General features: G+C 48.4%; 91 protein-coding genes, 1 other RNA gene and 4 pseudogenes. 23 read left to right on the plus strand and 73 right to left on the minus strand.

The genetic code is table 11. The annotated features are described in order from the left end of the window. The first annotated feature begins 66 nt into the window (after positions 1-66). A protein-coding gene (locus tag IO95_RS24890; protein ID WP_369794388.1) for an IS3 family transposase occupies positions 67-1580 on the plus strand; the annotation gives its coding sequence in 2 pieces (ribosomal slippage) (positions 67-517 and positions 517-1580; 1515 coding nt in all). A gap of 36 nt (positions 1581-1616) precedes the next feature. Here IO95_RS24890 and IO95_RS24460 read toward each other — a convergent pair. Next, positions 1617-1832, minus strand: a pseudogene (locus IO95_RS24460) (IS3 family transposase); the annotation flags it as partial. 64 nt (positions 1833-1896) lie between these two features. On the opposite strand from IO95_RS24460, the gene IO95_RS20150 reads away from it, so the two are divergent. Beyond that, positions 1897-2754 carry a helix-turn-helix transcriptional regulator gene (locus tag IO95_RS20150; protein WP_235186806.1) on the plus strand — a complete coding sequence of 286 codons (858 nt, stop codon included), beginning with the start codon at positions 1897-1899 and terminating at the stop codon, positions 2752-2754. On the opposite strand, the gene IO95_RS24465 is transcribed toward IO95_RS20150, so the two are convergent. The 8 genes from IO95_RS24465 to leuA all read right to left on the minus strand — a co-directional run bounded on the left by IO95_RS24465 (position 2751) and on the right by leuA (position 12322). Then, positions 2751-3803 carry an iron-sulfur cluster-binding domain-containing protein gene (locus tag IO95_RS24465; RefSeq protein WP_072011708.1) on the minus strand — a complete coding sequence of 351 codons (1053 nt, stop codon included), beginning with the start codon at positions 3801-3803 and terminating at the stop codon, positions 2751-2753. The two genes, IO95_RS20150 and IO95_RS24465, sit on opposite strands and share 4 nt — an antisense overlap. A gap of 71 nt (positions 3804-3874) precedes the next feature. Then, positions 3875-4765 (minus strand): DMT family transporter, encoded by an 891-nt coding sequence (locus IO95_RS20160; protein ID WP_037386926.1) that lies wholly within the window; start codon positions 4763-4765, stop codon positions 3875-3877. 12 nt (positions 4766-4777) lie between these two features. Further along, on the minus strand, positions 4778-5263 hold the full coding sequence (locus IO95_RS20165; protein ID WP_023492939.1) for an SRPBCC family protein: 486 nt from the start codon (positions 5261-5263) through the stop codon (positions 4778-4780). A gap of 51 nt (positions 5264-5314) precedes the next feature. Next, positions 5315-5803 (minus strand): SRPBCC family protein, encoded by a 489-nt coding sequence (locus IO95_RS20170; RefSeq protein ID WP_037386930.1) that lies wholly within the window; start codon positions 5801-5803, stop codon positions 5315-5317. 27 nt (positions 5804-5830) lie between these two features. Further along, positions 5831-9292, minus strand: coding sequence for an amino acid adenylation domain-containing protein (locus IO95_RS20175; RefSeq protein ID WP_051791313.1), 3462 nt, complete (start codon positions 9290-9292; stop codon positions 5831-5833). 305 nt (positions 9293-9597) lie between these two features. After that, complete coding sequence (locus IO95_RS20180; protein WP_200874195.1) at positions 9598-10221, minus strand: diiron oxygenase; 624 nt, start codon at positions 10219-10221, stop codon at positions 9598-9600. Between the two features lie 29 nt (positions 10222-10250). Next, complete coding sequence (locus IO95_RS20185) at positions 10251-10601, minus strand: cupin domain-containing protein (RefSeq protein WP_037386933.1); 351 nt, start codon at positions 10599-10601, stop codon at positions 10251-10253. Positions 10602-10630: 29 nt separating this feature from the next. Continuing rightward, complete coding sequence (leuA, locus tag IO95_RS20190; protein ID WP_037386936.1) at positions 10631-12322, minus strand: 2-isopropylmalate synthase; 1692 nt, start codon at positions 12320-12322, stop codon at positions 10631-10633. A 764-nt stretch (positions 12323-13086) separates the two neighbouring features. Between leuA and IO95_RS20195 the strand changes: the two genes are divergently transcribed. Together IO95_RS20195 and IO95_RS20200 are read left to right on the plus strand one after the other, a co-directional pair. Continuing rightward, on the plus strand, positions 13087-13536 hold the full coding sequence (locus tag IO95_RS20195) for a hypothetical protein (protein ID WP_023491870.1): 450 nt from the start codon (positions 13087-13089) through the stop codon (positions 13534-13536). Beyond that, positions 13526-15835 (plus strand): annotated as a pseudogene (locus tag IO95_RS20200) (response regulator); the annotation flags it as partial. The gene IO95_RS20195 and the pseudogene IO95_RS20200, both read left to right, overlap by 11 nt. On the opposite strand, the gene IO95_RS26545 reads toward IO95_RS20200, so the two are convergent. Beyond that, on the minus strand, positions 15805-15897 hold the full coding sequence (locus IO95_RS26545; RefSeq protein WP_369794391.1) for a hypothetical protein: 93 nt from the start codon (positions 15895-15897) through the stop codon (positions 15805-15807). The pseudogene IO95_RS20200 and the gene IO95_RS26545 overlap by 31 nt on opposite strands. A 91-nt stretch (positions 15898-15988) precedes the next feature. On the opposite strand from IO95_RS26545, the pseudogene IO95_RS26550 reads away from it, so the two are divergent. Continuing rightward, positions 15989-16255: pseudogene (locus IO95_RS26550) on the plus strand (Hpt domain-containing protein); the annotation flags it as partial. Between the two features lie 59 nt (positions 16256-16314). Here the strand turns inward: IO95_RS26550 and IO95_RS20205 are convergent. The 7 genes from IO95_RS20205 to IO95_RS23685 all read right to left on the minus strand — a co-directional run bounded on the left by IO95_RS20205 (position 16315) and on the right by IO95_RS23685 (position 25098). Beyond that, entirely contained in the window at positions 16315-18207 is a 1893-nt protein-coding gene (locus tag IO95_RS20205) for a diguanylate cyclase domain-containing protein (protein ID WP_023491873.1), read from the minus strand. Positions 18208-18247: 40 nt separating this feature from the next. Next, positions 18248-18700, minus strand: a complete 453-nt coding sequence (locus tag IO95_RS20210) for an ATP-binding protein (RefSeq protein ID WP_023491874.1) — start codon at positions 18698-18700, stop codon at positions 18248-18250. Between the two features lie 32 nt (positions 18701-18732). Further along, positions 18733-19071 (minus strand): STAS domain-containing protein, encoded by a 339-nt coding sequence (locus IO95_RS20215; RefSeq protein ID WP_023491876.1) that lies wholly within the window; start codon positions 19069-19071, stop codon positions 18733-18735. Positions 19072-19113: 42 nt separating this feature from the next. Beyond that, positions 19114-20409, minus strand: a complete 1296-nt coding sequence (locus tag IO95_RS20220) for a PP2C family protein-serine/threonine phosphatase (RefSeq protein WP_023491877.1) — start codon at positions 20407-20409, stop codon at positions 19114-19116. Positions 20410-20525: 116 nt separating this feature from the next. Further along, a complete protein-coding gene (locus tag IO95_RS20225; RefSeq protein ID WP_023491878.1) occupies positions 20526-22964 on the minus strand; it encodes a glycogen/starch/alpha-glucan phosphorylase in 2439 nt (812 codons plus the stop codon). Positions 22965-23243: 279 nt separating this feature from the next. Further along, positions 23244-24521, minus strand: coding sequence for a type II toxin-antitoxin system HipA family toxin (locus IO95_RS20230; RefSeq protein WP_023491879.1), 1278 nt, complete (start codon positions 24519-24521; stop codon positions 23244-23246). A 1-nt stretch (position 24522) separates the two neighbouring features. Continuing rightward, positions 24523-25098, minus strand: a complete 576-nt coding sequence (locus IO95_RS23685; RefSeq protein ID WP_023491881.1) for a helix-turn-helix domain-containing protein — start codon at positions 25096-25098, stop codon at positions 24523-24525. Between the two features lie 408 nt (positions 25099-25506). On the opposite strand from IO95_RS23685, the gene IO95_RS20240 reads away from it, so the two are divergent. Together IO95_RS20240 and IO95_RS20245 are read left to right on the plus strand one after the other, a co-directional pair. Further along, positions 25507-25785 (plus strand): CopG family ribbon-helix-helix protein, encoded by a 279-nt coding sequence (locus IO95_RS20240; RefSeq protein ID WP_023489181.1) that lies wholly within the window; start codon positions 25507-25509, stop codon positions 25783-25785. Beyond that, the gene (locus tag IO95_RS20245; protein ID WP_023489180.1) at positions 25782-26066 is read left to right on the plus strand and encodes a type II toxin-antitoxin system mRNA interferase toxin, RelE/StbE family; all 285 of its coding nucleotides are present in this window, start codon (positions 25782-25784) and stop codon (positions 26064-26066) included. The genes IO95_RS20240 and IO95_RS20245 overlap by 4 nt, the downstream gene beginning before the upstream one ends. A 210-nt stretch (positions 26067-26276) precedes the next feature. On the opposite strand, the gene guaA is transcribed toward IO95_RS20245, so the two are convergent. Both guaA and guaB read right to left on the minus strand, forming a co-directional pair. Further along, positions 26277-27854: a glutamine-hydrolyzing GMP synthase gene (gene guaA / locus IO95_RS20250; RefSeq protein ID WP_023489179.1), complete on the minus strand. Its 1578-nt coding sequence runs from the start codon at positions 27852-27854 to the stop codon at positions 26277-26279. Between the two features lie 102 nt (positions 27855-27956). Continuing rightward, complete coding sequence (guaB, locus tag IO95_RS20255; RefSeq protein WP_023489178.1) at positions 27957-29420, minus strand: IMP dehydrogenase; 1464 nt, start codon at positions 29418-29420, stop codon at positions 27957-27959. 169 nt (positions 29421-29589) lie between these two features. Between guaB and xseA the strand changes: the two genes are divergently transcribed. Then, positions 29590-30972 carry an exodeoxyribonuclease VII large subunit gene (gene xseA, locus IO95_RS20260; protein ID WP_023489177.1) on the plus strand — a complete coding sequence of 461 codons (1383 nt, stop codon included), beginning with the start codon at positions 29590-29592 and terminating at the stop codon, positions 30970-30972. Positions 30973-31017: 45 nt separating this feature from the next. Here the strand turns inward: xseA and IO95_RS20265 are convergent, their stop codons facing one another. Further along, positions 31018-33381: a TIM-barrel domain-containing protein gene (locus IO95_RS20265; protein ID WP_023489176.1), complete on the minus strand. Its 2364-nt coding sequence runs from the start codon at positions 33379-33381 to the stop codon at positions 31018-31020. Between the two features lie 74 nt (positions 33382-33455). Between IO95_RS20265 and IO95_RS25405 the strand changes: the two genes are divergently transcribed. Both IO95_RS25405 and IO95_RS20270 read left to right on the plus strand, forming a co-directional pair. Then, complete coding sequence (locus IO95_RS25405; protein WP_023489175.1) at positions 33456-33656, plus strand: hypothetical protein; 201 nt, start codon at positions 33456-33458, stop codon at positions 33654-33656. Positions 33657-33784: 128 nt separating this feature from the next. Next, complete coding sequence (locus IO95_RS20270; RefSeq protein WP_023489174.1) at positions 33785-34867, plus strand: LacI family DNA-binding transcriptional regulator; 1083 nt, start codon at positions 33785-33787, stop codon at positions 34865-34867. Positions 34868-35074: 207 nt separating this feature from the next. Here the strand turns inward: IO95_RS20270 and IO95_RS20275 are convergent, their stop codons facing one another. From IO95_RS20275 to trmJ, 22 genes are all read right to left on the minus strand, one after another. Next, positions 35075-35296, minus strand: coding sequence for a zinc ribbon domain-containing protein (locus IO95_RS20275; protein ID WP_023489173.1), 222 nt, complete (start codon positions 35294-35296; stop codon positions 35075-35077). A gap of 89 nt (positions 35297-35385) precedes the next feature. Continuing rightward, positions 35386-36342 carry an AEC family transporter gene (locus IO95_RS20280; RefSeq protein ID WP_023489172.1) on the minus strand — a complete coding sequence of 319 codons (957 nt, stop codon included), beginning with the start codon at positions 36340-36342 and terminating at the stop codon, positions 35386-35388. A gap of 113 nt (positions 36343-36455) precedes the next feature. Next, positions 36456-37943: a ribosome biogenesis GTPase Der gene (gene der, locus IO95_RS20285; protein ID WP_023489171.1), complete on the minus strand. Its 1488-nt coding sequence runs from the start codon at positions 37941-37943 to the stop codon at positions 36456-36458. A 156-nt stretch (positions 37944-38099) separates the two neighbouring features. Continuing rightward, entirely contained in the window at positions 38100-39281 is a 1182-nt protein-coding gene (bamB, locus tag IO95_RS20290; protein WP_023489170.1) for an outer membrane protein assembly factor BamB, read from the minus strand. 11 nt (positions 39282-39292) lie between these two features. Further along, positions 39293-39913 (minus strand): YfgM family protein, encoded by a 621-nt coding sequence (locus IO95_RS20295; protein ID WP_023489169.1) that lies wholly within the window; start codon positions 39911-39913, stop codon positions 39293-39295. 13 nt (positions 39914-39926) lie between these two features. Beyond that, complete coding sequence (gene hisS / locus IO95_RS20300; RefSeq protein WP_023489168.1) at positions 39927-41201, minus strand: histidine--tRNA ligase; 1275 nt, start codon at positions 41199-41201, stop codon at positions 39927-39929. Positions 41202-41294: 93 nt separating this feature from the next. After that, positions 41295-42416, minus strand: coding sequence for a flavodoxin-dependent (E)-4-hydroxy-3-methylbut-2-enyl-diphosphate synthase (gene ispG / locus IO95_RS20305; protein WP_023489167.1), 1122 nt, complete (start codon positions 42414-42416; stop codon positions 41295-41297). Between the two features lie 47 nt (positions 42417-42463). Next, complete coding sequence (rodZ, locus tag IO95_RS20310) at positions 42464-43513, minus strand: cytoskeleton protein RodZ (RefSeq protein WP_023489166.1); 1050 nt, start codon at positions 43511-43513, stop codon at positions 42464-42466. Then, positions 43503-44252, minus strand: a complete 750-nt coding sequence (gene pilW / locus IO95_RS20315; protein ID WP_023489165.1) for a type IV pilus biogenesis/stability protein PilW — start codon at positions 44250-44252, stop codon at positions 43503-43505. Before pilW ends, rodZ begins: the two co-directional genes overlap by 11 nt. A gap of 97 nt (positions 44253-44349) precedes the next feature. Beyond that, positions 44350-45546 carry a bifunctional tRNA (adenosine(37)-C2)-methyltransferase TrmG/ribosomal RNA large subunit methyltransferase RlmN gene (locus IO95_RS20320; protein WP_023489164.1) on the minus strand — a complete coding sequence of 399 codons (1197 nt, stop codon included), beginning with the start codon at positions 45544-45546 and terminating at the stop codon, positions 44350-44352. Positions 45547-45872: 326 nt separating this feature from the next. Further along, entirely contained in the window at positions 45873-46298 is a 426-nt protein-coding gene (gene ndk, locus IO95_RS20325) for a nucleoside-diphosphate kinase (protein ID WP_023489163.1), read from the minus strand. A 157-nt stretch (positions 46299-46455) separates the two neighbouring features. Next, a complete protein-coding gene (gene sseB / locus IO95_RS20330) occupies positions 46456-47307 on the minus strand; it encodes an enhanced serine sensitivity protein SseB (protein WP_023489162.1) in 852 nt (283 codons plus the stop codon). A 106-nt stretch (positions 47308-47413) separates the two neighbouring features. Then, a complete protein-coding gene (pepB, locus tag IO95_RS20335; protein ID WP_023489161.1) occupies positions 47414-48709 on the minus strand; it encodes an aminopeptidase PepB in 1296 nt (431 codons plus the stop codon). 94 nt (positions 48710-48803) lie between these two features. Further along, positions 48804-49004: a Fe-S cluster assembly protein IscX gene (iscX, locus tag IO95_RS20340; RefSeq protein ID WP_023489160.1), complete on the minus strand. Its 201-nt coding sequence runs from the start codon at positions 49002-49004 to the stop codon at positions 48804-48806. 105 nt (positions 49005-49109) lie between these two features. Continuing rightward, entirely contained in the window at positions 49110-49445 is a 336-nt protein-coding gene (gene fdx / locus IO95_RS20345) for an ISC system 2Fe-2S type ferredoxin (protein WP_023489159.1), read from the minus strand. A 2-nt stretch (positions 49446-49447) separates the two neighbouring features. After that, positions 49448-51298, minus strand: coding sequence for a Fe-S protein assembly chaperone HscA (gene hscA, locus IO95_RS20350; RefSeq protein ID WP_023489158.1), 1851 nt, complete (start codon positions 51296-51298; stop codon positions 49448-49450). A 118-nt stretch (positions 51299-51416) separates the two neighbouring features. Further along, complete coding sequence (gene hscB / locus IO95_RS20355; RefSeq protein WP_023489157.1) at positions 51417-51938, minus strand: co-chaperone HscB; 522 nt, start codon at positions 51936-51938, stop codon at positions 51417-51419. Positions 51939-52084: 146 nt separating this feature from the next. Then, positions 52085-52408 carry an iron-sulfur cluster assembly protein IscA gene (gene iscA, locus IO95_RS20360; protein WP_023489156.1) on the minus strand — a complete coding sequence of 108 codons (324 nt, stop codon included), beginning with the start codon at positions 52406-52408 and terminating at the stop codon, positions 52085-52087. 179 nt (positions 52409-52587) lie between these two features. Then, positions 52588-52974 (minus strand): Fe-S cluster assembly scaffold IscU, encoded by a 387-nt coding sequence (gene iscU / locus IO95_RS20365; protein ID WP_023489155.1) that lies wholly within the window; start codon positions 52972-52974, stop codon positions 52588-52590. Positions 52975-52998: 24 nt separating this feature from the next. Then, positions 52999-54213: an IscS subfamily cysteine desulfurase gene (locus tag IO95_RS20370; RefSeq protein ID WP_023489154.1), complete on the minus strand. Its 1215-nt coding sequence runs from the start codon at positions 54211-54213 to the stop codon at positions 52999-53001. A gap of 55 nt (positions 54214-54268) precedes the next feature. Further along, positions 54269-54751, minus strand: coding sequence for a Fe-S cluster assembly transcriptional regulator IscR (iscR, locus tag IO95_RS20375; RefSeq protein WP_023489153.1), 483 nt, complete (start codon positions 54749-54751; stop codon positions 54269-54271). Between the two features lie 271 nt (positions 54752-55022). Continuing rightward, positions 55023-55757 (minus strand): tRNA (cytosine(32)/uridine(32)-2'-O)-methyltransferase TrmJ, encoded by a 735-nt coding sequence (gene trmJ / locus IO95_RS20380; protein WP_037386951.1) that lies wholly within the window; start codon positions 55755-55757, stop codon positions 55023-55025. A gap of 187 nt (positions 55758-55944) precedes the next feature. Between trmJ and suhB the strand changes: the two genes are divergently transcribed. Further along, a complete protein-coding gene (gene suhB, locus IO95_RS20385; RefSeq protein ID WP_023489151.1) occupies positions 55945-56748 on the plus strand; it encodes an inositol-1-monophosphatase in 804 nt (267 codons plus the stop codon). Between the two features lie 98 nt (positions 56749-56846). Here suhB and IO95_RS20390 read toward each other — a convergent pair whose 3' ends face one another. The 4 genes from IO95_RS20390 to glyA all read right to left on the minus strand — a co-directional run bounded on the left by IO95_RS20390 (position 56847) and on the right by glyA (position 61113). Next, on the minus strand, positions 56847-57869 hold the full coding sequence (locus tag IO95_RS20390) for a nickel/cobalt transporter (protein ID WP_023489150.1): 1023 nt from the start codon (positions 57867-57869) through the stop codon (positions 56847-56849). Then, a complete protein-coding gene (locus IO95_RS20395; protein ID WP_023489149.1) occupies positions 57860-58501 on the minus strand; it encodes a DUF1007 family protein in 642 nt (213 codons plus the stop codon). Before IO95_RS20395 ends, IO95_RS20390 begins: the two co-directional genes overlap by 10 nt. Before the next feature lie 40 nt (positions 58502-58541). Beyond that, entirely contained in the window at positions 58542-59690 is a 1149-nt protein-coding gene (locus IO95_RS20400; RefSeq protein ID WP_023489148.1) for a 3-phenylpropionate MFS transporter, read from the minus strand. A gap of 169 nt (positions 59691-59859) precedes the next feature. After that, positions 59860-61113 carry a serine hydroxymethyltransferase gene (gene glyA, locus IO95_RS20405; RefSeq protein WP_023489147.1) on the minus strand — a complete coding sequence of 418 codons (1254 nt, stop codon included), beginning with the start codon at positions 61111-61113 and terminating at the stop codon, positions 59860-59862. Positions 61114-61670: 557 nt separating this feature from the next. Between glyA and hmpA the strand changes: the two genes are divergently transcribed. Beyond that, complete coding sequence (hmpA, locus tag IO95_RS20410; protein ID WP_023489146.1) at positions 61671-62861, plus strand: NO-inducible flavohemoprotein; 1191 nt, start codon at positions 61671-61673, stop codon at positions 62859-62861. A gap of 98 nt (positions 62862-62959) precedes the next feature. On the opposite strand, the gene glnB is transcribed toward hmpA, so the two are convergent. The 6 genes from glnB to purL form a co-directional block, all read right to left on the minus strand. Then, on the minus strand, positions 62960-63298 hold the full coding sequence (gene glnB, locus IO95_RS20415; protein ID WP_011147501.1) for a nitrogen regulatory protein P-II: 339 nt from the start codon (positions 63296-63298) through the stop codon (positions 62960-62962). Positions 63299-63333: 35 nt separating this feature from the next. Further along, a complete protein-coding gene (locus IO95_RS20420) occupies positions 63334-64956 on the minus strand; it encodes an NAD+ synthase (RefSeq protein WP_023489145.1) in 1623 nt (540 codons plus the stop codon). A 99-nt stretch (positions 64957-65055) separates the two neighbouring features. Further along, entirely contained in the window at positions 65056-66393 is a 1338-nt protein-coding gene (gene glrR / locus IO95_RS20425) for a two-component system response regulator GlrR (RefSeq protein WP_023489144.1), read from the minus strand. Next, positions 66390-67355, minus strand: coding sequence for a two-component system QseEF-associated lipoprotein QseG (gene qseG / locus IO95_RS20430; protein WP_369794392.1), 966 nt, complete (start codon positions 67353-67355; stop codon positions 66390-66392). Before qseG ends, glrR begins: the two co-directional genes overlap by 4 nt. Positions 67356-67454: 99 nt before the next feature. Then, a complete protein-coding gene (locus IO95_RS20435; protein WP_023489142.1) occupies positions 67455-68891 on the minus strand; it encodes a HAMP domain-containing sensor histidine kinase in 1437 nt (478 codons plus the stop codon). Between the two features lie 843 nt (positions 68892-69734). Further along, the gene (gene purL, locus IO95_RS20440) at positions 69735-73628 is read right to left on the minus strand and encodes a phosphoribosylformylglycinamidine synthase (RefSeq protein WP_200874197.1); all 3894 of its coding nucleotides are present in this window, start codon (positions 73626-73628) and stop codon (positions 69735-69737) included. 276 nt (positions 73629-73904) lie between these two features. Between purL and mltF the strand changes: the two genes are divergently transcribed. Then, positions 73905-75353 (plus strand): membrane-bound lytic murein transglycosylase MltF, encoded by a 1449-nt coding sequence (gene mltF / locus IO95_RS20445; protein WP_023489139.1) that lies wholly within the window; start codon positions 73905-73907, stop codon positions 75351-75353. On the opposite strand, the gene tadA is transcribed toward mltF, so the two are convergent. Both tadA and yfhb read right to left on the minus strand, forming a co-directional pair. Then, a complete protein-coding gene (gene tadA / locus IO95_RS20450; RefSeq protein ID WP_023489138.1) occupies positions 75350-75859 on the minus strand; it encodes a tRNA adenosine(34) deaminase TadA in 510 nt (169 codons plus the stop codon). The genes mltF and tadA overlap by 4 nt on opposite strands. A 94-nt stretch (positions 75860-75953) precedes the next feature. Beyond that, complete coding sequence (gene yfhb, locus IO95_RS20455; RefSeq protein ID WP_023489137.1) at positions 75954-76610, minus strand: phosphatidylglycerophosphatase C; 657 nt, start codon at positions 76608-76610, stop codon at positions 75954-75956. A gap of 280 nt (positions 76611-76890) precedes the next feature. On the opposite strand from yfhb, the gene IO95_RS20460 reads away from it, so the two are divergent. Further along, the gene (locus tag IO95_RS20460) at positions 76891-77151 is read left to right on the plus strand and encodes a YfhL family 4Fe-4S dicluster ferredoxin (protein WP_023489136.1); all 261 of its coding nucleotides are present in this window, start codon (positions 76891-76893) and stop codon (positions 77149-77151) included. Positions 77152-77192: 41 nt separating this feature from the next. Here the strand turns inward: IO95_RS20460 and acpS are convergent, their stop codons facing one another. The 11 genes from acpS to rpoE all read right to left on the minus strand — a co-directional run bounded on the left by acpS (position 77193) and on the right by rpoE (position 86771). Continuing rightward, positions 77193-77573: a holo-ACP synthase gene (gene acpS, locus IO95_RS20465; protein WP_023489135.1), complete on the minus strand. Its 381-nt coding sequence runs from the start codon at positions 77571-77573 to the stop codon at positions 77193-77195. Next, a complete protein-coding gene (gene pdxJ, locus IO95_RS20470) occupies positions 77573-78304 on the minus strand; it encodes a pyridoxine 5'-phosphate synthase (protein ID WP_023489134.1) in 732 nt (243 codons plus the stop codon). Before pdxJ ends, acpS begins: the two co-directional genes overlap by 1 nt. A 131-nt stretch (positions 78305-78435) precedes the next feature. Beyond that, positions 78436-79167 carry a DNA repair protein RecO gene (recO, locus tag IO95_RS20475; protein ID WP_023489133.1) on the minus strand — a complete coding sequence of 244 codons (732 nt, stop codon included), beginning with the start codon at positions 79165-79167 and terminating at the stop codon, positions 78436-78438. Positions 79168-79173: 6 nt separating this feature from the next. Next, positions 79174-80082: a GTPase Era gene (era, locus tag IO95_RS20480; RefSeq protein ID WP_023489132.1), complete on the minus strand. Its 909-nt coding sequence runs from the start codon at positions 80080-80082 to the stop codon at positions 79174-79176. Beyond that, positions 80079-80759 (minus strand): ribonuclease III, encoded by a 681-nt coding sequence (rnc, locus tag IO95_RS20485; RefSeq protein WP_023489131.1) that lies wholly within the window; start codon positions 80757-80759, stop codon positions 80079-80081. Before rnc ends, era begins: the two co-directional genes overlap by 4 nt. Positions 80760-81062: 303 nt before the next feature. Then, positions 81063-82040, minus strand: coding sequence for a signal peptidase I (gene lepB / locus IO95_RS20490; RefSeq protein WP_023489130.1), 978 nt, complete (start codon positions 82038-82040; stop codon positions 81063-81065). Positions 82041-82071: 31 nt separating this feature from the next. Continuing rightward, entirely contained in the window at positions 82072-83868 is a 1797-nt protein-coding gene (gene lepA, locus IO95_RS20495; protein WP_023489129.1) for a translation elongation factor 4, read from the minus strand. 231 nt (positions 83869-84099) lie between these two features. Then, positions 84100-84555 (minus strand): SoxR-reducing system protein RseC, encoded by a 456-nt coding sequence (gene rseC, locus IO95_RS20500; RefSeq protein WP_037386958.1) that lies wholly within the window; start codon positions 84553-84555, stop codon positions 84100-84102. Continuing rightward, positions 84552-85511 carry a sigma-E factor regulatory protein RseB gene (gene rseB / locus IO95_RS20505; RefSeq protein ID WP_023489127.1) on the minus strand — a complete coding sequence of 320 codons (960 nt, stop codon included), beginning with the start codon at positions 85509-85511 and terminating at the stop codon, positions 84552-84554. The genes rseC and rseB overlap by 4 nt, the downstream gene beginning before the upstream one ends. After that, positions 85511-86164 (minus strand): anti-sigma-E factor RseA, encoded by a 654-nt coding sequence (rseA, locus tag IO95_RS20510; protein WP_023489126.1) that lies wholly within the window; start codon positions 86162-86164, stop codon positions 85511-85513. Before rseA ends, rseB begins: the two co-directional genes overlap by 1 nt. Before the next feature lie 31 nt (positions 86165-86195). Continuing rightward, a complete protein-coding gene (gene rpoE, locus IO95_RS20515) occupies positions 86196-86771 on the minus strand; it encodes an RNA polymerase sigma factor RpoE (protein WP_023489125.1) in 576 nt (191 codons plus the stop codon). A gap of 215 nt (positions 86772-86986) precedes the next feature. On the opposite strand from rpoE, the gene nadB reads away from it, so the two are divergent. After that, positions 86987-88588: an L-aspartate oxidase gene (nadB, locus tag IO95_RS20520; protein WP_200874196.1), complete on the plus strand. Its 1602-nt coding sequence runs from the start codon at positions 86987-86989 to the stop codon at positions 88586-88588. Positions 88589-88606: 18 nt separating this feature from the next. On the opposite strand, the gene IO95_RS20525 is transcribed toward nadB, so the two are convergent. After that, positions 88607-89353: a tRNA1(Val) (adenine(37)-N6)-methyltransferase gene (locus IO95_RS20525; RefSeq protein ID WP_369794393.1), complete on the minus strand. Its 747-nt coding sequence runs from the start codon at positions 89351-89353 to the stop codon at positions 88607-88609. Between the two features lie 131 nt (positions 89354-89484). On the opposite strand from IO95_RS20525, the gene srmB reads away from it, so the two are divergent. Continuing rightward, the gene (gene srmB / locus IO95_RS20530; protein WP_023489122.1) at positions 89485-90801 is read left to right on the plus strand and encodes an ATP-dependent RNA helicase SrmB; all 1317 of its coding nucleotides are present in this window, start codon (positions 89485-89487) and stop codon (positions 90799-90801) included. A 111-nt stretch (positions 90802-90912) separates the two neighbouring features. On the opposite strand, the gene grcA is transcribed toward srmB, so the two are convergent. Further along, the gene (gene grcA / locus IO95_RS20535; RefSeq protein ID WP_023489121.1) at positions 90913-91296 is read right to left on the minus strand and encodes an autonomous glycyl radical cofactor GrcA; all 384 of its coding nucleotides are present in this window, start codon (positions 91294-91296) and stop codon (positions 90913-90915) included. Positions 91297-91700: 404 nt separating this feature from the next. Between grcA and ung the strand changes: the two genes are divergently transcribed. Further along, positions 91701-92384 carry a uracil-DNA glycosylase gene (gene ung / locus IO95_RS20540; protein WP_023489120.1) on the plus strand — a complete coding sequence of 228 codons (684 nt, stop codon included), beginning with the start codon at positions 91701-91703 and terminating at the stop codon, positions 92382-92384. Positions 92385-92467: 83 nt separating this feature from the next. Here ung and grpE read toward each other — a convergent pair whose 3' ends face one another. Then, positions 92468-93052: a nucleotide exchange factor GrpE gene (grpE, locus tag IO95_RS20545; RefSeq protein ID WP_023489119.1), complete on the minus strand. Its 585-nt coding sequence runs from the start codon at positions 93050-93052 to the stop codon at positions 92468-92470. A gap of 124 nt (positions 93053-93176) precedes the next feature. On the opposite strand from grpE, the gene nadK reads away from it, so the two are divergent. The 3 genes from nadK to bamE all read left to right on the plus strand — a co-directional run bounded on the left by nadK (position 93177) and on the right by bamE (position 96261). Then, positions 93177-94055, plus strand: a complete 879-nt coding sequence (gene nadK / locus IO95_RS20550; protein WP_023489118.1) for an NAD(+) kinase — start codon at positions 93177-93179, stop codon at positions 94053-94055. A gap of 102 nt (positions 94056-94157) precedes the next feature. Beyond that, positions 94158-95819 (plus strand): DNA repair protein RecN, encoded by a 1662-nt coding sequence (gene recN / locus IO95_RS20555; RefSeq protein WP_023489117.1) that lies wholly within the window; start codon positions 94158-94160, stop codon positions 95817-95819. Between the two features lie 103 nt (positions 95820-95922). Next, on the plus strand, positions 95923-96261 hold the full coding sequence (gene bamE, locus IO95_RS20560; RefSeq protein ID WP_037386962.1) for an outer membrane protein assembly factor BamE: 339 nt from the start codon (positions 95923-95925) through the stop codon (positions 96259-96261). Between the two features lie 87 nt (positions 96262-96348). Here the strand turns inward: bamE and IO95_RS20565 are convergent, their stop codons facing one another. Then, positions 96349-96642 carry an RnfH family protein gene (locus IO95_RS20565; protein ID WP_023492395.1) on the minus strand — a complete coding sequence of 98 codons (294 nt, stop codon included), beginning with the start codon at positions 96640-96642 and terminating at the stop codon, positions 96349-96351. Then, on the minus strand, positions 96635-97069 hold the full coding sequence (locus IO95_RS20570) for a type II toxin-antitoxin system RatA family toxin (protein ID WP_023492394.1): 435 nt from the start codon (positions 97067-97069) through the stop codon (positions 96635-96637). Before IO95_RS20570 ends, IO95_RS20565 begins: the two co-directional genes overlap by 8 nt. A gap of 158 nt (positions 97070-97227) precedes the next feature. Between IO95_RS20570 and smpB the strand changes: the two genes are divergently transcribed. The 3 genes from smpB to IO95_RS20580 all read left to right on the plus strand — a co-directional run bounded on the left by smpB (position 97228) and on the right by IO95_RS20580 (position 98853). Beyond that, positions 97228-97710 (plus strand): SsrA-binding protein SmpB, encoded by a 483-nt coding sequence (gene smpB / locus IO95_RS20575; RefSeq protein ID WP_023492393.1) that lies wholly within the window; start codon positions 97228-97230, stop codon positions 97708-97710. Positions 97711-97759: 49 nt separating this feature from the next. Beyond that, positions 97760-98122: a transfer-messenger RNA gene (ssrA, locus tag IO95_RS24470) on the plus strand. A gap of 269 nt (positions 98123-98391) precedes the next feature. Beyond that, positions 98392-98853, plus strand: coding sequence for a hypothetical protein (locus IO95_RS20580; RefSeq protein ID WP_152554983.1), 462 nt, complete (start codon positions 98392-98394; stop codon positions 98851-98853). Between the two features lie 204 nt (positions 98854-99057). Here IO95_RS20580 and IO95_RS20585 read toward each other — a convergent pair. From IO95_RS20585 to tnpB, 3 genes and pseudogenes are all read right to left on the minus strand, one after another. Continuing rightward, a pseudogene (locus IO95_RS20585) lies at positions 99058-99309 on the minus strand (phage baseplate assembly protein V); the annotation flags it as partial. An 11-nt stretch (positions 99310-99320) separates the two neighbouring features. Then, positions 99321-100937 carry an IS66 family transposase gene (locus IO95_RS20590; RefSeq protein WP_037385288.1) on the minus strand — a complete coding sequence of 539 codons (1617 nt, stop codon included), beginning with the start codon at positions 100935-100937 and terminating at the stop codon, positions 99321-99323. 45 nt (positions 100938-100982) lie between these two features. Beyond that, positions 100983-101351, minus strand: a complete 369-nt coding sequence (gene tnpB / locus IO95_RS20595; RefSeq protein WP_037385264.1) for an IS66 family insertion sequence element accessory protein TnpB — start codon at positions 101349-101351, stop codon at positions 100983-100985. Positions 101352-101434 lie beyond the last annotated feature (83 nt).

Consider the following 101434-nt stretch of genomic DNA (forward strand, 5'->3'; position numbering starts at 1 on the left):
GCCCTCAGTGTCAGCATAGTTGTCACCCCCTTCTAAACATAGATCCAGAGGGCGATGGAGTGACAAGTGAAACGTATTTCTTCAGAACGTAAAGTCAGCGTGTTGGCAAAATTGCTACCCCCTTACAATATGACCGTCGCGGCAGTTGCACAGATGGAAGGGATATCGGAAGCTACTCTCTACAATTGGCGTAATCAGGCTAAAACAGAGGGGAAACCGGTGCCCGGTGCAGAGAAAAACAGTGAACAGTGGCCTGCAGAAGCGCGGCTGGCGGTTATCGTGGAAACGGCAACATTAAGTGAAGCGGAAATCGCAGAATACTGCCGTAAAAAGGGGCTTTACCCCGCACAGATAGCGCAATGGAAACAGGCCTTTTTACAAGTGCCTTCCCTTGATGATAAAGCCGCCCTCAAGCAAAGCCAGAAAGAAAACAAGCAGTTGAAAAAGGAACTGCTCCGTAAAGAAAAGGCTCTGGCGGAGGCGGCAGCGATCCTGGTGTTAAGAAAAAAGCTCAGGGACTACTACGGGGAAACGGACGAGGACGACTGACATCCAGCGAGGAACGGCAGCAGTTTATCGCCTGGATAAATGAGGCCGTCGCTGCCGGTGCACGGCGTGCGGTGGCCTGCCGCGAAGTTGAGCTCAGTGTACGTACCTGGCAACGGTGGCAAAAATCACCGGAAGACCAAAGGACAATAGTGGTTCGCCCGGTGCCAGCCAATCGCCTGAGTGTGGAAGAAGAGCAGCAGATACGGGTTGTTTGCCATCAACCGGCATATGCCAGTCTGCCGCCGTCACAAATCGTGCCACGGCTGGCGGATAAGGGAATTTATCTGGCCAGTGAATCGACCTTTTACCGGGTTCTGCGGCGTCACGGGGAAGTTCATCACCGAGGCCGTCGTCTCAAGCCAAGCCGGGTAAAAGCGCCCACCACGTTTACGGCCACCGGGCCCTGCCAGGTATGGACTTGGGACATTACCTGGCTTCCTTCAGTGGTACGCGGTCGCTGGTATTATCTGTACCTGGTGGAGGATGTGTTCAGCCGTAAAATCACCGGTGCTGAAGTGCATGAAATCGAAAGTGGTGAGTTGGCAGCCATACTGATACAACGCACGGTTCTGCGGGAGCACTGTTATCGCCAGCCACTGGTGCTGCATGCAGATAATGGTGCAGCGATGAAGTCACAGACACTACAGGTCAAGTTGACAGAGCTGAATATCTCGCCTTCGCACAGCCGACCGCGTGTAAGCAATGATAATGCGTATGTGGAGTCGTTGTTCCGCACGTTGAAATATGTACCGAATTGGCCCTCATCAGGCTTTAAAACGCTGGAAGAAGCACGAGTCTGGGTGGATAAGTTTACCGGTTGGTATAACGAAGAGCACCGGCACAGTGGTATAGGCTATGTGACGCCATTACAGCGGCATACAGGTGAGGACAAGGTGTTGTTGGCCCAACGAGACAAGGTGTATCAAGCTGCGAGAGCCGCGAACCCCAAACGTTGGTCAGGGCAAACGCGAAACTGGCAACGGCAGGATAGCGTCACGCTCAACCCAGAGCGGGAAAAACAGGCCGCATAAATTAACTCAGGACGACAACTACCTTGACACTTACCGCAGCGTTTTAAAGCCTGATGAGGGCCAATTCGGTACATATTTCAACATGCCGAACAACGACTCCACATACGCATTATCGTTGCTTACACGCGGTCGGCTGTGCGAAGGCGAGATATTCAGCTCTGTCAACTTGACCTGTAGTGTCTGTGACTTCATCGCCGCACCATTATCTGCATGCAGCACCAGTGGCTGGCGATAACAGTGCTCCCGCAGAACAGGTTCTGCGGCGTCACGGGGAAGTTCATCACCGAGGCCGTCACCTCAACGGATATGCGAAGTCGTGATAATAATAAACATTATTTATTGTTGCCATTTTGTTTCTATTTTGCTCCAATATGTAAAATTTTTTAAACTGGTTGCTAACATGTTTTTTCAGAAAGGCTCACTAGACGATTCGATAAAATCTGTTAAGCATACCTATGTGCACGGAATAGAAGAACCTGTTCATTCACACCAAGTGGTTCAGCTACTACACATCATTAGTGGGGTTATCCGTGTTTACACAGACACCAACTGCTGGGTAATTCCACCATCACGAGGTCTTTGGATTCCAGCAGGCACTCCTCACAGTCTAATAGCAGTTGGTACTGTAGAGATAAGAACATTATTCATTGAACCTTTAGCTAGAGCAGACTTAACTAATGTGTGTGGCATATTTCAGGTCGGTTCTTTGTTAAGAGAGTTGATTATAGCTGCATCTGAATTCAAAGAAGAGGTTGCAAGAGGGAGTCGTGAAGAGCGAATCCAAGAACTTATCCTAGATGAGTTGCGTCTTTTGCATTTTACTGATTTTAATGTGCCGATGCCAAAAGATAAGATACTCCTTAACTTTTGCAATCGTGTTTCAGATAGGCTAGATCATCCTTGGGAATTACCTGATGCAGCACAACTCCTTAGTGTTTCAGAGAAAACCATTTCCAGAAAATTTCATAGCGAAACGGGCTTAAGTTTCGGTGAATGGCTCCGTCGTTTCCGCATTCTAAAAAGTATGGAACTGTTGGCAAGTGGCTATACTGTCCTAGATACAGCGATTGCTGTAGGCTATGATAGCCACAGCTCATTTAGTACCATGTTTAAAAAGCGAGTAGGTATTTCCCCAAATAACTTTGTAGCCAATAAAGTTGAAAGCACGGTTTAAATATCGTTAACTACTTCACATGTGCCTATTGGATAGGTGCAACAAGCTAGCCTGTTACCGTCGAGTATACTTTGAGACGATAATACCTCAGTACAACCTCCTGTAGTTTCTCCTTTAACTCGAACAATACAGGCTCCACACAGGCCATTCCGACAGACTGATGGAATATATAACCCACTAGACTCTGCTAGCTCTAACAGAGTTTTATCTCCATTTGCTTGAACTACAGTCCCTGAGTCATTGAATACGACATCAAAAATACTATCTTTATAATGATCTGGGGCATTGACAGAGAATATCTCACTAATTATATTTTCGGTAAGAATACCGATATCCGCTAGAATAGACGTGAGACTTTCGACATAACCTCCCGGGCCGCATATAAACACTTTCCTAGCTACAATATCGGGACACTTAATTAGTATTTCTTGAACAGCTATTCGTCCATAAGAATAAACCTTACTTTTTGAGGGCATTCTAGAAAAATTAACATTCACATCAATGTTTTGATAACTGTTCTGCAATTTTAAAATCTCATCTTGAAAAAGGAAATCTTTAGGCTCTTTAAAACTCAAAAATACCTGAGAATGAAATGAAGCATGCTCCTTTGCCAAAAGTGTCAAGATAGGCATAATAGGTGTCATTCCACTTCCAGCTGAAAAAAAAGCAAAATTTCTATTTTTTTTCCAGTCTTCTGATAAAAGATGGAAACTTCCCATGGGCTCTGAAATTTGGCAAGGCATACCTAAAAAAGAATTATCAAAAAGCCAGTTAGATACAAAACCTGAGTCAACTTTTTGAATAGTTAATCGATAGTAATTCTCATTGCTAACTAAGGCAGAGATCGAGTAGTAACGACTATAAGAAACATTATTGATCTCCAGAGTAAATAAAACATATTGTCCTGGTATTGGGTTCTTTATTTCACCTTCTAAAGGTTCTACAGTAAGAGATATCGCCCTATGACTCTCTTTAAGGACTTGTATGACTCTAAAAGAATAAGAGTTATTATTCCTAATAGCTAATTGAGGAGATAATTTCAATTTCAAAAAATACCTATATGAATTTGTATAAATGGAAGCTGTAAGAAACTCTCAGCTTCCCCAAATAAATTAAAAAATTATTGATCAGTAACTATAACACTCCTCCTTCCTTTGAGTGTAACTAGTTTATTACTGTATTGGATGATTGCTATACCCCCAATAGTAATTACAGCTCCGATCCAGTTTACGATTGTGACTTTCTCATCTAGGATAATAATGCTTCCCATCATTGCAAAGAATGGCATTAATAGACTGAATGGAGAAATCTGATCAACACTGAATTTAATTAGTAGCTTATACCAAAGTATAAATGCTAATACTCCACCAAATATCGCTGTATAAAAAAGTGCTCCCCACGCTTCTAAGCTAGCTGTGCGCAGAGATTCTAGTTGACCTTTCTCGGTCAAGAAAGAGATAAACAATAGAGCAGGGAATGCAATAAGGGATACAGTGGCATTGAGACCGACCGGGTCAAATGGGCCAAATTTTCGCACACAAATGTTACCGAGAGCAAACATCAAAGCTGAACATGCAATAATAAATAAACCAGTGATGTTAGTATTCTCTTGTGGCATGCCAAGTATAAGAGATACACCGATGAGACAAATGGCGGTACCACTCATGGCATATTTCGTCATTTTTTCACCCAGCAAGATCGAGCCTAATAGCAGGGTGAAGATTGCGTTCGTCTGATATACAATCATACCAGAGGTTACGTCCGCGTATTTAAAACCTATATATAGCAAAGCAAAGTGAGCAACTCCCTGAGTAAACCCAACCGTCGCTGCAAGCCTAAATTGTCCCTTCAACCTACTTAAAAATGGCATCAATAGAATAAACATGAATAAAAAACGTAATGAAACCATAAATATTGGAGGAAATTGACCAATACCGAATTTCAGCATTACGGCTTGAATACCCCAAATGAAAGGAACTCCTATTGCCACTATAAACCAAATAGTGCTCATATGCTATTCCTCTTAGTCAACAATATACTCTCGAACGCTACATATTTTCGCGACGTTAGATAAAGCAGATTTCGCAAAAGTTGATAAGAACGTGTCTAGATCGTCTTGAGAACCTATTTTTGGCTCACCCGCCATCTCCCAGATGATCTTGCTACGGTCTCCAGGCAATTGCTCAACCTGCATATATTCCCACAGATTGCGTATATTGAGCGAGGTAGAAATAATATTGAAATGCATTTTCATGTTGACTGGATCATAAGCAGATATCTGGTCAACTACATAGTCCCCAGAATTAAAACTTTTAACTCTGACTTGTCCAATACCCTCCCCAATTATTTGACATCTATCTAGACCATCAGTGAAACGGTCAAAACGGGAGAAGTCACCTACAATACTCCATACCAAACTTGCAGTGGCGTTTAACTCAAGTTCAGTTCTAACTGTTTGAGTTTTAGAAATACTCGGAAAAATACGGCGAAATGATAAATTGATATTCACTTTATAGTCCTTATAAAAGTGGACATAAGTGCCCACTACATACAATTAAAATCAAGCTGCTTTAGCTGTCTCAATAATTTGCTTCACATTTTTTAAAGCAGCTTGAGCAAAACCTGCTACAAATGCTTCAAAGTCTTGTTGGGTTGTCGTTTCGTGCCATGGCTCTCCTGCAATGTCCCATATGGCTTCACAGTGTTCAGCATCTAACTGGTTAACCCGCATGGATGACCATAAATTACCAATGTCCATATTTGTGTAGACTAAACTCCATTCCATCAACATTTCTTTATCGTCTCGATAGTTCAGTTGTTCCAATACGACGTGACCATCAGCGAAGAATTTTTTACGCACTGAACGCACACCTTCTCCTGTCATCTCAATACGTTCTAAACTATCAATAAATTTATTAAATCCAGAAAAATCACCAACGATTGACCATATTTCACTTGGCGAACCCTTGATAGTTATCGGCGTGCTTATTGTTCTCACTGCTGGAACATTAATGAGAGTCGAACGTTTTTCTTCATAGTGCTTACCCATATATTATCTCCTTAAAATGTTTTTCTATTAATAATTTACTACCCTTTCAACTTCGTTTTTTTGGATGAAACCACTTGAAATCAGAAAACCTAAATTTGCATCAACTAATTTTTGGTCCTTTTCTGGATAATCTATTCCGGATAGCTGTAGTCTATTCATTGTCTGAGAATATTCTATATTAGATATATCACCAATATCTTCATTTTTATCATCAAGATAGAACGATACTACCTGATACAAAGCATTTGATGGATCAAGGGTTAATAGATTTTTCCGCCACTCAGTATCTGGAATGAATTCAATTTCTATCCCATGATGTTGAAGCCTTCCAACATACTCTTTCCAAGATAAAGGCTTTGGATTATGGAAGTGCAGCACGGAAACATGCTTTAATTTATCTAGTGTTCCTTCAACAACTCCTTCCGCTATAAAGTCCACCGGACACAGATCAAATTGAATATCCCAATCTGGAGCCACTCCCATTTGGGCTGCACCTTTAAGTAATAGAAGAATTCGGTTTTGATCCGGGAAGCAATGGCCAGTCTTAGAATGTCCGCAGATGTTCCCCGGACGTACAAGGGTAACTGGTAAACCTCGTTCATGGGCTTGCCATACTAATTGCTCTGAAACCCACTTAGTCAAGTTGTACCCGTTATTTACAAAGGCTGGCAATTGTCCAGCAGGACCATCCTCTACGATACGGCCTGATTCGTCGATGTTACTTGCTGCTGACAGAGTTGATATAAATACCATCTGTTTCTGTATAGAGGTACAGGCGAGTTGCAACAAGTCAATCGTTGAGCGTACATTTTCATTGAACAAATACTTGTAGTCATAGATATGATTTACTTGAGCTCCATTATGATAGATTACATCTATTTCATTCTTTAAGAATTCATAATCTTCGTTATTAATACCTAACCTAGACTCAGCGAGGTTACCACAAATTACTTTAATCTTGGGATTGTTATTTAGGCTTTTGATCCCAAATTTTTTTGAGGAGTCGGATAGTTTATTGAAAGCATGATCTCGTGAACTAGCTCTAATAAGACAATAAACTGTCGCTTCAGTTTTATTGATTAATTGCTCTAAAATATGAGCACCTAAAAAACCTGTAGCACCAGTTAGAAGTACGTTTCGAGGTCTGAAAGCAAAGGGGTTTTCATCACTCAAAGGCCTGATATTATGCTGAAGAACCATATCGGCGTAGATATGATCAGATATCTGTGCCCCCTTTGTCATATCTTGTTCTGTTAACAAATTGCTTAATGCATCAATCGTAGGGTTTTCCATGAAACGTGCCAATGTAAAGTTTCCTACGTAGGTATTTTTTACTACGAGCAACATTTTGGAGACTAATAGTGAGTGCCCCCCTAAATCAAAGAAAGATGATTTTAGAGATATTTCTTCCTCAGTGATATCCAAAATTTCAGCCCAGATTTTTCTAAGTTCGGACTGGAGCTCTACCCAGACTTCAGATACGTCACTAGAGGTGTTTTTAATTTTAAATTCGATTAATTTTCTTCTGTCGACTTTACCGTTTTCGGTGTATGGAAAATCATCAACCTCAATTATATATGTAGGCATCATGTAATTAGGTAAAAAAGCCTCTAACTTCATTCTAAGAGACTCTATACTTGCTTTTGGCTCAGGCCCTTTGACAAAGGCTCTTACCTGTCTTTTATCATCTGATACAACAATACATCCCGAATACATATTTAGTCTCAGAATTGAGTTTTCTATTTCGCCTAGTTCAACTCTAAATCCACGAATTTTTACCTGATTATCTTTCCTACCAACGAAATTGATTTCACCATTACTATCCCAGAAGCAAATATCACCAGTGCGGTACATTTTACAGCACGAAGCTAGGGTATTCATTTGAACAAATCTCTCGTTGGTTTGTTTTTCATCGTTCACATAGCCTGGTCCTACTCCTGGTCCTGATATATAAAGCTCTCCTTGCTCTAGAGTCTGGCAAGGATGACCGAACTCATTAACAAGATAAATCTTGGTATTCTGAATCGGTTTACCGATGATTTTGTTATTACATTTAGGATCGAATCTTTTGCTGGTAGCCAATACTGTACATTCAGTTGGACCATAAATGTTGACTAGATTGCATTGTTGAGACCAATGATCAATAGTTGCACTATCACAGACATCGCCACCAGTAACAATGTATTCCATAGTCGACCATTCGTATTTTGGTAGTGCGGAAAGCATTGCTGGTGGAATAAAGCAGTGTGTTACCTGTTCAGCTTGCACGAGTTCATCTAATTTACTAAAGTCATGCCGCTGCTCCTGAGTAGGGACAACAAGTGTAGACCCAGTAATTAATGCAGGGAAAATATCCAGTAATGATGCATCGAACGAAACCGTAGTAAATTGTAAGCATTTCGAATTATTAGTAAGGTTGGTTTCATTACAGTACCAATTGATAAAGTGGCTGATATTTTCATGAGTTAGTTGCACACCTTTAGGCGTACCAGTCGATCCTGAAGTGTAGATCGTTGTTGCTCTAGATTTTCCTGACACCGGGATACCGGATCTCTGCCAAGTACGAGTTCCTTCAGTTTCCAACTCCTCGAGACAATAATGCTTAATTGTATTGCTTGTTTGTAATGAACAACCTATCAATATATCGGGGGCTGATTTCTCCAGAATGTTTCGGATCCGGTCTTCTGGATACTCAGGGTCAATAGGGATATAGCATCCATCAATTTTAAGAATTGCTAGAATTACTGCATATAACTCTATTGATTTGGGTAAAGCCACCGCAATGGTTGGTTGCCGGTCTGAATCGATAACATCTAATTTTTCAACCAATCTGTTGGAATAATTTTCGACCTTAACCTTTAACTCATTGTAGGTTATAGACTGGTTATTAAATTTGATAGCCGTTTTAGTAGGTACGCGAGTCGAAGTATACTCAAAAGCTGCATAGAGATCCTTTTCATAGGAAATATTTCCTTTGAACGTATCGTTAGATTTGTGCCATGATCTTAATTTATCCAAATCTAACTGAGGTAGTTTGAGTATAGAATCAGATAAAGTCTCATCTGAAATTATAATACCCTGTGCAAGGAGTATTATAGTCATAGAGATGCACTCTTCTAATTCAGACACGATCTCCTGATATATGTCTGCACCATTCAGAGTATATTCACCTTGAATATTTGCTTTGCAAATGATCTGCAGTTTGCCTTGATTGTTAATAATTGTCGCAACAGTATACTGTTCTGAGTTAGCATCTTTCGTTATGCTGATATAGATACTTTTATTTTCAGAAAAATTAATTGTATCTACTGTAAAACGCTTAAAAATATAGTCGATAAATTCAGTTAAGCTAGAGGATTTTTCATTAATTAAGGGTGAAGCGGCTCCTTTAGAGAGTTTATAGATGTTATGACCGATATCGTAAATATGACTACTCAGTTCTTCCTGACACGGGCAGTCAGCTCCCAGAGCAATGGAGAATAATTTCATAGTCGTCCTTTTTTATAAATATTGCTTCATTAGTGAGCGAGTAGGCGCGTGTTCTAACAGACCTGATGCGATAAGGAATCGACGAATATTAGAAATCATCGGGTGCTGTGCAGTAATAGGATAAGCCTCTACCAGATTATCAATAATCTTTCGTTTAACAATTTCTGGAAGTGTTAATTGATCTATTAATGCACGATCGAATTCGTTTTGTATGTCATTAGTCAGATATTCCTCTAAAAATTTAGGGATACTACTGCTAATAGCTAGCCTAGATTCCTCATCAATTCCAGACCAGTAAATTCTTACTAGGCAGTCCAAAATTTTGAATGTCTCCCTTCATCTGCTAAATGATCAGCCATTATTCCCTTTATAGAACGTTTTACAGTAGAATCACTGGCAAAAGCTGCAACATCCGATGTCACAGTATTCTCAGAAATAGCCACTGCGATGAGCTCCATGCCTGCCTTATGCTTCGAGTCGTTCAAAGACTCAATCGCACGCGGAATTGCCCTGCTTAATTCAATCTCGTCAAATACTTTAAATGGCTTAATACCTGTTTCCTTTTCAAGCTGATTTTGAAAATCCATCGCTACAAAAGCATGATAATCTTCATCAACAACTACTGACATTGCATCATAGCGAGCTTCGAATGAAAAATCGAATGGGAAGCGACCTTTAGCAATATCTAAAGCGACCTTATTAACGATTTCTGTTTCGAAAATAATAATATCGTTTATGTATTTATATAGACTCTGAAGAAGAATAGTGTCCCTAACTTCATCGCCAAGCTTTTCAATTATGGGGTCAAAGCACAGTGGTTGTCTTTCGATAGGGTAAAAGGAGAGTTCATCATTTTCAATAAATCGACGAGGACGGGTTCGAATCGTAGCACGTTGTTCCCATGTATCTGCATGCGTTTTATAAGACATTTGATTCCCTTTTAATGGCTCGAAAAAAATTAGTAATAATGAATCTCTAGCAACACACACCCTTTTTCGCTGCTAAAGGGTCCATGATTCGTTCCTGCTGGACGAATGAAGTACTCACCTTCCTTATATTGATGTTTTGGTTTTAGTGTTTCTTTATCCAGAAGAACTTGATCACCAGAAATAATATAAACCTCTTCATGATAATCATGAATGAAAACAACTTTAGTTTTTGCTCCAGGATTAAACCGTACAAAGCGTGTTCTAATCCCTGTTTTATCTTGCTCATCAAGGGTATTTTCAATCAAAATTTGTTCAATACCTATATCAAAACCATCTGGGCTTTCCCATGTTTCACTAGGAATATTGATATTTTTTTCCATTATTATACATCCTTATGATAGAATTTAATTCAATCTACTGAGTGTTTTTTATCACCGGACTCAATGAAATTATAAACAGCATTCAATGTAGCTTGTAAGAGTGCCTTTAATGAATCTGTATCTATTGCCACACCAAAATAGCTATTTTGATTTACAGAATGGATCTCAACGTAGGTAACTGCCTTACTTTGCGTATTAACACCCAACGTGTGCTCAGAATAGTCTTTAATGTTGATATCAATATCAAAGTTATTTTTTATTCCGTCAATAAGTGCACTTAGAACTCCTGAGCCTATACCTTTAATCATTAACTCCTCATTTAGGTAATTTAAACGAGCACTAATCTCTTGAACCTGTTCAATTGATTTGCTTTGGTAATTAATCAATTGAAGGCCTGGTTTATTAACTACGCCATATGAGTCTCTAAATAACTGCCAAATTTCTTTTAAACTCATCTCACATCCCGAACGATTGGTATAATTCTTAACCTTGTCAATGAAATTTATTTGCAAAGCTCTAGGAATTTTTAATCCATGATTTTGTTCAATGAGCCATGCAGCGCCACTTTTCCCTGACTGACTGTTTACACGTATGACCTCATCGTAAGTGCAACCAAGATCGTTTGGATCTATTGGCAAGTAGGGCACGCTCCATATCTCTTCATTGTTTTCAAAGCGATATGCGAATCCTTTTTTAATAGCATCTTGATGCGACCCTGAGAACGCTGTAAATACCAGGGAACCTGCATATGGATGCCTTTGGTGGACAGGTAACCGATTACAATATTCCGCAATTTCAACCGTCTTCTTGATATTCTGGAACTCCAGCTTAGGAGAAACACCTTGGCTATACATATTCATAGCTAAGGTAACCAAATCTACATTTCCCGTTCGTTCACCATTCCCAAATAAGCATCCTTCGACTCTTTGTGCTCCAGCTAATAAAGCAAGCTCTGCCGTTGCTACACCTGTTCCCCGATCATTATGTGGATGAATACTGATAGTCGTGTAAGATAGGTCACTAAACTTTCTGATAAATAATTCAATCTGATCAGCGAATACATTTGGAGTGTTTACTTCGACAGTCGTAGGTAAATTCAGAATTAGAGGCCTAGATTCCGTTGGGCACCATAAATCCTTCACTGCCTCACATATCTGAAGGGCAAAATTTAATTCAGTAAAGCAAAACGTCTCCGGAGAATATTCGAGACACCATTTAGTCTCTGGATGCTCATCACAAAGGTCTTTTATCAGTTTAACTGAGTTCAAGGCCAATTCAATGGTTTCTTCCTTACTATTTTTGAATACAATTTCTCTAAAAATGGGGGCCGTAGCATTATAAACATGAACAATTGCCTGCTTAGCTCCCTCCAAGGCGCTAATAGTTGTCCGGATCAAATCTGGACGAGCTTGAGTCATCACCTGTATCCATACATCATTTGGTATGTGCGCATGAGTAATTAAATCACGCACAAAATCATATTCAGTTTCGGAAGATGATGGAAAAGCCACTTCTATTTCCTTAAATCCACATTGCACAAGATGCTTGAAATACATCAGCTTTCTTTCGTGGTCCATCGGATTAATTAAAGCTTGATTGCCATCTCTCAGATCTGTTGAACACCATCTAGGAGCTACAGTTATTTGATTGTTTGGCCATTTTCTTTCTGGATTTGAAATAACATGGGCTGGACGATATTTTTGTGATGGTTCTGAAATCATTTTCACATTTCCTTTATAAGTGTAGTACCAGTGTAAGCGTCTGAACATTGGTGTCTTGTTCAGACTGGACAACTATGTTAGCCAAACGGACTTTGCTTAAAGATGTGAGCGATGTTAGAGCTCACTTATTCAGCCACGCTATCCCATACAGTGAGGAAGCTATTCGTGTTGAAGATGAGTTTATTAATGTTGATAGGGCGATCTACTATTGAATCGATGTCTGACGGTTACACTTCGGAAACCACATAACTCACTGAAAAGATTTAGGAAGTGGTGCAACTACAATATATAGAAACCACAAAGTAGCAGACCGCTTTTAGTAGAATAGTATGCATGTATCGTTTTTTATACCAACGCCACTCTGCTCATGACCTACGGTCTTTGCAGATAAGAGAGTTTACCATCCAGTCAGCCAAGCAGGTTGAGACCATTGTGTGTCTGAAACTGTGCACCAATCGCCGCTACCCATAATCGTCAAGGTAAGGAATTCCTGGTTGATCACGGACATCCGGTCAACCGCCTTGGTGAGGTTTAGGATTCGCTTTTTAAATGCCAATAAATCGCCTTTTGGCTGCACCGAGCAACGGTTTGGATAACGCACGCTGTTGTTCTTGCGCTTCCCTTGTTGTTAACTAGACTAATTGAATATCAATGACATTCTCTCTACCGAGGAGGTCATCAAGCTAGGCCCTCGCCAATCGCCGCACTGTGAGTTCTGGTGGAATTATCTTGGTCGCAGGGTGAAAATCGCAAGAGAGAAGCCCGTGAGCACAAATTACGAAGCCTTGTTCAATAACAGTTATGACCGGATCACCAGCAAAGATCGCGGAGATCAGTTTTTCTCTCATTTCTACAAATTGTTCGTTGAGAGTACCCAAGGGCTGAGTATCTTTCCGGTGTCTGATGATCAGCAGCAACAAAAAATTATTTATAAATCATTTTTTTATATGCTTTCCGTTGCCACCACACATATCGTCTCTGACTATCTGGAGCGTGTTGCCCGTGAACAGAGTGCCCAGGGCCTGAACCTGCCCGCTGCGGTCTTCGCTTATTGGCGCCGTGCCGTTTTGCAAACCGTGCGGGATCTCGACCCGTTATGGGATGAGGATGTTATCACTGCGTGGGCTATTTTTATGGCACCAGGGCTAGAGTTTATGCGGCGTCAGGCAGAGTTGCACCATGATGCGAATAAAGGCAACCACCATGAATCCTAACCTGTTATTACCCGCACTGGATGCCACCCATGCTGCACTGCTGGTTTATGATGCCGATGAGCGGCTATGTTATTGGAATAGCAAGGTCACTGATTATTATCCGGTGCTGGCAGGCAAATTACAGCAAGGTGTTACACTGCAAGACATTGTCGGTGTGATGATCAATACCCGCCATCAGGCAGCAAATCAGCAGAAAAGCGCCAGCCTGGCCAAAACACTGCTTCATCATTATCGGCAAGAATCACACTATGAAATTCGTGAGATTGCCAACCATACCTTTTATATACAACATAACCGTATTGCCACGGGTGGAATTATCAGTCTGCATACGGATATTAGCCACTTCGCTGATATTGCCAGTAGCCGACAAACTCAGAACAATAATTTTATTCTGGCCGCAGAAGCCTCGCGTATCGGTATTTGGGACTGGGAATACACCCAGGATCGGTTACATGTTAATGATGCTTTATTATCGTTGCTCGGTATCAGCCATAATGAAAATGAGTATACCTCGGCACTTTGGCAGCAAGTCATTCACCCCGATGACTTACCTTTGTTATTGCAAGGTGTTGACCAAGCCAATAAAGAACTATCACCGCTATTTTCCTGTGAAGTGCGCATTAAACACCACTGTGGTGATGAGCGTTGGGTATTGATTCAAGGGCAAATTATCTCTCCAGATATTAACGGCGAATTGATGCGAGCGGTGGGGACCCTACAAGATATCACCGAGCGGAAAGAGGCAGAAACCTCCTCTCAGCAAGCGGTAGAGCTGGCCCACGCCGCCAACCAGGCCAAGAGTGAGTTTCTGGCCAATATGAGCCATGAAATCCGTACCCCAATGAATGGTATTCTGGGGATGACCCAATTATGCCTGGAAACCAATCTCAATAAAGAACAACGCGATTATATCAATATGGTGTACTCTTCAGCCCGCGCCTTATTGAAAATAATCGATGATATTCTCGACTTTTCCAAAATAGAAGCAGGTAAAATTATCTTTGAACTGGAAGATTTTGCCCTGCGCCCGTTGATCCATGAAATTACACGCCCATTAACGCCCAAGTTTTCCGAAAAGGGGCTGGAGTTAATCGTTGATATTCACCCCAATACCCCGGCAATCGTACACAGTGATGCACTGCGCTTGCGGCAGGTGATTACCAACCTGATTGGTAATGCACTCAAGTTCACCCACACAGGCGAAGTGGTATTACAAATTACCCCAGCGCCAACCCCGGACGATAGGCTAACGTTTAGTATCATTGACACCGGAATAGGCATTCCTGCTGAAAAGCAGGCGGTGATCTTTGAGTCATTCAGTCAGGCAGACAGCTCCACCACGCGCAAATATGGTGGTACCGGGTTGGGATTAACCATTTCAGCGCGACTGGTGGAAATGATGGGGGGCAAATTGCAGGTTTCCAGCCAGCCTGAGCAGGGTAGCTGCTTCTATTTTTCGCTGCCGATTAATGCCAACGAAACGGCCCCAACCCGTGCGACGGTGGTGCTACCAAGTTGGTTAAAAGGAATGGATGTTTTAGTGGTGGATGACAACGCCACTAACCTGCGCTTGCTGTTTGATATGCTACGCAATAACGGGTTTAAACCCCAGACGGTGAATTCCGGGCGAGCAGCACTGGAATTGTTAAATGAAGGCCAGCGTTTCCCACTGATTCTGCTCGATTCCCAAATGCCAGAAATGGACGGTATGGCACTGGCGCTGGAAATTATGTCCACCCCCAGCTTACGCCAGTGCAAATTGATTATGCTCAGTTCCATGAGTAACCAGCTAGATACCGGGGTGCTGCGTAAAGTTGGGGTTTCCAGTTTTCTAACCAAGCCCATTGATGTTACCGAACTTCTGGAAGCCATCATCGATACCTTTAATCCTGAGGAAGTTGCGATCCCACCGCCCGCCTCCACCATTGCGCCGACACCGCCCCCGGTAGTCAATAGTCATGCTCTACATCTGCTGGTGGCGGAAGATAATCTTATCAATCAACAACTGGTGATTAATTTTATCCGCAAACTGGGGCATACCTGTGATGTGGTAGGTAATGGCAAGCTGGCCCTGCAGAAGTTACAACAGAATCATTATGATGTGGTTTTAATGGACTTGCAGATGCCCGAAATGGATGGCACCGAGGCAGTACAACAACTGCGCGCCAGTGAATCATTACAAGCTGGCAAGCATCAGCCGATTATCGCCATGACCGCTCATGCGATGAAAGGTGACCGTGAAAGATGTCTGGCCCAAGGGTTTGATGGCTATATCAGTAAACCCATTTTGCTGGACAACCTGGGAAGCGAAATTAAGCGGATGCTTACCGGTGACCCAGCTGCACCAGCTGCACCAGCCACACCAGTCGCCCCCAAAAAAAATATCTTTGATTATGAGCAGAGCATCGCTCAATTAGGTGATGATAGAACCTTATTCAGCGAATTAGCGGCGATCTTTATTGAAGAGATCCCTACCCTCCAGCAAGCCCTGGCCAATGCCATAGAAAAACAGGATATTGAAGCTATTCGCCGTAGTGCCCATCAGCTAAAAGGGGAATGTCTGCATTTTGCCTGCCCCCCGTTGGAAAGCAAGCTGAGCCAGATTGAACAGGCTGCCGCAGCAGGTAATATGGCGGTAATTACCAAGCAATATCATGGTGTTGATGAGTTATGCCAACAATTACAAGCGGAATTACTCGCCTGTAAAGATCAGCTTTAAACAGCGTTGATACCCAGCAGGCTTAGGGATAAGCCCGCCATGATAGGTATTCGCAGCCATCAGGCTTGCTTACTTCCGTGAATCAAATAGTTACTCTTACCTGCTGATTTGGCACGATACATCGCTTGATCTGCCTGTAATAACAGCATTTTAATGGTGGTGTCGTCACCGGTATAAATAGAGGCCCCTATACTGGCGGATACGTTTATCGCATGCCCAGCAATAAACGCCAACTCAGCCAGTTGAGCCAAGACCTGCTGACAAAAAGCCCGGATTTGTGCCTCAGGATCAGTTAATTGCCCAAGTACAGCGGTAAATTCATCCCCTGCCAATCTGGCTACAAACCCCCTGTTTTGGATACAATCGCTCAGTAAATTGGCGAATATTTTCAACACGTTATCACCAAATTCATGCCCCAGATTATCGTTTATCTGCTTGAAACCATCCAGATCAATAAACAATACCGCCATCGGTAACCCAGTCGCCAGGCATTCGGCCCTGGATAATTCCAAATGATGAATAAATGCCCTGCGGTTAGGTAAGCCAGTTAACATATCGTGAGTGACGTCATATTCCAGACGTTGCTGCAATCTTTTTAGCTCACTGATATTCATCGAAAGGATATAGAACCCCTGAGTTTCACAAGGTACCAGCGTGGTATGAACCGCCAATAAGCCCGCCTGAGTCTTAAGTTCATTCTCAAAACTGACCGTTTCCCCTTGCAACGCTTTTTCAATCATCGGTTTGGCGACAAGATAAGCCTGCTCACCCATAAATTGCCGCAAGGTCATGGTCTTTAGTGACGCCTCATCAATACCAAACCAACGCTGATAAGCACTATTGGCAAACTGATAGACTTCATCTGTACCCACTTGGCTAATCAAGGCTGGCATATTATCGGTAATGGCCCGCAAACGTTCTTTTTCTGCATTCAGTTGATACTGGGCATTTACCCGGCTTTCAATCTCCAGATTCAGTTTGTTGACTACCGTATTTAATTCTTGGGTGCGTGATATCACCCGCTCCTCCAGCTCCTGCTGCAAGATACGCAAATTATTTTCAGCTAATTTACGTTCACTGATATCAACCAGCACGGAGATCAAATGATGCGGTGAGCCATCAGACAAACGGTTAAGTGCGACGGTCAATTCGACCCAAACCAGCGTGCCGTCGAAGCGGAAATAACGTTTCTCCATCGAATAGGTGGAGATTTCATTTGCCAGTAGCTGCCTCAGCAACTCCAGGTCATTATCCAGATCATCCGGGTGTGTAATGTCCTGGAATGTCCGCGCCATCAACTCCGGCTCACTGTAACCCAGAATGTCACATATACGCGGATTAACCCGTAACCAGTAACCCTCTAATGAAACCAGCGCCATCCCCACAGCCGCCTGAGAGAATGTCTGCTCAAACAGCGCTTCGGAACGTTCCAAATTCAATTTCAAACTTTCGGTATAAAAATCCCGCTCTATATTGTGTAAATACTCTTCGATAACTGCAGCAAAATCCTGCAAGTCGGTAGATTGTTTTGTTGAGAAATCATGCGGTTGCTGGTCGATAATACAAAGCGTACCTAACGGTAAACCATCAAGCGACAACAGAGGTTGCCCGGCATAAAAACCGATATGGGGGGGGCCCTGAACTAACGGATTATCAGCAAAACGCAGATCCAGAGCGGTATTGGGGACAATAAAGGTTCCCCTTTGTAAAATGGTATGTCCACAAAATGAGATATTTCTTGGTGTTTGCGGCGCATCCAGACCAAAGCGCGACAGAAACCACTGCCGATCCCGGTCGATCAAAGAAATTAAGGCAATCGGTACGCCAAAATAACTGGCCGCCAGGCGAGTGATCCTGTCGAGCTTTTCTGTTGCCCGACTATCCAGAATATGCAATGAATCCAATACACATTGACGCAATGGCTCATTAGCTGGCATGCAAGGTTCGATCATAATTCCCCCAATGCTTCGTTAGCTGGGCAACGAAAGAATCTCATGTTGGATCAACGGATAAACTTTTCATCAAGGTCAGCAGATTGTGCCCATCTGCAGTTTGGTAGGTCACCTCATCCATCACCGATTGAATCAACATCAACCCCATCCCCCCTTCCGGCCAACTGGCGGGATCAAGGGGGTCCGGTGAAAGCGTGGGTGATGTTACCCATCGCTGCAGAATGCCATCAGATATGGGCACACCCGAATCTGAGAATGTTAAGATTAGCCGCTGGTCATCATGGGCTAACGTGATAGTTACATTTTGATGGTCATCGTAATTCACGGCATGTTTAACAATATTGGTAAATGCTTCGCATGAGGCCAAATCAACCTGATAAACGAGCGCCGGGTCCAACGAACAAGGAGCAACAAATTCATATAATGCATCGCTCAGCTTCGCCAGACTCTCCAAGGATGCCGGTAAACAGAGTGTAGTCTTGGCACTAGCCATATGGCCTCTCCTTCATACGCCACCAGTTAGTCTCAACGGTTTATCAGTTTAAGCGCCGATTCACGATCGCTGCTAATGGTAAAAATCCGATCCATTCTCGTGAGTTTAAACATGTTCTGGATATTGCTATTCAATGAGCAAAGTGCCAAATCACCCCGGTTATTGAGCGTCTTAAGCATTGAAACCAGCGCGCCAAGGCAACTACTGTCGATAAAATCCACCTGGCTGAAATCCAGCAGCAGGCAATTTTTACCTTGCTCAATCATAGAGAGAATTTCTTGCTTAAAAACGACAGCGACGGAGGCATCAAGACGACGGACCAGAGGCGAAATAATTTCAACACCATTCTCAGACTGGATTTCAAAGTTCATAACTGCTCCTTTATTCATTCACTGTATCAAACTGATCACTCTTCAAGCATTATCCGGCACGACAATGCGCTCAATCGCCATCAGCGAAATATCATCAGTAAACAACTGATGTGATACCGCCGCCGGTTGCCGACTATTTTCATGTTCACTGCTGCGCCATAGACTCAGCGCATGTTCAACTTTTGCAAAAATCTCTGCTTTCGCCAGGCCACGACATTCCGTCAGTAATGCCTGCAAACGCTGCTCACCATAAAGTTCCTGATGCTTATTCTCACACTCAGTCACTCCATCGCTATAAAGATAGAGCCGATCCCCGGCTTGCAGGTTAAAATAAGTGTCTTGGTATTCCGCAGTATCAAATAGCCCGATGGGCATGCCCCCATCGCCCACAGAACACAATTCGCCATCAGCACGGACAATAAAGGGCGTAGGATGCCCCGCCTGACAAAGCACCGCGTCACCATTACAGGTATTGATGACACCATAAATCAGCGTGTAGTAGCTGGTTACCTGATCATTATCCAGGCAAAAACGTTGATTCAGCGCCTCAACCACGCGATGTGGCGCGGCTGGGACCTGCTCCCCACTGGCTGTTTGGTGCAGCAACAACTGGCTACTGATGCGCCCTGCCAGAAACTCCCGTGAAACCGCCAGTGAAAGCATCGCCGCACTGATACCATGCCCGGCAACATCAACACTGAAAAAAGCAATATGTTGTTCTCCCAAGGGGAAATAATTCAATAAGTCCCCAGAGACATAAGCGGAAGGTAAAAACATCCAATCAAACTCAAACCCAGACAACAACAGATTGTGACTGGGCAAAAAACTATGTTGCAGTTTAGCGGCAGCCTGGAGATCGGATTCTATTTGATGATAAGCATAAGAGAGCTTCTCATTGCGTGCTTCTAGGGTACTTTCGAGTAACAGTACCCGCTCTGCCGCATGCAACCGAGCACGAAGTTGATTTTGATTAACCGGCTTCGACAAAAAATCATCCGCTCCCGCCTCCATGCCGGTCAATAAATCTTCCATGGATTGCCGAGCCGTCAGCAGAATAACGTAGATATAATGACCAAAATCATCATTGCGGATAGCTTGGCATAAAGCGACGCCATCCATTACCGGCATTTCCCAGTCACTGATCACGATATTAATCGGTTGTTCAGCCAACTTTTGTAACGCTTGCTGCCCATCCTCGGCTTCACAGACGTTAAACCCCCATTTGAGTAACGTCGCCGCCATCAGGTGCCGATAACTTTTTGAATCATCTACAATCATTATGGTGACCTGCAGATCGGCTGCAGGTTGGCCATTGGTAATCAGTTCCATAGGTTCCATAAAATGATGACCCTTTACCCCAAAAAAATCATTCAGCGCGAGTTGATAATAGTCCTGCTAGCCCATGGTCTTTGCTATGGGCCAGCAGCTTCAATGGTGACGGTTGATAAACCACATCAACAAGGGATCCCCCAAATTTCTGTCGCATACCCTTTGATGGTACGGTCACTGGAGAAGAGCCCCATACCCGCGATATTTAATAGTGCCCGCCGATGCCACTGTTGCTGATGGGCGAAATCATGCAACACCTGCTCTTGAGCCACACAATAGCTGTCAAAATCGAGCAGATGGCAATAATGATCGCCTTCGGTCAACATGCGGTAAATCGGCAGGAAAAGTGATTTATCCAGATTAAAACGCCCAGAAACCAAGGCGTCAACCGCCTCCCTAGTCACCGGATTATTGCTATAGACATGATTATGGGACCCCGCAAACCGATGAGCATTGATTTCCGCCGCATTGGCCCCAAAAAGATAAAAATTGTCTGCGCCCACGGCATCACGGATTTCAATATTAGCGCCATCCATAGTACCGATGGTCAAAGCACCATTCATCGCAAACTTCATATTACTGGTGCCCGATGCCTCGGTTCCCGCCGTCGAGATCTGTTCAGAAAGATCCGTCGCGGGAATAATATGCTCAGCCAAGGAGACCTTATAATCCTCAAGAAATAGGACATTCAGTTGCCCCTTGGCACGAGGATCGTTATTAATGGTTCTCGCGACTTCATTAATCAACTGAATAATCAGTTTAGCCATCGCATAGCCAGGGGCGGCTTTTCCTGAAAACAGATGCACTTTAGGCTGTAGGGTATTGCCAGACTCTACAATGCCTAAATACAGATGTATCACATGCAAAATGTTCAGTAGTTGCCTTTTGTATTCATGAATACGCTTTACCTGGCTGTCAAATAGAGCTTGGGGATCAAGTTTCACCCCCTGCCGAGTGGCAACCAGTTGGCACAGAGCCCGCTTGTTATGCAGCTTAATCGTCTGCAACTCCTCCAATACCCCACTGTCATTCGCCAGTTTTTTCAACCCTTGCAGTTTATCCAGGTCGGTAACCCAACCAGGGCCTAATTCACGCGTCAGAAAGGTGGCCAGCCTTGGGTTAGCTTGTTGGATCCAGCGCCTTGGCGTGACACCGTTAGTCTGATTGGTGAACTTCTCCGGCGAGATAAAATAAAAGTTGGGCACTAATTCTTGTTTAATCAGTTCAGAGTGCAACTTGGCCACACCATTCACCTTATGGCTACCAACAATAGCCAGGTTGGCCATGCGTACTTTCTTCTCGCCCCCTTCTTCAAACAGTGACAATGAAGCCAGCAGTTCTGGTCTGTCAGGCCATTTTTCTGCCACTTCGCTCAGGTGACGGTGATTAATTTCGTAGATAATTTGCAAATGGCGCGGTAACAGTTTTTCAAACAAGGTCACTGGCCAGGTTTCAAGTGCTTCGGGCATCAGAGTATGGTTGGTAAACGCACAGGTTTTTTGCGTGATCCCCCAAGCAATATCCCAATCCAACCGGTGCTCATCCACCAGAATTCGCATCATTTCGACAATCGCTAACGCCGGGTGCGTATCATTAAGCTGTATGGCAACCGCATCAGGCAGTGTAGTGATATCCTCTGAACGGGTAGCAAATTCCTGGAAAATATCACGTAAGGTACAAGCAACCAGAAAGTATTCCTGTGTCAGGCGTAACTCTTTTCCCGATTGTATTTCATCAGCCGGATAAAGAATTTTTGAGATATTTTCCGAGGCTATTTTTTGGCTAACGGCGCGTAGATAATCCCCACGGTTAAAAATATGTACATCAAACGAATCAGATGCACTGGCGCTGTATAAGCGCAATTTGTTAACGGTTTTACCCCCATAGCCAGTGACAAAATAGTCGTGAGGAACCCCGACAATCACCTTCCAATCCATCCACATCGGGTTGTAATTACCATCTATATCTTCGGTAACTTCAATATGCCCGCCAACAGGAATTAACATCAGTTGCGAATGATGATCAATTAGCCAAGGGGAGTGGGTGGCATGCCAATCATCCGGCTGTTCAACCTGTTTACCATTCTGAATCGACTGCTTAAATAACCCATACTCATATTTAATGCCGTGACCCGATGCGGCAATATCCAGGGTAGCCATTGAGTCGATAAAACAGGCCGCCAAGCGCCCTAACCCGCCATTGCCTAATGCAGCATCAGGCTCTTGGCCGACGATAGCGTCAAAATCAAAACCCAACTCGCCAATGGCTTGGCTGGCAGCCGATAACAACCCGACATTCATCAAATTATTACGCAGCGACTGACCCAGCAAAAACTCCATGGACAGATAATAGAGTCGTTTTGATTTTGCGGCTTCCTGATAACCTTTGGTTTCGAAGAAACCGTCTAATTGGTAATCTCTTATTGTTAATGCCAGTGCATTAAAGATATCAGCATCAGTGGCATCCTGCAGTTCAAGGCATAAACTGTACCTCAACTTGCTGATTATATTATTTTTAATCTCGTCAACCCCAGGCAATTCAACACGTGTCTGCTTTGTATTCATTTTCATCCCTACCCAAGCCGTGTATCTGAGTGTTCTCTTCGATATGAGCAGATATTTACCCGCTCAAAGTAATCCGATAAGTATAGACGGCTTTCAACTATTCAAAGGGAAATTGCAAGGTAGTAGATTGGTATTATTAAAAGTAATTTAAGTGATTATGGAAGTCTGCGCCTATTAGGCGGACTCGTTCGACACTTGATGTTGAACTTTCTCCTTGTGAAGTATCCACCACATGTAGATACCGTGAAATTGCACTTCAACCCTGGACTGGATATTCACTCATAACAGACTCAATGCGTTCTGCACCTGCGGGCTTTCAAAGGCGGGTGCAAGTGACCTGATATCTTTCGCCGTCATTCCCAGCTCAGTTGCGAGAGGACGCCATCTTTCGCTGATGATCTCTGCCATAACCCTAAGTGCATCGCGGGCCTCGCTAGGGTCAATATTGAAGAGTGGTGCCGCGTCCAAGACAGCCAAAATGTCGAGTTCGTTGCCATGGATCTCGCTGATCGCAGTTTTTAGGGTACCGCCTACTGTGGGGACAGGATTAATATCATAGGCAGGGGAAAGAGCCCAGCGATCGACTGTCCGAATAAAACCGTGATTACGTAAATGATCGTCTGTATTCTGAATCATCACAGAGTAGGCCATGCGTGTCCAAAGTTCGACCAGATCATCACCAGCGCCATTGATCATCATCTGCTCTGCTATCGAAACGTAGTTTGATGGCTCTGTGCCTGGTAACCCCATAAATGTCTGTGCCGTGATGAAGTGGATCCGCCGAGGGTCCCCTACATCCTCGTAAGAGCGATCAAAACGCTTGATTAAGGCAACCGGAAATTGCCCAGATACGACGAATAACTTAGCTTCTGCCACCGTCATGCCTATTTCTCCTGCAAGATGCAGTGTAAGCACCTCGGCCCGCGCCATATCATATTCATCATCCATCTTTGGTAGCTTCGCTATCCAGATTGCTTGGTCTTCATCACGCACATTCACCTTTGGCCGTGCACCGCCTAGCGAACCAGCGGCATCACGCAATATTTGTCCTGCAAGGAGCTTGGCCCGGTTTTCACGATAATGAATTGGGTCGGCTTCGAAGGCGCGGACCTCATGAATCATCGCTTCGAGTTCGATGAGCCGCGGTATGGAAAAAGCATTTTCGCCTGTACGAGGTTGAGCCAATGGCAACGCCCCCGGCGCATCACTGTCGTAAAAGCGAAGTGCCCCCGAGCGCAGAAAGTCATCGACCCCAGTTAGATACTCGAAATCATTCATAGTGCGCCCGCCATTTGCCGCGCGCATAATAGCGCGGCCCCATGAGTCAGGCGCGCTGTCGGCAATAGGCAAAACAAGCGGGGATGAATTTCCATGAAGACTAGCCGAAGCGACTATTTGGCTGCGCGGCATCGCTGGAGAGAGATCAAAACCTTCTGGATTATCAATCCAGCTCTGCGCATAAGTGAAAACGGAGTTCTGACGAGCGCCATCGATGTTGAAATCCAACTGACCGACCAATTCTTCACCATCCATCCATACGTAAAGTCGTTGTTTCATGTCATTTCTCTGATCTGGAGCCTGAACCATCCCGCTTGGCTTTTAGGCGAGTGAGTAGTGATGATGCACGTCCAGATGAACTCATAACTAATCCCTCTTTATCGCGCTGATCACTCACTTTTTCGCCAGACAATGTGGATTTGATAGTGATCGCTATACCAGCAGGAGGTTTACCCGACTTGACCCTCGCACCCTTTGTAGCACGTTTCTCGGTGCTAACCTTGACGCTTTTAGGCGTAGACTTTGTACCTTGCATGACATTCTCACGCAGCATAGACAGGCCGATATCATCATTGCGTATGTCGATCAAATTGCTCAGAAGATCCAGCTTGCCAAGAATAGTAAGCACCATCGCAAGTGTGTTGAGTGAAATGCCTGCGCCATTACCGTTCTCAAGCCTATGCAAAGTAGAGCGCGAGATTCCCGCTGATTTTGCAAACGTATCAGCGGACATGCCCCGTACACGGCGCGCGAATTCAATGTCCTTGCCAAGCTTGACCAAGACTGATTCGGTTGAAGGCCGTACAACGGAACCTTTTGTCCGCCGAAGTTTACTCATATAATTTTCTTCGGGCATCTTAACCTCGCTCAACTACGTTTCATTTGTGATACATATAAGCATAACATCGACAGTATAAACCTTCCAATATAAGGTAAGTCTATTTTCTATTGTCTCATCTGTGAGTATGTTGCTGTCATTTTTAGCACCGCTCTAGAAATTGATTTCAACACGATACAGTATTCTTGCAGTCCCCTGAATGCCCATCATGGTTTCCATCAAACGGCCTCGTACCTTATTCCGTATTTTTCTGCAAACCACAGCTTCCCCCCGCTAAACGCCAAACCTCACCCTTCACTTTTATCAGACCATGCACAGCTTTGAGATTCTCTGTAAGAGAACAATAAAAACGGGTGTAAAACCCACCAGTACTTTATATACTGACGACGTATGTACGTTATCAGTACCTATGTAGAGGGGGGGTATATGACAAAACAAGCTGTTTTTACTATGAAAATTGAGCCTGAATTACGCTCGGAATTTATGGCGGCAACAAACGCTATTCATCGCCCTGCTTCACAAGTCATGCGTGAGCTGATGCGAGAATTTATTAAAAAACAAAAAGATATGCAGGAATATAATCAATTTTTACAAGCCAAGGTTGATGCAGGGCGAGCCTCTATGCAGGCTGGAAAGGGGCGTTCTAATGATGACGTTGAAGCTAAATTTTCCGCACTGCGTAACCAACTCAAAAGCAAATCATGAAAGTAATTTGGGCACCTGAAGCAGAACAGGATCGTGAAGATATTTGGTATTACATTGCTGAAGATAATCCAGAGGCTGCTCTTCGGATGGATACCCTGTTCAGTGAGGCCGCTGATAGATTATCTCGCCACCCAGAAATTGGGCGCCAAGGAACTATCGCTGGCACACGGGAACTGATTGTTCATGAAAGTTATCGGTTAGTGTATCAAATCGAAGATGACGCAGTATGGATTATAGCCTTGGTGCACACCGCTCAACGATGGCCGCCATTAGTGAAATAGCAAGTAATGATGATGATTGCGTTCAGTCTATCCAGTAAGGCAAACTTGATACCATCTCGTTTACAGTCTCACGCAAAAATAGTTATCCCGACAGGGTATCAATGCACTTCTTACTGGCTGATTTTCTATCAACCATAAAAAATGCCATTAATGATATAAAAAATCATCAATGGCATTAATTTTATTAAATCAATACGTTAAGTAGACTGTTTATTCCCACTCAATTGTCGCTGGTGGTTTACCACTGATATCGTAAACCACACGGGAAATGCCGTTGACTTCGTTAATGATACGGTTGGAGACCCGGCCGAGGAATTCGTACGGCAGGTGTGCCCAATGCGCAGTCATAAAGTCGATGGTTTCTACTGCCCGCAGGGAAACTACCCAATCATATTTACGACCATCCCCCATGACCCCTACCGAACGCACGGGTAGGAACACGGTGAATGCCTGGCTGACCTTGTTATAGAGATCCGCTTTGTGCAGTTCTTCGATAAAAATTGCATCGGCACGGCGCAGCAGGTCGCAGTATTCTTTTTTCACTTCACCCAACACGCGCACCCCTAAACCTGGGCCAGGGAATGGGTGGCGATAAAGCATGTTGTATGGCAGACCCAGCTCCAGGCCAATCTTGCGCACTTCGTCTTTGAACAGTTCTTTCAACGGTTCAACCAGACCCAGTTTCATCTCTTTCGGCAGGCCACCCACGTTGTGGTGCGATTTGATCACATGAGCCTTGCCAGTCAGAGAAGCGGCAGATTCAATCACATCCGGGTAGATGGTGCCCTGTGCCAGCCACTTCACCTGGCTTTGTTTGCAGGCTTCTTCATCGAACAGTTCAACAAACACCCGGCCAATAATCTTACGTTTGGCTTCTGGCTCATCAACGCCAGCCAACGCGCTCAGGAAGCGTTGTTCTGCCTGAACATGGACAATATTCAGGCCAAAATGGTCGCCGAACATTTCCAACACCTGCTCCGCTTCGTTCAAACGCAGTAGGCCGTTATCCACAAACACACAAGTCAGGCGTTTGCCGATAGCGCGGTGTAGCAGCATGGCGGTAACCGAAGAATCCACACCACCGGACAAGCCGAGGATCACATGCTGGTCTCCTACCTGCTGGCGAATACGCTCAATGGCATCGTCAATAATGCTGGCAGGTGTCCATAACGCTTCACAACCGCAAATGTCCAATACAAAACGTTCCAGCAGGCGCTGGCCCTGGCGGGTATGGGTCACTTCCGGGTGGAACTGCACGCCATAAAAACGTTTTTCTTCATTGGCCATAATGGCAAATGGGCAGGTATCGGTACTGGCAACAGTGACAAAATCAGACGGGATAGCCGTCACTTTGTCGCCATGGCTCATCCATACATCCAGCAATGGGTTGCCTGCCGGGCTGATGGCGTCTTCAATACCGCGAGTCAAGGCGCTGGTGCTGGTCATTTCTACCTGTGCATAGCCAAACTCACGTTCGTTTGAACCCTGTACATGGCCACCTAACTGTATCGCCATGGTCTGCATACCATAGCAAACCCCCAGTACCGGGACTCCAGCAGTAAAAACATATTCTGGTGCGCGCGGGCTATTAAATTCAGTGGTACTTTCCGGGCCGCCAGAGAGAATAATGCCGCTCGGGTTGAATGAACGGATCTGTTCTTCGCTCACATCCCAGGCCCACAATTCACAGTAAACGCCAATTTCACGCACACGGCGTGCTATCAACTGGGTATATTGCGAACCGAAGTCCAGGATGAGAATGCGATGCTTATGAATATTTTTTGTCATGTGAGGCAAATTCCAGCAACAGAAAAAAGGGCAAAAAGCACATTGAGGATGAGGAAGGAACTCCCTCCCCCCTAGGCGCTTCTTGCACGAATGGGCGAAATATTAGCCCATGCGGTAATTAGGAGCTTCCTTGGTAATGGTCACATCATGCACATGGCTTTCCTGAATACCTGCACCGCTGATGCGCACAAACTCAGCTTTGGTACGCAGTTCATCAATGGTGGCGCAACCGGTCAATCCCATACAGGAACGCAAGCCTCCCATCTGTTGGTGCACGATAGCCTTCAACATACCTTTGTAAGCCACACGGCCTTCAATACCTTCCGGTACCAGTTTATCAGCAGCGTTATCAGTCTGGAAGTAACGGTCGGAAGAACCTTTCGACATCGCCCCCAAAGAGCCCATGCCACGGTAAGATTTGAATGAACGCCCCTGATAGAGTTCGATTTCCCCTGGCGACTCTTCTGTCCCCGCCAACATGGAACCGACCATCACGCAAGATGCGCCGGCAGCAATCGCCTTGGCAATATCACCCGAGAAGCGGATCCCGCCATCAGCAATCACCGGGATACCACTGCCTTGCAACGCCTCTACCGCATCAGCAATCGCGGTGATCTGTGGAACCCCTACGCCAGTCACAATACGTGTGGTACAGATAGAACCTGGGCCAATCCCCACTTTTACCGCGCTAACACCGGCATCCATCAATGCTTTGGCCCCAGCGGATGTCGCCACGTTGCCGCCAACAATTTGTAGCTCTGGGTATTTGGCGCGAGTTTCACGAATGCGTTGCAATACTCCCTCGGAATGACCATGGGAAGAGTCAATCAGCAGTACATCCACCCCGGCAGCAACCAGCGCATCAATACGTTCCTCATTGCCTGCACCGGCACCCACCGCAGCACCGACACGTAAGCGGCCATGCTCGTCTTTACAGGCATTCGGTTTACGCTCTGCTTTCTGGAAGTCTTTTACCGTGATCATACCCAGCAGACGGAAGTTATCATCCACCACGAGGGCTTTCTCGACACGCTTTTCATGCATTTTCTGCAGAACGACGTCACGTGCTTCCCCCTCTTTGACGGTCACCAAACGTTCCTTCGGTGTCATCACCGCCGTCACCGGTTGGGTCAAATCGGTAACAAAGCGGACATCCCGGCCAGTAATAATACCAACCAGTTGATTACCGTCCGTCACCACCGGATAACCGGCAAAACCGTTACGTGCGGTCAGGGCTTTCACTTCCTCCAGCGTGGTATTCGGTGTAACGGTTTGTGGGTCAGTCACCACACCGCTTTCATGCTTTTTCACGCGGCGAACTTCTTCCGCCTGACGCTCGATAGACATATTTTTGTGAATAAAACCCAGGCCACCTTCCTGTGCCAATGCAATGGCCAGGCTGGATTCGGTAACCGTATCCATCGCTGCTGACAGCATAGGGATATTTAGGCGGATAGATTGAGTCAGTTGGGTACCAAGATCGGCAGTATTAGGCAGAACTGTGGAATGGGCTGGAACCAGGAGAACGTCGTCAAACGTCAGAGCTTCTTTAGCGATACGTAGCATGGGCAATATCTCACCAAGGTGGTTGGGGAAAAGATAAAATATTGCCGCTGCATTATACAGAACGTAACCGATTGCCTCCAGCATTTTCTGATAAAAACTCTTGATTACCCTGCAATGCAAGGTAGTATCAACCGATTAAGTCTCTGTTTTGAAATTTGATCTGGCTCACATGTCGCTACCTACTGCACCCTCAATTTTTACCGTAAGCCGCCTTAATCAGACGGTTCGGCAACTATTGGAAATGGAAATGGGCCAGATTTGGCTCTCCGCCGAGATCTCCAACTTCTCTCAGCCCGCCTCTGGTCACTGGTATTTCACGTTGAAAGATGAGCGTGCCCAGGTGCGTTGTGCCATGTTCCGCAACAGCAACCGCCGTACTACCTTCCGCCCGCAAAATGGCCAACAGGTTCTGGTGCGTGCCAGCATTACGTTGTATGAACCCCGTGGGGATTATCAACTGATTGCCGAAAGTATGCAGCCCGCAGGGGATGGCTTGTTACAGCAGCAATTCGAGCAGTTGAAACAGCGCCTGTCTGAAGAGGGGCTGTTTGAGCAGCAGTTTAAGCAAGCATTACCCAGCCCGGCCAAATGTGTTGGGGTGATCACGTCAGCCAGTGGTGCTGCGCTCCATGATATCCTGCAAGTATTGCAACGCCGCGATCCGTCTTTACCGGTTATCATTTACCCCACCTCGGTACAGGGCGCGGAAGCCCCATTGCAGATTGTGAATGCCATTGAAACCGCTAACCGCCGCAACGAATGTGATGTGTTGATCGTCGGCCGTGGGGGCGGATCACTGGAGGACTTGTGGAGCTTTAACGACGAACGTGTCGCACGGGCGATCTTTGCCAGCCATATTCCCATTGTCAGTGCGGTTGGGCACGAAACCGACATCACTATCGCCGATTTTGTCGCTGATTTACGCGCTCCCACCCCTTCCGCCGCCGCCGAGTTGATCAGCCGCAATCAGTTGGAGCTATTACGCCAATGGCAATCACAGCAGCAACGGCTGGAAATGGCTCTAGACTACTATCTGGCACAACGACAGCAGCAGTTCACCCGCCTTCATCATCGGTTGCAGCAGCAACACCCGCATTTGCGTCTGGCACGGCAACAAACGCGACTCTTTAAATTACAACAGCGCTTGCAAGAAGCCATGCAGTGGCAGTTGCGCGGCTGTTCACGCCGCAGTGAACAATTGCAACAGCGTCTGCGGCAACAACAGCCAACGGGTAGCATACACCGGTTACAGCAACGTATTCAGCAGCAGACCTATCAGTTACAGCAAGGCATGGCGCAGCAGCTTAATGCTTATCGTCAACGGTTTGGTATTGCTTGCAGCCAGTTGGAAGCCGTCAGCCCACTGGCCACTTTGTCTCGTGGCTATAGCGTAACGCAAACACCGGGTGGTGATTTACTGAAAACCACCAAGCAGGCGCAAGTGGGTGAGTTAGTGAAAACACAGTTGCAGGATGGTTGGCTGGAAAGCGAGATAAAAACCATCAACGTCACCAAGAAGCAACGTGGTAAAGGTAGCGAGCGGCGTGAATAGCAGTAGCCCCTGCCGTTTTTAAATAACGGCAGGGGCTAACATCAATTACAACGTATAGCTATTACAGCGAGCGCCATTAACCCACAGCTCACGGGTTTCACCCGCAGGCAAAACAATATTCAGCGTTTGCCATGTTGGCTTGAACTGGCCTTCAGTGGTAAAGGTCAACTCAATACGTTGGTTATCAGTCACTGCCTGCCAACGCAGCCACAACGCATTGCCTTGCTGCCAACCATGGCTCTCGCCATCATCTTCAAATAGCAGCCCCGCAGAACGCCCGGTGCCCTTGGTTGGGAACAGCCGCAGTTCACGGTAATTATCGGCAGCAATATCCACATGGCCCAAGTAGTGAGAAATCGGTAATCCGGCCCCAGCACGTACCAGCAACGGTAAGCGTTCCAAAGGCGCATCCACCACAATAGTCTGACCACCGCTATACCACTGACCGCTGTAGAAGCAGTACCAGCCATCGGTGTTATCCGGTAGATACACCTCACGCTGACGTTGCCCAGGTTCAACCACACTAGCTACCAGCAGGTCACGGCCCATTAAGAAGTCATCCGTCTCACGCAGTGTATTCTGGTCATGTTCATGGTCGAGGAAGGTGGGACGTAACATCGGTTCATCATCTGCGCTAGCCTGCCACAACAGGGTGTAGAAGTACGGCATCAGTTGATAACGCAGATTAATCGCGTCACGAATCATCGGCGTTGACGTTGGGTACATCCATGGCTCGTTCACCGTCGCATCATCATTCCATGAATGGATGGTGAAACGGGGATGCATCACACCATTTTGTACCCAGCGTACAAACAGTTCTGCATCGGGTTTATCACCAGAGAACCCGCCCACATCGTGCCCAACGTTATATAACCCGGATAAACTCATGCCCACCCCCATACGGATGTTGTAACGCAGAGTTTGCCAATTGGTACGGTTATCACCACTCCAGGTCTGCACGTAGCGTTGCATCCCCGCACAACCAGAACGGGAAATCAGGTAAGGACGCAAGTTTGGTGCGAACTGTTGCTGTGCTTCCATTGACGCGCGCATCATCAGTAACGGCATCACCGGGCGAATATGTTTGATGGCAATCGGTTTGCCAAAACCGTAGCAGCGTGCCTCACCATCCCACACTTCATATTCGTTGTTATCGTTCCAGGTGGAGTCGATGCCCATTTCCAGCAACTGTTCGGTAACCCCTTTCTGCCACCAGCGCACCGTTTCAGGATTGGTAAAGTCCAGGTGTGAACCTTCATCATCCCAGAACACTGAACGTTCAGGCGTGTCGCTTTGCGAGTCACGGATAAACAAGCCCTGGTCAGCCACCTGCTGATATTGCGGGTGATCCTGTAGCAAGCAAGGTTTGATATTGGCCGCCAGTTTTAACCCAGCATCATGGAATGCTTTGCTAAGCATTTTCGGCTGCGGCACTTTGTCGTAGTTCCAGTTAAAGACATAACGCTTGTTATTAATCGAGGTATAACCGGAAGAGAGCTGGAACGAATCACAAGGGATCGCATGTTCACGGCATAACTTAATAAACTGCTGCAGCTGATGTTGAGCATCTGGGGCATCGGTGTAATGCATGGTGGAACCGCTGTAACCCAAACTCCACTTCGGCCCAAACAGGGTTTTACCGGTCAAGCGGACAAAGGCTTTGGTGACATCCAATACTTTAGGCCCGAGGAACATATAATAATCCAGGTCCCCAGCTTCAGCCTGATAACGGCGATAAGCCAAGTGATAGTTGTCGAGCTCATTACCTAAATCCAACCAGCAACTGCTCAGGTTGTCATAGAACAAACCAAAGCTGACATCATCACGGCGAGTAATGGTGAAGGGAATATGTTTGTACAGTGGGTCGGTACTGGCTGCGTTATAACCCATCGCATCCAGATTGCGCATCTCAAAACGGCGCCCTGTCCGCTCCAAGTCCCCAGCTTTTTCCCCAAGCCCGTAGTAACGCTCATTTTTGTAACGGCGCTGATAATGCGCGACACCGTCACCATGAGCGTTGAGCAGATAAGCGCTGGTTGGGCGGTCAGCCGCCAACGGTTGCCACTCACCGGCATCATTGCAATATTCCCACTCCAGCCACAGTGGCTGGTGTACCGTAACACGCAGTTTCGCGGTGGCGACGGTCAGGCTTTCCTTATGCTGTTGCAACTGATAACCCGGTAAGTTAAAGCCGTCCACACTCTGGCGATCACGCCCTTGCCAAGGGACATCTTGTTGCGGTGCAATGCTCCAGGTACGATCCAGCGCCAGCTCACCGTGGCGCTTAATCAGTACGCGAAATAGATTGTTTTCCAGTACATACAGACACAACAGATGCTGTTTATCGACCAGCAGTTCAATACGGTCGGCATATTGCCCGGCTAGCGTCCAAGTTTTTAACGTTTTCATATCAATCCAACTTAGAGAGTAGGTGAAGGTTTTTTGCCACGTTCCGCGATCAAACCAACCAGGTCAAAAAGCCCATGGCAACAATGCGTTTTTCCGCTGCAGTCACGGTTAATTTCACCGGTACTGGCAGCATTTTTGTGGCGAATCGCAAAGAGATAGCACCACTTTTTCTACCAGGCTTTGATTTAATCGCATTTAAAATGCCATTCAGTCTCAAAACCCGGGCTGAGAAATTTAGCCTTCCAAATAGACTAACCAGTGAGGTCTATGAGTGAAATAGTAATTTTTGCAAAAATTCTCACAAATCAAGTAAAGTATTGCCATCGTGCTTATAACCCACTTTTTTATAATGAATTATTTTTGTGAAAATATTTTCATCAACTAATTTGAGCGGAATCACAAAATGAATGGAAAATTAAAAATACAAGAAATCGCCCGGCAAACTGGGCTTTCCATCAGTACCGTGTCACGTGTATTGGCAGGGAAATCCAATACCAGCCCTAAAGCTCGGCAACAGGTGCTGGCCTGTGCCCAACAAAATGGTATTTTGCAGGGGATCTCCAACGGCAGGTTGATGTTGAATAACCTGGCGGTGTTTGCCCCACAACGTGCTTTTGATGTGCGTAGCGACATTTTCTACTACAAAGTGATCCAGGGAATAGCTAGCGCACTGGCTGAACATGATGTCAGGATCCGCTATTACGGGTTGGAGGAGGAACAAAGCAACAGTGCTCTATTTCTAGAGAAAATGAACGATCCGCAAACGGAAGCGGTGTTACTGATCGGTATTGATGATGAACATATCCATACGCTGGCGGCCGATCTGAATAAACCCTGTATTCTGATCAATTGCAGTGACCACCAGATGCGCCTGGATAGTGTTTCCCCTGATCATCAATTAATTGGCGAGTACTCTGCCAACTATCTGTTCCAGCAAGGGCATAGCCGCATTCTCAATCTGCAATGCTTGCGGCGTAATACCATGGAACTCCGTCTGGTAGGGATCAAGCAGGCTTATGCGCGGCATAATGTTCCCTTTATTGATAGTCAGCATCTGGTCACCACCTCTGGCTTTGGTAGTGAAGAGGCGGAACAGGCAGTAACCACATTTATCAATGGGATTAGCGACCCGGCACAATTGCCCACAGCCATTCTGGTGGGTGGTGACTATATGGCGGTGGGCGCAGTAAACGCGATCGAAAAGATGAATATCAATGTGCCGAGAAAAATTTCCGTTATGAGTACCGACGGTTTCAACCTGGCTGAGGTCCATAATATTGCGCTGACCTCGGTCCATGTTCCTCGCGATGAACTGGGTGCTGAAGCGATTGCACTATTACAGCGGCGGATGTTACGCCCAAATGCTCCCCCCTGCAATTTGTTACTGCACGGGCGTTTGGTGGTGCGGGATTCGGTAAAACGCCTGAGCCCGAATAAAGTATCACCTGCAGTGAGTACCCACCATAATCGGCTCTACGATGACTAATATACCCGTCGCCAATCAAACTACAGCGGTGTTGGCTGCAGTTACTCGCTTCATCCATGAGGCTCGCCCCTTTCGGGGCCGCTGCAAGCAGCGTTCAAATCCGCTCCAGGCGGATTTGTCGCTCACCCGAATCACTTACTCTAGTAAGCTCATCGGGATTCGTTCAGTGGCCGCCTACCTGCAAATTGATTGAACTTGGGTATATTCTCAGCGGGGTTGGTAGCTGAACTTCACGCGCTTTTTTGAAATCAAGCCATGGCCCTGTTGGCATAAGTAGTCCACCGCCCCACACGCCTTCAATTGCTGCAACGGTTGCCCGCAGTCGGGGCATTCAGCAATCTGCCGATAGTGACGTTGGCAGATTTGACAATGATAATCGCCGTCGACCCAATTCATCGGCTGGCCACAAGCGGGGCATAAAGCGTCCATTTTTCCTCCTGGTTTACCAATACATCACCACGCCAGCAATCACCGCAAGACTCATGGTGTCGTTCAACGCAACGCTATCAGGCTAAAAGTTAAATCAGCCCCCAAGAGCGTAAAAAATAGATCCCCAAGGCGGTAGTAAAGAATGAACCCACCGTGGTGATGGCAATAATATTTGCTGCCAGGGTGGCATTGCCCCCCATCGCTCGGGTCATTACATAGCTAGCAGCGGCGGTGGGAGAAGCCGAAAACATAAAGATAATGCCCAATGTTGCCCCACGGAAACCACATAGCCACCCACCAGCGGTCATCAGTAATGGTATCAAAAACAGTTTCGCTGACGATGAAAGCACTGCGACATTGGAAGTGCGGAACATGGCTCGTAGATCAAGGCTGGCCCCGGTGCATAACAGCGCCAGTGGCAATGAAAGACCAGAAATATAGCTGCCGGTTTGTTGAATAAATTGCGGCATACCCAGCCCAGTCTGTGCATAGGCCACCCCACTGAGCAGGCCTAAGATCAGCGGATTCTTCACAATGCTGCGCAACAGTGCCAGGGGATTGATCTTCTGCCCTGGCCCCCCCTGCAAACTGCGCGTCAGGGTAATAACCGACAGGACGTTATACAAAACAACAGTGACCGTAAGATACATCGGGGCAATGGCCTTCCCCTGCTCTCCATAGGCGGTTATGGCATAAGCCAGGCCAATAATCGCGTTATTGGCACGGAACCCGCCCTGTACAAACACGCCACGCTCACGAGGGTTTTTCACCAGCCACTTGGCAGAAAATTCCAGTAACAGGAAGGTCCCGGTGGTTCCCACCGCACCAAAAATCACCAGGGTCAAATTATCACGTAGCTGAGGATGGTTATTGGCGATACTAAAAAACAGCAGGCAGGGTAACGCCAAGTTGAATACCAGCTTGGTTGCCCCATCGATAAAAAAATCATCCATTATTCGCCGATGACGCAGCCAGATACCTAGCAATAACATCAACAGATTCGGTACGGTAACACCAAATGCAAAACTCCATATTTCCCAAGACATGGCGTTCCTTAGCTAAGTCAGCAAGAAAAACTCATTGGCAAATGATATACCTGTCACTCTTCAAGCAGCAGCAATCTCAGGTGTTGATGCCTTAAGATTGCTGCTCTACTGTCTTATTTTGATTTTTTCAAGTGACTCATCAAGCGTTTACGTTTGCGCATCTGATTAGGGGTCAAGGTATTACGCTTACCAGCAAATGGGTTATCCCCCTCTTTGAACTGGATGCGGATTGGTGTGCCCATCACTTTCAATGAACGGCGGAAGTAATTCATCAGATAGCGTTTGTAGGAGTCCGCCAATTCGCTGACCTGATTACCGTGGATCACCACAATCGGTGGGTTATATCCACCCGCATGGGCATATTTCAGTTTCACCCTACGGCCACGTACCAACGGTGGCTGGTGGTCATCAACCGCCATCTGCATTATCTTGGTCAGCATTGAGGTATTAACCCGATGGGTAGCACACTCGTAAGCCTCCTGTACCGATTCGAACAGGTTGCCTACACCGCTACCATGCAGGGCAGAGATAAAGTGCACCCGGGCAAAGTCGACAAAGCCCAGACGCAAATCAAGCATCTCTTTAACATGTTCCCGGTCTTCCTCACTCATGCCGTCCCATTTATTGACGGCAATCACCAGCGAACGCCCGCTATTGAGGATAAAACCAAGTAGTGATAAATCCTGATCGGAAATACCTTCGCGGGCATCAATAACCAACAGCACCACGTTGGCATCTTCGATCGCTTGCAGTGTCTTGATTACCGAAAATTTCTCGACGGTTTCAGTCACCTTGCCACGCTTTCGCACCCCGGCAGTATCAATCAACACATATTCACGCTCATCACGTACCATCGGGATATAGATACTGTCACGGGTGGTACCGGGCATGTCATATACCACCACACGCTCCTCACCCAGGATGCGGTTGGTTAGCGTAGACTTACCGACGTTAGGGCGGCCAACAATCGCCAGCTTGATCGGCAAATCTTGCGGGTTGAAATCATCTTCCGGCTCTTCACCTTCGTCATCGGTCAGCTCGCCATTTTGCTCTGCCCAATAAGCCGCATTGGCCTCTTCTTCACTCAGCTCAACGAGTTCCGGTTTTGGCGGAACAAAGGGCACCATGACGTGTTCAATCAGTTGTGTCACCCCACGGCCATGAGAGGCCGCAATCGGATAAACCTCCCCCAACCCCAACGAATAGAAATCTGCCGTGGCACTATCGGGATCCAAACCATCGGTTTTGTTGGCAACCAGGAAGGTGGCTTTCTGACGACTACGCAAATGCTGAGCAATCCCCTGGTCTGCTGGCATCAACCCGGCACGGGCATCCACCATGAACAGCACGATGTCTGCCTCTTCGATAGCCAGCAACGACTGACTAGCCATATGGGTTTCTACACCATCTTCGGTTCCGTCAATACCCCCGGTATCAACAACAATAAATTCGTTACCCTCTACTTCAGCACGACCATACTTACGGTCTCGCGTTAGCCCAGGGAAATCCGCCACCAACGCATCGCGAGTATGCGTTAAACGGTTAAACAAGGTGGATTTACCCACATTCGGGCGCCCGACCAGCGCGATGACAGGTATCATGGTTGAAGCCTCATTACTTAATAATCAATGTGTTACTGTAAAACCGAATAGATATTGGCAGCACAGTTTAAAAATACGAAACGGCCCCTGACATCAGGAGCCGTTATTCACGTCATCTTTCAGACTGCCGCGTGATTAAACTTGGCGATAGACGGCTTAACGCGTAAAAGCGTAAACCTTGCCACCACGCGCCTGGATCAACAACCGGCCATCAGCGTTGATTGGCGCTGACAAGAAGCCTGAACTATCCACTTCAAGTTGCGATACAAAACGGCCGTCAGTGGTATTAATCCAATGCAGGTAACCTTCTGCATCACCCACCACCAGATAACCATTAATCAGTGCCGGCGATGTGAGATTGCGGTGCAACAAGTCACTCTGACGCCACAGGTTGGTACCGCCTTGAGTACTCAGTGCAACCACGGCATCATTCTGATCGACGACATAGATACGGCCTGCATCAACGATAAAATCATTCACCGAGCCCATATCACGTTTCCACAGGATCTGACCTGAACGCAGATCCAGCGCTGACAGGCTACCATTGTAACCCAATGCGTACACCACGTTTTCAATAATCACCGGGGTGGTATCCACATCGTTCAAGCGGTCGATCTCTGTCGCCCCCATGGGCTGGGATATACGCTGTTGCCAAATCAGTTGCCCTTGTTGCATCAACACGGCGCTCACTCGGCCACTGTCACCACCCACAATGGCGGCACCAAATGCGGTTGCTGGCGCTGACTCCCCCCGCAGTGATAATGAAGGAACATCCAGGTTAACCGTCCACTTGATGGTGCCATCCGCTTCGTTCAATGCTTGCAGTTGGCCATTGCTGGTATGGATCAGCACCAAACCATCGGCAACCACCGGGCGGGAAAGTGCCTCACCGGCCACCTTCGCTTGCCATGCAACTTGACCATCACTGGTATTCAGCGCATAAACCACGGCTTTCTCACTGCCGACATAAATCTTGGAACCAGAAACCGTCAGGCCCCCGGACAACAGCGCAGGCTGATTGCGGGTGTAGAACTTGGTTTTCTCGGAAAGATCAACCTTCCACTTTTCTTTACCATCAGCCAGATCCAGCGCTTTGACCGTACCACGACGATCAGCCGCATAAACGGTACTGTCCTGATAAGCAGGACGCAGATGGGAGTAATAATCACCGATACCACTACCTACAGAAGTGCTCCAGGTCTTGGTTGGTGTGAATTGATTTTCAACCTTTGGCAATGGTGACATGACGACAACATCTTCTTCACCACCAAACAGTGAACAGCCACTCAGCAAGGCGACGGAAACCAGCCCGACCAAGAGTGTTTTACGCAATTGCATGGGAATTCCCCTTAGCTGGACAAATTATTCAACTTCATGCGCATTATTGGCACAAGCGCCTGAGAATCATTTGATTCAATACCTTTACTATAAGCTTCCTGTGCACCCTTGCTATCACCTTTTGCCAACAGCACATCACCGCGCACATCTTGCATCATAGTCACCCAACCCGCACCTTTCACACTTTCCAGTGTTTTCAGTGCTTCATCCAGCTTTTTCTGCTGCAACTGCACGCGAGCCAGGCGCAAGTTAACTAACGCCTGCAGGTTTTCATCTTTCGCCTGCCCTTGTGCCAGAACCAATTGTTGTTCTGCTTTAGCAAAATCACCTTGCTCGGCAAAATTCCTTGCCAGTTGCAGTGCCGCAAAGACACCATAATTATTGCTGTTAGCCTGGATAAACTTTTCTGCTCCCGCCACTTCTTCCGCTTTACCGGAAGCGAGTACCGTCATAGCCTGCTCATAAGACTCAGAAGCCGCCATCATGTTGGTGTTTTGGTGATTCTGCCAGTAGCGCCAACCAACCAGGGCACCAATACCGAGCACAACCCCCACAGCCAACGCTTTGCCGTTTTCAACAAAAAAACGTCGTAAAGCATCAACCTGTTCGTTTTCATTGGAATAGACTTCCACGGCGACCCTCTCTTTAACTTAACATCGAAGCCAGGCGCATCGCGACTTCGCTTTGCCCCAGCGTTTCTTGTTCACCACTTTGCAGGTCTTTTACCACCACCTGCTGTGCCGCCACTTCATTCTCCCCCAGGATCAGGGCAATGCGCGCACCCCATTTATCAGCACGGGTGATCTGCTTTTTGAAGTTGCCACCGCCGTAGTTGGTCATCAGTTTAATCTGCGGTATGGCATCACGCACTTGCTCTGCCAACAACATCGCTGCACTCTGTGTGCCGACACCACTTGAGATGACATAGACATCAATGGTGGCAGGCGCCTTGAAATCCGGGTTCACCGCTTGAACCAGCAACACCAGACGTTCCATTCCCATGGCAAAACCAACAGCCGGGGTGGCCCGTCCGCCCAGTTGTTCCACCAGTCCATCATAGCGACCACCTGCACAAACCGTACCTTGGGCACCCAAACTGTTGGTGACCCACTCAAACACCGTACGATTATAATAATCTAAACCCCGTACCAGACGTTGGTTTACTGTATAGGGAATACCCGCCTGCTGTAGATGCTCACACAATCCAGCAAAATGAATTCTCGACTCTTCATCCAGATAGTCACCCAAAGAGGGTGCATCATTAAGCAGGGCTTGCACCTGCGGATTTTTTGAGTCCAACACACGCAGTGGGTTGCTATACATGCGACGTTTGCAGTCTTCGTCCAATTGATCCTGATGTTGCTCAAGGAAAGCCACCAGCGCATCACGGTAATTAGCCCGCGCTTCCAGCGAACCAATCGAGTTCAGCTCCAGTTTGACGTGTTCAGCAATCCCCAACGCCTTCCACCAACGGGCGGTCAGCAAAATCAGCTCGGCATCAATATCCGGCCCAGGTAAACCAAAAACCTCAACCCCTAACTGGTGAAACTGGCGATAACGCCCTTTTTGCGGACGCTCGTAGCGAAACATCGGCCCGACGTACCACAAGCGCTGCTCTTGATTATACAGCAGCCCATGTTCAATACCGGCACGAACACAGCCCGCGGTTCCTTCAGGTCGCAATGTCAGGCTTTCACCGTTGCGATCCTCGAAGGTATACATCTCTTTTTCTACAACATCGGTCACTTCACCAATGGCGCGTTTAAATAGCGGAGTCTGCTCAACAATAGGGATACGAATTTCGCTATATCCATAGCTGGCCAGCACTTGCTTGAGTGTGCCTTCAATTCGCTGCCATAATGCCGTTTCTTCCGGCAGGTAATCGTTCATGCCGCGAATGGCTTGAATGCTTTTTGCCACGTGAGTTCTCTGTCTGTTTAGATCAAAATAAACCTGATTATAGGGACTTTACCATCTACTGTTCAACGCGGATGAAAACCCCGTATCACTTATCTACTCATCCAACTGGTTGACAACTATACGATTGGCGTTATCCAGCATCGCTGCCTTGGCACGAATTTTCGCTTCCAATTGGTCAATCATCTGTTCATTATCAAAGCGCTCTTTCTGACGCACGCCATCTTCGTAGAAACCACTCTTATTGTGCCCCCCGGTTACGCCTAGGGTAGACACCAGCGCTTCGCCGGGACCATTGACGACACAACCGATAATCGAGACATCCATCGGCGTAATGATATCCTCCAGACGTTGCTCCAGCGCATTAACCGTCGCAATAACATCAAACTCCTGACGGGAACAGGTTGGGCAAGCAATGAAGTTAATACCACGCGCACGGATACGTAATGATTTCAGAATATCAAAACCCACTTTCACTTCTTCTATCGGATCAGCCGCCAGGGAAATACGCAGAGTATCGCCAATGCCTTCCGACAACAGCATCCCCAGGCCAATGGCCGACTTCACCGAACCACTGCGGGCACCACCGGCTTCAGTTATGCCCAAGTGTAGCGGTTGAGCAATACGACCAGCCAGCAAGCGATAAGACTGTACCGCCAAAAAGACATCGGATGCCTTTACACTGACTTTGAACTGATCAAAATTGAGGCGTTGAAGAATATCCACATGACGCATGGCAGATTCCACCAAGGCCTCCGGCGTGGGCTCACCGTATTTTTCCTGAATGTCTTTCTCCAGCGAACCGCCATTAACACCAATACGGATCGGGATATTTTTGTCACGAGCGCAATCCACTACGGCACGAATACGCGACTCATTACCAATATTGCCAGGGTTGATACGCAAGCAGTCAACACCGTATTCGGCCACCTGCAAGGCAATGCGGTAATCAAAATGGATATCAGCCACCAGCGGTACGTTAACCTGCTGCTTAATCAGGCGAAATGCCTCTGCTGCATCCATGGTAGGAACTGAAACGCGGACGATATCAACGCCAACGCGCTCCAGCGCTTTGATCTGAGCCACTGTCGCGGCAACATCAGTCGTCCTGGTATTGGTCATCGATTGCACGGCAATCGGTGCACCATCGCCAATAGGCACATTACCAACGTAAATACGCGTAGATTTACGGCGGTTAATGGGCGTTTGGTTATGCATCACTCACTCTCCACTGCGGCGAATTTCTAACAACAATAACCGCGTAATTACTGCTCTGGAACCGTCAGACGAGCAACACGGTTTGCCTTAACAAACCGGCTTAAATCCACCGGATTACCTTGGAATTGGATCTGTACCGCAGCCGGGATACCAATAGTCAATTTATACGGTGGTGTACCCACCAGATTTAGACTGGTACCGCTTTTCTGGACGCCGCTGAATAATGACTTACCGGTAGCGTCAATCACCTGCAACCAGCAATCACCAGAAAAATCCATCACCAACGCATTGGCATCTGCTACTGATTCAGTCGCCGCTCCAGTAGGTAGTGGATTGGTGGTAGCAGAGGTCGCTGTGGTTGCATCCGGAGCTGTGGTTACATCCGGAATAGTTGCCTGGCCCGGAATAGTTGCTTGGCTTGGCGCAACCACATTACTCGGTTGTGGTGCCACAGCCTGAGGGCTAGCCGTCTCAGGGGTAGTCACCAAAGGAGCCGTCACCGGCGCCACTGCGGGTTGAGAGGTTGCCGTATCGGTTGCTGATGCTGCATGACTATCGGGATCGAGTGCTGAAGCGCCATTATCCACATTACCGTCAACCGAAGCAGCAGATTGGCTTTCATTATCGCGCTGAGAAAGTTGCGCCGTAGAGTGATCAACCATGGCGGCGATCTCTTCCTGCTGCGCCTTATGATTTTGCCACCACCAGGCAAACGTCAATCCCACCACCACACACACCACCAGCCAAGTAAAGCTCATCAACCAACCATCACGTTTCTTGCGACGCTTGTTCATTGAGAGCCCTGGCATATGAGGCAATTTAGTGACTTTGGATGACGCCTGTTTACCTAGCGCGAGTAACAGTTCATCTTCTGGTAAATGCACCAACTTGGCATAGGAACGGATATAACCACGCACAAACGTCGAAGCCAGATCGGCTGAGAGGTTATCCTCTTCGATGTCGCGCACGGTAGAGTTTTTTAGACACAGGCGATCTGCAACCGCCTGTTGGCTCAGGCCAAGTTGTTCACGGGCCTGACGCAAACGCTGGCCTGTCGTCATAGGTACAGTTTTATCTTGAGAGTCTTCAGTATTCATTAGCTAAGAACTGCTGGTGCTGTTTGGATTGTGGAAAACTTCGCGCTAACTGTTTGCCATAGCGTTGAACGCTATCCTGACGGTCTGCTAACGCGGCGAAACGAATCTGTAACCATAAACTGTCGGCACTGGCCGGCAAAACATGTTGATAACTATCTAATAAAATTTGCGCCTGTGCACGATTCCCTTCTCCAAATTGTTTCTCGGCTTCCACCAACAGTGGAACACCTTTATCGGGATCAATCTTTAATGCTCGAGTTAATAATTTACGAGCTTCATCCGTTTGCCCAGCCTTGAGGAAACAATAACCCGCGTTCTCAAGGCTATCAGCAACCTGTCCATCATCGGGTGCCTGCATCGCTGCGCTAAACTGCTGTTGAGCCTGTACATACTGCCCTAAACTACAGAGAAACGCACCGTAATTATTCAATACTGTGCCATTGCCTGGTGCGAGCTTGAGCGCTTGCTGATAATAGTGCTGCGCAGCAGCATTATCTGCTACCCGCTGATTATAGAGTGCCATACCCAACTGGGTACGATAATCTTGCGGTGCCACATCGAGCGCTTTTTGCAGATTTTTTCTCGCCGACGGCATATCACCCTGATGGAGATACGCCAGCCCCAGTTGTAAACGGGTCTGACCGGCTGCCGAGTCAGGCTCGTCTTGATCCGGTTGCGAGCTTGAGCAACCCACCAACAAACTGGTTGCCAATAACACACTCCACAATTTCAGCTTCATGCTTGTACTTATCCCCTTACCTGATGCCATCTGTTCCCCCGCTAGATTAGTACAAACATAGCAGGCTATTAGATAACAAAAAATAATGTGACAAGGGTCAGACCGTTCGTATGTTGATAGGTTCCCCGGCTATTTTCTTTTTCAGGGTACGCTTGGTGCGATCGATCACTTCCCCCGCTAACTGACCACAGGCCGCATCGATATCATCGCCACGGGTTTTACGAACAATAGTCGTAAAACCGTATTCCATCAATACTTTGGAGAAACGATCGACACGACTATTCGAGCTGCGTCCAAAAGGTGCCCCAGGGAATGGGTTCCAAGGGATCAAATTGATCTTGCATGGGGTATCTTTCAACACTTCCGCCAGTTGGTGCGCATCATCCGTACTGTCGTTGATCTGGTCCAACATTACATACTCTACAGTGACTCGCCCCTGGTTGGCATTGGATTTAGCCAAATAACGGCGAACGGCGGCCAGAAAAGCGTCGATATTGTATTTACGGTTAATCGGTACGATTTCATCACGGATAGTATCATTCGGCGCATGCAGCGAAATAGCCAACGCCACATCAATCATATCCCCAAGCTTGTCTAACGCGGGCACCACGCCTGAAGTGGACAACGTAACACGACGCTTGGACAGGCCAAAACCGAAGTCATCCAGCATGATTTCCATCGCTGGTACCACATTATTCAAGTTGAGCAGCGGTTCGCCCATCCCCATCATCACCACATTGGTAATGGGGCGCTGGCCGCTCACTTTCTGGGCACCAATGATTTTAGCTGCACGCCAAACCTGCCCGATGATTTCCGACACCCGCAGGTTACGGTTAAACCCTTGCTGCGCCGTTGAACAGAATTTGCACTCTAGTGCACAACCTACCTGGGAAGAGACGCACAACGTCGCGCGGTCGGCCTCTGGAATATAGACCGTTTCAACCTGCTGATCCCCTACCTTTAATGCCCATTTGATGGTGCCATCTGCTGAGCGCTGTTCCGCTGCCACCTCAGGTGCGCGGATTTCAGCCACACTCTGCAACTTATTACGCAAGACCTTGTTGATATCGGTCATTTGCTCAAAGTCATCGCTGCAATAGTGGTACATCCACTTCATCACCTGATCGGCACGAAAGGGCTTTTCACCCATATTGATAAAAAACTCACGCAGTTGCTGACGATTCAAATCCAGCAGATTAATTTTATTCGTTACTGGTTGTTCCGTTTGCACAGCAGGGTCTGCCAATAAATTATTTTCAGACAAGGTATATTCGGTCGCGGTAGGTTCTAACATAAAAGGTCTCTCAGCCTCGTTATTACACGTTATGGCTCTAAAGAAGAAAAAGCAGTCAATGTGTCTGCGGTTTACCGATTGCACCATGAACAATTACACCATGGATCAATTACACCATGTGCGGATTACACAATGACAGAAAAAATGCGCCCTGGGCAGTTCACTCCCAGGGCGCAGCATTGTACAAATATTAATAACTCATTTCCACGTCTGAACGGCTTTCCAGTCATTTTTATTGTATCTACCAGTTACCGTAAAGAGTCAATAATGTGAGTGACAACTCTTTTGCAACGAAACAATGACTCTCGATGCGGATTTATACGCTTTTAGCGTGGGCAGAGTTCACTTTCAGTAAAGAAATAAGCAATTTCACGCTGAGCAGATTCTACAGCGTCTGAGCCATGTACCGCATTGGCGGTAAAGCTGTCTGCATAATCGGCACGCAAGGTACCCGCGAGCGCGTTGTCTGGGTTGGTTGCCCCCATGATATCACGGTTACGTTGTACGGCATTTTCCGCTTCTAGTACCTGAACCATAACTGGCCCGGAAGTCATAAACTCTACCAAGCCATTGAAGAATGGACGGTCTTTATGCTCGGCGTAGAAACCTTCCGCCTGTTCACGGGTCATACGCAACATTTTAGATGCAATAATTTTGAAACCTGCACGCTCAAAGCGAGCGTAAATTGCGCCAATATCATTGTTAGCTACAGCGTTAGGTTTAATAATGGAAAAGGTACGTTCTACGGTCATGATGGCCTCTATTATAGTTTCCAAAACAGGCCGTACATCGAAGATACGGCCCTATCGAGTGGCGCAGATTATATGTCCACCGTTAACAATTTCCTATGCAAAAATATACATTTCTTTAAAAATAAATGATCGTAATCACTCAATATCGTGATGTTTTTCAAACAGAACTGGAGACATCCGTTGACGGAATAGCGTTTCGTAACCAGCTTCCCCAACGACGCTGATAAAATGGCTGGGTATGATTGACCAAGTAGTGACTCACGCCACGCGCATTCTCTTCTACCAGACAAAAATCGACAGGGTCATCATTCGGTGCTGTTTCACTGGCCACCATGCCGGCTTCACTGATAAGTGCATCAATATCTGCCTGCTCACCTTTCACATCTAACCCAATCAGCAGATTGGGCTGCTCATCAACCTCTCGGTCATGTATCAACGCCAGAAAAGCTCGCCGAACCAGCTTACGTTGACTAAATAAGGTGGTAAGTGCATCGATCATTGCCGCTGGATATTCAGTAGGTTGCCCCAACAGCAGTTGAGTTTCTTGTTCAATATCACGCTCAACGGGTTTCACTACCCCACCCGTGGCTAACAGCATGGCAACTTCATCTGGGAAAAACTCTTTGCTGTATTCCGCTTTGGGGTTGAGAAACAGATGGTCTCCTTGGGTGATTTCAAACAGTACCCGCGTAGGCATAGCAATAAAAGGGTGTTCCTCCTCCGCCACTGCCTGTTGTAACAACGCCAACGAGGAGAAGAAAGGCACCACACTGCTGCCATCTTGCTTTTCCCAGTGCTGAATATTCACCGGTGTTTCTGCATCCAGCGTGATTTCACCTTGCAGTTGCACCTGCTCACTGTCACCCAAAATATAGACCGTGGCATCCAGCAATTGGCGAAAAAATGCCGGACGATACGCCGGTTGTGATGCCGCTAATTTCAGCAGTTGTTCAAGCTCATCAGAGCCCGACATGGCATCATGCTCATTATGATGATGGTGGGTATTCATCGCCAACTCCAATGTATTAAGGGTTCAGCACCGCTGAACCCTTATAAAATGTCATATCTGTGCACGTCAATTCACAAGGATGAGTGCGCCCCAGCCTGCCCTGCGGTTATTTAGCCTTACGCAGCAACAGATTTGCCAGCGTGCGCACCCCTAAGCCCGTCGCACCCGCCGACCACTGCTCGACCGCACCTTTGCGATAAGTGGCAGAACAGTCAATATGCAACCACCCTTGCTGGTAGTTCTTCACAAAATGCGATAGGAACGCCGCTGCGGTACTGGCACCTGCACTATGTGCTGCCCCTGCAATATTATTAAGATCGGCGAAGTTTGACGGCAATTGACCACGGTGGAATTCTGCCAATGGCAGGCGCCAGAATGGCTCTTGCTCCAGTTCAGCACTGACCAGCACCTCTTGCGCCAGTGCATCATCAAAGCTGAACAGCGCGTGATAGTCGTTACCTAATGCGGTTTTCGCCGCCCCGGTCAAGGTGGCACAATCGATAATCAGTGCGGACTGTTGCTCACTGGCATCAATCAAACCATCTGCCAGCACCAAGCGCCCTTCGGCATCGGTATTCATCACTTCAACGGTTTTACCGTTACGGTAGCGAATAATGTCACCCAACTTGAATGCATTACCACTGACCAGATTATCGGCACAACACAAGAACAATTTGACGCGTTGCTGCAAACCACGCAATACCGCCAACGCCAGTGCACCGGTGATGGTCGCAGCGCCCCCCATATCGGACTTCATGGAGTCCATAAAGGCGCTTTGTTTGAGGCTGTAGCCCCCTGAATCAAAAGTAATCCCTTTCCCTACCAAGCATGCAAACACCGAAGCATCCGGGTTACCTGTCGGGTTAAAATCCAGCGCTAATAGCACTGGCGGGCGCTCAGAACCGCGGCCAACACTATACAGGCCAGCATAGTTCTGCTCACGCAGATCTTCACCTTTGGTAATGCGATAGCTGATGGATTCACCCGCCACTTCACACATCAGATCAACGGCACGGGCAGCCAGTTGCTCTGGCCCCAACTCTTCCGCTGGCATATTGATGGTGTCACGTACCCAGTCAACCACCATTAGGCGTTGTTGCAGTTCCTGAGATTCCGCTGCGGGTAAAACAGCCCATTCAACACGGCGCTGCCCTTTCGGCCCGCGGAACCCCTGCCAGAATGCCCAGCTTTGCTCAAGGCCCCAACCATCACCGGCCAGCTTCACGTTTCTGATACCTTGACCATCTATTTTGCGTGCCGCCCGTTGAATCGCCCCGAGCTTGCTACCCGCAGCCAGATGGATAGTCATCCCTTGGTCATTGGTGCTCAACAACGCCTTGTCACCCCAGCGGGCATCTGCTGGCTGTTGTGATAGTGTGATCTGCATGATTTCAGTGGTCATCGCGTTAACTCCGGATCATTCTTTGCTATACCTTGTACCCCCTGGCGTATTCAAGTTGCCAGGGAGTTAAGGGCTATTTGGCTGATGGTGCTCTTTATTGCGCTTCATCCAGCCAAACCAACAGGATCGCTTCCAGTATTTTTTCGTTGGATGCCTGTGGGTTGTCATCAAATTCTTCCAGTTGGCAGATCCATTGGTGCATATCGGTAAAGCGTACCGTGGTTGGATCGGTATCAGGGTAGGCGTCATACAACGCCTCACCAATTTCACGACTATCTGTCCATTTCAGGCCCATTGTTATCTCCAGGCATTAAAATTACCGGTCACAAAACGGTTGTTTGAATAACGACTCAATTTAAATGACGGTTAAGTTTAAATCACGGCTACGTTTGAATGACGATCAATGCTCACGTGCATGGTTGATGGTATAGCGTGGTATTTCCACCACCAGATCTTCATCGCTGACACGTGCCTGACAACTCAAACGACTCTCGGGCTCCAGCCCCCAGGCTTTATCCAGCATGTCGTCCTCCAGCTCACTGCTTTCGTCGAGGGAATCAAACCCTTCGCGCACAATGCAATGGCAGGTGGTGCAAGCACAGGATTTCTCACAAGCATGCTCAATTTCAATGCCATTGCGCAATGCGACATCAAGGATGGTTTCCCCCACCTCGGCGTCCAACACCGCGCCCTCAGGACAATGATCTTGATTAGGTAAAAAAACAATTTTAGGCATGGTTAAACCTCATCCACAGAATGGCCTGCCAACGCACGACGAATCGAATTGTCCATACGGCGCGCGGCAAAATCTTGAGTTGTTGCATCAACGTCTTTAATAGCGGCTTCAATAGCAGCAGGATCGGTACCTTGCATCACTTGCCGCAGGTTTGCTACCGCCTGGTTGATAGCCTGGCTTTCTGCTTCACTGAGTAACGCGGCATCGCTGGCCAACGCCCCTTGCAAGCTTTCCAGTACCCGAGAAGCTTCAACCTGCTGCTCTGCCAGTTTGCGGGCGCCAATATCGCTTTGCGCATTGGCCATGGAATCTTTGATCATCCCGGCAATTTCCGCATCAGACAAACCATAGGAAGGCTTCACCTGAATAGAGGCTTCAACCCCCGTGGATTTCTCCATCGCCGTGACACTCAACAGACCATCGGCATCGACCTGAAAAGTTACCCGAATATGCGCGCCACCCGCAGCTAGCGGAGGTAAACCACGTAGCGTAAAACGCGCCAGCGAGCGGCAATCGGCCACCAGTTCGCGCTCCCCCTGCAGGACATGAATCATCATGGCGCTCTGACCATCTTTGAAGGTGGTGAACTCTTGCGCACGGGCCACTGGGATGGTGGTATTACGGGGGATCACTTTCTCAACCAGGCCCCCCATGGTTTCCAACCCCAGCGATAATGGGATCACATCCAGCAGCAGCATTTCGCTGTCTGGCTTGTTACCCACCAGAATATCGGCCTGAATAGCCGCACCGATAGCCACCACTTGATCCGGATCGATGGATGTCAGTGGGGTACGGCCAAAAAATGCCCCCACCTGCTCACGCACCAGCGGAACACGAGTGGACCCACCGACCATCACCACCGCCAAGACCTCATCTATTGTAACTTCAGCATCTTTAAGTGCACGACGGCACGCCAACAGCGTGCGTTTCACCAAAGCAGCAATCAGCGTTTCAAACTGTTCACGGGTCACTTCCCCTTGCCAACCCGCCACATTGACCTGTGTGCTTGGTGCTTCACTGAGCGCAATTTTGGCCGCAATGGCGGCATCCAGCAATTGACGCTGCACCCCGTGGTCACTGCGATCAGCAACACCGGCTTGCTCACGCAACCAATCTGCCAGCAAATGATCGAAATCGTCACCACCAAGCGCTGAATCACCGCCGGTAGCTAAAACTTCAAACACACCACGGCTGAGGCGCAGAATCGAAATATCGAAGGTGCCGCCCCCCAGATCGTAGACAGCAATCACCCCTTCCTGCCCAGAATCCAACCCGTAGGCAATCGCCGCCGCAGTGGGTTCGTTCAACAAGCGCAACACATGCAGACCAGCCAAGCGCGCCGCATCTTTAGTCCCTTGCCGTTGAGCATCATCAAAATAGGCAGGAACGGTGATCACCACACCATCGAGCTCGCCGTCTAATGCCTCTTTGGCACGTTCAGTCAATGCTTTGAGAATATCCGCAGAGACGCCCACCGGGTTAACCACGCCAGCGGGGGTGACCATCATCGGTAGACCATTGTCACTGGGCTGGAACTGATACGGCAGGTTGGGATAGCGTTGCAGCACATCAACCAGAGAGCGCCCCATCATGCGTTTGACAGAACTGATGGTATTGACCGGATCCTGTGCCGCTTGGGCACGAGCAGCCCAACCGACATGGTATTCGTCCGCCTGGTAATGGACAACTGAAGGTAACAGATAGCGCCCTTGCGCATCAGGCAATACTTCTGCCTGCCCACTGCGAACCGTAGCCACCAACGAGTTGGTGGTGCCCAAGTCAATACCTGCAGCCAGACGGCGCTGGTGCGGCGCAGCACTAAGGCCAGGTTCACTAATTTGTAATAAGGCCATATATCAAAGCTTCCACAATCAAAAATATCTCCCCTCTCTTGCAAGCCACCGCATGGTGCATGGTGGCGATAGCGCCAAACCCTTGTTGCCAGATTAACGCTTGCAAAGTATCAGGTGATTACTCAAACCCCAGCAGTTTTTCTTCTAGTTGTTCAACCTGTTGCTGTAGTTTGTCCAAAAAACGTAGTTTCCGCACGCTGTCGGCCGCCACTTCCCATTGCTGGTTATCCAACTCCTGTACCATCTGCCTACTACGTTGTTGGCAACTGGTATTCAGACGCGCAGTAAAAGCAGCCAGCGCCTCCGAAGCATCGGGTTGATGTGCAATGGCATCAAGCTCTTCACGTAACTCCAACTGCTCCATCAAGAATGCAGGATCACGCAGAGTATGTTGCTCATTACGCAGATCAAAGCCGTGCAAAGATAACATATACTCGGCCCGTTTTAACGGATGCTTGAGTGATTGATAGGCTTCATTAATGGTTGCCGCCTGCTGCAATGCCATCAGGCGTTCACGTTCTGGTTGGGTAGCGAAACGGTCGGGGTGAAATTGGCGCTGCAGATCCTGATAGCGCGAAGTCAACAAGCTGCCGTCCACACTGTAACAAACTGGCAGCCCGAATAAAGTAAAGTAATCCATAATATGCTCTGGGCATTGAATTCTAAATAATTCAAGCTGCGATAGGTCGGTGAACCCTCGAAAACCCGCTATCTAGCTCACTCAAGCAGCAGGGAATTTACTGCTGCTTGAAAAAACCGAGCCGTAACGGAGAACGCCATCAATGATCAGACGTTAAAACTTTCGCCGCAGCCACATTCACTAGTAACGTTCGGGTTGTTGAACTTGAAACCTTCGTTCAAACCTTCTTTGACGAAATCAAGTTCGGTCCCATCAAGATAGACCAGGCTCTTGCTGTCAATAATCACTTTGACGCCTTTGTTTTCAAAAACGATGTCGTCATCGTTTTTTTCATCAACAAATTCGAGCACATACGCCATTCCAGAACAGCCAGAAGTTCGCACTCCCAAGCGCAATCCAAGACCTTTGCCACGGTGGTTCAAAAATGCCTGAACGCGCTGCGCAGCGCTGTCACTCATGGTTATTGACATAGCAACCTCATTCGAAGCCAGGCCCGACTACGCGGGCCAAATAACAAGTTATATACCCAAATTCAATCAAGTTACAGGTAGGCGGCAATTGAGCAAATCCCTAGCAACATAGCCAACTATGTGACTAGGGTGAACGAAAGCAGCCAACAACCCTGTGGTTTGATTGCCGACGGGTAAAACTACTTAGTGCCGTGCTTGCTCTTATAGTCAGCAATCGCTGCTTTAATGGCATCTTCTGCCAGAATTGAGCAGTGAATCTTAACGGGGGGCAACTCCAGTTCCTCAGCAATCTGGGTATTTTTAATCGCTTCGGCCTGATCAAGAGATTTACCCTTCATCCACTCGGTCACCAAGGAACTTGAGGCAATGGCAGAACCACAACCGTAGGTCTTGAAACGGGCATCTTCAATAATGCCTTCATCGTTAACTTTGATCTGCAGTTTCATCACATCACCACAGGCCGGTGCACCTACCATCCCACTACCGACGGTTGGATCTTCATTATCAAACGATCCCACGTTACGTGGATTTTCGTAATGGTCTATTACTTTTTCGCTGTATGCCATGACGTTGCTCCTAAATCCTGAGAATTAATGATGTGCCCATTCGATGCTGTTGATATCCACACCCTGCTTGTACATGTCCCACAATGGGGAGAGTTCACGCAGACGGCCAATGGATTTACGTACCAGCGAAATGGTGTAATCGATCTCTTCTTCGGTCGTGAAACGCCCAAGAGAAAAACGAATCGAGCTGTGTGCCAACTCATCACTCATCCCCAGCGCGCGCAGCACATAGGAAGGTTCCAGGCTGGCAGAAGTACAGGCAGAACCGGATGAAACAGCCAAATCTTTCAGCGCCATGATCAACGACTCGCCTTCAACATAGTTGAAGCTGACGTTGAGAATGTTTGGCGCCCCATGCTCTAAATCACCGTTCAGATAGACTTCTTCCATATCTTTCACACCATTCCACAAACGATCACGCAAGCTACTCAAGCGTGCCATTTCAGTGGACATTTCTTCCTTGGCGATACGATAGGCTTCACCCATGCCAACAATCTGGTGGACTGGCAATGTACCGGAGCGCATACCACGCTCATGCCCACCACCGTGAATTTGCGCTTCAATACGGATACGTGGCTTACGGCGCACATACAGGGCACCAATACCTTTAGGACCATAAGTTTTATGACCAGTGAAGGACATCAAATCCACTTTCAATTTACTCAGGTCGATAGGCAATTTGCCCACGCTCTGCGTCGCATCAACATGGTAGATAATACCACGGGCACGACACATTTCGCCGATGGTTTCAATATCCTGCACCACACCAATTTCGTTGTTCACATGCATAATGGAAACCAGAATGGTGTCTTCGCGCATCGCCGCAGCAAGGGTATCGAGATCGATAATGCCGTTGCTCTGAGGGGCCAGATAAGTGACCTCAAAGCCTTCACGTTCGAGTTGGCGACAAGTATCCAGCACCGCTTTATGCTCGGTTTTACTGGTAATAATGTGCTTGCCTTTCTTGTGATAGAAATTAGCTACACCCTTGATCGCCAGGTTATTAGACTCGGTAGCCCCAGAAGTGAACACAATCTCACGCGGGTCTGCGCCAACCAGTTCAGCTATTTGATTACGGGCGATATCGACAGCCTCTTCCGCCTGCCACCCGAAACGGTGGGAGCGAGATGCCGGGTTACCGAAAGTACCGTCGAGGGTTAAAAACTGCATCATCTTCTGCGCAACTCGCGGGTCGACCGGTGTGGTTGCCGAGTAGTCCAGATAAATCGGTAATTTCATTGCTCTTTTACTCCGTACATCACTTCCAAAAACAGATAAATGAGTCACTGACTGCTTATGCACGCAGATTCACGTTGATCTTTTCTTGCTGACGCTCATCAAGAGTACGGCGCTGACGATTTGCCACCTCCAGCACATCCTGATCATTAACCAGTTCAGCCAACGTGATGCCATTCAGAAACCCGCTAATACGATCACTCAGGTCACTCCATAAGGAGTGGGTCAGACAGCGGCCCCCCCCTTGGCAACCCTCTTTGCCTTGGCAGCGGGTGGCATCTACTGACTCATCCACTGCAGAGATCACTGCACCAACGGCGATATCACCCATATCCTTGCCCAGCAGATAACCACCACCTGGACCACGCACACTGGCCACCAGGCCATTCTTGCGCAGACGGGAAAAAAGTTGTTCCAGATAAGAGAGTGAAATACCCTGACGTTCGGAAATATCCGCCAGTGGTACTGGCCCTTTCTGGGAGTGTAATGCCACATCAAGCATCGCTGTCACGGCATAACGCCCTTTAGATGTCAGTCTCATAGCTAGTGATTACCTATTGGTCGAACATGTAGTAGAGTCTGACATTCCTGACTAAAACAGTCAACTATTTAACCGCACTATTTACTCAACTATTGAGCCTTTTTATACGACTTGTCTCTGGCTGTGAACCTGTTGCCTGGGTCACTCAAACTTCTTACCTAGGGCATTCAAGCTAATTACCAAGAACATTCAAACTTCTTACCAGGAACATTCAAACAACGGTCGCCAAACCCGACCCGGTAACGCGGCCCGACCCTGCATGTTACCAAGATTAATTGCCTTGATTTTTATCCTGTTTTTCGATCGATGCCAGCATCCCGCGCAAAATATTCAGTTCCTGCTCTTCTGGCCGCGCCCGAGCAAATAAACGCCGCAAGCGCCCCATCACCTGGCCGGGATTCGCCGCACGGATAAAGCCGGTATGTACCAAGGTCTGCTCCAGATGCTGATAAAACCGTTCAAGATCGTCCACCAGCGGATAGAGCGTTTCTGCCGGTACTGGCGCGCCTTCCTGTTGGCGGTCGAGGTAAGCGACACGCACTTCATAGGCCAGGATCTGTACTGCCATCGCCAGGTTCAACGAGCTGTAATCGGGATTGGCCGGGATCGCCACATGATAGTGACACTTCTGCAATTCATCATTAGTTAGGCCAACACGTTCACGGCCAAAGACTAATGCCACCGGCCCCTGTTCGCTTTCCTGTACGGCTCGCACCCCACAGGTTCGAGGCTCTAACATCGGCCAGGGTAAAGTTCTTGAGCGCGCGCTAGTGCCTACCACCAGACGGCAACCCGCAATGGCGGCATCAAAAGTATCAACCAGCGTGGCATTACCAATAACGTCGCTGGCACCTGCAGCCAAGGCGATAGCCTGTGAATCAGGTTTTACCAGCGGATTAACCAGATAGAGGTTGGTTAAGCCCATGGTTTTCATGGCGCGGGCGGTGGAGCCCATATTACCGGTATGGGAAGTCTCAACCAAAACAATGCGGATGTTGTGCAGCATACAAACTCTGAATAGTAGAAGAAAATCGCCATATCCTAACACAGGCATCTCACCAAGTTCATGCAAGTTTCCGCCTCTTGTCTAGCCACATGGATTCAATTTGCATCAACTCAGGCATAGGTATTTTGCCAAACACCTGCTATAATCCGCGCGTTTCTCGTTCTTTAACATCCTGTGGAAAATGCCCATGCATCCGATGCTGACTATCGCTGTGCGCGCTGCGCGTAAAGCGGGTAACTTGATTGCCAAAAATTACGAAACGCCTGACTCTGTAGAAACAACGCAGAAAGGTTCAAATGACTTTGTTACTAACGTTGATCGTGAAGCTGAACGTCAGATCATTGAAATTATCCGTAAGTCTTACCCCAAACACACCATAATCGGTGAAGAATGTGGTGAGTTAGCGGGTGAAGATCAAGATGTACAATGGGTAATTGATCCATTGGATGGCACCACCAACTTTGTCAAACGCTTCCCACACTTCTCCGTCTCCATTGCTGTACGCATTAAAGGCCGTACCGAAGTGGCGGTGGTTTATGACCCGATGCGCAACGAACTGTTCACCGCAACCCGTGGTCAAGGTGCGCAACTCAACGGTTACCGTCTACGCGGCACCAATGCCAAAGACCTGGATGGCACCATCCTGGCCACCGGCTTCCCCTTCAAAGCCAAACAACATGCTCCCTCTTATATTAATCTGATCGGTAAACTGTTTACCCAGTGTGCGGATTTCCGCCGTACCGGTTCCGCAGCACTTGATCTGGCCTATGTCGCCGCTGGCCGTGTTGATGGCTATTTTGAAATCGGCCTAAAACCTTGGGACTTCGCGGCAGGTGAATTGCTGGTCCGTGAATCTGGCGGGGTAGTCACCGATTTTGTGGGCGGTCATAATCACTTGAACTCTGGCAATCTGGTTGCCGGTAACCCACGGGTGGTGAAATCGCTGCTATCAGTGATGCGTGAAGAACTGAGTGAAGCGCTGAAGCGTTAATGTTTTAATTTCTGCGATAACCAAGGTAACTGCCAGAGCGTTACCTTGGTCTCTCCTTGCTGTTCAAAATAATAACTTGTACTTAAAATAAGCAAAGGTTAGCGGGAAAATGGACGAACTCCGCCCCCTAGCTCAGGCTGCGCACTCATATACAGCACTATCCCCGCAAACAGTAAAGTTAAACCGCCAACCAATGCCAAGGTTCCCCAAGCTACGCGACTCCAAGCTGCGGAGGCACGCTGTCGGCTGATGCGGATCGCCAGTTTACGGCTGTAGTGCACAAACAGTGCCAGTAAAGAGATGGTCATTGACGTTCCCAACGCCATCGCCAAGGCAGAAAAAATACCCCAGGTAAAAACACCGATCACTTTGGAGAACAGCAACACCAGGATTGCACCTGAACAAGGGCGCATCCCCATCGCCAGTACAATCGCCGCTGTTGTTCGCCAATCTTTTCCCGCTTGCAACTCAGCATCATTAGGTAAATGGCGATGTCCACAGCCACAATCAATACCATGGGTATGTGTATCGGGTAACGGTTGTAAACGGTTAATACGCAGTGCGGGCACTGGACGCAGGGATTTAATCGCCAAATAGAGCCGTTTTAGCGCACGCCAGCTTAGCAATACCCCCAATAATATCACCAAAATATAGCTACCTCGCTCCAGCCAGAAACTACTCTGATGCAGTTGACTGGATGAGAGTTGCAGTACCACCAACACCAGTGTCACCAAGCCAATAGCCACCCCACCCTGTAACAATGAGGCAGCAAAGGTCAGTTTCAGGCTGGTTTTTAAACGTGTTGGATGAGTAGCCAGATAAGTCGCAATCACCACTTTGCCATGCCCTGGCCCCAAAGCATGTAAGACGCCATAACCAAGACTGAACAGCATCAGTGCCATACCCGCTTGCTGTGGTGCCGCCTTGACTTGTTGTAACAGTAGCGCCATTTCCTGATTTAACTTTTTCTGCCACACCACCGTGTGCATCAATATCTGCGGCCAATAGTGCCAAGCCTGCTGGATCACCAGCGCCAGCAAAATCAAAAACAGCAGCAGTGGCCATAACCCGAGCATCCAATGATATTTCTTTCCCGCAGGTTGCCTGATCTTTATTTGCATGTCAGCGTCACTCGCTGGGCAAATTGTTGCCCTAATGCCAGGTCTTCAGGGGGGGAATCACTCTTGTCCAGGGACATGGCATAGGTTTTCAATGATAAATCCGGCTTGGGTGTCATCAGATGTAACTCACAGTGTTTGGCCATCTCTGGTGGCAACTGTAATGCTTTTTGATCCTGGTAGGACATATCAACAAAATAGGTGGGATCATAGGTGGAAATCTTAAAAGGTTTACCCACCAACGGTTGTGCTTCCGACAGTGGTAATACAAACTCCAATACCGCCTTATTTCCCTGGCGCGAAAGCTGGTATTCCGTGGGCAGATTCAAGTATTTCACCGGTTTACCATCACGGTAAATATCGGTGAAATAGTGCTGCGCCAATACATTAGCCATCACCTCCGCCGCCAATTGTTTCCAGATTTCGGAATCACTTTTAGCGTTTTCAGCATCATACAACAGATCTGCTGAGGTCATTTCATCCATAACCCAAACCATTTTCAACCCAACCAGTTTCTGGTCTTTGGCGATAAACGTGGTATTCATATCAATAAAACTGTGTGGGTGGGCAATGGTTGCCATGCTGAACAACATTAACAGGCCAGCCAGCACCCTCGGGCCGCAGTGTTTCATCATAAAAATCGACTCATTGTTGTTGTCTACCCAATCATGCCCGTTACCGTTCGCCCGCAACTGAAATGGTTTTGGCTATAAACAGTACCGGCACCACGATTGCCGCCATTACCCAAAATACATCCTGCTGTAGATGTTCAAACAGAAAGCCAGCGACCACCGTCATCACGGCGATACCGCCCCCCATTGCCAGAGCAGAATAGACGGCCTGTAAGCGAATCACTTCTGCGCCTTGGCGTGCCGCGATAAAACGCATTGCTGCCAGATGACAGACCGTAAAGGTGCCGCAATGTAGCACTTGTATCAATAGCAGCATGGAGAGTTCCGTCGTAGAAGCCATCAACCCCCAGCGCAGCAAACCACATACCGCCGATAACAACAGTAAACTCCCTGCATTCCAACGACGGAACAGGAAATTGCTGCAGGCAAAGAGTATCACCTCTGCCACCACCCCTAATGACCACAGGTAACCCACGCTAGCAGCGGAATAACCGGCTTCTTGCCAATAGATAGAAGCAAAGCTGTAATAGCCGGCATGGGCCCCTTGCAATAGCGTCACGCACAATAGAAACCGCCATACCGGGCCTTCACTCAGCAATTCACGCCAGGAGCGGTTGCTGTTATGTTGTGCACGCAGCCCTCCGGTGGGCATGACACTGGGCTTGAGTAGCATACCCAGCCACACCGCCAATAGGCTGATTAACAAACTGAACAAGATGGCATTATGGCCCCAGACAGAAACCAGTTTGCCGGTCAGTGCAGAGCCCACCACAAAGGCCAGCGACCCCCATAAACGTACCCGGCCATAATCCAGCGCTATTTGCCGCTGCCAGGTTGCTGCCAACGCATCAGTCAACGGCACTAACGGAGAGGAAAGCAGGTTGAAACCTACCAGCACCAACATCAACCAAGCCCAGCCGTTACCAAAACAAAACCCGACAGCAGAAACCAGGGAAAGCAGTGCCAAAAGGCGTAATGCACTAATTAAACGCGAGGGATCTTTAACACGAGGGGCAATCAACAAGCTACCGAGAAAACGGGCCACCAAACCGGCGCCGAGCAAGATACCAATGGTTTCTGGTGCCAGCCCTTCCTCTTTCAGCCATACACTCCAGAATGGCAGGTAAATACCAAAAGAAAAAAAATAAGTGAAATAACTCAGAGCAAGCCAATGCGTTGATTGCAGAACCATATTCCCTCCAGCCAGAGCCAAGGGCATACTTTGACAGAGATCACATCTTGCAGCAATGCTCACTGATGTTTAAACCACAAGGGTGCAATCTAGCTCACGGTTTATTGCAATAGTGTTAAAAAAAACCCGCCGTAGCGGGTTTCGTCAGTCTATAGCGCAATCACTATAACTAGGCATACACCGGCAGACGAGCACAAATCTCCAGCACTTTTTTCTTGGTGCGTTCAATAGTGGATTCGTCGTTAATGTTATCCAATACGTCACAGATCCAGCCAGCCAGTTCACGCACGTCAGCTTCTTTAAAGCCACGGCGAGTCACTGCTGGCGTACCGATACGCACACCTGAAGTCACAAACGGGCTCTTCGGATCGTTTGGCACGCTGTTCTTGTTAACGGTGATATTGGCACGGCCCAGTGCGGCGTCGGCCTCTTTACCGGTCAGATTCTTATCTACCAGATCCAGCAGGAACAGGTGGTTGTGAGTGCCACCAGAAACTACCTTGTAACCACGCTTGAGGAATACATCGACCATCGCTTTAGCGTTGATTGCCACTTGTTGTTGGTAAACTTTGAACTCGGGCTCCATCGCTTCTTTTAATGCTACCGCTTTACCAGCGATCACATGCATCAATGGGCCACCCTGACCACCAGGGAAAACAGCTGAGTTCAGTTTTTTATACAACTCTTCATCGCCGCCCTTAGCCAGGATCAAGCCGCCGCGCGGACCTGCCAGGGTTTTGTGCGTCGTGGTGGTAACGATATGAGCATGGGGCAGCGGATTCGGGTAAACACCTGCTGCGATCAGACCAGCAACGTGCGCCATATCCACAAACAGGTAAGCACCGATGCTGTCGGCTATTTCACGCATTTTTGCCCAATCAACAACTCCGGAATAGGCAGAAAAACCACCGATAATCATTTTTGGCTGATGGAGCTGCGCTTGTTTAGCCAAATCGTCATAGTCAATCTGACCTGTTTCATCAATGCCGTAAGGCACCACGTTATATAACTTACCCGACAGGTTCACCGGTGAACCATGAGTCAAGTGGCCACCATGTGCCAGGTTCATCCCCAGGATGGTGTCACCTGGTTGCAGCAGTGCAGTATAGACAGCAAAGTTCGCTTGAGAACCAGAGTGTGGCTGCACGTTGGCATAGTCGGCACCGAACAGCTCTTTAGCACGATCGATAGCCAGTTGCTCAACGATATCCACATACTCGCAACCACCGTAATAACGCTTGCCAGGATAGCCTTCCGCATATTTATTAGTCAGTTGAGAACCTTGGGCCTGCATAACACGCGGGCTGGTGTAGTTCTCTGAGGCAATCAGTTCGATGTGCTCTTCCTGACGCACCACTTCTTGCTCCATTGCACGCCACAATTCGGCATCATAATCTGCAATGTTCATTTCACGCTTTAACATCCGGCATCTCCTGGCTTTAATTCAGCTGACATACCCTATCGGTTTCAAGTTACCAGCTTATTGGCGGTGTGAATTCACGCAGCCACCTCGTTCGCGAATCGCCTGGGAAGTGGCTGATTTGCCCCCTAGCGGTAACTTGGACCAAGCAAGGTATAAAAATCCCCCTTTGGGCTCTGGGCAACAGTGTAAACCGTTTTACCCTATTGAGGATAGGCCTTGACAGAGGTTTTTACGCAAACGATTGGCTTAAGGTGGCACAAGGCTTTGATCCATTTACCACTCAATGATTGGCACTGGATTTTTGCTCATGATGATCATGCAGACTTTTCATTTTCTCTCTCCGCTGATTTACAAAGACGCACGAATTTAATAACATGTATTTAAAATGCAACTTATGAGCTGTTTCTATGCCCACGTCACGAAGCACTGTTGGGCTGAATTACTTGGAAACGGAGATATCTTTGCAACACAAGGAGCTATGTGATCAGGGGGAACAGAAACAGCTCACGAAAGCAACGATAACATCATAAGTAAAGCCGTTAACACAGGAGTTCACCATGCTAGATAGCCAGACTATCGCCACAATCAAATCCACCCTGCCGTTATTGATGGAAACAGGCCCTAAACTCACCGCCCATTTCTATGACCGCATGTTCACCCATCATCCTGAATTAAAAAATATTTTTAATATGAGCCATCAGCAAAACGGTGATCAGCGCCAAGCCTTATTCAATGCTATCTGTGCTTATGCCAATAATCTGGAAAATCTAGCCGCACTGCTGCCTGCCGTAGAACGTATTGCCCAGAAACATGCCAGCTTTAATATTCAACCCGAACAGTATCAAATCGTCGGCCATCACTTATTAGCCACTCTCGATGAGTTGTTCAGCCCGGGCCAACAAGTGCTGGATGCCTGGGGAAAAGCCTATGGTGTATTGGCAGATGTTTTTATCCAGCGTGAAGATCAGATCTATCAGAAAAGTGAACTCCAACAAGGGGGTTGGCGTGATTTACGCCCGTTCCATATTGTGAAAAAACAGCAACAAAGTGAGGTGATTACCAGCTTTACGCTAGCGCCTGTCGATGGAAAGACCATCTCTGGCTACCTACCAGGGCAGTATTTATCGCTCCACATTGATGATGATCGCTTACCCCATCAGGCAATTCGGCAGTATTCACTCACCACCACGGCGAATAACAAGTTTTACCGTATTGCGGTGAAGCGCGAGGAACAAGGCTACATTTCACGTTTTCTGCATCAGACCATACAAGAAGGGGATGTTATTCATTTGGCTCCCCCTCGTGGTGATTTCTTTATGCAGGTAGATACGACGACTCCCGTAGCCCTGATTTCTGCTGGTGTGGGGCAAACGCCGATGTTAAGTATGCTGAACACCCTGCATGACAATCAGCATCAAGCGGAAATCTATTGGTTACATGCTGCTGAAAATGGCAACGTGCACGCCTTCGCCAACGAATTAGAGCATATCGCCAAAGAAAGACACAATATGAAAACGCATATTTGGTATCGCGAACCCACAGCTGAAGATATCAAAGACACGCATTATCATCGTCAGGGGCTGATGGACCTTGGCTATTTAGCGCACACCTTGCAACATCCCAAAATGCATTACTATTTCTGTGGTCCGGTAGCATTTATGCAAAGTATTAACGAACAATTACTGGGATTGGGCATAGACGCCGAACGTATCCATTACGAATGTTTCGGCCCGCATCAAGTACTCTGATCTCTACGCCATCATCAATGGGTCTGGCTCGATAAAGTAATCCCCTGAGGCCTAGACAGCAAAACGCCGCTTATCGCGGCGTTTGAATGGATGTCGCACTAAATCGCTTCTTCATCCTGTTCGCCAGTGCGAATACGCACTACACGAGCAACATCAAAAACAAAGATTTTTCCATCGCCAATCTTACCGGTTTGCGCCGTTTGCATGATGGTTTCTACACAAGTATCCACAATGTCATCAGGCACGACGATTTCAATTTTAACTTTCGGCAAGAAGTCGACCATATACTCCGCACCACGATATAACTCGGTATGTCCTTTCTGGCGGCCAAAGCCTTTAACTTCCGTTACCGTCATCCCGGTAATGCCCACTTCGGCTAATGCTTCACGCACATCATCCAATTTAAACGGCTTGATAATCGCGTCGATTTTTTTCATCTTATTTCCTCGCGCCTATCCACTAGGCTCTTAAATTACCAATTTTTACGGCCAAAGCCTGAAGTGATCGGATAACGACGATCTTTGCCGAAGTTGCGAGCCGTGATACGCGGGCCCACCGCAGCCTGACGGCGCTTATATTCGTTAATATCCACCAGGCGAATCACCTTACGTACCACTGACTCTTCAAAGCCCTCTGCCACCAGATCAGCTACTGACTTGTCATGCTCAACGTAACCTTCCAAGATAGCGTCCAGAATATCATAGGGTGGCAGACTGTCTTGGTCGCATTGGTCCGGTGCCAGTTCGGCTGAAGGTGGGCGATCAATCACCCGTTGCGGAATCACGTAAGAGAGCGTATTGCGGTACTCAGACAGTTTGAATACCAGTGTCTTGGGGACGTCCTTCAATACATCAAAACCACCAGCCATATCACCATACAACGTGGCATAGCCCACCGCCATTTCGCTTTTATTGCCGGTGGTCAATACAATACTGCGGCGTTTATTAGACAGGGCCATCAGCACCACACCACGACAACGCGCCTGCAGATTCTCTTCAGTGGTATCTTGCTGTGTGCCAGAAAACATCGGTGTCAGTTGCCCCATAAAAGCATCAAACATCGGTTCGATCGAGACAATATCAAATTCCACACCGAGGATTTCAGCTTCTTCTTTGGCATCCGCAATACTGATATCCGCCGTGTAGCGAAACGGCATCATTAACGCCTGCACCCGCTCTTTTCCTAGCGCATCAACGGCGATCGCCAAGGTCAACGCTGAGTCGATCCCCCCAGACAACCCAAGCACCGCACCTTTAAAACCATTTTTGGTCACGTAGTCACGTACCGCCAGCACCAAGGCAGCATAGATCTGCGCCAACTGCGGCATTTCTGCCGCTGGCGACACCATTGGCACCACATTCAGCTCATTAAATTCCAGCCGAGTAACCTGTTCACTAAAGGCCGCCAAGCGGTGAGAGATATTACCGGCCGCATCAAAAACCTTGGAACAACCGTCAAAAATCAGTTCATCCTGCCCACCCACCTGATTAAGGTAGACTAATGGCAAACCACTACGCTGGCAGTGCCCCTCTATCAGCGTGTTGCGGATATAAGGTTTTTCTCGGCTATAGGGGGAGGCATTAATTGACAGTATGATTTCTGCGCCTGCCGCTTTCGCGGCGTCAACCGGCTCTGGAAACCATAAATCTTCACAAATCAACAGCCCGAGGCGATAGCCTTTCAGGCTCACCACACAACTTTTATTGCCAGGTTGGAAATAGCGTTTTTCGTCGAAAACACCATAATTCGGCAGTTGTTGCTTGAAATAGCGCGCCTGTAAACGGCCGGCAGAAAACAGCGACAGGGCATTATACAGTTTGCCCTCTTCACGCCACGGGTGCCCCAGCAGAATAGCCACATCGCCGGAGGCCTGCCGTAAACGTTCCAACTGGATATCACAACGCTGATAGAAATCATCGCGATACAGCAAGTCTTCTGGCGGATAACCGGACAACGCCAGTTCCGTGAACATCACCAGATCGACACCCGCTTGTTGCTGCTCGTGCACCGTTTGTAACATGCGTTCGCAGTTGCCTTCAATATCGCCCACCAGCAAATTCAGCTGGGCCAACGCAATGGAAAGTGATCTACTCATATCTCTATCATCTGCCCTACCGCAACAAAGAAAGCGAAGTGTAAAGCATTCCGCCTCATTTGTTGAGAACCTGCATTTTCAGGTTCAGAAAAGGAAACATCATTCTTTGAAATCGTTGGCATCCAGCTCGTGGCGCGACAACAATTTATAGAACTCAGTACGATTACGGCCTGCCATACGGGCAGCCTGAGTTACATTACCCTTGGTGATTTGCAACAACTTGCGCAAATAGTGTAATTCAAACTGATTTCGCGCTTCGACAAAGGTTGGCAACACCGTGTTTTCACCCTCCAACGCCTGCTCCACCAGCGCGTCGCTGATCACCGGAGCCGTTGTCAGAGCCACACACTGTTCGATAACGTTCACCAATTGGCGAACATTGCCAGGCCAGTTGGCGGTCATCAGGCGTTTCATGGCATCAGAGGAAAAACTACGGACAAACGGCTTATGCCGTTGCGCGGACTCACGTAATAAATGGTTTGCCAACAGCGGAATATCTTCTGCCCGTTCATTAAGTGCAGGTATTTTCAGGTTAACCACATTCAGGCGGTAGTAAAGATCTTCACGGAATTCTTTCTTCGCCATCGCCTTGGGTAAATCCCGGTGAGTGGCAGAAATGATACGAACATCAATATCAAGATCGCGGTTACTGCCCAATGGCCGGACTTTACGCTCCTGCAAAACACGCAGCAGCTTGACCTGTAAAGAGAGGGGCATATCACCAATTTCATCCAGGAACAGTGTGCCACCCGCAGCAGCCTGAAACAGCCCCTCACGGTTGCTTACCGCGCCGGTAAATGCCCCTTTGGCATGCCCAAACAATTCCGACTCCAGCAATTGTTCTGGTAATGCACCACAGTTGATCGCAATAAACTCTTTTTTACCCCGTGGACTGGCGCGGTGGATCGCTTGCGCCAATACTTCTTTACCAGTACCACTCTGGCCGTTGATCAAGACACTGACATCTGACTGAGCAACCATCTTCGCCTGTTCAATCAACCTCAGCATCAGTGGACTGCGGGTGACAATCTCCTCTCGCCAACTGTCATCCCCTGCGGGGGCAGCCAAGGACAACGCTTCATCAATGGCTTTGTACAGTGCCTCACGATCAACCGGCTTGGTTAGAAAACTGAAAACACCTTGTTGAGTGGCGGCCACTGCGTCAGGAATCGAACCATGTGCGGTCAGAATAATCACTGGCATCCCTGGCTGATATTTTTGGATTTCAGTAAACAGCGCCATGCCGTCCATCTCATCCATACGCAAATCACTGATAACCAAGTCAATACTTTGACGTGACAGCAAGCGTAACGCTTCCTGGCCACTTTCTGCCGTCGTGACCTGAAACCCCTCGCTAGTCAGGCGCATCCCTAATAGTTTAAGCAGGCTGGGATCATCATCCACCAACAACAGATTAGCCGGTTTGCGAACAGTCATTGGGTAGCTTCCCTCTTATGCACCGGGGCTGGACCATCAATATCTTCCGTCTCTACCGGTTGGGCTGGGATAGCCGTACCCATTGCTGGTGCCGGCTCAGGCTCAGTTGCTTTTGCTGGTGCATTCGATGCCGCTGGCTTGGTTGAGGGCGCGGTCACTTTAGCGGGTGCAGTGGCGGCAGCTGGCTTGTCTGAGGGTTCGGCCACTTTAGCCGGTGCGGTATGCTCAGGTTGCGCGGCATTCTTAGTTTCAGTTGAATGTTCAGGTTCCACGGCTTTAGCCGGTGTTGCGTGCTTATCTACTTCGACTTTAGATTGTGTGCTCGTGCTGTCGGGAATTTCGCCCTGTAATTGCTTACGTGATGAGAGTTGACGCTCGATATCAGTCAAGTTCTCTAACTTACGCGCAGTAACCTGCAACTGGTTCTGTAAACGAAGCTGGTTCTGATGTAATGACTCAATCTGGCTATCGGTACTCTGTTGCAATTGCTGGTAGCGTGTTCGTTCATCGACCAACGAAACTTGTAAAACCTGTTGTTTCCGCCATAGCTGCAATAATGGACGCACTGAATCAGGAAACTCGAGATGATAGCTATCCAGACGAGCAATGATTTGGCGGCGTTCAGCGGCTGTTGGCTCTGCGCTGGCCAACAACATACCTTGCTTGACAGCATTAGACCAGTTGCTGGCTGGCAAGGTTTTGGCCAACGAGCGCGCCTGGGGAGAACCGAGACGATCGGCACAATCCAACGCCCGTAACCAGTAAAGTGAATTCGCCAAAAACTCTTTTTCATCAAGTTGCAACAAGCTATCACAGGATGCAGTACGGAAATCTACCACTTTGGGATGCGTAATGGTCTCATATTGCTGTTGCACCTCCGTATTACTGGCAGAATGCGGGGTACAACCTATCAAAAGAACAGGGGCTATCAAAATAACAGGGGTCAAAAAGAGCGAGCCCAAAAAAGAAAAGGAGTTTTTACCAAGGGATAAGCAGCGGGATACACGCGATAAACCTTCAGTATGCGTAAGATGAGCGCAGTTAGACCCTGTGTACATTATTTATTCACTCTCTGCGATTAGTGGCAATTCAATTCGGAAACAAACATCGGCGTCAGATAGGTTAACCAGTTTCAGTTCACCACGCATACGGCGAATACAGTCCTGCGCAATACTCAGCCCCAGCCCACTTCCTTTGACCGCCCCTTTTCGCTGGTGACTCCCTTGGAAAAAAGGCTCAAAAATCATGGCTTGCTCAGCTTCCGGAATGGGTGTACCCGTATTAGCGACATCAATTTGTACTCGTTGGTCCACCTGACGGCTACGGATCCAAATGTTACCGGATTCCTTGCCGTAGTGCACCGCATTGGAATAAAGATTATCCAGAACGCGCATTAATAGTGTAGGTTCAGCCCAACAATATTTCGCCTCAAGTCTCACTTCAGTACGGATCATCTTGGCTCGAGCAGGTAAACTATGGGCAGCGACCACCATATCCACCAGTTCCTCCAACTCGACATTCTCATGTTCTGACGGCCCATCAGCCAGCTTACGGTTGTAATCCAGCAGTTGTTCGATCAGTTGTTGCAGATGTCGGCTGCTCTGATCGAGGATCGCCACCACCTCTTTTTGGTCGGTGGTCAGTGCCCCCACTACTTCATCGGCCAGCAACTCAGTCCCTTCACGCATGCTGGCCAAGGGGGTTTTCAACTCATGGGAGATATGGCGTAAAAACTCATGGCGCTGTGACTCCAACCACGCCAAACGTTCACTTAGCCAGATAATGCGTTGTGCCAGCGAGCGCAACTCACGAGGCCCTTTAAAAGAGGCCATCATGCCAATAGGCCGCCCTTCCCCAAGACGGTTAATCATCCGCTCTACCGCCTTGACCGGCCCGATGATCATGCGGGTAAACAGCACCACCAACAGTACACTCACCAGGAACAGTAACAGTGCCTGCCAACCAAAATATTGACCGCGCTCAGCTATCGCTTGTTGTAACTGTTGACCGCGGGAAAAGATAACACTGCGGGTCGCTTGGACCATTTCTGCATTAGAACGTGAAAATGACTCCAGCAGCAGCGAGGCATCCTTATCGGGGCCACTGCCCTGGCATTTGATGGTAGCGAGTTGTGTCAGCAAGTCACGTAAGGTCTGGTAGTAACGTTCATCCGGCAAAATAGGTGCGTGGGCATCCAGTAGCTGTGAATACTGTTTACGCTGGTTTTGGTATAAGCGTTCCAGAGTGGGTTCCACCAGCACACAATACTGCCGATAACTGCGCTCCATTTCTAACGCCATGCTGGTCATCGCTTCACTGCGCCGAGCATCAGTCAGCGTGGTACGGTTAATATCCGCCGCCTGGGCACTCAGGTTATTCAGGCTCTGATAAGCCTGATAAGCCAGGATCAGCAGCGGCAGCAGCACCAATAGAAATGCCATCACCACCAATTGACGCAGCGAGCGTGGGAATAGACGCCATCTTTTCAAGGAAATCATTTCGTTATCTATACCAGGTTCATTCTAACTGTAGGATAACACAACCCGTGTCTATTGGGTTTCAGCCCTGCGGTGCTTCCACAAAGATTGTCATATTGTCGCCACCAAGTAGCAAATGAATTGGCACTAACTGAATTGGCACTAACCAAGGAATTAACGAAGAGAGGTATTGGTCTTGAACGCTGGGGCAATGCTGCCCCAGAGCAAGAAAGCGTGGATGCTGACTTCGCGTCCCCAGGTGATGTAGTACGTATAATATAATACAGAACTGGCATCGAATCAGGACGAAAACATCCATAAGTATCCGGGATTGATGAACACTTCATCACAGTTGGATACAAGGCGGTGCCTCACTCAACGTGTCGCCCGATGCTTGATAAAGCCACTTGCGCAGCAATTATCGGTTTGGTTGGACGATAGGCACCATTACTTTGGCATCATTCGGCGGCTTATGAGGCGCTGTTCCGCTAATACGGGGCCGGTCATAAAAAATTGAATGAGCAACTGGGCATTATAATGCACGACTTGTGCCAAGTTTGAATAATCATTTTTAATTGACTGATTATAATGAATAAATTATTTAACCTGGCTTTGTAAGAGAGTGCCCCACCCACAAAAGATGAGTAAGTTTTCTTCTTACCGTCGCTAAATCCCGACAGCTTAATACCAGTAAAATAACCATCATTAAAATCAATGTGTTACATGTCGCTTTTTAGAGACAGTCAATATAGCGGTTGTCTCTAAAAACCGACAGCTGCCTGCTAAAAATAAAAGGGCACCATCAAATGTGCCCTTAGACCAACAAAATCAACCCGTTATTCGCACCAGTAGGCCATCGGCAACCTAACCCAACTGTTTACGGGCATTGCGGAACATCCGCATCCAGGGGCTATCTTCACCCCACTCATCTGGGTGCCAGGAGTGACTGACCGTACGGAACACCCGCTCAGGATGCGGCATCATCACCGTGGCCCGGCCACTGCTGCTCGTCACGGCAGTGATGCCATTCGGTGAACCGTTCGGATTAGCCGGATAAGCTTCGGTGACCTGGCCATAGTTATCGACAAAACGTAATGCCACCAAACCATGCTGCTCCAGTGCCGCCAAATGCTCCGCATCTCGCACCTCAACATGCCCCTCGCCATGAGAAACAGCAATTGGCATGCGCGAACCCACCATCCCCTGCATAAACAGTGATGGGCTGTCTGCCACTTCCACCAAGCTGAAACGAGCTTCAAAACGGTCTGACAAATTGCGTACAAAACGCGGCCAATGTTCCGCACCCGGGATTAACTCCCGCAGGTTGGACATCATCTGACAACCGTTGCAAACCCCCAGAGCCAAAGTCTGAGGACGATGGAAAAACTCGGCAAACTCATCGCGCACACGGTCATTAAACAGAATTGATTTAGCCCAGCCCTCTCCTGCTCCCAACACATCGCCATAGGAGAAGCCGCCACAAGCCACCAATGCCTGGAACGTTTGTAAATCACGACGGCCTGACAGCAAATCACTCATATGCACATCAACGGCATCGAAACCGGCACGGTGGAAGGCTGCCGCCATCTCGACATGGGAGTTAACCCCCTGCTCACGCAATACCGCCACTTTCGGGCGCAGGCCCTTGGCGATATAAGGTGCAGCGATATCTTCATCAGGTGTGAATGTCAGTTTGACGTTGAGGCCCGGATCGCCATCATCTTGCTTAGCCTGATGTTCCTGGTCAGCGCAGTGCGGATTATCTCGCAAACGTTGCATCTGCCATGTGGTTTCAGCCCACCAGGTACGCAGGGTACTGCGTTTTTCGCTATATACCGGTTTGCCTGCACAGGTAATGACAAAATCGTCGCCACTCAATACCTGACCGAGGTAATGCACATTATCGGCCAGGCCATGCTGTGCAAACACCTGTTGCACTGCAGCCAACTGTGTTGCTGGTACCTGGAGCACCGCCCCCAGTTCTTCATTGAACAGTGCAGCCAGCGTATCCTCACCTAATGGCTGTATATCCACATTCATACCGCAATGGCCTGCAAACGCCATTTCTGCCAACGTGACCAACAGGCCGCCATCAGAACGGTCGTGATAAGCCAGCAGCGCACGCTCCGCCACCAACTGCTGCATCGCGTTGAAGAAACCGGCCAATTGCTTGGCATCACGAACATCCGCAGGTTTATCACCCAACTGGCGATAAACCTGAGCCAGAGCGGTTGCCCCCAGCGCATTGTGGCCGTTGCCCAGGTCAACCAGCAATAAAGCGCTATCGCCTTTATCGGTACGCAGTTGAGGTGTCACGGTATGGCGCACATCTTCAACGCGGGCAAATGCGGTGATCACCAACGACAGCGGTGATGTCATTTCACGCTGTTCATTATCCTGCTGCCAGCGGGTTTTCATCGACATGGAGTCTTTCCCCACCGGGATAGTGATCCCCAACGCCGGGCACAGCTCTTCACCCACTGCTTTTACCGCATCATAAAGACCGGCATCTTCTCCTGGGTGACCCGCCGCAGCCATCCAGTTAGCAGAAAGTTTCACTCGCTTGAGTGAGCCAATCTCAGTCGCCGCCAGATTGGTCAGTGCCTCCCCGACTGCCAAACGGCCGGAAGCGGCAAAATCCAATAGCGCCACAGGTGCACGCTCACCAATGGACATCGCCTCACCGTAATAACTGTCCAGACTGGCGCTAGTGACCGCACAATCAGCCACTGGGATTTGCCATGGCCCCACCATTTGGTCCCGGGCAACCATCCCGGTCACGCTACGGTCACCAATGGTGATTAAAAAGGTTTTCTCTGCCACCGCAGGCAAATGCAGTACGCGCTTTACCGCATCAGCCAGGGTGATCCCAGCACGCTGCAATGTTTCACCCGTTGCCTGCAAACGTGTCACATCACGGGTCATTTTAGGTGTTTTACCCAGCAACACGTCCAGCGGCATATCGATCGGCTGATTGTTGAAGTGGCTGTCATGGAGTGTTAAATGGCGTTCTTCGGTGGCTTCGCCAATGACGGCATAAGGTGCGCGCTCACGGCGGCAAATTTGGTCAAACTGTGCCATCTGCGCTGGCGCGATGGCCAATACATAACGCTCTTGGGATTCGTTACACCACACTTCCAGTGGGCTCATACCCGGTTCGTCATTGAGAATATCGCGCAGCTCAAAACGCCCACCCCGGCCACCATCGCTGACCAGTTCCGGCATCGCATTTGACAGACCACCCGCCCCGACATCATGAATAAACAGGATAGGGTTACTGGCCCCCAACTGCCAGCAGCGGTCAATCACTTCCTGGCAACGGCGTTCCATTTCCGGGTTATCACGCTGTACTGAGGCAAAATCCAGGTCGGCATCCGATTGCCCCGACGCCATCGAGGAAGCGGCACCACCACCCAAACCGATATTCATTGCCGGGCCACCCAGTACCACCAGCTTGGCACCTACGCTGATCTCGCCTTTTTGCACATGATCAGCACGGATATTACCCAAACCGCCAGCCAGCATAATCGGCTTGTGGTAACCACGGAGTTCAACACCATTATGGCTGTTAACACGCTCTTCATAAGTACGGAAGTAACCCACCAATGCCGGGCGGCCAAATTCATTATTAAATGCCGCCCCGCCCAATGGGCCTTCGGTCATAATATCCAGTGCCGTGACGATCCGCTCTGGCTTACCAAAATCCTGCTCCCAGGGTTGTTCAAACCCAGGGATACGCAAGTTGGATACAGAAAAACCCACTAAACCTGCTTTCGGTTTTGCTCCGCGCCCTGTGGCACCTTCGTCACGGATCTCTCCGCCAGAACCGGTAGCTGCTCCCGGCCAAGGGGAAATGGCGGTTGGGTGGTTATGGGTCTCAACTTTCATCAAGATATGCGCGGCTTCCTGATGATAGTCATACTGGTCACTACCCGCTGCCGCAAAGAAACGCCCTACCTGTGACCCTTCCATTACCGCCGCATTGTCTTTATAAGCGGACAAAACATAATCCGGCGTCTGCTCGAAGGTATTTTTGATCATTTTGAACAAGGACTTCGGCTGCGGTTTGCCATCAATCACCCAGTCGGCATTAAAAATTTTATGACGACAATGTTCAGAGTTGGCCTGGGCAAACATGTACAACTCAATATCGCTAGGATTACGCCCCAACTGGGTAAAGGCATTCAGCAAATAATCAATTTCATCCGGTGCCAATGCCAAACCCAGTTTGATATTGGCCTGGTCCAACGCACTACGGCCTTGCCCCAATAGGTCAATCACCTGATAGGGAGCCGGTTGGTGGTGAGAGAACAGTTTTTCTGCCTGCTGGAGTTCAGTGAATACCGTTTCCATCATGCGGTCATGCAGCAAGCTGGTGAGTATTTGCTTCTGAGTCTCATTCAGTGCTGGGGCTATAACATAAAATGCCAAGCCACGCTCCAGACGAACCACCTTTGTCAAACCACAGTTATGGGCAATGTCAGTGGCTTTAGATGACCATGGAGAAATCGTACCCGGACGCGGCGTCACCAGTAGCAGTTGCCCCTCAGGGGTGTGTTCTGCAAGTGAAGGACCATACTTGAGCAACCGCTGCAGTTTGGCGTGGTCCTCAGCACTTAATGGCGCACTCACATCAGCAAAGTGGACATATTCGGCATAGATATCACTGATCGGAAGTTGAGCTTCCTGGCAGCGTGACAGCAATTTGGTAACACGAAAAGCCGACAAAGCGGGCGAACCACGCAGTATTTCCATAATCAAAGTTCTCTCGTCTTCGAAGCAACTGGATCCAGCACTTCATTGGGCGCAACAGGGGAAAACGCGCGTCATTATAGAGAATCCACGCCGACAACGAAACCGTTTGCGTAGCTATTATTGACAAAAGATATACTCACCATTGAATTGTCATAATCCGTCAATAAAGTTGCACACTGGCCTTTTCTTACGCAAAATGATCCGGTACTGGTCATTTAACCATGATAATTGCAGCGTCACACAATCAATGGCAAGCAGACGCTTAAATGAGATAATTGTTTGAAAATACTAAAAATAAACTACATTTCAATCAGTATTGTCGCCCTATTGCTGGCGTTGGCTCTATGGCCAAATATTCGCTGGCCTGGGGAGTTCGGTAGCCAACTTGACGCCATCAAGTCACGCGGTGAACTGCGGGTCAGTACCTTAAGTTCACCATTGAGCTATGTCACCACGCCTGAAGGGCCGAAAGGCCTTGATTATGAGTTGGCAAAAAGTTTTGCCAACTATCTCGGGGTAAAACTGGTGATGATCCCGCATAAAAATATCAACGAATTGTTTGAGGACCTGCATAGCGGTCGTGCTGACCTGTTGGCCGCTGGTCTGATCTATCATCCTGACCGCCTCAGCCGCACCAGCGCTGGTCCCGCTTATTATTCCGTTTCACAACAAGTGGTTTACCGGTTGGGCGCACCACGGCCCAAAATGTTTGCGGATATGACCGGCAAGCTGGTGGTTGCTTCTGGTTCAGCCCATGACAGCACACTAAAGCAACTCAGGCAGAAGCAATATCCTAATCTCAGTTGGGAAACCTCTGGCAACCTCTCGGCTAAAGAACTGCTGGAACAGGTGGCTGAGGGGAAGTTGGACTACACCATCAGTGACTCGGTGACCGTTGCGCTGCTGCAGCGTATCCACCCGCAACTGGCGGTAGCCTTTGATGTGACAGAAGAAAAACCGGTAACCTGGTACTTGAAGCGCAGCGGTGACCAAAGCTTGTATGCCGCGCTGCTGGATTTCTCTAGCCAACGAATAGAAGACGGCACCTTAGCTCGCCTGGCAGAAAAATATCTCGGTCATGTGGGTAGCTTCGACTACGTCGATACCCGAACTTTCCTCTCGGCTATCGATTCAGTATTACCGACCTTCCAGTCATTGTTTGAAAAACATGCCAATGACATTGATTGGAAGTTGTTGGCTGCTGTCGCCTATCAAGAATCTCATTGGGACCCACTGGCGACCTCTCGCACCGGTGTACGTGGGCTGATGATGCTAACCAGAGCAACCGCCGAAGGATTAGGCGTCAACGACAGGCTCGACCCGGAAGAGAGCATTCAAGGTGGGGCGCTTTATCTACAAAACCTGATGGCAAAAGTACCAGAGACGGTACCGGAAGATGAGCGTATCTGGTTCGCGTTGGCCGCCTACAATATGGGCTGGGGCCATATGCTGGATGCGCGCAAACTGACAAAAAGCCAGCGAGGTAACCCCGATAGCTGGGTTGATGTGAAACAGCGCCTGCCCATGTTGAGCCAAAAGCGCTACTACCCGTCACTCACCTACGGTTACGCCCGAGGCTATGAAGCCTATAGCTATGTGGAGAATATTCGCCGCTATCAAGTCAGCCTGGTAGGTTATCTGCAGGAAAAAGAAAAAAAGATAGCACAGCGGAGCGAATTGACCCGCGGATATCCCGCGGTAGAGACCCGGCTAGCGATCAAGCACTAACTATCCCCGCCTTTAGCCGCTTGCTGTGCCAGTTTCAGGGCTTTTTTCTGCTCACGACGCAAACGAAAGAAGTTACTGAGCATGGTGGTACACTCTGGTGCCAACACCCCTGGCACGATTTCCACCTGATGGTTCATCCCTGGGTGGCGTAGAATATCCACCAGTGAACCTGCTGCCCCGGTTTTTTCGTCATTTGCGCCATACACCAGGCGGCGGATACGGCTATGCACCATCGCCCCTGCACACATTACACAGGGCTCTAAGGTGATATAGAGTGTGGTATTCAATAATCGGTAGTTTTGTAACGTCACGCCCCCTTGCCTTAATGCCATAATCTCAGCATGCGCGGTAGGGTCGTGGCGACCAATAGGCTGATTCCAACCTTCCCCAATCACCTGATTGTCGAGCACCAGCAGCGCCCCCACAGGCACTTCCCCCTCAGCTTGAGCACGCAAGGCCAAGCTTAACGCCTGACGCATCCAATACTCATCGCTATACCCGTTCATTAATTTTAACCCTCATGCACTATGACAGTCAGCATTATATACCCGCCATCATTCAAGCTGCCAAATCTGCTTCTACCACCCGAGGATATGGCTATTATTTCAACGGCAACAGTTCACCTTGCTTATTGATTCGCCAACGATGTTGGCAAAAAGAGAGCAGTGGATCATCTTGTTTACTGTCGCTATAGCCACTAAACAGTTGAAGTGGTGCCCCTAAACGTTGTTCCAACTGCACCACCTTCTGCCTGCCCAAACAGCGTACCGGTAATACCCAGCCACCGTAACGACGCGCCATCTGGCTACCCACCAGACAAACCTGCGGTAAGAATTCAGCGTCGTGATAAACCTGTGTAACCAACTGTTCTGGTGAGCCCGTAATCAACCAAACCTGGGTATCAGGTGCCTCAAGATAGTGACGCAAGCGCATTTGCACCGCCGGAAAGGCAGTCACTGTATGACGAAAATCAGTGACAAACTGCGACTCAACTTCTTTCAGGCTGGCTTCTGAACGACCAAAAGTCATCGACCAGAGCAATAAACTCATTGGCCATCGTCGTGCCCGCCCCCCCATCAGCAACCCCAAGGCAACAATGGGTAATAACGGTATCACCAGCAATAGATTCAATGGCATACGTTTCAGCAAAAAACGCAAAAAACTGCCAAACATATCCTCTCGATGTAAAGTGCCATCCAGATCAAAAAAAACGATACGCCGAACTGTATTAGCTGGCTGGCTAGGTTTGCTGCTCAAATGCGACTCCTCAAGGGCGCTAATTTTAATCACTACAGTGAATATATACCCAAGATTGATTCCGACTTTAGACTGTAGTTTAAATGCTGTAGTTTAAATGATGTAGTTTAAATGCTGCGGAAATATTTATCTGCTATCGAGCCAAGCCTACTCACCAGCGCTCACATCACTTGGGTTATCTAAATCCACCAAACCAAACCGCTTATTGGTTGAGAGACCGCCACGAGCCAGCGTATAATCGCGCTCCACGAATTATCCGCTACATAATGAGAGAATTGCCATGGCCTTGCTAATTACGCACAAATGTATCAATTGCGATATGTGCGAACCAGAGTGCCCGAATCAGGCAATTTCAATGGGGGATAATATTTACCAGATCGACCCTGACCGCTGTACCGAGTGTGTCGGGCATTACGACACCCCGACCTGTCAGCAAGTCTGCCCAATCGATAACACTATCATTATCGACCCGCTGCACGTTGAAAACCAGGAACAACTGTGGGAAAAGTTTGTGGTACTACATCACTCGGACCAACTGTAAAAGGTAACAAAGCGCCTTAGCGCCATTATTACCCTTCAACATTACCCTTCAACAATGACCGTCGCACAAGCGTAGTGATGCTCGTCCGCCAGTGAAACATGAATCGACTTCACGCCCATTTGCTGCGCCAATTCAGTGGCGCGGCCATGTAGGCGAATACTCGGTTTACCGAGCGGGTCGTTAAATACTTCAAACTGCTCAAACGCCAGACCATGACGAATACCGGTGCCAAACGCCTTGGCCGCCGCCTCTTTCACCGCAAAACGCTTAGCCAGAAAACGTACCGGTTGCTGATGCTGTTGGTATAGTTGCCACTCCGCAGGGCTTAATATGCGGCGAGCCAAACGGTCACCGCTACGTTCGACCACCGCTTCGATACGGACTATCTCAACGATGTCGATTCCCAAGCCAAGTATCGCCATCAGCGACGAGCTTCACGCATCAGCAGTTTCATCTCTGCCACCGCAGCCGGTAACCCGCTCATCACTGCCTGACCAATGATCGAGTGCCCGATATTCAGTTCATGCATCTCGGGTAGGGCAGCGATTGGCTGTACGTTATGATAGGTCAAGCCATGACCGGCATTCACTTTCAGCCCTTTGCTGGCCGCGTAGGTCGCCGCTTTAGCGATACGCTGTAACTCAGCCTGAACCGCTAACTCCCCTTCTGCTTCCGCATAGTGACCGGTATGAATTTCAATATAAGGTGCGCCTACAGCTACCGCGGCATCAATCTGGCGATGATCGGCATCAATAAACAGGGAAACCAGTATCCCGGCCCGGGATAAACGTTCTATCGCAATGGTCAATTTGTCTTGTTGCCCGGCGACATCTAACCCACCTTCGGTAGTCACCTCTTGGCGTTTTTCCGGCACCAGGCAGCAGAAATGGGGTTTCAATTCAATCGCAATATCAAGCATTTCATCGGTGACCGCCATTTCCAGATTCATGCGCGTTTGAATGGTCTGACGCAAAATACGCACGTCACGATCGGTGATATGACGGCGATCTTCCCGTAGATGAACGGTAATACCATCGGCACCCGCCTGCTCGGCAATAAATGCCGCTTGAACCGGATCTGGATAGTTGGTTCCACGTGCATTACGTAAGGTGGCGATATGATCGATATTAACACCCAGCAGCAAATCAGCCATGACAACCCTCTAAATAATGATGTTCAGTAGCAGCAGTTTACACGTGGGTGCCAAGCGGAAAAAGCAGAAAGCGATAAATATGTCCGTCGCCATTCACACTATAAGTAAAGATATCGTTACTGAATCAGCAGCTAAACATCATCAATTGGCATCGTGGTTTTTTTGTGCCCCCACTGACGGAATAGCTCACGACTTTTTAGCGGTTTACTGCCGAGATAGGGTTTTAGGGCGATGCGGGTAAAGCGTTTGGCTGCGCGTAAGGTTTGCGGATCAGGAAATTGACGCTCGGCCAGTGACCGCAGTTCACGGCCGGTAAAACTGTAATGGTCCACTACCAGGCTGGCAATAAACCCTTTCTCTTCACGATAACGATAGGTCATACGGTCATCAATGGGTTCGCCACTACCAGCACAGTGCAGAAAATCCAATCCGTAGCCAAGATGAGCCAGCAATGCCAATTCAAACTGGCGCAAAGCCTGTTCTGGCGAGCTCTCTTCTGCTGCCAGGGCTTGCAGACACTGTAAATAGTCAAGGAATAGAACTGAATAGTTACCTTCATGCTCCAGCACACGAGACAATAGCTCATTCACATACAAGCCGCTGTAAAGCATCATGCCGCTAAGGGGTAAGGCAAGGGAGATAGATTCGGCGTTGCGTAGCGTCTTGACTTCGCCACGCCCACTCCAGCGTACCAGTAAGGGAGTAAAGGGCTGCAAGCAACCCTTTAAATGAGAACGGCGACTGCGCGCACCTTTTGCCAGTAAGCGCACCCGCCCATGGTCTTGCGTAAACAAGTCCAGCATCAGGCTGGTTTCACTGTACGGCCGCCCATGCAAGACGAAAGCGCGCTCCCAGCCTTCCATTGAGGATTACTTCAGATCGTCGACATAACCCAGGCTACGCAGCGCACGTTCGTCGTCCGCCCAGCCGGATTTTACTTTAACCCACAGTTCCAGATGCACTTTGGCTTCAAACATCTGTTCCATATCTTGGCGAGCTTCAATGCCAATAGTTTTGATCTTGGCACCTTTATTGCCGATGACCATCTTCTTCTGGCCTTCACGTTCAACCAGGATCAGGCCATGAATATTGAAGCCACCACGCTCATTGGCAACAAACTGTTCAATTTCTACCGTGACTGAATAGGGCAGCTCTTCACCCAGAAAACGCATCAGCTTTTCACGGATAATTTCAGAAGCCATAAAACGTTGTGAACGATCAGTAATATAGTCTTCCGGGAAATGGTGTTCCGCTTCTGGCAATATTTTACGCACAATAGCGGCGATAGCATCCAGATTGGTTCCTTTTTCCGCAGAAATCGGCACCACATCGAGGAAATTCATCTGTTGGCTGATAAATGAAATATGTGGCAACAATATGGATTTGTCATTAACGTTATCCACTTTGTTAATCGCCAATAGCACCGGGCACTTGAGGCTGCGCAGTTTATTGAGCACCATCTCGTCATCTGGCGTCCAGTGCGTGCCTTCTACCACAAAGATCACCAACTCCACATCACCAATCGAACTACTGGCCGCGCGGTTCATCAAACGGTTAATGGCGCGTTTTTCTTCAATATGCAACCCAGGTGTATCCACATAGATAGCCTGATATGGCCCTTCAGTATGGATGCCCATAATGCGGTGACGTGTTGTCTGTGGTTTCCGTGAGGTAATAGAAACTTTTTGCCCCAACAGTTGATTAAGCAGTGTGGACTTACCTACGTTAGGACGCCCGACAATGGCAATAAAACCACAGTATTGTTTTTCTTCGCTCATTCAAGCTCCAGCTTTTTCAGCGCTTGTTCCGCTGCGGCCTGTTCGGCTTTACGGCGACTTGAGCCATTGCCCACCATCGGCTCGCTCAAACCACTCACCTGACAGTGGATGGTAAATTCCTGATCGTGCGCTTCACCGCGAACCTGCACCACCAAATAAGAAGGTAACGGCAAATGACGACCCTGTAAAAACTCCTGTAAACGGGTTTTAGGATCTTTTTGCTTATCACCGGGGCTGATCTCGTCCAAGCGGCTACGATACCACTCCAAAATCAGTCGTTCGACAGTTTGAATATTACTATCCAGGAACACACCACCGATTAACGCTTCCACCGTATCTGCAAGAATCGATTCGCGGCGGAAACCTCCACTTTTCAGTTCACCCGGCCCCAGGCGCAAACATTCGCCCAGATCAAATTCGCGGGCCATCTCTGCAAGGGTATTGCCCCGTACCAATGTGGCACGCATACGGCTCATGTCACCCTCATCGACACGAGGGAAACGGTGATAAAGCTCATTGGCGATGACAAAACTGAGAATGGAGTCACCGAGGAACTCAAGCCGTTCATTGTGTTTACTACTGGCGCTACGGTGAGTTAACGCTTGTAGTAAGAGCTCCTGTTGTTGAAAAGTATAGCCCAGCTTTCGCTGCAATCTATTTATTACGATGGGGTTCATGGGTTACCAATAGATCCAGAATACGTCAAAAAACCTACCGCATACGGAACAGTCCTGTTTTGCCAAAAACCAATCCAAAGCTGTTTCGTTTGCCGTGGCCCCCGAAGGGAAGCCAACTGTTTATCAATCGGGAGTTATTCTACAACGAGAGTGAATATAATGCTGCGATTATATATCTCTGCTGTAGTTTAAATGCGTTTTTTAGCGGCTTTTGGCCTTATTCTGTCGCCATTAGCCGATAATTTGAATTAACAGCAGTAAACTGCAGCCAATGCGGCTGCAGTTTCAAGGATGAAGAAGGTATTAATGAATACCACCGATCCGGCTCAATCTGACGCCTGTCGGCCACTCACCTTCCTGTTTTTCAAAACTCATCCAGATACCGGTAGCTTTACCCACCAGGTTCCTCTCTGGGACAAAACCCCAATAACGGCTATCAGCACTGTTATCACGGTTATCACCCATCATAAAGTAATGACCAGCAGGAACGACCCACTCTGCTAATTGTTGACCGGGTTGCCTCTTATAGGCACCTAATTGATCCTGTGCCCCTGGCACGTTCAAAATGCGGTGAGTTACCGTGCCCAGCGTTTCGTCACGTTCCCCTAAACGAATACCACCCAGTGGGGCATTTTCATTCAGCGGGATCTGGAAGAAACCACTACTGCTTTCCCCTGTACCACCACGGCTAAACATCTGCACAAAGTCACTTGGCCGCATGTCACTATAGGTCACCGCCAATGCCTCATCGCATGGCTGCCCATTGCTACAGGTAGGCCATATTGTCACCTGCTTATTCAGCGGATCATAGGTGACACGATCACCCGGCAAGCCAATAACACGTTTGATATAATCCAGGCGCGTATCCAGTGGGTATTTAAATACGGCTATATCACCACGTTTAGGCTGGCCGGTTTTAATCAAAGTGGTTTGGGTAATCGGGTCTTTAATGCCATAAGCAAACTTTTCCACCAGAATGAAATCACCAATCAACAGTGTTGGCATCATTGAACCTGAAGGGATCTGGAACGGCTCGTAAATAAACGAACGCACCACAAATACCAACAGTAACACCGGGAAAACAGAAGAACCGGTCTCAACCCAACCTGGCTGCTTACCGACTTTCGCCAGCGTTTCTTGATCGATGGTACCTGCAGTTTGTGCATTAACTGCCGCGATCTTCGCCCGACGTGCTGGCGCCCACCTAAAGCGCTCAAAGCACCAAATGATCCCGGTCACCAGCGTTGCAATTGCCAGGATCAGGGCAAACATATTCGCCATGCAAACTCCCTAGTTAGCTGAGCTCTCGCTCTTACTTATCTTTACCAACATGCAGAATAGCCAAAAACGCTTCTTGCGGTAACTCAACATTACCGACCTGCTTCATGCGTTTCTTACCATCTTTCTGCTTTTGTAACAGCTTTTTCTTACGGCTGACGTCGCCGCCATAGCACTTCGCCAGAACGTTTTTACGTAGTTGCTTCACGGTGGAGCGTGCAATGATATGGGTGCCGATCGCAGCCTGGATCGCAATGTCAAATTGCTGGCGTGGGATCAATTCCTTCATTTTCTCCACCAGCTCACGGCCACGATACTGTGAATTATCACGGTGAGTGATGAGTGCCAGGGCATCGACACGTTCGTTGTTGATCAACACATCCACACGCACCATGTCGGACGTTTGGAAACGCTTAAAGTTATAATCAAGCGAGGCATAACCACGGGAAGTCGATTTCAGACGGTCAAAGAAATCAAGCACCACTTCGGCCATCGGGATTTCATAAGTCAACGCCACCTGGTTACCGTGGTAAACCATGTTGGTTTGGATGCCACGCTTTTCAATACAAAGCGTAATCACGTTCCCCAGATATTCCTGCGGCATCAGCATATGACACTCAGCAATCGGCTCACGCAACTCATTGACGTTATTCAGTGGTGGCAGCTTGGCAGGGCTATCGACATAAATAGTCTCCTGACTGGTGGTAACAACCTCATACACCACCGTAGGCGCTGTGGTGATCAGTTCCAGATCGTATTCACGTTCCAGACGCTCCTGAATGATCTCCATATGCAACAGGCCAAGGAAGCCACAACGGAAACCAAAACCAAGTGCAGTAGAACTTTCTGGCTCATAGAACAAGGACGCATCGTTCAGGCTCAGTTTGCCCAACGCATCACGGAAAGCCTCATAGTCGTCGGAACTGATGGGGAACAACCCAGCATACACCTGCGGTTTCACTTTTTTGAAACCTGGCAACATTTTATCTGCTGGCTGACGGGCCAACGTCAAGGTATCCCCTACTGGAGCACCCAAAATATCTTTAATGGCACAGACTAACCAACCCACTTCGCCGCAGTTCAACACCTCGCGGTCAACACGCTTTGGTGTGAAAATACCCAGACGGTCAGCGTTATAGGTTTGGCCGGTGCTCATTACCTTGATTTTGTCACCTTTACGCAAAGTACCGTTCTTCACACGGATCAGGGAAACAACACCAAGGTAGTTATCGAACCATGAATCAATAATCAACGCCTGCAGCGGTGCATCTGCATCACCTTTCGGTGGCGGAATATCACGCACCAGGCGTTCAAGCACATCAGGCACACCCACGCCGGTTTTTGCCGAGCAACGGACAGCATCTGTGGCATCAATGCCGACAATATCTTCAATTTCCTGCGCCGCACGATCAGGATCAGCCGCTGGCAGGTCAATCTTGTTCAACACCGGGACCACTTCCAGGTCCATATCCAACGCCGTATAGCAGTTGGCCAAGGTCTGAGCTTCTACGCCCTGCCCAGCATCCACCACCAACAGAGCGCCTTCACAGGCAGCCAGCGAACGGGAAACCTCATAGGAAAAGTCAACGTGCCCAGGGGTATCAATAAAGTTAAGTTGATAAACCTGACCATCAGCCGCTTTATAATCGAGCGTTACACTCTGAGCTTTGATGGTAATGCCCCGCTCACGCTCCAGATCCATTGAATCCAGCACCTGTGCAGCCATTTCACGTTCAGTCAAACCACCACAGATTTGAATAATACGGTCAGACAGCGTCGACTTACCGTGGTCAATATGGGCAATGATGGAAAAATTTCTTATCTGTTTCATTTAATTCGTTTTTTCTCAGATTAAGCGCTTACGTTTTTAATCGGTAGGTACAGTGATGGACACAAAACCAAAACTACCCACATAGCATGGCCCGCATCTTACACTGTCTATGCGTTTGACGAAAGCAGGCAGGCACCACCTTAGGTAGTGCTTGATATCGATAAATACCACTAACGGTGGTGTAAAGAGCAAACATCACTTAAATACTCAAATGAACCTGGATAGGGAACACTAGTTACTGACACAGGGTATCGGAGGCAAACCGATTTGCAGGATAACCGGCTGATAGCCAGTTTGTTGATTAAGCTGTTTAGCCAAGAAACGCGAAACCCCAAAAGCGGCACAGCCACCTAAAATAGCCCCCAATACCGCAGCAAGATTACTCTCAAACCACCATTGCAATAAGCCACCACCCAACATCAGCCCCAACAAAGGTGTCATGTAAACCAACATGGCTGAACGCAATAGGCTACCTTCGGCAATACCAATTTCAACACGTTGGCCAGGATGGAGTGGTTGTGATACCGACAACTGTAAATAGTGTTGGTTTTCCGGCAGCAACTCGTTGAGCGCGCGAGCACCACAACCAGAACGAGCGCTACAACTGCCACAACCTGCTTTTGGCTCACAACGCAACAGCGCTACACCCTGTTGCCATGAGACAACCGTCGCCCACTCTTTCATCATGATTTAGCCCCCTTGAATGCAATGCTTTCTGCAATCCGTTTGGCGGTTGTTGGGGGTAATTCGCCAACCACCGTAATCTCATAACCATCGCGAATTTCGGTCTGGATGGTACGACGCCCCTGGCGGTAAAACTGCTGGCTGGTATCGCTGCCAGAAGGCGTAATATTGACCGAGAAACTGAACAGACCATCACTATAAAGACGTGACTCCACCTGATCAGTCATATTCGGTAACTTGCGGCGATTACTCGCCACTTCTTTGACGCCCGCAGGCAACCAGCCGGTAGTCCAATTAAAGGTGAGTTTTTTCGCTGCGGGTAACGACAGCAAAGGAGGCAGGTTAGCGTCGAGTAAACCTTGCATCACACTCATCACCTGTTCACCCACCACGACAGAAATAACCCGGTACTGCTCCAGCATTTCACCATCACGATCCAACAAGTCCACTCGCAACGGCAACCTGTTTTCAGTATCGATCCAGATGACATAGCTAAAACGCGAACCATCTCGCGCTACAATACGGAAAACATCACAGGGGCGATCAGAAATACGTGTATGACCAACAGAGATAAAATCGTAGTATTTCTGCAAAGTGCTAAAATCAGCAAAAACGATGGCTGGCAATGCATCGACGATATGCTCACCAGAGAGTGTGAAAGGTTCCAGGCCAGGCTCAAAATAGCTGATCCCGCCGCCACGTTGTAATACTTCCCGGCGGGGACCATCCATATGCAGCAGTTGCCCTAAGGGCTGTTTATCAACCACCGCATGGCGGTAGCGTAACGACTCTATCCCTTGATTACTGACGCTGATATAGGCGAGTTCATAATTAAGTGAACGGCTGGCACTGCTCATCTGTTGCAATATCGCCCCGGCGTCAGGAGGCTGCGCCGAGGCGATATTCGCATTGAGCAGGCTGCCCGTCAAAAGACAGACGGATAACCAATATTGCTTCATTACTGCTGTTGCATTCCTAAAGACTGAGTACCAGGAACCTGAATGCCGGCCTGTTGTGGGCTACGCTGCCCAGCCTGCATTTGATCAGAGTGCAAACGGCGTTGCAGTTCGTAATCCTGCAACATGGCATTGATACGCTTACGCTGTTCTTGTACCTGCTGCCGCTGGCCACTACCGGTAGAGAAATTGTCTGCAGGCACCCCCAGACTCACTGGCGAAACCTGCCCCATGATCGGTAACGTGTTAAACGCAGGTGACTCAAAGCCACCAGGTTGTTCAGTGGGTTGATTGTAATGCTGAACACCGACAATCACCGCCAAAGAAACACAAGCCGCCACACCGACTTGCGTCAGTTGGCTAGCCCAAGGGCGCACCTTGTGCCAGAACGGCAACTTTTCCCAAGTGTGGGACTGTGGCTGAGACTCAAGAACTGCCGAAGGAACCAGACGTACAGGTTCTTTTTCCAGCGCAGCGGCAACGCGATCTGCAATATCGAGATACACGACTTGCCCCATATCACCCCGTAATGTGTCACGTATTAGGTGATAGCTCTGCCAGCTTTGTTGAAGAGCTCTATCTTTGCCCAATGAATTTAATAGTTCATTGTCGAGCATTTCACCGTCCATCAGAGAGGAAAGCTTTTCTTTCTGCATGCCTAGGTACCCTTTCCTGTGTCCGCTATCGCTAACGTTGGATCAGCGGTTGAACTTTATTGTCAATAGCCTCCCGGGCACGAAAAATACGCGAACGTACAGTTCCAACCGGGCAATCCATAATATCAGCTATCTCTTCATAGCTTAGACCATCCAACTCCCGCAGAGTAATTGCCATGCGCAGATCCTCTGGGAGTGACTCAATAGTACGGAAAACGATCTGTTTCAGTTCTTCTGACAACATTAAGTTCTCAGGGTTCGAAATTTCTTTCAGTGCACCGGCACTTTCGTAATTTTCGGCATCATTGGCATCTACATCATTCGATGGTGGACGCCGCCCCTGAGCAACCAGATAATTCTTTGCCGTATTGACAGCGATTCGATAAAGCCAGGTGTAAAAAGCACTATCACCACGGAATGATTCCAATGCACGATAGGCTTTAATAAACGACTCCTGCACCACATCCGGCACATCGGCCTGTGGCACATAGCGTGAAACCAGGCTCGCCACTTTATGCTGGTAACGAACCACCAGTAAATTGAACGATTTCTGATCACCTTTCTGGACCCGCTCAACCAGAACCTGATCCGTTAACTGCTCACTCATCCGAGGTAAATTCTCCTCAAATCCGTTTCCACGGGTAAAATTGTACCGCCAGCCATAACATTAGTTTTCCTGAGCAAGCGCTTGGTTTGAGTTCATATAGAACATAAAGTTCCATATCGCCACTGTTTTTTCTATAAATGTCGTCTTATCCGTGCATTTGCCCGGAAGAGTAGGCTAACATGAATTTCACTCTTCTTCTGCACACATCATACGTTATGCAACCATCATCTGAACATGTTAGCGATGTCTTGATCATTGGCAGCGGTGCTGCTGGCCTGTCACTGGCGCTACGTCTGGCAGATCATTGCAAGATTACGGTCCTTTGCAAGGGCCTGCTTAATGAAGGTGCCACCTTTTATGCCCAAGGTGGGATCGCCGCCGTCTTTGATGAAACAGACAGCATCGCCTCACACGTTAATGACACACTGATCGCCGGGGCAGGCTTGTGTGATAAAGAGGCCGTCGAGTTTATTGCCGGAAATGCACGCCACTGTGTGCAATGGCTGATCGACCAAGGTGTCTTGTTCGATACTGAAACCGACCGACATGGCGAAGAACGCTATCACCTGACACGTGAGGGCGGACATAGCCACCGCCGTATTCTGCATGCCGCTGATGCAACAGGTAAAGAAGTAGAAACTACCCTGATAGGGAAAGCAAGCACACACCCGAATATTTGCGTGATGGAACGCCAAAATGCCGTAGACCTGATTACTTCTGACAAAATTGGGCTACCGGGTACCAAGCGCGTCGTCGGTGCTTACGTTTGGAACCGTGAATTGGAACAGGTGGAAACCCACCGAGCCAAAACGGTGGTGCTGGCGACGGGAGGAGCCGCCAAAGTTTACCAATATACCACCAACCCGGATATCTCCTCCGGCGATGGGATCGCCATGGCTTGGCGTGCTGGCTGCCGGGTCGCCAATCTGGAGTTTAACCAGTTCCATCCAACCTGTCTGTTTCACCCACAAGCCCGAAACTTCTTGCTGACCGAGGCATTGCGTGGCGAAGGCGCCCACTTAAAACGCCCAGATGGTAGCCGCTTTATGCCAGACTTTGACTCACGTGGCGAGTTAGCCCCACGTGACATTGTTGCCCGAGCGATTGACCATGAGATGAAACGCCTGGGTGCCGACTGCATGTACTTGGACATTAGCCATAAACCTGCGGAATTCATCACTCAGCACTTCCCGATGATCTATGAAAAGCTCTTGACGCTAGGCATTGATCTCACTCAACAACCGATCCCTATCGTCCCTGCGGCTCATTACACCTGTGGTGGCGTGATGGTGGACCAATATGGCCGAACCGATTTAGACGGACTCTATGCGATTGGTGAAGTCAGCTACACCGGCCTGCATGGCGCCAACCGAATGGCATCCAACTCACTCCTCGAATGCCTGGTTTATGGCTGGTCCGCCGCCGAAGATCTGCTGATGCGCCTGCCCACCATCAAACTGGCCAAGCAACTGCCGCAGTGGGATGAAAGCCGTGTGGATGACTCCGATGAGCGCGTGGTGATCCAGCATAACTGGCACGAATTACGGCTGTTTATGTGGGACTATGTGGGTATTGTGCGCACCACAAAACGCCTGGAGCGCGCGCTGCGACGTATCAATACCCTACAACAGGAGATTGACGAATATTATGCCAATTTCCGTATCTCCAACAATCTGCTGGAGTTGCGTAACCTGGTGCTGGTTGCCGAACTGATGGTACGCAGCGCAATGGAACGCAAGGAGAGCCGTGGGTTGCATTACACATTGGACTATCCGGACCTGTTGCCTGATCCGCAGACGACTATTCTGCAACCTTAAGGGATTCTCTCCCCCGATTCAGTAATTCAGATAAAAATCGGTAATTAACTGGCGGAAATCAGCCGTATAGCTGCCATCCGCCAACTTTATCGCCAACGCCCTCTCTTCTGTTACTGCCGCCTGGCGGGTTAAGGCAACGATAATCCGGTGCTTGGCGGTATCAGCCCGATCGCTAATGTTCAACCGGCGTGCGGTATACCAACCGCGCTGATGGGCGTTCAGTTCAAAAGCGATGCCAATGTCATAAGGTAATATCACGCAGAAATGACCGCTCGCCGTGATGAGCCGTTCAGCACAATCGAGCAAAGCATCATGGGTCAGTGTTTCGGTATAGCGGGCATTGGCACGGGCAAGATCACGGCAAGCTACGGCGGGCTCAAAATAGGGGGGATTACTGACTATCAGATCATAATAATCAGCCCGCTGCTGGGCGAAATGATGAATATCTTGGCTATGTACTTCAATTTTTTGCCGCCAGGGGGAAGCCTGAACATTGTCGTTGGCCTGAGTTGCCGCCTCATTATCCAGTTCCACCGCATCAATGGTGACGTCAGCAGGCGTTCGTTGTGCCAGCATCAGTGCAATTAGCCCACTGCCACAACCGATGTCCAGTATCCGCTGTTTATGCGCCACCGCGACCCAGGCCCCCAGCAGCACCGCATCCGTTCCCACTTTCATGGCACAACGATCATGCGCAACAAAAAACTGCTTAAAGGTAAAACCACCGCGACGCGGGGATAATTTAGCTTTAGATTGATTACTCACCATGGCCACCCACCAACAAAACTGGCGTAGCATAAGGTAATCTGAGTCAGGGTAAAAGAGATGCTTTTTTTAAAAAGGGTGAACCCGGCAACTATCCCGTCTATAATCGGCGCCCCAAGTAGAGGTAGACCATGACAGCAACCCAATTTTCCGAACTCGAACTCGATGAGCGCCTGATTAGCGCGCTCCGTGATAAAGGCTATAGTCGTCCTACCGCCATTCAGGCCGAAGCGATCCCCCCAGCGATGGACGGCCGCGATGTATTAGGCTCGGCGCCGACTGGCACGGGCAAAACAGCCGCATTCCTGTTACCCGTTTTGCAGCATCTGCTGGATTTCCCGCGTAAAAAATCTGGCCCGCCGCGCGTACTGATCCTCACCCCCACCCGTGAACTGGCCATGCAGGTGGCCGACCAGGCACGTGAGTTAGCTGCCCATACCTCACTGGATATTGCCACCATCACCGGTGGTGTCGCCTATATGAACCATGCCGAGGTATTCAGTGAAAACCAGGACCTGGTCGTGGCGACCACGGGCCGTTTACTGCAATACATCAAAGAAGAAAACTTTGATTGCCGGGCCGTAGAGACGCTGATCCTTGATGAAGCGGACCGCATGCTTGATATGGGTTTTGCCCAGGATATTGAGACTATTTCTGCTGAAACACGCTGGCGCACTCAGACGCTGCTGTTTTCCGCTACGCTGGAAGGCGAGGCTATTCGTGAATTTGCCGAGCGTATTCTGAAAGAGCCGGTAGAAGTAGAAGCTGATCCGTCCCGCCGTGAGCGTAAAAAAATTCTGCAATGGTATTACCGGGCTGACGATATCAAGCATAAAACCGCCCTGCTGATTCACCTGTTGCAACAACCTGACGTGCAAAAGTCAGTGATTTTTGTGCGCAAACGTGAGCGCGTGCATGAACTGGCAGCCTGGTTACGTGAAGCCGGTATCAATACCTGTTATCTCGAAGGTGAAATGGTCCAGGCCAAGCGCAATGAAGCGGTAAAGCGCATGATGGATGGCCGGGTCAATGTTCTGATCGCCACCGATATCGCCGCACGCGGGTTGGATATTCTGGATATCACCCATGTGTTCAACTTTGATATGCCACTCACTGCCGATATCTATCTACACCGCATCGGCCGTACTGGTCGTGCCGGGCGCAAAGGCACTGCGATTTCACTGGTTGAAGCCCATGACCATCTACTGTTAGGGAAAGTAGGCCGTTATCTCAATGAACCGCTGAAAGCCCGCATCATTGATGAACTGCGCCCCACCAGTAGAGTACCCAGTGAAAAAAATAGCGGTAAGCCGTCCAAAAAGGTGTTGGCTAAACGTGCAGAAAGCAAGTTGAAGACTCAGGAAAAGGCTAAAGTGAAGGTACGCCATCGTGATGCCAAAAACGTGGGTAAGCGCCGCCAGCCAGCGGCGAAACCGGGCACCGAGTAACTCCCCTATTCCCTTCACTCACTGACAGATGCGCAAAAAAATGAACCCCATAAAATGGGGTTCATTAATATCACTTAGCGGGTCGCAACACCCCTATCACTCAAACTGAGATTACAGACTTTCAGTAAAAGTACGAGCAATAACGTCACGTTGTTGTTCTGGAGTCAGTGAGTTGAAACGCACTGCATAGCCAGAAACACGGATGGTCAACTGTGGGTATTTCTCAGGATGCTTGACGGCATCTTCCAGCGTTTCGCGACGTAATACGTTCACATTCAGATGCTGGCCACCTTCAACGCGTACCGTTGGTTGCATTTCCATTGGTACTTCACGATATTCGATCTGGCCCAATTCGCTCACAGGAACGACCTGATCTTCTACATAGTCTGCTTTGGCACATACGCAACGCGCTTGTGCATTCTCTTCATCCAGCAACCAGAAAGAGTTAACCAATGCCTGATTGTTAGCTTTAGTGATTTGAATACCAGTAATCATTTTGTTGCCTCCGTAGTGGGGAGAAAAATTCTACTTCGCCGAAAAATCTGAATTCCGGCTATTTGGTAAAACCAATGTTGTCTTGTTGTTCTATATACCAGCCTGACGAGGGACTTACCTTGATTTAAATCAATTTTTGTCAGGCGCCAAAATGACAGTGAGCGGCAAATTTATGTTTTATATCAATTTTACTCTTTTTTGCTTTTAAAATTATTTTTGTAAAATATCAAAAAAATTTGCATCACTCCTCATCTGGCAATCAAATCATCAACCTGCCAACTCACCAAAAAACTCCCCTCCTCAGCAAGTTGAATCACGCCACGCAGAAAAGCCAGTTTCAGCCAATGAAAGTTAACGGTAAGCTATAGGCTATAATTCGTTAACGAAAACAAAGGAGAGTGTAGATGTCTACCCCCCTCACTTGGCATGACGTGATTGGCAAAGAGAAAGAGCTGCCCTATTTTCTTGAAACACTCGACTTTGTGGCCAACGAGCGCCAATCTGGTAAGACCATTTATCCGCCACAGAAAGATGTGTTTAATGCTTTCCGTTTTACTGAGTTAGCAGATGTCAAAGTGGTGATCCTCGGCCAGGACCCTTACCACGGCCCCAATCAAGCGCACGGCTTGTCATTTTCTGTGCAGCCAGGCATTCCGGCACCGCCTTCATTAGTCAATATGTATAAGGAACTGATGACGGATATTCCCGGCTTCGAACGCCCCACACATGGTTGCCTGCAAAGCTGGGCAGAACAAGGCGTGTTGTTACTCAATACCGTATTAACGGTAGAAGCAGGACGTGCCCATTCTCATGCCAATTTAGGATGGGAAACTTTTACTGACCGGGTAATTGCTGCTTTAAATGAAAACCGCGAAGGGGTGGTATTTCTACTGTGGGGAGCACATGCGCAAAAGAAAGGGAATATTATTGACCGCCAACGCCATCATGTGTTGAAAGCGCCCCATCCTTCGCCGCTTTCTGCTCACCGCGGCTTTTTGGGTTGCCACCACTTCTCGCAGACCAACCAGTTGCTGCAACAGCAAGGCTTGACGCCCATTGACTGGGTACCGGTTCTGCCGCAGGTATAATCGTAAACTCGAAAAAAATGGCACTAGCAACTGACTCAAGGCACCTTAAGGTGCCTTAAGGTGCCTTGATTTACTAAACCAGATCAAGACTTGGCTTTGGAAACCGCCACCATCGCCGGGCGCAGCAGACGGCCATTCAGCGTATAACCTTTCTGCATTACCATCATCACGTGATTCGGTTGGTGGTCCGCAGACTCCAGCAGGGTCATTGCCTGATGGACATCCGGGTTGAATGGCACATTGATGTCACCCACCACTTCGATGCCGTACTTGCGTACCGCATCCAACATGGATTTGAGTGTCAACTCAATCCCTTCGATCATCGGCACCAGCTCGGCATTATTTTTATCTGCCAGTTCCAATGCACGCTCCAGGCTGTCGATCACTGGCAACAAGTCACCAGAAAACTTCTCCAGGGCGAATTTGTGCGCCTTCTCGACATCGAGTTCACTACGACGGCGGATATTTTCCATCTCAGCCTTGGCACGTAGCAGACTTTCACGCTCATGTTGATGGGCTTCGGCCAATTGGGTTTCCAATTCAGCAATACGTTCAGCGCGTAGATCAACACCTTCCATCATATCCAGCATGGTTTCATCGTGTTGTGCTTGCTGTTCCATTTCGTCCGAAACTTGCTCGTTTGGCGTTTTCTGTTCTTTACTACTCATGAATATCTCCGCGTTTTAGCATTAATCCCGCAACTTCGTTTATTATGGGGATCAAAAATGGGCTTTCAAGTCAACCAGTCACAATGTGGGACATAAACAACCCCAGGTGAGGAAAAGCACCGCCATGAATAAAAAATTTACCTGTATTGGCATTGTTGGACATCCGCGTCACCCTTCTGCTCTGGCAACCCACGAGATGCTATTTCAATGGTTAACCTCGTTAGGCTACCCGGTGATGATTGAAAGCCAGATTGCGCAGGATCTCAAGCTGAAAAACGCGGTAACTGGCAGCTTGGCGGATATTGGGCAACACGCCGACCTTGCCGTGGTGGTTGGTGGGGATGGCAATATGCTGGGGGCGGCACGGGTCTTGGCACGTTATGACATCAAAGTGATTGGGGTTAACCGGGGGAATCTCGGCTTCCTGACCGATCTTGATCCTGATAATGCGCTCCAGCAACTGGCCGACGTGCTAGAAGGCGAATATATCGACGAGCAACGTTTTCTGCTGGAAGCTATCGTTCATAAAGATCACCAGCAATGCCGCATCAGCACCGCCATTAACGAAGTGGTGCTACACCCCGGCAAAGTTGCCCACATGATCGAATTCGAAGTTTACATTGATGACCGCTTTGCTTTCTCGCAACGTTCCGATGGCCTGATTATCGCCACGCCAACCGGCTCTACTGCTTATTCGCTTTCTGCGGGAGGGCCAATATTAACCCCGTCGTTAGAAGCCATTGCGCTGGTTCCCATGTTCCCGCATACCCTTTCGGCTCGGCCATTGGTCATTAATGGCAACAGCACCATCAGGCTAAAATTTTCCCATACCGGTAGTGATCTGGAAATCAGTTGTGACAGCCAGATAGCCCTGCCGATTCAGGAGAGTGAAGAAGTATTAATCCGCCGCAGTGATTTCCACCTGAATTTGATTCACCCAAAGGATTACAACTACTTCAATACCCTGAGCACCAAACTGGGCTGGTCAAAAAAATTGTTCTAAAAAATAATTGTTCTAAAAAATGCCCGGGCCTCTTTACTGTATATAAAACCAGTTTATACTGTATGAAATCACAGTTGTGAATTTATACACGGGAGAGGCCCTATGTTAGCCCAATTGACCATCAACAATTTTGCTATCGTTCGCGAACTGGAAATCGACTTCCAATCGGGTATGACTGCTATCACCGGTGAAACCGGTGCCGGTAAATCAATTGCCATTGATGCATTAGGTCTCTGCCTGGGTAACCGTGCTGACGGTAACGTTGTCCGCCAGGGGGCGGCTCGTGCCGATATCTGCGCACGTTTTTCGTTGGCTGACACCCCCTCTGCCCGTGAATGGCTGGAACAAAATCAACTGGATGACAGCAATGAGTGCCTATTACGCCGCGTAATCAGTGCGGATGGGCGCTCACGTGGCTTTATTAATGGCACTGCGGTGCCGCTCTCGCAATTGCGCGATCTCGGCCAGCACCTGATCCAGATCCACGGTCAACATGCTCACCAATTGCTATTGAAACCTGAACACCAAAAGCTGTTGTTGGATGCCTATGCCAGCGAACCTGAGCTATTGGCCGCCATGCGCCAGGCTTACCAACAATGGCACCAAAGCTGCCGCGAACTGGCACACCATCAACAGCAGTCCATTGAACGTGATGCGCGCATACAACTGCTGCAGTATCAGTTGAAAGAGCTGAATGAGTTTGCCCCGCAAGGCGGTGAGTTTGAACAGATCGATACCGAATATAAACGCCTGGCCAACAGTGGCCAGTTATTGACCCTCAGCCAGCAAGCGCTGCAACTGTTGGCTGATGATGATGAGCATAATATGCTCAGCCAACTCCACAGCACCAAGCATCTGTTAGCTGAACTGACCAGCATGGACGATAAATTAAGCGGTTTGCTCAACATGCTGGAAGAAGCCTCAATTCAAATCAGCGAAGCCAGCGACGAGTTACGCCATTATGCCGACAGCATGGACCTTGACCCCAACCGGCTACATGAACTTGAACAGCGGCTTTCCCAACAAATGAGCCTGGCACGCAAACACCATGTCTCGCCAGAAGAGTTGCCCAATCTGCATCAGCAACTGTTGGCAGAACAACAACAACTGGCACAACAGGAAAGCTGCCAGCAACAACTTAGCCAGGCCGTCAGCCTGCATCATCAGCACGCATTGGATCTGGCTCAGCAACTGCATCAGAAACGCCAGCACTATGCCACTGAACTGAACCTGTTGATTACCGAAAGCATGAACACGCTCTCTATGCCACACGGTCAATTCAATATTGAGGTCAATTTTGAACCTGAATACCTGGGTAGTGAAGGGGCAAGCCGTATTGAATTCTTTGTTTCTACCAACCCTGGGCAACCGCTGCAAGCTCTGGCAAAAGTCGCCTCAGGCGGTGAGCTTTCCCGTATTGCGCTGGCAATCCAGGTGATTACGGCACGTAAAATGGAAACCCCAGCGCTGATATTCGATGAAGTTGATGTGGGGATCAGTGGTCCAACTGCGGCGATCGTTGGTCGCCTGTTACGTCAGCTAGGGGAATCGACTCAAGTGATGTGTGTCACACACTTGCCGCAGGTTGCTGGTTGTGGTCATCAACATTTCTTTGTCAGCAAACAAACAGACGGTACCGAGACCGAAACACAGATGCTGCAACTAGATAAACGGGCCCGGTTACAAGAGCTGGCACGCCTGCTGGGGGGGAGTGAAGTCACCAAAAATACCTTGGCAAATGCAAAAGAACTGCTAGCCGCATAACTTTTTTACGTTTCCGAGGTCATATAGAAGCCCTGTAAAGGTTCCCAACTGCTGCAAGGTCTATTATCATCAGTATCCTATGCCCTAAAGGAATGTAATTACTATGCGTTGTAAAATGCTGACAGCTGCCGCTGTAGTTCTTGTGATGCTGACTGCAGGCTGTTCTACTTTTCAAAAGTTGGTCTATCGGCCTGATATCAACCAGGGTAACTACCTGACACCGGCCTCTGTGGCAAAAATCCACAAGGGGATGACACAACAACAGGTTGCTTACACATTGGGCACACCAATGGTACAGGATCCGTTTGGTAGCCAAACGTGGTTCTACGTGTTCCGTCAACACCCTAGCCATGAACCAGTAACTCAGAAAACGCTGACACTGACCTTCGATAGCGCAGGTATCTTGACGGATATACAGAACAAGCCAGCGTTGGCTAAATAAGCAAGAGTGCGTTGTCTCTATTCGTATCGGGACAACACTGAGAGCACACAGTCTGAAGATGAAGATAAGGCACAGCCGTGCCTTGTCTTATTTTTTTGCTTTTTCGGCTTTTTCAGCCCGTTGGCGGCGTAATTCTTTCGGGTCGGCAAGCAAAGGGCGATAAATCTCCACCCGATCACCCTCATTAAGTACATCCTGCAATTTGGCGGGTCGACTATAAATGCCCACTTTATTGCTGGCTAGATCGATATCATGGCGTAATTCCAACAGCCCTGAAGCCTGAATGGCCTGTTCAACCGTAGCCCCTGCTGGCAACGTAACCTGGCGCAGATACTGGCGTTCTGGCAATGCATAAACCACTTCAACGCATATTTCAGACACGATAGACCTCTTTGGCACGCTGAGTGAACGCCTGCACCATATTCCCCGTCAGCTCCTTGAACACCTTACCAAAGGCCAGCTCAACCAGCTTATTGGTGAACTCAAACTCCAGATGCAACTCAACTTTACACGCTTCTGGGCTTAATGCGGTGAACTGCCAGCCCCCCATCAGCTTACGGAATGGACCATCAACCAATTGCATATTAATGCGTTGATTATCCAACAAAGTATTACGTGTGGTGAACGTCTTACTAATACCCGCCTTTGCAACCTCAACTGCAGCCGTCATCTCATTAGGGGAAGCAGCAATCACCCGGCTGCCGACACAACCTGGCAGAAATTCGGGGTAAGAAGAGACATCATTAACCAACTGGTACATCTGCTCGGCACTAAAAGGCACCAATGCAGAGCGACTGATCTGAGGCATATCATTTCCTGTAAGGCACAAAACGTGCGAATAGTACCATTTATCTGTGGCCAGACAAAAATCTGCTACCATTTGAGGCGTTCAAAAAGAAGAAATAGCGCAGGTACAGAGCGTTAAGGGATTTCTTTCGTGGTTTCATCCAGTATAATGAGCAGACTATGACAAAGAAAAAAGCCCACAAACCCGGTTCCGCAACTATTGCGCAGAACAAGCGAGCACGTTTCGAGTACTCCATTGAAGAGGAGATCGAGGCGGGCTTGTCGCTGCAAGGTTGGGAAGTAAAATCACTACGTGCTGGCAAAGCTAACATCAGCGATAGCTATGTGATATTTCGTAACGGTGAAGCCTATCTATTCGGTGCCACCATTTCCCCACTGAATGTCGCATCAACTCATGTGGTCTGCGATCCAACACGTTCCCGAAAACTGTTACTGAAAAAGCGTGAGCTAGATTCATTAATTGGCCGCGTTACCCGTGACGGGTATACCGTTGTTGCCCTCTCCATGTATTGGAAAAATGCCTGGAGCAAAGTAAAAATTGGTGTAGCCAAGGGTAAAAAAGAACACGATAAGCGCGATGATATTAAAGATCGTGAATGGCAGACGGCGAAAGCCCGTATCATGAAGCATGCCAATCGTTAAGTCTCTGGCTTAACCGGAATGATTTCTGATATACTGCTGACAGTTACTTGGGGCTGATTCTGGATTCGACGGGATTTGCGAAGCCCAAGGAGCATGCCGAGGGGCGGTTTGCCTCGTAAAAAGCCGCAAAAAAATAGTCGCAAACGACGAAAACTACGCACTAGCAGCTTAATACCCTGCCTAGAGCCCTCTCTCCCTAGCTTCCGCTCTTAAGACGGGGATCAAGAGAGGTCAAACCCAAAAGAGATCGTGTGGAGACCTTGCCTGGGGTTGAAGCACTAAATTTAATCAGGCTAGTTTGTTAGTGGCGTGTCCATCCGCAGCTGACCGGCGAATGTAAAGATTGACTAAGCATGTAGTGCCGACGGCGTAGTAATTTCGGACGGGGGTTCAAATCCCCCCAGCTCCACCAAATAATGATCCGGGTATCACCAGATAAGCCCGGAGAAGTACGAAAAGCCCGCATGGTGTAAGCCTTGCGGGCTTTTTTGTGTCTTTAACTTTCTAACCATATCCGGGGGAATCTGGGATTTATAGACGTACGTTTAGGTAAGTGCGACCAGTTTTTCTATAAATCTTTTTTTCTTGGCCGCTTTACCGTAACTTACTACTAATGACAATCCCCAAGGATTGATGATGACAGCACGAATACCAAGCACAGTTTTTACTGTCTGTGTCTCTATGACTGACTGGACATGTTGCCCTGACGAGTACGGCCCTTTCTGCCCCAATACAGATTTAAAAGCAGCGCTGGAAGCTATGCATATCAATCTCAATATTTGCAATCTAAACGATTACTATTTTGACGATATTACGGTAGGAACAGGTGACATTCTGGTGTTCAAATCATCACAACTTACAAATACCTACTTTATTGCAGATCTGTATCGTGAAATAACCGACCAACTAGACATTGTCGCCTTTTATGTAAGTAGCCCTCACCAAGAGGTTTTTGAGCAGGCAAAACCTTATCTACGGCACTTCTTCGATAATGCAAAGTGTCAAATAGCCTATGAGGAAAGCTGTTCATCGATGGTGGTCAATAACATTGTGAAAAGCAAATCAGGTGATGTGTATCGTGTCATAAAAGAAGCGCATTACAGGCAAAAAGTTATTTTTGAAACTGGACGTTTTGCTAATTAAAGGATTTAACAAGGCATAGATGAGACCACTCTTCCTGTCTTGCTCACAGTAGTTTGACCTGCTAGTTATGCATTGAAATATTTGCTTAAAAATCACTCAAAGAATGATCACTTTTTATAATTGGTACACGTTTAGGTACACGTGAAAAGTCTGAACTCGATTTTTATCAATAATTACAATAAATTAATCTAAAAATTCAGATTCGCCGGTGGCGGGTTCATATTCAAACCAGCCCCCATCGGGGTATTGCGTCCCGCAGCCCTCTGGAGAACTCGACGGCGGCGGGAACTGATTAGAGTTTATGGCCGGTAGCACAAAAGCGGTGGCCAGATTGCCACCCGTACTGAGCACCACCTCCTGCTCATCGGGTGATGGACACCACCAAGTACGAGCACTGCCGGCGTGGAAGGTCAACCAGTTGATCCAGTTGGTTTCAAGGTAACCGCCGTTAAATCGACGTATTTGTCCTATTCATATTGCGGCACATTTTTTGAAAAAGGAGCCAGGTCAACATTCCACGGTAACAGTGCTTCTATCTTTTCCACCGTATCGGCTTCACCAATGCGTTCCAGCACATGTTGGATATAGGCCGCTGGCTCCAGATTGTTGGCTTTCGCTGTTTCAATCAGGGAATAACAGCAGGCACTGGCTCGGGCCCCTTGAGAACTGTCGGCAAACAACCACGCTTTTCTGCCCACCGCAAACGGGCGTATCGCATTCTCCGCCAACACATTGCTGATATTCAGATAACCGTGTTCGCAGTAGCCGATCAGCGATGCCCAATGGTTGAGCGTGTACTCCATCGCCCGGCGTGTCAGTGAGCCTTTCATCACTGAACCAACATTTTTCTCCAGCCACACTTTGAAGGTGGCAAGCAAAGGCTCGCTGTGTTGCTGGCGAGCCTGATACTTATCCTGTTCGGCAAGCCCCTGAATGGCGCGTTCTATCCCGTACAGTTTGCCAATGTACCCTAATGCCACATCGGCCTTGGTGGGCGCAGTGTTTGATGTTTTTTTCCCTTTGGGTACCGCCTTGCCCGCTTCAACATATTTGCGCCGAGCATGATCCCAACAACCAATACGCACCAGTTGGTTTTCACGACATACCTCGGCATAGCCGGCATAACCATCGGTTTGCAAAATACCCGTAAAGTCCTGCAACAGACGCACGGGAACGCTCCCCGCACGACTCGGGTCATAATCAAACAAGACCGACGGTTTATCCGGTGGTCCCCCACGTACCACCCACATCCATTTGTCCGATTGGGCCGTTTTACCGTCTTCTTTCAGCACTTGAATGCGTGTTTCATCCATTTGCAGATAGCGACTGCTGTTTTGCACTTCACGCATTAAGTTAAGCAGCGGTTGAAATACCTCGGCTAGTCGGATGATCCAGTGAGCCATATTGGTGCGGGCTACCGAGTGGCCACTGCGGGCCACGATACTTTCCAGGCGGTACAGCGGCAAGCCATCGGCATACTTGGCCACGATGATATAGGCCAACAACGAGACGGTGGCAAAACACTTACCCAGCGGATGAACCGGGCGCTGAGCCGCGACGATAACCTCGTTACCATCGCGCTCAAATACCGCTTTTTCCTGCCAGTATTCGATAACTTTCATTTGGGCGGGAATATAGGCCAACTCTTCTTTGACCTTGCTGAAGAAAGTGCGACTGGCCCCGGCTTTTTCTTCGTCGGACAGGCACAACTCCACCCGCTCACGCAGTAAGTTATCGGAAAAACCTCGCTGCCGGGTGGTCTTTTTCGGCGAGGACGGCGTGGCCTCTTCCTCGGGCAGTTGTGCTGATAAAGCCTCAATCGCCACTTCCAGTTCTGCTTCATCGAACAGAGAAATCTGGTCGGCGTTGCGCTCGCTGCTGGCAGCAAACTGTTGGGCTCTTTTGAGCCGGAGTTGTTCTTCCAGCAACGCGACATAACGTTCCAGATGCTGGATAGCGTCATCTTTTGATTGGATGACTTCATCTTTAGACTGAAGCTGTTGACGTAATTCCACCACCAACTCAACCGCAGATAAACTGCGGTTGTCAGGTTGTTTGCTTGATGGGGGAGCAGGCTTTTTCATGAGGGAAATAATAACAAAAACAGCCGGATAATGCACGTTCACGGCTTAATTTACCCTGTCATAATGCAGTTTTTTATGTCCATTGAGCAGACGGATATCGTAACCATCCAGCAGCCAATTAATCTGTTCACCGGTCAGCGGCAACAGGTCATCAGCCAGGCTGGGCCACTTAAACTTCTCCTCGGCCAGTGCCTTATAATAGAGAACAAAGCCATTATCCTCCCACATCAGACATTTGATTTTATTGCGCTGACGGTTGGTAAAGGCATACAGTGCCCCGGTAAAGGGATTATGGCCCAGTTCCTGTTCAATCAGTGCCGCCAGACCATTCACCTGCTTACGAAAATCGATGGGGGCGCGATAAAGATAAATGTGCGGCATCGCCAGCGCGGGGCGTAAGTGATGGTTACGCATCAGAGTTGCCTGAGAATAGCGCCCAGCAAAGTGACATTGCTGTCATTGAGGCCAGTGATCACCAGCCCATTGGGCAATGAGAG

Source organism: Serratia sp. DD3, assembly GCF_000496755.2.

Coding starts and splice junctions, on each gene's coding strand:
- nadB (WP_200874196.1), top strand. CDS start 86,987: ATGCAACCATCATCTGAACATGTTAGCGATGTCTTGATCATTGGCAGC.
- grpE (WP_023489119.1), bottom strand. CDS start 93,052: ATGAGTAGTAAAGAACAGAAAACGCCAAACGAGCAAGTTTCGGACGAA.
- iscX (WP_023489160.1), bottom strand. CDS start 49,004: ATGGGCCTGAAATGGACAGATAGTCGTGAAATTGGTGAGGCGTTGTAT.
- hscB (WP_023489157.1), bottom strand. CDS start 51,938: ATGGATTACTTTACTTTATTCGGGCTGCCAGTTTGTTACAGTGTGGAC.
- IO95_RS20180 (WP_200874195.1), bottom strand. CDS start 10,221: ATGTCTTATAAAACGCATGCAGATACATGGGAACAACGTGCTACGATT.
- xseA (WP_023489177.1), top strand. CDS start 29,590: ATGTCGCTACCTACTGCACCCTCAATTTTTACCGTAAGCCGCCTTAAT.
- der (WP_023489171.1), bottom strand. CDS start 37,943: ATGATACCTGTCATCGCGCTGGTCGGGCGCCCGAATGTGGGTAAATCC.
- IO95_RS20270 (WP_023489174.1), top strand. CDS start 33,785: ATGAATGGAAAATTAAAAATACAAGAAATCGCCCGGCAAACTGGGCTT.
- IO95_RS20460 (WP_023489136.1), top strand. CDS start 76,891: ATGGCCTTGCTAATTACGCACAAATGTATCAATTGCGATATGTGCGAA.
- suhB (WP_023489151.1), top strand. CDS start 55,945: ATGCATCCGATGCTGACTATCGCTGTGCGCGCTGCGCGTAAAGCGGGT.
- era (WP_023489132.1), bottom strand. CDS start 80,082: ATGAGCGAAGAAAAACAATACTGTGGTTTTATTGCCATTGTCGGGCGT.
- glnB (WP_011147501.1), bottom strand. CDS start 63,298: ATGAAAAAAATCGACGCGATTATCAAGCCGTTTAAATTGGATGATGTG.
- IO95_RS20370 (WP_023489154.1), bottom strand. CDS start 54,213: ATGAAATTACCGATTTATCTGGACTACTCGGCAACCACACCGGTCGAC.
- ndk (WP_023489163.1), bottom strand. CDS start 46,298: ATGACCGTAGAACGTACCTTTTCCATTATTAAACCTAACGCTGTAGCT.
- glyA (WP_023489147.1), bottom strand. CDS start 61,113: ATGTTAAAGCGTGAAATGAACATTGCAGATTATGATGCCGAATTGTGG.
- IO95_RS20240 (WP_023489181.1), top strand. CDS start 25,507: ATGACAAAACAAGCTGTTTTTACTATGAAAATTGAGCCTGAATTACGC.
- recN (WP_023489117.1), top strand. CDS start 94,158: ATGTTAGCCCAATTGACCATCAACAATTTTGCTATCGTTCGCGAACTG.
- IO95_RS20435 (WP_023489142.1), bottom strand. CDS start 68,891: ATGATTTCCTTGAAAAGATGGCGTCTATTCCCACGCTCGCTGCGTCAA.
- IO95_RS20265 (WP_023489176.1), bottom strand. CDS start 33,381: ATGAAAACGTTAAAAACTTGGACGCTAGCCGGGCAATATGCCGACCGT.
- rpoE (WP_023489125.1), bottom strand. CDS start 86,771: ATGAGTGAGCAGTTAACGGATCAGGTTCTGGTTGAGCGGGTCCAGAAA.
- IO95_RS20210 (WP_023491874.1), bottom strand. CDS start 18,700: ATGGCTAGTGCCAAGACTACACTCTGTTTACCGGCATCCTTGGAGAGT.
- tnpB (WP_037385264.1), bottom strand. CDS start 101,351: ATGCGTAACCATCACTTACGCCCCGCGCTGGCGATGCCGCACATTTAT.
- iscA (WP_023489156.1), bottom strand. CDS start 52,408: ATGTCAATAACCATGAGTGACAGCGCTGCGCAGCGCGTTCAGGCATTT.
- ung (WP_023489120.1), top strand. CDS start 91,701: ATGTCTACCCCCCTCACTTGGCATGACGTGATTGGCAAAGAGAAAGAG.
- fdx (WP_023489159.1), bottom strand. CDS start 49,445: ATGCCTAAAATTGTTTTTTTACCTAATCAAGATCATTGTCCTGAGGGC.
- IO95_RS20220 (WP_023491877.1), bottom strand. CDS start 20,409: ATGGAACCTATGGAACTGATTACCAATGGCCAACCTGCAGCCGATCTG.
- grcA (WP_023489121.1), bottom strand. CDS start 91,296: ATGATTACTGGTATTCAAATCACTAAAGCTAACAATCAGGCATTGGTT.
- guaA (WP_023489179.1), bottom strand. CDS start 27,854: ATGACAAAAAATATTCATAAGCATCGCATTCTCATCCTGGACTTCGGT.
- IO95_RS20420 (WP_023489145.1), bottom strand. CDS start 64,956: ATGAGTAGATCACTTTCCATTGCGTTGGCCCAGCTGAATTTGCTGGTG.
- hscA (WP_023489158.1), bottom strand. CDS start 51,298: ATGGCCTTATTACAAATTAGTGAACCTGGCCTTAGTGCTGCGCCGCAC.
- bamE (WP_037386962.1), top strand. CDS start 95,923: ATGCGTTGTAAAATGCTGACAGCTGCCGCTGTAGTTCTTGTGATGCTG.
- guaB (WP_023489178.1), bottom strand. CDS start 29,420: ATGCTACGTATCGCTAAAGAAGCTCTGACGTTTGACGACGTTCTCCTG.
- smpB (WP_023492393.1), top strand. CDS start 97,228: ATGACAAAGAAAAAAGCCCACAAACCCGGTTCCGCAACTATTGCGCAG.
- IO95_RS20400 (WP_023489148.1), bottom strand. CDS start 59,690: ATGGTTCTGCAATCAACGCATTGGCTTGCTCTGAGTTATTTCACTTAT.
- IO95_RS20230 (WP_023491879.1), bottom strand. CDS start 24,521: ATGAAACAACGACTTTACGTATGGATGGATGGTGAAGAATTGGTCGGT.
- rseA (WP_023489126.1), bottom strand. CDS start 86,164: ATGCAGAAAGAAAAGCTTTCCTCTCTGATGGACGGTGAAATGCTCGAC.
- trmJ (WP_037386951.1), bottom strand. CDS start 55,757: ATGCTGCACAACATCCGCATTGTTTTGGTTGAGACTTCCCATACCGGT.
- iscR (WP_023489153.1), bottom strand. CDS start 54,751: ATGAGACTGACATCTAAAGGGCGTTATGCCGTGACAGCGATGCTTGAT.
- srmB (WP_023489122.1), top strand. CDS start 89,485: ATGACAGCAACCCAATTTTCCGAACTCGAACTCGATGAGCGCCTGATT.
- IO95_RS20395 (WP_023489149.1), bottom strand. CDS start 58,501: ATGATGAAACACTGCGGCCCGAGGGTGCTGGCTGGCCTGTTAATGTTG.
- rseB (WP_023489127.1), bottom strand. CDS start 85,511: ATGAAGCAATATTGGTTATCCGTCTGTCTTTTGACGGGCAGCCTGCTC.
- pdxJ (WP_023489134.1), bottom strand. CDS start 78,304: ATGGCTGATTTGCTGCTGGGTGTTAATATCGATCATATCGCCACCTTA.
- nadK (WP_023489118.1), top strand. CDS start 93,177: ATGAATAAAAAATTTACCTGTATTGGCATTGTTGGACATCCGCGTCAC.
- lepA (WP_023489129.1), bottom strand. CDS start 83,868: ATGAAACAGATAAGAAATTTTTCCATCATTGCCCATATTGACCACGGT.
- ispG (WP_023489167.1), bottom strand. CDS start 42,416: ATGCATAACCAAACGCCCATTAACCGCCGTAAATCTACGCGTATTTAC.
- bamB (WP_023489170.1), bottom strand. CDS start 39,281: ATGCAATTGCGTAAAACACTCTTGGTCGGGCTGGTTTCCGTCGCCTTG.
- rnc (WP_023489131.1), bottom strand. CDS start 80,759: ATGAACCCCATCGTAATAAATAGATTGCAGCGAAAGCTGGGCTATACT.
- IO95_RS20225 (WP_023491878.1), bottom strand. CDS start 22,964: ATGAATACAAAGCAGACACGTGTTGAATTGCCTGGGGTTGACGAGATT.
- recO (WP_023489133.1), bottom strand. CDS start 79,167: ATGGAAGGCTGGGAGCGCGCTTTCGTCTTGCATGGGCGGCCGTACAGT.
- IO95_RS20275 (WP_023489173.1), bottom strand. CDS start 35,296: ATGGACGCTTTATGCCCCGCTTGTGGCCAGCCGATGAATTGGGTCGAC.
- pepB (WP_023489161.1), bottom strand. CDS start 48,709: ATGACCACTGAAATCATGCAGATCACACTATCACAACAGCCAGCAGAT.
- IO95_RS20320 (WP_023489164.1), bottom strand. CDS start 45,546: ATGTTAGAACCTACCGCGACCGAATATACCTTGTCTGAAAATAATTTA.
- IO95_RS20590 (WP_037385288.1), bottom strand. CDS start 100,937: ATGAAAAAGCCTGCTCCCCCATCAAGCAAACAACCTGACAACCGCAGT.
- IO95_RS20580 (WP_152554983.1), top strand. CDS start 98,392: ATGACTGACTGGACATGTTGCCCTGACGAGTACGGCCCTTTCTGCCCC.
- glrR (WP_023489144.1), bottom strand. CDS start 66,393: ATGACTGTTCGCAAACCGGCTAATCTGTTGTTGGTGGATGATGATCCC.
- sseB (WP_023489162.1), bottom strand. CDS start 47,307: ATGAATACCCACCATCATCATAATGAGCATGATGCCATGTCGGGCTCT.
- IO95_RS20570 (WP_023492394.1), bottom strand. CDS start 97,069: ATGCCTCAGATCAGTCGCTCTGCATTGGTGCCTTTTAGTGCCGAGCAG.
- rseC (WP_037386958.1), bottom strand. CDS start 84,555: ATGATGAAAGAGTGGGCGACGGTTGTCTCATGGCAACAGGGTGTAGCG.
- rodZ (WP_023489166.1), bottom strand. CDS start 43,513: ATGAATACTGAAGACTCTCAAGATAAAACTGTACCTATGACGACAGGC.
- IO95_RS20160 (WP_037386926.1), bottom strand. CDS start 4,765: ATGAGCACTATTTGGTTTATAGTGGCAATAGGAGTTCCTTTCATTTGG.
- IO95_RS25405 (WP_023489175.1), top strand. CDS start 33,456: ATGGCAACAATGCGTTTTTCCGCTGCAGTCACGGTTAATTTCACCGGT.
- pilW (WP_023489165.1), bottom strand. CDS start 44,252: ATGAAGCTGAAATTGTGGAGTGTGTTATTGGCAACCAGTTTGTTGGTG.
- iscU (WP_023489155.1), bottom strand. CDS start 52,974: ATGGCATACAGCGAAAAAGTAATAGACCATTACGAAAATCCACGTAAC.
- lepB (WP_023489130.1), bottom strand. CDS start 82,040: ATGGCGAATATGTTTGCCCTGATCCTGGCAATTGCAACGCTGGTGACC.
- IO95_RS20175 (WP_051791313.1), bottom strand. CDS start 9,292: ATGAAATTATTCTCCATTGCTCTGGGAGCTGACTGCCCGTGTCAGGAA.
- tadA (WP_023489138.1), bottom strand. CDS start 75,859: ATGAACGGGTATAGCGATGAGTATTGGATGCGTCAGGCGTTAAGCTTG.
- IO95_RS23685 (WP_023491881.1), bottom strand. CDS start 25,098: ATGCCCGAAGAAAATTATATGAGTAAACTTCGGCGGACAAAAGGTTCC.
- acpS (WP_023489135.1), bottom strand. CDS start 77,573: ATGGCGATACTTGGCTTGGGAATCGACATCGTTGAGATAGTCCGTATC.
- IO95_RS20245 (WP_023489180.1), top strand. CDS start 25,782: ATGAAAGTAATTTGGGCACCTGAAGCAGAACAGGATCGTGAAGATATT.
- IO95_RS20390 (WP_023489150.1), bottom strand. CDS start 57,869: ATGCAAATAAAGATCAGGCAACCTGCGGGAAAGAAATATCATTGGATG.
- hmpA (WP_023489146.1), top strand. CDS start 61,671: ATGCTAGATAGCCAGACTATCGCCACAATCAAATCCACCCTGCCGTTA.
- leuA (WP_037386936.1), bottom strand. CDS start 12,322: ATGATTTCAGAACCATCACAAAAATATCGTCCAGCCCATGTTATTTCA.
- IO95_RS20170 (WP_037386930.1), bottom strand. CDS start 5,803: ATGGGTAAGCACTATGAAGAAAAACGTTCGACTCTCATTAATGTTCCA.
- IO95_RS20185 (WP_037386933.1), bottom strand. CDS start 10,601: ATGGAAAAAAATATCAATATTCCTAGTGAAACATGGGAAAGCCCAGAT.
- IO95_RS20280 (WP_023489172.1), bottom strand. CDS start 36,342: ATGTCTTGGGAAATATGGAGTTTTGCATTTGGTGTTACCGTACCGAAT.
- IO95_RS20215 (WP_023491876.1), bottom strand. CDS start 19,071: ATGAACTTTGAAATCCAGTCTGAGAATGGTGTTGAAATTATTTCGCCT.
- IO95_RS20205 (WP_023491873.1), bottom strand. CDS start 18,207: ATGATCGAACCTTGCATGCCAGCTAATGAGCCATTGCGTCAATGTGTA.